Origin of the sequence: Pasteurella oralis, assembly GCF_042681465.1 — a bacterium.
Lineage (GTDB): Bacteria > Pseudomonadota > Gammaproteobacteria > Enterobacterales > Pasteurellaceae > Pasteurella > Pasteurella oralis.
Genome location: NZ_JBHUFP010000025.1, coordinates 270623 through 385965, shown reverse-complemented (window position 1 = coordinate 385965; position 115343 = coordinate 270623). Strand labels below are relative to the sequence as shown.

89 protein-coding genes and 1 riboswitch (2 of these 90 running past the window's edge) are annotated in these 115343 nt (G+C 36.9%); of the genes, 39 read left to right on the top strand and 50 right to left on the bottom strand.

Features of this window, described 5'->3' with window-relative positions; translation table 11 throughout:
* Together pepB and rfbB are read right to left on the bottom strand one after the other, a co-directional pair.
* Window positions 1-72 carry the 5' portion of an aminopeptidase PepB gene (gene pepB, locus ACFSAV_RS11140; protein ID WP_379099725.1) on the bottom strand. Its footprint begins 1227 nt before the window's first position, so the window shows 72 of its 1299 coding nt (coding positions 1-72); the start codon lies at window positions 70-72; the stop codon falls past the left edge of the window.
* A gap of 104 nt (window positions 73-176) precedes the next feature.
* Window positions 177-1220, bottom strand: coding sequence for a dTDP-glucose 4,6-dehydratase (rfbB, locus tag ACFSAV_RS11135; protein WP_379099661.1), 1044 nt, complete (start codon window positions 1218-1220; stop codon window positions 177-179).
* 184 nt (window positions 1221-1404) lie between these two features.
* Here rfbB and infA point away from each other — a divergent pair, with 184 nt between their 5' ends.
* The gene (infA, locus tag ACFSAV_RS11130) at window positions 1405-1623 is read left to right on the top strand and encodes a translation initiation factor IF-1 (protein WP_101775437.1); all 219 of its coding nucleotides are present in this window, start codon (window positions 1405-1407) and stop codon (window positions 1621-1623) included.
* Between the two features lie 82 nt (window positions 1624-1705).
* On the opposite strand, the gene lnt is transcribed toward infA, so the two are convergent.
* From lnt to galT, 5 genes are all read right to left on the bottom strand, one after another.
* Window positions 1706-3259, bottom strand: coding sequence for an apolipoprotein N-acyltransferase (gene lnt / locus ACFSAV_RS11125; RefSeq protein WP_379099658.1), 1554 nt, complete (start codon window positions 3257-3259; stop codon window positions 1706-1708).
* Between the two features lie 60 nt (window positions 3260-3319).
* Window positions 3320-4222 carry a CNNM family magnesium/cobalt transport protein CorC gene (corC, locus tag ACFSAV_RS11120; RefSeq protein ID WP_101775435.1) on the bottom strand — a complete coding sequence of 301 codons (903 nt, stop codon included), beginning with the start codon at window positions 4220-4222 and terminating at the stop codon, window positions 3320-3322.
* A gap of 122 nt (window positions 4223-4344) precedes the next feature.
* Window positions 4345-5373, bottom strand: coding sequence for a galactose-1-epimerase (gene galM / locus ACFSAV_RS11115; RefSeq protein WP_379099655.1), 1029 nt, complete (start codon window positions 5371-5373; stop codon window positions 4345-4347).
* Window positions 5367-6524 carry a galactokinase gene (gene galK / locus ACFSAV_RS11110; protein ID WP_379099652.1) on the bottom strand — a complete coding sequence of 386 codons (1158 nt, stop codon included), beginning with the start codon at window positions 6522-6524 and terminating at the stop codon, window positions 5367-5369. Before galK ends, galM begins: the two co-directional genes overlap by 7 nt.
* Window positions 6525-6604: 80 nt before the next feature.
* Window positions 6605-7651, bottom strand: a complete 1047-nt coding sequence (gene galT / locus ACFSAV_RS11105; RefSeq protein WP_379099649.1) for a galactose-1-phosphate uridylyltransferase — start codon at window positions 7649-7651, stop codon at window positions 6605-6607.
* Between the two features lie 225 nt (window positions 7652-7876).
* Here galT and ACFSAV_RS11100 point away from each other — a divergent pair, with 225 nt between their 5' ends.
* The 4 genes from ACFSAV_RS11100 to mglC all read left to right on the top strand — a co-directional run bounded on the left by ACFSAV_RS11100 (window position 7877) and on the right by mglC (window position 12786).
* A complete protein-coding gene (locus tag ACFSAV_RS11100; RefSeq protein WP_379099646.1) occupies window positions 7877-8875 on the top strand; it encodes a substrate-binding domain-containing protein in 999 nt (332 codons plus the stop codon).
* Between the two features lie 294 nt (window positions 8876-9169).
* Entirely contained in the window at window positions 9170-10162 is a 993-nt protein-coding gene (gene mglB, locus ACFSAV_RS11095; RefSeq protein WP_379099643.1) for a galactose/glucose ABC transporter substrate-binding protein MglB, read from the top strand.
* Window positions 10163-10231: 69 nt separating this feature from the next.
* On the top strand, window positions 10232-11752 hold the full coding sequence (mglA, locus tag ACFSAV_RS11090) for a galactose/methyl galactoside ABC transporter ATP-binding protein MglA (RefSeq protein WP_101775429.1): 1521 nt from the start codon (window positions 10232-10234) through the stop codon (window positions 11750-11752).
* A 23-nt stretch (window positions 11753-11775) separates the two neighbouring features.
* Entirely contained in the window at window positions 11776-12786 is a 1011-nt protein-coding gene (mglC, locus tag ACFSAV_RS11085) for a galactose/methyl galactoside ABC transporter permease MglC (protein WP_101775428.1), read from the top strand.
* Window positions 12787-12948: 162 nt separating this feature from the next.
* On the opposite strand, the gene mfd is transcribed toward mglC, so the two are convergent.
* From mfd to efp, 7 genes are all read right to left on the bottom strand, one after another.
* A complete protein-coding gene (gene mfd / locus ACFSAV_RS11080; protein WP_379099640.1) occupies window positions 12949-16386 on the bottom strand; it encodes a transcription-repair coupling factor in 3438 nt (1145 codons plus the stop codon).
* Between the two features lie 129 nt (window positions 16387-16515).
* A complete protein-coding gene (locus tag ACFSAV_RS11075) occupies window positions 16516-16704 on the bottom strand; it encodes a DUF5363 family protein (protein ID WP_379099637.1) in 189 nt (62 codons plus the stop codon).
* 38 nt (window positions 16705-16742) lie between these two features.
* Window positions 16743-18710, bottom strand: a complete 1968-nt coding sequence (locus ACFSAV_RS11070) for a tRNA(Met) cytidine acetyltransferase TmcA (RefSeq protein ID WP_379099635.1) — start codon at window positions 18708-18710, stop codon at window positions 16743-16745.
* 15 nt (window positions 18711-18725) lie between these two features.
* Window positions 18726-19367: a DUF5358 family protein gene (locus ACFSAV_RS11065; RefSeq protein WP_379099632.1), complete on the bottom strand. Its 642-nt coding sequence runs from the start codon at window positions 19365-19367 to the stop codon at window positions 18726-18728.
* Between the two features lie 133 nt (window positions 19368-19500).
* Window positions 19501-19968: an rRNA maturation RNase YbeY gene (gene ybeY / locus ACFSAV_RS11060; RefSeq protein WP_379099629.1), complete on the bottom strand. Its 468-nt coding sequence runs from the start codon at window positions 19966-19968 to the stop codon at window positions 19501-19503.
* The gene (locus tag ACFSAV_RS11055) at window positions 19969-21069 is read right to left on the bottom strand and encodes a PhoH family protein (RefSeq protein ID WP_379099626.1); all 1101 of its coding nucleotides are present in this window, start codon (window positions 21067-21069) and stop codon (window positions 19969-19971) included.
* Between the two features lie 175 nt (window positions 21070-21244).
* A complete protein-coding gene (gene efp, locus ACFSAV_RS11050; protein ID WP_049216457.1) occupies window positions 21245-21811 on the bottom strand; it encodes an elongation factor P in 567 nt (188 codons plus the stop codon).
* A 35-nt stretch (window positions 21812-21846) separates the two neighbouring features.
* On the opposite strand from efp, the gene epmB reads away from it, so the two are divergent.
* Together epmB and ACFSAV_RS11040 are read left to right on the top strand one after the other, a co-directional pair.
* Entirely contained in the window at window positions 21847-22860 is a 1014-nt protein-coding gene (epmB, locus tag ACFSAV_RS11045) for an EF-P beta-lysylation protein EpmB (RefSeq protein WP_101775421.1), read from the top strand.
* A 91-nt stretch (window positions 22861-22951) separates the two neighbouring features.
* Complete coding sequence (locus ACFSAV_RS11040; protein ID WP_379099623.1) at window positions 22952-24100, top strand: LysM-like peptidoglycan-binding domain-containing protein; 1149 nt, start codon at window positions 22952-22954, stop codon at window positions 24098-24100.
* A 59-nt stretch (window positions 24101-24159) separates the two neighbouring features.
* On the opposite strand, the gene rdgC is transcribed toward ACFSAV_RS11040, so the two are convergent.
* On the bottom strand, window positions 24160-25068 hold the full coding sequence (rdgC, locus tag ACFSAV_RS11035) for a recombination-associated protein RdgC (RefSeq protein ID WP_379099621.1): 909 nt from the start codon (window positions 25066-25068) through the stop codon (window positions 24160-24162).
* A gap of 94 nt (window positions 25069-25162) precedes the next feature.
* On the opposite strand from rdgC, the gene proC reads away from it, so the two are divergent.
* From proC to xerD, 3 genes are read left to right on the top strand one after another with little or no spacing between them, the layout of a single operon-like run.
* Window positions 25163-25990 (top strand): pyrroline-5-carboxylate reductase, encoded by an 828-nt coding sequence (gene proC / locus ACFSAV_RS11030; RefSeq protein WP_379099618.1) that lies wholly within the window; start codon window positions 25163-25165, stop codon window positions 25988-25990.
* Window positions 25990-27147, top strand: a complete 1158-nt coding sequence (locus ACFSAV_RS11025) for a 3-phenylpropionate MFS transporter (protein WP_379099615.1) — start codon at window positions 25990-25992, stop codon at window positions 27145-27147. Before proC ends, ACFSAV_RS11025 begins: the two co-directional genes overlap by 1 nt.
* A gap of 2 nt (window positions 27148-27149) precedes the next feature.
* Complete coding sequence (xerD, locus tag ACFSAV_RS11020) at window positions 27150-28043, top strand: site-specific tyrosine recombinase XerD (RefSeq protein ID WP_101775416.1); 894 nt, start codon at window positions 27150-27152, stop codon at window positions 28041-28043.
* A gap of 50 nt (window positions 28044-28093) precedes the next feature.
* Here xerD and raiA read toward each other — a convergent pair whose 3' ends face one another.
* From raiA to ppdD, 9 genes are all read right to left on the bottom strand, one after another.
* On the bottom strand, window positions 28094-28411 hold the full coding sequence (raiA, locus tag ACFSAV_RS11015) for a ribosome-associated translation inhibitor RaiA (RefSeq protein WP_049216463.1): 318 nt from the start codon (window positions 28409-28411) through the stop codon (window positions 28094-28096).
* Between the two features lie 250 nt (window positions 28412-28661).
* Window positions 28662-30035, bottom strand: a complete 1374-nt coding sequence (locus tag ACFSAV_RS11010; protein ID WP_379099610.1) for an alanine/glycine:cation symporter family protein — start codon at window positions 30033-30035, stop codon at window positions 28662-28664.
* A gap of 111 nt (window positions 30036-30146) precedes the next feature.
* Window positions 30147-30273, bottom strand: a riboswitch (glycine riboswitch).
* Between the two features lie 218 nt (window positions 30274-30491).
* The gene (locus tag ACFSAV_RS11005) at window positions 30492-30758 is read right to left on the bottom strand and encodes a GNAT family N-acetyltransferase (protein ID WP_101775414.1); all 267 of its coding nucleotides are present in this window, start codon (window positions 30756-30758) and stop codon (window positions 30492-30494) included.
* Window positions 30758-30958, bottom strand: a complete 201-nt coding sequence (gene yacG, locus ACFSAV_RS11000) for a DNA gyrase inhibitor YacG (protein WP_101775413.1) — start codon at window positions 30956-30958, stop codon at window positions 30758-30760. Before yacG ends, ACFSAV_RS11005 begins: the two co-directional genes overlap by 1 nt.
* 19 nt (window positions 30959-30977) lie before the next feature.
* On the bottom strand, window positions 30978-31589 hold the full coding sequence (gene coaE, locus ACFSAV_RS10995) for a dephospho-CoA kinase (RefSeq protein ID WP_379099606.1): 612 nt from the start codon (window positions 31587-31589) through the stop codon (window positions 30978-30980).
* A gap of 17 nt (window positions 31590-31606) precedes the next feature.
* Entirely contained in the window at window positions 31607-32326 is a 720-nt protein-coding gene (locus ACFSAV_RS10990; protein ID WP_379099604.1) for a prepilin peptidase, read from the bottom strand.
* On the bottom strand, window positions 32323-33540 hold the full coding sequence (locus ACFSAV_RS10985) for a type II secretion system F family protein (RefSeq protein ID WP_379099601.1): 1218 nt from the start codon (window positions 33538-33540) through the stop codon (window positions 32323-32325). Before ACFSAV_RS10985 ends, ACFSAV_RS10990 begins: the two co-directional genes overlap by 4 nt.
* Window positions 33537-34919, bottom strand: coding sequence for a GspE/PulE family protein (locus ACFSAV_RS10980; RefSeq protein WP_379099598.1), 1383 nt, complete (start codon window positions 34917-34919; stop codon window positions 33537-33539). Before ACFSAV_RS10980 ends, ACFSAV_RS10985 begins: the two co-directional genes overlap by 4 nt.
* A gap of 11 nt (window positions 34920-34930) precedes the next feature.
* Window positions 34931-35365, bottom strand: a complete 435-nt coding sequence (ppdD, locus tag ACFSAV_RS10975) for a prepilin peptidase-dependent pilin (protein ID WP_101775408.1) — start codon at window positions 35363-35365, stop codon at window positions 34931-34933.
* Window positions 35366-35531: 166 nt separating this feature from the next.
* Between ppdD and ampD the strand changes: the two genes are divergently transcribed.
* The 6 genes from ampD to tadA all read left to right on the top strand — a co-directional run bounded on the left by ampD (window position 35532) and on the right by tadA (window position 40258).
* Window positions 35532-36125, top strand: coding sequence for a 1,6-anhydro-N-acetylmuramyl-L-alanine amidase AmpD (gene ampD, locus ACFSAV_RS10970; RefSeq protein ID WP_465263159.1), 594 nt, complete (start codon window positions 35532-35534; stop codon window positions 36123-36125).
* Between the two features lie 550 nt (window positions 36126-36675).
* On the top strand, window positions 36676-37272 hold the full coding sequence (gene rppH / locus ACFSAV_RS10965) for an RNA pyrophosphohydrolase (protein ID WP_101775406.1): 597 nt from the start codon (window positions 36676-36678) through the stop codon (window positions 37270-37272).
* A gap of 2 nt (window positions 37273-37274) precedes the next feature.
* Entirely contained in the window at window positions 37275-38069 is a 795-nt protein-coding gene (locus ACFSAV_RS10960; RefSeq protein ID WP_379099594.1) for a sulfite exporter TauE/SafE family protein, read from the top strand.
* Window positions 38070-38078: 9 nt separating this feature from the next.
* A complete protein-coding gene (gene lgt, locus ACFSAV_RS10955) occupies window positions 38079-38891 on the top strand; it encodes a prolipoprotein diacylglyceryl transferase (protein ID WP_379099592.1) in 813 nt (270 codons plus the stop codon).
* Window positions 38888-39739 (top strand): thymidylate synthase, encoded by an 852-nt coding sequence (locus tag ACFSAV_RS10950; RefSeq protein WP_101775403.1) that lies wholly within the window; start codon window positions 38888-38890, stop codon window positions 39737-39739. Before lgt ends, ACFSAV_RS10950 begins: the two co-directional genes overlap by 4 nt.
* Window positions 39740-39757: 18 nt before the next feature.
* Window positions 39758-40258 carry a tRNA adenosine(34) deaminase TadA gene (gene tadA, locus ACFSAV_RS10945; RefSeq protein WP_101775402.1) on the top strand — a complete coding sequence of 167 codons (501 nt, stop codon included), beginning with the start codon at window positions 39758-39760 and terminating at the stop codon, window positions 40256-40258.
* Window positions 40259-40462: 204 nt separating this feature from the next.
* On the opposite strand, the gene ACFSAV_RS10940 is transcribed toward tadA, so the two are convergent.
* The 6 genes from ACFSAV_RS10940 to focA form a co-directional block, all read right to left on the bottom strand.
* Window positions 40463-42841 (bottom strand): YadA-like family protein, encoded by a 2379-nt coding sequence (locus tag ACFSAV_RS10940; protein WP_379099588.1) that lies wholly within the window; start codon window positions 42839-42841, stop codon window positions 40463-40465.
* Between the two features lie 420 nt (window positions 42842-43261).
* Window positions 43262-44002 carry a pyruvate formate lyase 1-activating protein gene (gene pflA / locus ACFSAV_RS10935; protein ID WP_379099585.1) on the bottom strand — a complete coding sequence of 247 codons (741 nt, stop codon included), beginning with the start codon at window positions 44000-44002 and terminating at the stop codon, window positions 43262-43264.
* A gap of 129 nt (window positions 44003-44131) precedes the next feature.
* Window positions 44132-48298, bottom strand: a complete 4167-nt coding sequence (locus ACFSAV_RS10930) for a S6 family peptidase (protein ID WP_379099582.1) — start codon at window positions 48296-48298, stop codon at window positions 44132-44134.
* A gap of 475 nt (window positions 48299-48773) precedes the next feature.
* Complete coding sequence (locus ACFSAV_RS10925) at window positions 48774-50813, bottom strand: autotransporter domain-containing protein (RefSeq protein ID WP_379099579.1); 2040 nt, start codon at window positions 50811-50813, stop codon at window positions 48774-48776.
* A 184-nt stretch (window positions 50814-50997) separates the two neighbouring features.
* The gene (gene pflB / locus ACFSAV_RS10920) at window positions 50998-53322 is read right to left on the bottom strand and encodes a formate C-acetyltransferase (RefSeq protein ID WP_379099576.1); all 2325 of its coding nucleotides are present in this window, start codon (window positions 53320-53322) and stop codon (window positions 50998-51000) included.
* A gap of 102 nt (window positions 53323-53424) precedes the next feature.
* Complete coding sequence (gene focA / locus ACFSAV_RS10915; RefSeq protein WP_379099573.1) at window positions 53425-54276, bottom strand: formate transporter FocA; 852 nt, start codon at window positions 54274-54276, stop codon at window positions 53425-53427.
* A gap of 392 nt (window positions 54277-54668) precedes the next feature.
* On the opposite strand from focA, the gene hinT reads away from it, so the two are divergent.
* Genes hinT through rlmC form a run of 4 tightly spaced genes read left to right on the top strand, consistent with a single transcriptional unit; the run spans window position 54669 to window position 57603 of the window.
* Window positions 54669-55019: a purine nucleoside phosphoramidase gene (hinT, locus tag ACFSAV_RS10910; protein ID WP_379099571.1), complete on the top strand. Its 351-nt coding sequence runs from the start codon at window positions 54669-54671 to the stop codon at window positions 55017-55019.
* Entirely contained in the window at window positions 55019-55369 is a 351-nt protein-coding gene (locus ACFSAV_RS10905) for a YcfL family putative periplasmic lipoprotein (protein WP_101775392.1), read from the top strand. Before hinT ends, ACFSAV_RS10905 begins: the two co-directional genes overlap by 1 nt.
* Window positions 55370-55382: 13 nt before the next feature.
* A complete protein-coding gene (gene nagZ / locus ACFSAV_RS10900) occupies window positions 55383-56441 on the top strand; it encodes a beta-N-acetylhexosaminidase (protein ID WP_379099568.1) in 1059 nt (352 codons plus the stop codon).
* A gap of 1 nt (window position 56442) precedes the next feature.
* Window positions 56443-57603: a 23S rRNA (uracil(747)-C(5))-methyltransferase RlmC gene (rlmC, locus tag ACFSAV_RS10895; protein WP_379099565.1), complete on the top strand. Its 1161-nt coding sequence runs from the start codon at window positions 56443-56445 to the stop codon at window positions 57601-57603.
* Window positions 57604-57646: 43 nt separating this feature from the next.
* Here the strand turns inward: rlmC and pfkA are convergent, their stop codons facing one another.
* The 5 genes from pfkA to ung form a co-directional block, all read right to left on the bottom strand.
* Window positions 57647-58612 (bottom strand): 6-phosphofructokinase, encoded by a 966-nt coding sequence (pfkA, locus tag ACFSAV_RS10890; protein WP_379099562.1) that lies wholly within the window; start codon window positions 58610-58612, stop codon window positions 57647-57649.
* A 95-nt stretch (window positions 58613-58707) separates the two neighbouring features.
* A complete protein-coding gene (locus tag ACFSAV_RS10885) occupies window positions 58708-59622 on the bottom strand; it encodes a cation diffusion facilitator family transporter (protein WP_379099559.1) in 915 nt (304 codons plus the stop codon).
* Entirely contained in the window at window positions 59623-60189 is a 567-nt protein-coding gene (locus ACFSAV_RS10880) for a hypothetical protein (protein WP_101775388.1), read from the bottom strand.
* 1 nt (window position 60190) lies between these two features.
* A complete protein-coding gene (gene yaaA, locus ACFSAV_RS10875; protein ID WP_379099556.1) occupies window positions 60191-60967 on the bottom strand; it encodes a peroxide stress protein YaaA in 777 nt (258 codons plus the stop codon).
* 16 nt (window positions 60968-60983) lie between these two features.
* Entirely contained in the window at window positions 60984-61652 is a 669-nt protein-coding gene (gene ung, locus ACFSAV_RS10870; protein WP_379099553.1) for a uracil-DNA glycosylase, read from the bottom strand.
* A 288-nt stretch (window positions 61653-61940) separates the two neighbouring features.
* On the opposite strand from ung, the gene grcA reads away from it, so the two are divergent.
* The 5 genes from grcA to era all read left to right on the top strand — a co-directional run bounded on the left by grcA (window position 61941) and on the right by era (window position 66954).
* On the top strand, window positions 61941-62324 hold the full coding sequence (gene grcA / locus ACFSAV_RS10865; protein ID WP_101775385.1) for an autonomous glycyl radical cofactor GrcA: 384 nt from the start codon (window positions 61941-61943) through the stop codon (window positions 62322-62324).
* A 191-nt stretch (window positions 62325-62515) separates the two neighbouring features.
* Window positions 62516-64312 (top strand): translation elongation factor 4, encoded by a 1797-nt coding sequence (gene lepA / locus ACFSAV_RS10860; RefSeq protein WP_101775462.1) that lies wholly within the window; start codon window positions 62516-62518, stop codon window positions 64310-64312.
* A 9-nt stretch (window positions 64313-64321) separates the two neighbouring features.
* Window positions 64322-65353 carry a signal peptidase I gene (gene lepB, locus ACFSAV_RS10855; protein ID WP_101775384.1) on the top strand — a complete coding sequence of 344 codons (1032 nt, stop codon included), beginning with the start codon at window positions 64322-64324 and terminating at the stop codon, window positions 65351-65353.
* Between the two features lie 6 nt (window positions 65354-65359).
* On the top strand, window positions 65360-66037 hold the full coding sequence (gene rnc, locus ACFSAV_RS10850) for a ribonuclease III (RefSeq protein ID WP_101775383.1): 678 nt from the start codon (window positions 65360-65362) through the stop codon (window positions 66035-66037).
* Window positions 66038-66051: 14 nt separating this feature from the next.
* Entirely contained in the window at window positions 66052-66954 is a 903-nt protein-coding gene (gene era, locus ACFSAV_RS10845) for a GTPase Era (protein ID WP_379099720.1), read from the top strand.
* Window positions 66955-67300: 346 nt separating this feature from the next.
* On the opposite strand, the gene ACFSAV_RS10840 is transcribed toward era, so the two are convergent.
* From ACFSAV_RS10840 to ACFSAV_RS10820, 5 genes are all read right to left on the bottom strand, one after another.
* A complete protein-coding gene (locus ACFSAV_RS10840) occupies window positions 67301-81601 on the bottom strand; it encodes a YopT-type cysteine protease domain-containing protein (protein ID WP_379099548.1) in 14301 nt (4766 codons plus the stop codon).
* A 34-nt stretch (window positions 81602-81635) separates the two neighbouring features.
* The gene (locus tag ACFSAV_RS10835; RefSeq protein ID WP_379099545.1) at window positions 81636-83357 is read right to left on the bottom strand and encodes a ShlB/FhaC/HecB family hemolysin secretion/activation protein; all 1722 of its coding nucleotides are present in this window, start codon (window positions 83355-83357) and stop codon (window positions 81636-81638) included.
* A 322-nt stretch (window positions 83358-83679) separates the two neighbouring features.
* Window positions 83680-84411 carry a 2-succinyl-6-hydroxy-2,4-cyclohexadiene-1-carboxylate synthase gene (gene menH / locus ACFSAV_RS10830; protein WP_379099542.1) on the bottom strand — a complete coding sequence of 244 codons (732 nt, stop codon included), beginning with the start codon at window positions 84409-84411 and terminating at the stop codon, window positions 83680-83682.
* Window positions 84412-84466: 55 nt separating this feature from the next.
* Window positions 84467-86173, bottom strand: a complete 1707-nt coding sequence (gene menD / locus ACFSAV_RS10825) for a 2-succinyl-5-enolpyruvyl-6-hydroxy-3-cyclohexene-1-carboxylic-acid synthase (protein ID WP_379099539.1) — start codon at window positions 86171-86173, stop codon at window positions 84467-84469.
* A 13-nt stretch (window positions 86174-86186) separates the two neighbouring features.
* Entirely contained in the window at window positions 86187-87482 is a 1296-nt protein-coding gene (locus ACFSAV_RS10820) for an isochorismate synthase (RefSeq protein ID WP_379099536.1), read from the bottom strand.
* A 168-nt stretch (window positions 87483-87650) separates the two neighbouring features.
* On the opposite strand from ACFSAV_RS10820, the gene ACFSAV_RS10815 reads away from it, so the two are divergent.
* The 5 genes from ACFSAV_RS10815 to ACFSAV_RS10795 all read left to right on the top strand — a co-directional run bounded on the left by ACFSAV_RS10815 (window position 87651) and on the right by ACFSAV_RS10795 (window position 93338).
* Window positions 87651-88865, top strand: a complete 1215-nt coding sequence (locus tag ACFSAV_RS10815) for a pyridoxal phosphate-dependent aminotransferase (protein WP_101775377.1) — start codon at window positions 87651-87653, stop codon at window positions 88863-88865.
* 145 nt (window positions 88866-89010) lie between these two features.
* Window positions 89011-89301 (top strand): helix-turn-helix domain-containing protein, encoded by a 291-nt coding sequence (locus ACFSAV_RS10810; protein WP_379099532.1) that lies wholly within the window; start codon window positions 89011-89013, stop codon window positions 89299-89301.
* 242 nt (window positions 89302-89543) lie between these two features.
* A complete protein-coding gene (locus tag ACFSAV_RS10805; RefSeq protein WP_379099529.1) occupies window positions 89544-90557 on the top strand; it encodes a Fe(3+) ABC transporter substrate-binding protein in 1014 nt (337 codons plus the stop codon).
* Between the two features lie 82 nt (window positions 90558-90639).
* Window positions 90640-92298: an ABC transporter permease gene (locus ACFSAV_RS10800; protein WP_379099526.1), complete on the top strand. Its 1659-nt coding sequence runs from the start codon at window positions 90640-90642 to the stop codon at window positions 92296-92298.
* Window positions 92299-92300: 2 nt separating this feature from the next.
* Entirely contained in the window at window positions 92301-93338 is a 1038-nt protein-coding gene (locus tag ACFSAV_RS10795) for an ABC transporter ATP-binding protein (RefSeq protein ID WP_379099523.1), read from the top strand.
* A gap of 45 nt (window positions 93339-93383) precedes the next feature.
* On the opposite strand, the gene fadR is transcribed toward ACFSAV_RS10795, so the two are convergent.
* A complete protein-coding gene (gene fadR / locus ACFSAV_RS10790; RefSeq protein WP_379099520.1) occupies window positions 93384-94109 on the bottom strand; it encodes a fatty acid metabolism transcriptional regulator FadR in 726 nt (241 codons plus the stop codon).
* A 150-nt stretch (window positions 94110-94259) separates the two neighbouring features.
* On the opposite strand from fadR, the gene nhaB reads away from it, so the two are divergent.
* Window positions 94260-95801: a Na(+)/H(+) antiporter NhaB gene (gene nhaB, locus ACFSAV_RS10785; protein WP_379099517.1), complete on the top strand. Its 1542-nt coding sequence runs from the start codon at window positions 94260-94262 to the stop codon at window positions 95799-95801.
* A gap of 18 nt (window positions 95802-95819) precedes the next feature.
* Window positions 95820-96356, top strand: a complete 537-nt coding sequence (gene dsbB, locus ACFSAV_RS10780; RefSeq protein WP_101775370.1) for a disulfide bond formation protein DsbB — start codon at window positions 95820-95822, stop codon at window positions 96354-96356.
* A gap of 44 nt (window positions 96357-96400) precedes the next feature.
* Here dsbB and ACFSAV_RS10775 read toward each other — a convergent pair whose 3' ends face one another.
* Together ACFSAV_RS10775 and mltF are read right to left on the bottom strand one after the other, a co-directional pair.
* A complete protein-coding gene (locus tag ACFSAV_RS10775; RefSeq protein ID WP_162837296.1) occupies window positions 96401-96553 on the bottom strand; it encodes a hypothetical protein in 153 nt (50 codons plus the stop codon).
* A 10-nt stretch (window positions 96554-96563) separates the two neighbouring features.
* On the bottom strand, window positions 96564-98033 hold the full coding sequence (gene mltF / locus ACFSAV_RS10770; protein ID WP_379099513.1) for a membrane-bound lytic murein transglycosylase MltF: 1470 nt from the start codon (window positions 98031-98033) through the stop codon (window positions 96564-96566).
* 307 nt (window positions 98034-98340) lie between these two features.
* Here mltF and ACFSAV_RS10765 point away from each other — a divergent pair, with 307 nt between their 5' ends.
* The 6 genes from ACFSAV_RS10765 (at window position 98341) to ACFSAV_RS10740 (ending at window position 105755) form a co-directional block, all read left to right on the top strand.
* Window positions 98341-98967, top strand: a complete 627-nt coding sequence (locus ACFSAV_RS10765; RefSeq protein ID WP_379099510.1) for a YchE family NAAT transporter — start codon at window positions 98341-98343, stop codon at window positions 98965-98967.
* A 470-nt stretch (window positions 98968-99437) separates the two neighbouring features.
* The gene (gene gdhA / locus ACFSAV_RS10760) at window positions 99438-100784 is read left to right on the top strand and encodes an NADP-specific glutamate dehydrogenase (protein ID WP_101775367.1); all 1347 of its coding nucleotides are present in this window, start codon (window positions 99438-99440) and stop codon (window positions 100782-100784) included.
* Window positions 100785-100912: 128 nt separating this feature from the next.
* Complete coding sequence (locus tag ACFSAV_RS10755; RefSeq protein WP_379099507.1) at window positions 100913-101896, top strand: MBL fold metallo-hydrolase; 984 nt, start codon at window positions 100913-100915, stop codon at window positions 101894-101896.
* A 119-nt stretch (window positions 101897-102015) separates the two neighbouring features.
* Window positions 102016-102843 (top strand): class II glutamine amidotransferase, encoded by an 828-nt coding sequence (locus tag ACFSAV_RS10750; protein ID WP_379099504.1) that lies wholly within the window; start codon window positions 102016-102018, stop codon window positions 102841-102843.
* A gap of 244 nt (window positions 102844-103087) precedes the next feature.
* On the top strand, window positions 103088-104329 hold the full coding sequence (locus ACFSAV_RS10745) for a serine/threonine transporter (protein ID WP_379099501.1): 1242 nt from the start codon (window positions 103088-103090) through the stop codon (window positions 104327-104329).
* 61 nt (window positions 104330-104390) lie between these two features.
* Window positions 104391-105755, top strand: a complete 1365-nt coding sequence (locus ACFSAV_RS10740) for an L-serine ammonia-lyase (protein WP_379099498.1) — start codon at window positions 104391-104393, stop codon at window positions 105753-105755.
* A gap of 50 nt (window positions 105756-105805) precedes the next feature.
* Here ACFSAV_RS10740 and ACFSAV_RS10735 read toward each other — a convergent pair whose 3' ends face one another.
* Window positions 105806-106369, bottom strand: coding sequence for a DUF1287 domain-containing protein (locus ACFSAV_RS10735; RefSeq protein WP_101775362.1), 564 nt, complete (start codon window positions 106367-106369; stop codon window positions 105806-105808).
* Window positions 106369-109845, bottom strand: coding sequence for a DNA polymerase III subunit alpha (gene dnaE / locus ACFSAV_RS10730; protein WP_379099494.1), 3477 nt, complete (start codon window positions 109843-109845; stop codon window positions 106369-106371). Before dnaE ends, ACFSAV_RS10735 begins: the two co-directional genes overlap by 1 nt.
* A 139-nt stretch (window positions 109846-109984) precedes the next feature.
* On the opposite strand from dnaE, the gene ACFSAV_RS10725 reads away from it, so the two are divergent.
* On the top strand, window positions 109985-110515 hold the full coding sequence (locus ACFSAV_RS10725) for a GNAT family N-acetyltransferase (protein WP_379099491.1): 531 nt from the start codon (window positions 109985-109987) through the stop codon (window positions 110513-110515).
* Between the two features lie 107 nt (window positions 110516-110622).
* On the opposite strand, the gene ACFSAV_RS10720 is transcribed toward ACFSAV_RS10725, so the two are convergent.
* From ACFSAV_RS10720 to ACFSAV_RS10700, 5 genes are all read right to left on the bottom strand, one after another.
* The gene (locus tag ACFSAV_RS10720; protein WP_101775359.1) at window positions 110623-112077 is read right to left on the bottom strand and encodes a catalase; all 1455 of its coding nucleotides are present in this window, start codon (window positions 112075-112077) and stop codon (window positions 110623-110625) included.
* 184 nt (window positions 112078-112261) lie between these two features.
* Window positions 112262-113467: a BaiN/RdsA family NAD(P)/FAD-dependent oxidoreductase gene (locus tag ACFSAV_RS10715; protein WP_379099488.1), complete on the bottom strand. Its 1206-nt coding sequence runs from the start codon at window positions 113465-113467 to the stop codon at window positions 112262-112264.
* Between the two features lie 132 nt (window positions 113468-113599).
* Window positions 113600-114436, bottom strand: a complete 837-nt coding sequence (locus ACFSAV_RS10710) for a TPR domain-containing protein (protein WP_379099485.1) — start codon at window positions 114434-114436, stop codon at window positions 113600-113602.
* On the bottom strand, window positions 114433-114927 hold the full coding sequence (gene nrfF / locus ACFSAV_RS10705; RefSeq protein WP_379099482.1) for a heme lyase NrfEFG subunit NrfF: 495 nt from the start codon (window positions 114925-114927) through the stop codon (window positions 114433-114435). The genes ACFSAV_RS10710 and nrfF overlap by 4 nt, the downstream gene beginning before the upstream one ends.
* Window positions 114927-115343 carry the 3' portion of a DsbE family thiol:disulfide interchange protein gene (locus ACFSAV_RS10700; protein ID WP_379099480.1) on the bottom strand. 111 nt of this gene lie beyond the right edge of the window, so only the last 417 of its 528 coding nucleotides appear in the window; its start codon lies off the right edge, out of view; the stop codon is at window positions 114927-114929. The genes nrfF and ACFSAV_RS10700 overlap by 1 nt, the downstream gene beginning before the upstream one ends.

The window sequence follows — 115343 nt, the reverse complement described above, 5'->3', positions numbered from 1 at the left end:
ATGATGAAAACTCAGTAGTGCATTTTTCCCCCAAGCTTCACTTGCAGCTTGAGTTGATAGGCTAATTTGCATTGGCATAAAACATCCTTTTATTACATGAATTGTGATAACAAAAATAAAGTGCGTTTCACTATACCAGTTTTTACGCACTTTAGTATCCAATTATAAAAATATCTTTAATATTTCTGTGAAAAATAATTCACATACCATTCAACTGTTCTTCGTAAACCAACTGCAAAAGAAATTTCAGGTTTCCACCCTAATTCAGTATAAATCTTACTTGTTTCCATCGCATAACGTACATCATGACCAGGACGATCAGTCACAAAAGTAATCAGCCGATTAAAATCATCAATATCAGCGAGATCAATTGAAAAATCAGACAATTTTCCCCTTTCGTTTAAGTGATTTAATATGTAACAAATCTCAGTCACAACACAAAAATTCGTTCGTTCATCTTGTGCTGCAATATTATAAGTTTGACCCACTTGCCCTTGGGTCAAGACTAAATAGAGTGCTTTAACATGATCATCGACAAATAACCAATCTCGCCGCTGCTGTCCGTTCCCATATAGCGTCAAAGGTCTTGCATGTAATGCTTGTTGAAGCATAAATGGAATCAATTTTTCAGCATGTTGATAAGGACCATAATTATTTGAGCTAGTCGTCACTAATATAGGTAAACCATAAGTACGCTGCCAAGCACGAACTAAATGATCACTTGCTGCCTTCGAAGCAGAATAAGGACTACTTGGACGATAAGCTGAAGTCTCTGTAAATGCAGGCTCATCTAGATTTAAATCACCAAATACCTCATCTGTGGAAATATGGTGAAAACGGAAATTCGCTTTTTTAGATTCAGGCAAAGTTTCCCAATAACCTCGTGTAACTTCTAGTAAGCGATAAGTACCAACAATATTCGTTTGGATAAATGCCTCAGCACCAGCAATGGAACGATCCACATGACTTTCTGCTGCCAAATGCATCACACAGTCAGGTTGATATTGCTGAAAAATACGCTTCATATTCTTGTCATCATTGATATCAACTTGTTCAAAAAAATAACGTGGCTGTTCAGCTGCTATTTTTAAAGCATCAAGATTGCTCGCATAAGTCAATTTATCTACATTAATCACCCAATCTTGCGTTTGAGCCAGAATATAGCGAATTAACGCTGAACCAATAAAACCAGCACCACCTGTGATTAAAATTTTTTTCATTACTTTTATTCTTTTATTTTAAGAGCTACTATTCACAGTAGCTTATCTTACCTTGTTCTTGAAACCAACATAATAAAAACTTTCCTGAACAAGACAAAAACTGTATAATTCGCGAGTATTTATTAAAAAGATTCCGCCAACTTAATCAGTGCGGTAAACATTTGTAGTTTATTCAGAGGAACCAATGGCAAAAGAAGATTGCATTGAAATGCAAGGGACAATTTTAGAAACCTTGCCAAACACGATGTTTCGTGTTGAATTAGAAAATGGTCACATTGTGACCGCTCATATTTCTGGCAAAATGCGTAAAAACTATATTCGCATTTTGACTGGTGATAAAGTAACTATTGAAATGACACCATATGACTTAAATAAAGGGCGTATTATTTTCCGTAGTCGTTAATCAATAGTCACTAAAAAGCACTGATGATTAGTGCTTTTTTAATGCTAATAAAAAACCACTTTTTAAAAGTGGTTTTTAGTTTCTAGTTTGTACTTAAGTCAATATTGGCTTGAAGGCGACGTCGAATCAATACATTAAATCCTCTCATTAACAAAAGTAATAGAGATAAAGCATAAATTGGTAGATTGCCTAAAACAGAATAAGGTGTTTTACCTTCTGTTGGGCTTATGTGATAGGTTAATGTCGTTTCAACAAATTGTGGTGCTTGCGCCACAATTTTACCCTGTTCATCAATAAATACACTAATGCCTGTATTCGTTGCGCGAATAACTGGTTTTCCGAGTTCTAATGCTCGCATTCTCGCCATCTGCAAATGCTGCCAAGGACCAATTGAATCACCAAACCATGCATCATTTGAAACTGTTAAAATAAAATCTGTTTCTTTTTGCATATTTTGGCGTAGCTGTTCACCTAAAATAATTTCATAGCAAATCGCAGCAGTGAAATGCTGATTTTTCACTTGTAATGGCGATTGTACCTCATCACCAGCTTGAAAAGCAGACATTGGTAAATTAAATACGTTACCGAGTGGGCGCAAGATCATTTCTAACGGCACATACTCACCAAAAGGTACAAGATGATGCTTATTGTAACGATTTGCCGTGTCAAGTGAATAAGACTGAGTTTTATTACCTAATGTGACAATCGAGTTAAATAGCTTATCTTGTATTTCATCTTGATATACTGTACCAACGATCACTTCTGTACCGCTTTGATAAGCTAATTCTTGTAATCCTTTAAAAAAAGGCTGAATACGATTTTCTAATACAGGCAATGCAGATTCAGGTAAAATAATAACATCTGTCTTACCTAAGTGTCGCGCGATTAACTTGTGGTAAATATCTAAGGTTTTATAAAGATAATCAGGATCCCATTTCAAATTTTGTTCAACATTGCCTTGTGCTAAAGTTACTTTAAGTCCTTTCTCTTTCACTTGCTTCACATAATTTATTTGTGATGTATAAGCACTCAAACTACTCACTACGACCAGTAACACAACATTAATCAGAGCAACATTTAATTTTCTTGGTCGATGAAGTAATGCAGTAATAATGCTAAAGATGATTGCACTGACCCACATAACAAAGAAAGTGACGCCTGTTACGCCAAATAAAGGTGCTAAATGTGCAAATGGGCTATCAATTTGGCTATAACCAAACTGTAACCATGGGAAACCAGTAAAAATCCAACCTCGCAAAAACTCTGTAAAAGTCCAAATCACGGGATAAATTGCTACGCTGTTGACTTGAAAACGTCGTACTAAATAGGCAAAAAGCACAGGATAAAGCGCAAGATAAGCGGACAAGATAACAACAAGTAGATAGCTGACAACTAATGGAGTTCCTCCAAAGTGATGTATGCTCACATGTAGCCAATTCACGCCAAAGGTAAAGAAAGCTAACCCCCACCAAAATGCTCCCCAAAGTGCGGTCCGTTTTTCAGCAGTTTTCACAACAAAAATCAAGCCCAGTAAAGCGATATAAGCAAATCCCCAATAATCAAAAGGAGAAAATGCGAAAACACCCATTGCCCCAGAAATAATTGCGATTAAATAAACCCAAATATGTTTCTTCATTTTGTTCCAAATAATTAAGCACGAGTAAAAACTCGTGCTAATTGTTAAACTCATTAACGATTAATCTTCTTTCGCTTCTTCCGCTTTCACAATCTCGGCTAATTGTTCATCCGTAACAGTCACACGCAATTGAATAAGTCGGCGGCTATCAGCTGAAGTCACTTTAAAATTAATACCTTCCAGAGTAATATCTTCTCCGCGTTTCGGTAAATAACCGAAAGCTTGCATTACCACACCACCGATAGTATCCACTTCTTCATCGGCAAAATGCGTATTAAATTGTTGATTAAAATCTTCGATGTCTGTTAATGCGCGTACTGCGTAAGTATGGCGCGAAAGCTGACGTACATTGACAATTTCTTCTTCATCAAATTCATCTTCAATATCACCAACAATTTGCTCAAGAATATCTTCAATAGTCACTAAGCCAGATACTGCACCAAACTCATCTACGACAATAGCCATATGAAAACGTTCAGAACGAAAATCTTTCAACATCCGATCAACACGCTTACTTTCTGGCACAATTACCGCAGGGCGAAGTAATGGCATTAAATCAAACTCTTCAGCATTAGAGCGTAAAAACTTGAGTAAATCCTTAGCATGTAAAATCCCCGCAATATTATCTCGCTCATCGGCAATCACAGGAAAACGAGAGTGAGCAGATTCAATAATCGTATCAAGACAAGAATCGAGATTTTGATCAGTTTGAATAAACACAATTTGTGAACGAGGAATCATGATGTCACGTACTCGTAATTCGGCGATTTCCATCACGCCTTCAATCATCTCTCGTGTATCCTGATCAATAAGATCATTTTGTTCTGAATCACGAATAACTTCAACAAGCTCCTCGCGATTCTTTAGCTCCCCTTGGAAAAAACGCCCAAATAAAGATTGAAAAAAACTTTTCTTTTGCAAATGTTCAGTTTGATTAGTATTCGAGTGGTCTTCGTTTATCATAAAAATTTGAATAAGTTTCCGTCAACATTGACCGTTGAAAATTAACATATTTCCTCAATAATAGCAAAAAAAAGCCCCTAGACAGTGGGGCAAAACAACAATTCGCATTGATTATTATAATGTTATAAAAATTGAAATTGCGTCCAGTGATGATATTTTTCATTTGCGCGACTTATTCCTCCTAACTGCCACCATTCTGGATGATTAGGTGTATCTGGTAATGCCTGTGTTTCTAACGCTATACCTGCATAGTCAGTATAAACTCCAGCAAAGCGATTTGGCGTTCCAGCGAGAAAGTTACCTGTATACACTTGTAGTGCTGGCTGCGAAGTCGATACTCGTAAACTCAGTGAACCATCTTGTGCTGTTAAAATCGCACACATTTCCTCTTTATTGTCGCCCAATAAGAAAGCATGATCGTAGCCTTTTACTAATAATTGCTCATCTTGTAAAAAATCTTGTGCAATTTGCTTCATCTGCCGAAAATCAAAGCTTGTTTGTTGCACAGACTTTAATGGTGCATTCGGTATACCTGCTTGATCAACAGGCAAATACTGAGCAGCATTTAACTGCAAATGATGATTACAAATATCACAACCATAATCTGCATCATTTAAATTAAAATAAGCATGGTTCGTTAAATTTAACGGTGTATCTTGATCCGCTTTAGCATCAAACGTAATTTCAACACAATTGCTCTCAGTCAATGTATAAGTCACGGCAACCTCAACATTTCCAGGAAAACCTTGATCACCATCAGTAGAATACAACATAAAACTCACAAAATTCTGACCGCACTTAACCAATTGCCAACGTTGCCGATCAAAGCTATGTAAACCACCATGCAATTGATGTTTTCCCTGATTCCGACTCAATTGGAAAGATTTGCCATTTAGCTCAAACTGCCCCTGTGCAATACGATTTGCATAACGCCCAACAGTCACCCCTAAATAAGCTTGCTGTACGAGATAATCTTCTAATTGACAGCCTAATAATACTTCGCGTAATTGATTTTTAACGGGCACTTTGCAAGATATCCATGTTGCGCCCCAATCCATCATTTGAATGGACATACCATGACTATTTGTTAAAGTGAAGACCTGAAATGGCAAGCCATCTGGCGCATTTCCTTGTGCAGTTTGAATCAACATACAGCCACTCCTTGCGATGCTGTACATACATAAAAATCTTCTTTTAAACCCGTGTGTTTTTCATAGTTATCTGCAATGATTTGACGCACAGCCTCTACTTTTTCAATTGGTGCAACGGCAACAATACAACCACCAAAACCGCCACCAGTCATTCGAGCGCCCCCAGCATTACCAATGGCAACTTGCACAAGTTCAACTAAATAATCGATTTGTGGTACAGTAATCTCAAAATCATCACGCATTGAAGCATGAGACTGCGCCATTAATTCACCTAATAATGTGAGATTACCAGCTTGTAATGCTTTAACTGCATCTAGCACGCGCTGGTTTTCTGTCACGACATGACGAGCACGTTTAGCCACTTCTGGATCAAGTGCGGTCAATTCTGCTTCTTTTTGCTTAAATTGTTTAATGGAAACATCGCGTAACGCTTTTACTCCAAAAAATTGAGCAGCCTTTTCACATTGTTGACGACGAGTATTATATTCACCTGCGACTAAGTCATGTTTCACATGAGAATTGACAATCATTACCGCAATATTCTCAGGAATAGGCGTAGGGATAGTCTCTAAACTACGACAATCGATCATTAATAAATGATCTTTTTGACCTAGTGCTGAAATCAACTGATCCATATTGCCACATTGACAACCCACAAATTGATTTTCGGCTTGTTGTCCAATCAAGGCGATTTCAGTATTAGTCAACGCTAAATTTGCTAACTGTTGACAGAATTTACCCACTGCCACTTCTAATGATGCAGATGAACTCAAACCAGCAGATAAAGGGACATTACCTGAAATCACTAGATTTGCACCGCACTTAAATTCTGGACAGCACTGTTGAATAAATTTCACAACACCACGTACATAACCAGTCCACTTTTTACTTAATTCTGGTTCAATTGGTTGGGCTAAATCAAATTCATCCCATTGGGCAAGATCAGCTGCAAACACTTTAAAAATGCTGTCTTCGCGCGCTTGCCCGCTAATTGCTGTACCATAATTAATCGCACAAGGCATGACAAAACCATCGTTATAATCTGTATGTTCACCAATAATATTCACTCGTCCTGGCGCATAAACATTTAAAGTCGGTTCAGTATTAAATTTTTGTTGGAATAAAGTTTGAGCTGATTGCTGTGGTGTCATTTCATATTCCTTTTTTATTGTTCTTTTACAGAGTTCTTAATTCTATTTAAGGGTATTCAACCCCAGTTAACATAATGCTTTTATTTTTGTTTATAATGTACTTCACTTAATATGCGCAATCGTTCTGCTGCCTGCTCCGCAGTTAAATCACGCTGCGACTCGCCTAACATTTCATAACCCACCATAAATTTACGTACCGTCGCAGAACGTAATAAAGGCGGATAAAAATGCGCATGTAATTGCCAATGATCATTACTTTCACTATTAAATGGCGCAGCATGAAATCCCATTGAATAAGGGAAAGAGGTTTCAAACAGATTGTCGTATTTTGTTGTTAACTTTTTCAATGCTAGAGCTAAGTCTTGTGACTGTTCTTCATCTAATTCCGTTAGACGTTTAACTTGTGTTTTAGGCAACAATAAAATTTCAAATGGCCAAACTGCCCAATAAGGCACGACAGCTAACCAATGTGTTGTTTCAACCACAATTCGCTCTTTTAACTCTAACTCACGCTTGGCATAATCAACTAACATGACTGAACCATATTTTGCTAGATAAGCACGTTGCGTCTGATCTTCACGTGCCACTTCATTTGGTAAAAAACTATTCGCCCAAATTTGACCATGCGGATGGGGATTTGAACAGCCCATGGCTGCCCCTTTGTTTTCAAAAATTTGTACCCATTGATATTTTTTACCCAATTCAGCTAACTGATCTTGCCAGACTTTAACCACATCCACAATTTCCGAGACTGTTAATAATGGTAAGGTTTTGTTATGATCTGGCGAAAAGCAGATAACGCGACTTTCGCCTTGTGCTTTTGAAATTTGAAATAAAGGATCTGTCGTTTTTTCTGGGTTAGGTGTATCTTCTAATAACGCAGAAAAGTCATTTTTGAACACGAAAGGCTTTTGGTAATCTGGGTTTTGTTCGCCTGTAATCCGCTTATTATTCGGGCATAAATAACAACTTGGATCATGACTTGGCTTTTCATCCTCTGCAACTTTCTCTTGTTGTCCTTGCCACGGACGTTTAGCACGGTGTGGCGATACAAGCACCCATTGATCAGTTAATGGATTATAACGACGATGTGGGTGATCGGTTGGTTCAAATAGTTGATGACTCATCTTTTATACTCCCAATAACTGAAAACGGTTACATTTTGTTATTTGTATAAGATAACAAATTACCAAAAATAAACTGTTAACTAGATCACAAAATCAATAAATCTCAACAGATTTGCCGTTATTTTTGTGATTTAGTTGTCAAATTCAAAGGTAAGCGTTTTCAAACATAACAAAAATTTTATATGATGAGATTAAGTTGTTCTCAAAGGAAAGGTCATATTAATTATGGTTACTATTCATGATGTAGCACAACACGCAGGCGTTTCTGTCGCCACCGTGTCTCGCGTGCTCAACAACCACCCTTCTGCCAGTGCCAAAGCTCGCTTAGCAGTACAAGCGGCAGTAGAAAAATTAGGTTATCAACCTAACGCAAATGCACAAGCTCTTGCAATGAAAAATACTGATACTATCGGTGTCGTTGTCACCGATGTGACCGACTCCTTTTTTGCTATACTGGTTAAAGCTGTTGATAAAGTCGCTGAAGAATATAAGAAAACAATTTTGATTGGGATTGGTTACCACAATGCAGAAAAAGAAAAAGAAGCTATTGATACATTATTACGTAAACGCTGTAGCTGCCTTGTTGTTCACTCCAAGGCACTGAGTGATGAAATACTTAGCCAATATTTAGCAAAAGTACCAGGCATGGTCATCATTAATCGCATTGTGCAAGGCTATGAACACCGTTGCGTTAGTTTAGATAATGAAAAAGGCACCTTTGTCGCCACAGAAACCTTAATTAAATTAGGACACTGTAAAATTGGCTATATTGGTTCAAATCACTACATTAGTGATGAAGTGGAAAGAAAACAAGGTTATCTCGCGGCACTCAAACATTATCATATCCCGATCATTGAACATGCGATTACTCATAGTTCACCTGACTTTGAAGGTGGAGAAGAAGCCATGATAAATCTATTAAGTTATAACTCCGATCTCACTGCCGTAGTGGCTTATAATGACTCAATGGCAGCAGGAGCAATTTCAGTGTTAAGTGAAAACAACATTAACGTACCAAAACAATGTTCTATTATTGGTTTTGATGATATGCCTATTGCGCGTTATCTTATTCCTAAATTAACGACTATTCGCTATCCGATTGATTTAATGGCAACTTACGCTGCCAAATTAGCGCTCAGTTTAGTTGATCAAGAAGTCAAAGCACCAACCCACATTCAATTTAATCCAACACTAGTAAGGCGTTTTTCCGTAGAACAAAAATAGCCATGTGGATTCATTAGCTATGAAAACGTAAACATTTTCATTTAACCATATAAAAAGTGCGGTGAAATTTCATAAGATTTCACCGCACTTTTTGCATTTATTGAAAAGAAAACAAATAAAAAATGTGATCAATCTAACACTTTCATTAGTCAATTGTAATCGTTTTCACAAATGTGAGTGAGATCACAGTCTTGAACACTATTTTCCAGTATCATGCCAACCAGTTATCTAGGCAAAGTGGGTTAAAAAGCAAAAAGATAACAACATCCATTAGTCCCAAACAGGAGAGTTATTATGAAAAAAACCGTATTAAGCGCAGTAGCTTTAGCAGTAGGTCTAGGTGTTGCTGCCTCAGCAGCTCAAGCAGCAGATCGCATTGGTGTAACCATTTACAAATATGACGATAACTTCATGTCACTAATGCGTAAAGAAATTAATAAAGAAGCTGAACAATTTAAAGATATTGAGTTATTAATGAATGACTCACAAAACGCACAAGCCGTACAAAATGACCAAGTTGATGGATTGATTTCTAAAGGTGTAAAAGCATTAGCAATTAACTTAGTTGACCCTGCTGCTGCACCGACTATTATCGGTAAAGCAAAACCTGATGACATTCCTGTTGTATTCTTCAATAAAGATCCTGGTGCAAAAGCAATTGGTAGCTATGAACATGCTTACTATGTAGGTACTGATCCGAAAGAATCAGGTTTAATCCAAGGTTCATTAATTGCTAAACATTGGAAAGCAAACCCTGCTTATGACTTAAATAAAGATGGCAAAATTCAATATGTATTGTTAAAAGGTGAGCCAGGTCACCCAGATGCAGAAGCACGTACTAAATTTGTTATCGAAGAATTAAATAATAAAGGTATTCAAACTGAACAATTATTTATCGATACAGGGATGTGGGACGCTGCTTTAGCAAAAGATAAAATGGATGCTTGGCTATCAAGCTCTAAAGCAAGTCAAATTGAAGTTATCATCGCTAACAACGATGGTATGGCAATGGGTGCATTAGAAGCCACAAAAGCACATGGTAAAAAATTACCAATCTTTGGTGTTGACGCATTACCAGAAGTACTACAGTTAATCAAAAAAGGCGAAATTGCAGGAACTGTATTAAACGATGGTGTTAACCAAGGTAAAGCCGTTGTCCAATTAACAAATAATCTTGCAAAAGGTAAACCAGCTACTGAAGGAACAAAATGGCAATTAAAAGACCGTGTGGTACGTATTCCTTACGTTGGTGTCGACGCTGATAATTTAGGCGATTTCTTAAAATAATAATCTATAACAATAAGTTGTAACTCTCGGGGAGGTAAACCCTCCCCTCTTTTTTATGTGAGGTTGGATATGACCACTCAAATTCCAAATCAAGACAGTGAAATACTGCTCACAATGACTAATGTCTGTAAATCCTTTCCTGGCGTTAAAGCATTAGATAATGCCAATCTTACTGTTCGCTCTCATTCTGTACACGCATTAATGGGTGAAAATGGCGCAGGTAAATCAACATTACTTAAATGTTTATTCGGTATTTACAGTAAAGACGAAGGCGATATCCTGTTCTTAGATAAACCAGTCAATTTTAAAACATCAAAAGAGGCCTTAGAAAACGGAATCTCTATGGTACACCAAGAGCTTAATTTGGTGAAGCAAACCACCGTTATGGACAATCTATGGCTTGGTCGCTACCCATTAAAAGCAGGCTTCGTCGATCATGGAAAAATGTACCGTGACACGAAAGCAATCTTTGAAGAATTAGATATCGATATCGATCCAAAAGAAAAAGTGGCAAAGCTTTCTGTGTCACAAATGCAAATGATCGAAATCGCTAAAGCATTTTCTTATGATGCCAAAATCGTGATTATGGATGAACCAACTTCCTCTCTATCTGAAAAAGAAGTAGAACATCTATTTAAAATCATTGCAAAACTCAAACAGCGTGGTTGTGGCATCATTTATATTTCGCACAAAATGGACGAAATCTTCAAAATTTGTGATGAAATTACGATTTTACGTGATGGCAAATGGATTAATACCGTTGAAGTAAAAAACAGCACGATGGATCAAATTGTGTCTATGATGGTTGGACGTGAATTAACTCAACGCTTCCCACCGAAAACCAATGAACCAAAAGAGACGATCTTAACTGTAGAAAATCTAACCGCACTTAACCAACCCTCTATTCAAGATGTTAGTTTTGAACTGCGTAAAGGTGAAGTATTAGGTATTGCAGGGCTTGTTGGGGCTAAACGTACTGATATCGTTGAAACAATTTTTGGTGTACGTGAACGCAAATCAGGTGTCATTAAACTACATGATAAGGAAGTGAAAAATCGTAATGCCTTTGAAGCAATTAATAATGGTTTTGCTTTAGTCACCGAAGAACGCCGCTCTACTGGAATTTATGCCAATCTCAGCATTGAATTTAATTCCTTGATTTCTAATATGAAATCTTACATTAGTAAGCTTGGTTTACTCAGTAACGCGAAAATGAAAAGCGATACTCAATGGGTAATTGATTCAATGAATGTGAAAACACCTTCACACAAAACGAATATTGGTTCCTTATCTGGAGGTAACCAGCAAAAAGTGATTATTGGTCGCTGGTTACTAACTCAACCTGAGATTTTAATGTTGGATGAACCAACTCGTGGTATTGATATTGGTGCGAAATATGAAATTTACCAACTCATCATGGAATTAGCAAAAAAAGATAAAGGTATCATTATGATTTCTTCTGAAATGCCAGAATTATTAGGAGTAACAGACCGTATTCTCGTGATGAGTAATGGTAAAGTAGCAGGTATTGTCAATACAGCAGAAACCTCACAAGAAGAAATTTTACAACTCGCTGCAAAATATTTATAAAGCACAGAATTAAGGAAATAATTATGGCTGCGTTAAAACAAAATAAATCCCTTGATTTCTTTAAACAAAATGCAATTTACTTTGTATTGTTGATTCTCTTAGGGATCATCATTGTTCAAGATCCAACGTTCTTAAACTTAAGAAACTTTAGTAATATTTTAACTCAATCCTCCGTGCGCTTAATCATTGCTTTAGGGGTTGCAGGCTTGTTAGTCACACAAGGAACCGACTTATCCGCAGGTCGCCAAGTTGGTTTAGCTGCGGTAATTTCTGCAACGTTATTACAGGCGATGGATAACTTTAATCGCGTTTTTCCAGATCTCCCAGAATTGCCAATTCCGGTGGTTATCTTAACTGTATGTGCAATTGGTGCCATCATTGGTCTAGTGAATGGTTTAGTTATTGCTTACTTAAATGTCACGCCATTTATTGCCACTATGGGGACAATGATCATTGTGTATGGAATTAACTCGCTTTACTATGATGCTGTCGGAGGCTCGCCAATTGCAGGTTTTAACGAAACATTCTCTGCTTTTGCACAAGGTTTCTTTAAATTTGGTACATTTAAACTATCTTACATCACTATCTATGCGGCTATCGCCACCTTCTTAGTGTGGATTCTTTGGAATAAGACACGTTTTGGTAAAAACATCTTTGCTATTGGTGGTAACCCAGAAGCTGCACGTGTATCTGGTGTCAACGTAGCACGTAACTTAGTTGTCATCTACATGATCGCAGGTATGTTCTATGGCTTTGGTGGTATGTTAGAAGCAGGTCGTATCGGTTCTGCCACTAACAACTTAGGTTTCATGTACGAGTTAGATGCTATTGCGGCTTGTGTGGTTGGTGGCGTGTCATTTGCGGGCGGTGTAGGTACTGTCATCGGTGTAGTGACTGGGGTAATTATCTTCACTGTAATCAACTATGGTTTAACCTACATCGGTGTTAATCCGTACTGGCAATATATCATCAAAGGTAGCATTATCATTCTTGCCGTTGCTATCGACTCTCTCAAATACGCGAAGAAAAAATAAAAAGACGTATAGCACTAGCAACAAAAAGGCGATTGTTACAATCGCCTTTTTTTTAGTGCCATACAATAAAGTGGAAATTCTCGTGTAAGTTGAATAACCGCAAACTGTCTTATTTGCTGTTATTCACAATTTACTCAAGACATTTTACTCTGATAACCAATGCTAACCTAAAATCGCCTTCAGTAGATTTTCCACAAAATCTAACCGCTCTTTGTGACTACTAAACGCTTTATTAAATCTAAACTTTGTTGGACCATCAAAACGATAAACCGTTGGTTCAGCTTGAATTAGCTGTAAAAATTTCATTGGATCCAATTCAGCTGTTGCTAGAAACTCAATAAAGCCACCTTGTGCATTACCATCAATTTTTTGAATCTGGATCTGCTTCGCTAATTGACGCAATTCAGCAATCTGAAATAAATGGCGTGTTGCTTCTGGTAGCGCGCCAAAACGGTCAATGAGTTCCACTTTCAACTCATCTAAGACATTTTTATGTTCAGCACCTGCAATACGCTTATAAAAAGACAAACGCATATTCACATCACCTAAATAATCTTCTGGTAATAAGGCAGGTAAGCGCAAATCAATTTCTACTTGCTGCTGAGTCAATTCATCTAGCGAAGGCTCACGACCTGCTTTTAACGCCTTCACCGCACTTTCCAATAAATCCATATAAAGTGAGAAACCAATGGATTCAATCTGTCCACTTTGCTCGGAGCCTAATAATTCCCCAGCACCTCGAATTTCCAGATCATGTGTAGCAAGTATAAAACCAGCTCCCAAATTATCTAGACTTTCTAATGCCTCAAGACGTTTTTGAGCATCTTTCGTCATCGCTTTTACAGGCGGCGTTAACAAATAAGCATATGCTTGATGATGAGAACGACCTACCCGACCACGTAGCTGATGTAATTGTGCTAAACCAAAATTATCCGCACGTTCAATAATGATTGTATTTGCCGTAGGCACATCAATACCCGTTTCAATAATCGTTGAACAAACGAGTACATTGAAACGCTGATGATAAAAATCTGACATAACACGCTCAAGTTCACGCTCGCGCATTTGTCCATGTCCAATCGTAATACGTGCTTCAGGTACAAGTGCGGTCAGTTTTTCAGCACAATTTTCAATACTTGCCACATCATTATGTAAATAATAAACCTGCCCACCGCGCAGAGTTTCACGCAAAATGGCTTCGCGAATAATGCTATCATCAGCTTGTTTAACGAAAGTTTTAATTGTTAAGCGGCGTGCTGGTGGTGTTGAAATAATGGATAAATCACGAATACCATGCATTGCCATATTTAAAGTACGTGGTATTGGCGTAGCAGTTAAAGTCAAAATATCAATATTGGCACGTAATTGCTTAATACGTTCTTTTTGACGTACCCCAAAGCGGTGTTCTTCATCAATAATCAATAATCCCAGATCACTAAATTGCACATCTGATTGAAGTAATTTATGGGTGCCAATTAAAATATCGACTTTTCCTTCGACTAAATGTTGCAATACTTGCTTTTGTTCTTTTGCTGTTTTAAAGCGAGAAAGCACTTCCACATTTACGGGCAAATTCGCAAAGCGATCTTTAAAATTTTCATAATGTTGTTGTGCTAACAATGTCGTAGGCACTAATACAGCAACTTGTTTCTGGTTCATGACGGCTAAAAATGCCGCTCGCATTGCGACTTCTGTTTTACCAAAACCCACATCACCACAAACTAGTCGATCCATCGCTTTTGGCTGACACATATCAGAAATCACTGCATTAATTGCTATTTCTTGATCAACAGTTTCTTCAAAAGGGAAAGTAGCTGCAAATTGTTGAAACTCTTCTCGATCATACTGAAAAGCGAAACCTTTCTGCGCTTCGCGCTGTGCATACACATCAAGTAATTCCGCTGCCACATCACGAATTTTTTCAGCCGCTTTCTGACGTGCTCTCACCCATGCGTCACTACCAAGCTTATGTAATGGCGCACTTTCATCTGAACCACCGACATAGCGGCTAATTAAATGCAATGATGAAACTGGTACATAAAGTTTAGATTCATTTGCATAATTTAGTAACAAATACTCAGCACTAATCCCACCATTTTCAAGAGTGACTAAGCCAGCATAACGCCCTACACCATGCTCTAAATGTACTACTGGCTGCCCAATTTTTAACTCAGCAAGATTGCGGATTAACGTATCTGGGTTCACAGATTTCCGTTTATCTCGGTTACGCTGTTGTACTCGTTCGCCTAATAGCTCTGTTTCAGTAATTACTGCCAAAGGTGGTTCTTGCGCTATCACAAATCCTTGCTCTAACGCACTGATTAATAAGTTATAAGGCTGTGTAACTTGCGAAAGTGCGGTCAGTTTTTGAGGTTTTATTTTAAGTGGAGATAGCAAATCTAATAAGGTTTCACGCCGTCCTTCTGTTTCTACTGAAAAGACGATGCTGCCAGCAAGCTGTTCCGTAAATTGACGTAACAATTTCAAAGGTTCTTTTTGTTGCGATTGAATAGTGAGTTCAGGTAAGGCTTGTAACGCTAAATTTTTCTGACGAGCAGAAGAGCGGAGCTTCTCATTTTTTAAGCTTATCCTTGGGTATTGTTTTAACTGATGATAAATCTCATCAATGCGTTGCCACAAGCGCTCTGGGGGCAATAATGGACGCATAGGATCCACTTTGCGGCTTTCATAGCGTTGTTGTGCATCTTGATAGAAACGCTCACCCTGTGCTTGAATGTCACCTAAATCCAGCCATAAACTCTGCTTAGGTAAATAGTCAAACAGACTTACCATTTGTTCAAAAAAAAGTGGTTGCCAATATTCAATCCCTGAAATTAACGTGCCTTTACTTACTTGCTGATAAATATGTTCTGGATCTCGGCGAATTTCGCCAAAAGTTTCGCGAAATTGCGCTCGGAAGAACTCGATCCCTTTATCATCCGTAGGAAATTCATGTGCGGGCAACAAATTAATCGAGTTAATTTCAGCTAATGTGCGTTGCGTATCAACATCAAAAGTGCGAATAGAATCGATTTCATCATCAAAAAAATCCAAGCGAAACGGCTGTGTACTCCCCATAGGAAATAAATCTAACAATGCACCACGAACCGCGTATTCTCCATGCGCCAAAACCTGTTCTACGGCACGATAACCTGCGCTCTCCAGCTGCAAACTCATTTTCTCAATTTTTAGACGATCGCCTTTTTTAATTAATAAAACATTATGTTGTAAAAATTCTGGTGGACATAAACGCTGCATTAACGTGCTAATAGGTAAAATGAAAATCCCATTTTGGCTATGTTGTAATTGGAATAAGGCACTTAAACGCGAGGAGATAATCTCTTGGTGGGGGGAAAATGCATCATACGGTAAAGTTTCCCAATCAGGAAAGAAAGTAATTTTTTGTTGACTGAATTGTGACAAAATTTTTTCTAAACGTACCGCACTTCGAGTATCCGCAGTCACTACGATACTTAATCCATGATACTGACTAGCAATTTCACTGATGATCAACGCCTCAGCTCCAGATAGCACATTACCTAAAATTTTATGATCATTAGCTTCGGTTGGAATAGTTAAATCAAAATAGGTGGTTGTCATAACTACAGTATATTGTGAGATAAAATAAAATGAAAAGATGGAGCACAGTGTAGCCTAGTTTAGGCTTTTTTCCAATAAATATCTGTATAAAAAACCAGTAAAAAAGCCAAGCTAAACTTGGCTTTCTCTCTAAAATGTTTTCTTTTTCGCTTCTTGCGCCGCTTTTTCTTCTGATGTCCAATCTTCATCAAATTTCACAACTGGCACGCAACAACAACCTCTACCCCCACCACGTTCTACACCAATATCTTTACAGAATTTATTATATTCATCCCAAACTCTGCGCAATAAGCTTTTTTTCTTAGTGTTTTCGCTCATTATGCTTCCTCCCCCATTGCTTTAGTAAGATAACAATATCATAAAACTGTTGTATATTTTTGCAACATTTTCTTGACTTCTAAACGACAACTTTTCAACCAATTTTGTTTACTTAGTGCTAATTGAGTGATGTGGCGATGTTGGCAATATGCGCTTAAGCTTGGACAATCTTGTTCGCTGGAAACAGCCATTAAACGCTGAATTGAAGGTAAGCAAGCGGACAGCGTAGTATGATAATCAGCAAATTTCTGTAAAATAGTAATATCTTGTGGCAATAATTGCCAATCTTGTGTAGATAATACAAATTCAGTTCGCAAAGGATGAAAAGAAAATGCCAAATTACGTTCAAATTGGGATTTAGCCTGCTGACAAAACTGTTCACCTTGTGCAGTTAATGGTTTTACAGCAATCACTGAATAACAACCACTACTCGCCTCTTTTTGCTCGCCTAAATTCACCAAAAAGAAACCGCACTTTTGCCAAAAATACGCTAATGCGGTGGTGTAACCAAAACTGACAGAAAGAAAATCGACTTGGCAGTCTTGTACTAAGGTATCAACAAGTTGCCTCCCTATTCCTTGCTGCTGCCATTGTGGTAACACGGCAATACGTGAAATACGCCCAGATTTCAAACGGCAAGCATCAGGCAAGTGTGCTTGAAAACAAAGGGCTTGCGCAACTAAATTACCTCTTGGTCGACGAATACCACGTTCAATTGCCCAAATCAATTGCTCATCAATAAGCCCCCCTTCCTCTACCAACCAAATCGCACCGACAAGCTGATGTGCACTTTCTGCAACATAAAATTGCTGTTTTGGTGCATCAAATAAACGCCGTAGATCAACGGTTGAAGTACGGTAATGCGCTAATGTTAACAACGCATAAAAAGGTATTATTTTTTGTTGTGTAACCAGTTGTTGTTGCGTGTAGGCTTGGTAAGTGAATGTAGTTGTCACGCTCTTTTCGAGTTGTAACAATTGATCCTCAGCTTGCAATAACAGTAACTCATCAATAAAAGCTTCTAATTTATCCTGCTTTTGCCAACGCAAAGGAGTGTGCAATTGCAAGTGTACAAAAGGACACTTAAGATTTGCTATGAATTTAAGTAAAAACCCTCGTCCAGTACCTTCATAGCTTTGCATTGTTGTGGTACATAAAACTTGTTTAAAACTTGCAGTGAGATGATTAAGTAATGGCAAAGGAATCATGGCAGCTTCATCAATTAATAACCAATGTTGTTCAAATTGCTGTGGGTTTTGTTGAATTTGAGCATAAAGTTGATCTGGCGACAGAAATTGCACATCCACATCAGCAAATTCTCGTAACACATTGACCGCATTTTTATTTGGCGCAGTCAGAATCACGGGCTGCTTTTGTTGTACTAAATATTTTGCCCATAAACCAGCTAAAGCAGATTTACCACGTCCACGTTTTGCTGTCACAATAAAAATGGGCACACTTTTTTGTATCAGCTGAGATAAAATCTGCTGTTGTTCAAAAGTAGGTACTTTATTGCTTAAATGTTGTGTATGTTGAGATATCGTTGTCTGGAGAGAAGCTAAAACAAAAGGGGGAATTGTCTGTTTGTGATAAACTGGAAACTCATATTTAGCCACTTTTTGTTGGAAAAAGCGGCTAAAATGCGGTGTTGTAATTGGTTGATCTTCACCACACCAACGTAAACTATCTTGATCAGGCTGACTCACTAAATCCTGCCAGTCAGGAAGTAAAATCAACAAGGTACCTTGCAGGGTTAAAGTACCACTTGCCACTGCTAAGGCTTCTAAATTTAGCCCTTGCCAACCATTATAAATAATTAATGAAAACTCACGACCTAGCAAATTTTTCGCTGTGTGAAAAGGAAAATGAGGAATAGAAGTAAAGTGCGGTAAACATTCACCAATCCATACCGCACTTTTTTGTTGTATTAAATGATCAATCTGATATAAACATTGCTGTACAAGTAGTGCTTCAGTACCTTGCCAAAAAACCACATGTCTGGTCATATCAATTCATGCCCATTAAAATGGTGATTTCATACGACGTTCCATTTCTTCTTGCTGATCACGAATTCGGCGTTCAATAGACTCTTGTTGTTCACGAATACGACGTTCAATCGATTTTTGTTGTTCTTGGATACGACCATGAATTGAAGTATCACGCGGCTCTTCTAATCCACGTGCACGTCTAGCTTCTTTAAATCGCTGTTGATAACGTTCTTTTAATGTACGGCAATCACGCTCACGAATATTGGTAATATCATGTTTTACTTGTTTATATTTAAACTGAAAATAGCGATAAGATTCAGGGTCATCATAAATCGTTTGCGCATTCTCTTTTCCAACAATTTTCACTAATTCTTCATATACTAAATCTTTCAATACTTGTTTTTCTAAGGCAGTTAAACGCTGATCTTGTTGTTTTCCTAATTCTGGGTCTAAACAACTATGCGTATTATTTTGTGCCAAAACGAACTTGTGCATTTGTTCAGTAGAAATTTTATATTGCGGCGTATTCACTTTTGGCTTTCTTGAAGATTCACTGTGCTCAAAAGGAGGCTCAAATTTAGGTTCATATTGAGGCTCATATTGTGGATAAGGATAATAAGCAACACATGCTGTTAAACTTAATATCGATAAGCCAATTAGTAATTTTTTAAACATTATTTCTTCCTATTTGCTCATGACGAGGGAAAATCCAATACAAGATTGCCTATTTTCCCTGATTAAATTTGGGTTTTCTTTGACCACTATTTTACAAAATGGTTTAAAAGTGCGGTCTATTTTTACAAAATTTTTATGCTTTCTCACTCAAATAAGGATCATCAAAGCCAAGAGCTTGCATAATTTCAGTTTCTAGGCTCTCCATTTCTTCTGCTTCCGCATCGTCAATATGATCATAACCCAGTAAATGTAAACTCCCATGCACAATCATATGCGCCCAATGTGCCATCAGCGCTTTACCTTGCTGCTGTGCTTCCTTTTCTACAACTTGGCGACAAATAACTAAATCGCCTAACAAGCTAAGTTCGACTTCATCTGGGCATTCAAAAGGAAAAGAAAGTACATTGGTTGGCTTATCTTTCCCCCGATAAGTTAAATTGAGCTGATGGCTTTCTGCCTCATCCACAATACGTACTGTCATTTCTAGATCAGATAATTCAGGTTGCAGTGCATGATTTGCCCATGTTTGAATTTGCGCTGCACTCGGTAAGTTTTCTGGATTTTCAGTGGCGATTTGTAAATCAATGATCACTTGTTTCATTTATGCATTCTCATTTAACGAATTTTCTGACCGCTCTTTTTCAGCAAACTCTTGGCGACGTTGCTCAGCAATTGCAGCACGACGCATTTCATCTTGAGCTTCCCAAACATCATAAGCCTGAACCACTTTTGCCACTACTGGATGGCGGACAATATCTTTACTTTCAAAATAGTTAAAACTCAGTTCTGGTACGTGTTCTAATACTTCAATAGCATGACGTAAGCCTGATTTTTGGCTACGTGGTAAGTCAATCTGCGTAATATCACCCGTAATAACTGCCTTTGAATTAAAACCGATACGCGTTAAAAACATCTTCATTTGTTCGACTGTGGTATTTTGGCTTTCATCAAGAATAATAAAGCTATCATTCAAAGTACGACCACGCATATAAGCTAAAGGCGCAATTTCAATCACATTACGCTCCATTAATTTTTGTACACGCTCAAAACCTAACATCTCAAAAAGTGCGTCATACAGGGGACGTAAATAAGGTTCAATTTTTTGCCCTAAATCACCGGGTAAAAAACCTAATTTTTCGCCTGCTTCTACTGCTGGACGAGTCAATAAAATTCGACGGACGTCCTGTTTTTCTAAAGCCTCAACCGCTGCTGCTACTGCCAAAAAAGTTTTCCCTGTCCCCGCAGGACCAATACCAAAACTGATATCATGCCGAAAAATATTATGTAAATATTGAACTTGATTCGGACCACGTGGCTTAATCAAACCACGTTTGGTTTTAATTGAAGAAGCATATACTTTGCTGCCTTCAGTATCTTCACTCTGTTGTACTAAAATACGACTTTCTTGAATAGCGATATGTACATCTTCTAAATCCAGCGCTTTAATTTGGCCACGCACAGGTGCGGTTTCTAAATACAAAACTTGAATTAATTTAGCCGCACTTTTCAGCAAAGTAGCATGATGAAGCTTATTTTCCTGCGTGTTAGCTTGAATAGTAAAAGTAAAATTACGACGTAAAATTGTTAAGTTCAATGATTTTTCAATCAGTTGTAAATTACCTTCATATGCCCCACACAATGCTTGCAAACGCGCATTATCCTGTGGCTCCAGTGTAAATATTTCAGTGAGTAAATCGCTCAAAGCTAAACCTCAAAATAAAATTTAAAATTGTCTGTATTGTAAAGAGATTAGCCCGAATTTGCTAGGTGAGATTGCAACAAGGATAAATAGAAAGAGATTTTATCTTGACAAAGAAAAATAAAGGCAAGCTTCTCTGCTTGCCTTCACTTATCACATTATAGCAATCAAAATTTGCTTATTTTACACGTGAAACGTATTCACCAGAACGTGTATCAACTTTGATAACTTCGCCAATTTGAACGAATAAAGGGACTTTGACTACTGCGCCCGTACTTAATGTTGCAGGTTTACCACCTGTACCCGCAGTATCACCTTTCAAGCCTGGGTCAGTATCGACAATTTCTAATTCTACAAAGTTTGGTGGTGTAATTGAGATAGGAGAACCATTCCATAATGTCACGATACAATCTGCTTGGTCTAATAACCATTTTTCTGCATCACCAACGGCTTTCGCATCAGCTGAATATTGTTCAAATGTTTCTGGATGCATGAAATACCAGAATGCATCATCTTTGTATGAGTAAGTTAAGTTTAAGTCCATTACATCAGCAGCTTCAACTGAAGTGCCAGATTTGAAGTTCACATCCAATACTTTGCCAGAAATTAATTTACGGATACGCGTGCGAGTGAATGCCTGACCTTTTCCAGGTTTAACAAATTCATTTTCAACGATCACGCAAGGTTCGCCATCTTGCATAAATTTTAGACCTGGTTTGAAATCACTGGTAGTATATGTAGCCATATTATCCTCAAGTTATAAAGAGATTGTTTTCAAAAGTGCACATTTTAACTCAAAATATAGCAATTAGAGAAGAACAAAGTTGGACAGATCATCTAGCAAATGCCATTTCCGATCCGAAAATATTATTAAAAACACTCAATTTACCCATTACCTCTTTTGAAAAAGATATTGAAGCACGCCGCCTATTTGCTATGCGAGTGCCATTGCCTTTTGTCGCTAAAATGGAAAAAGGCAACCCGAAAGATCCTCTTTTCCTACAAGTGATGACTGCCAATGATGAGTTTTTGCAAGTAGAAGGCTTTATACAAGATCCTCTGCAAGAACAGAATGCGGTTATACCTAGCGTTTTACACAAATATCGTAACCGTTTGTTATTAATGGTTAAAGGCGGCTGTGCTGTAAATTGTCGATACTGTTTCCGCCGCCATTTTCCTTACGCTGATAACAAAGGTAATAAAGCAAACTGGCAAAAAGCATTAGAGTATATTTCTACTCGTCCAGAAATTGAAGAAGTGATTTTTTCTGGTGGCGATCCTTTAATGGCAAAGGATCATGAATTAGCCTGGTTAATAAAAAAGCTAGAAAACATACCGCACTTACAACGTCTGCGCATTCATACACGCTTGCCTGTTGTAATTCCACAACGCATTACAGATGCACTCTGTCACATGTTAGCAAACTGTCGTTTACAAAGTGTCATGGTGACACATATCAACCATCCAAATGAAATTGACCAACAGTTAACACAAGCAATAATTAAACTAAAACAAGTTGGTGTGGTCTTATTAAACCAAGCAGTGTTACTTAAAGGGATCAATGACAATGCTGATACTTTAAAACAATTAGGTGATAAACTGTTTACTGCTAATATTCTGCCTTATTATTTACATTTACTAGATAAAGTAGAAGGCGCAAGCCATTTTTATATTGATGATAAACAAGCAATAAAAATTTACAAAGAATTACAAAGTATCACTTCAGGCTATTTGGTACCGAAATTAGCCCGTGAAATTGCGAAAGAGCCAAATAAAACCCTTTATACAGCATAGGAAAATCAATAAATATCCTTTAGAATAAACCAAATTTTGACCGCACTTTAAAGTGTATATAAGTTAAGCTATTTAGAATTGAGGTACTATCGTGGATTCAGAAAAACAAAAGCCAGAGGTTGAACATAATCCAGCACAGAATGAGTTGGATTTAGAGTTTAACCAAGTTGAGCCAATTACACCGAAAAAAGTGATTAAACCAGAGCCATCAATTTTTGATAAAGCAAAAAGTTTATTTGCTAAAAAGGAGCAAGCAGAATCTCAATTTAGTGCACGTAAAGAACCTACATTCAGTGAAGCAGCAATAGCTAATACTGAAAATGATACTCAAGAAACAACAGCAGACGTTCAGTATGAACAACCCGAAGCAACATCTGTTGCTGTTGCAACGAAAATCAACTGGAAAAATCCAGAAACTTGGCCAATGTTACAAGTATTACCACAACAACACCGTCGTTTATTTGTCACATTATTAGCCCTCATTTTATTACTGATTATTTTCTTTGCCTTAAAACCAAGCTCTGAAACAGTCCAATCATTTGAACAACAAAATAGTAATGCGGTACCAATTCAATTCCAGCCTTTAGATAAGCAGCAAGCACTTGAAAATTCAATTTTGGATGATTTAAAGAAACCGCAAAAGATAAACGAGCCAACGACTATGCCTGTTGAACGTGTACAAAATGATACGACATTAAATAATATGTCAACAGCGCCAGATATAGCCGTGCCACCGACAACAATACAATCTACTGAAACTGAGCAACCTAAAATTGAACAGCCTATTGAAATAAAACCTCAACCAGTAAAACAACCAGTGGAACCACAAAAAGTTGTTGAGAAAGTACAGGCAGTTGAAAAGCCGAAAGTGGTGGAAAAAGCAAAAGTTATTGAACAAACTAAACCAGTAGAAAAAATAAAACCCCTTGAAAAAGTAAAGGCTGAAAAGAAAGCCGCACCTGTTGTTGATGCTGAACCAGCTAAATCAAATAAAGGGAAAACGCTAACCATTCCACAAGGCGTGAGTTTAATGCAAGTTTTTCGCAATCATAATTTAAATATTGCAGATGTAAACGCCATGACAAAAGCAGCTGGAGCAGGTAATGCCTTAAGCAGCTTTAAAGCAGGTGATAAAGTGCAAGTTGCAGTAAATGCACAAGGGCGAGTCACTGAACTTCGCTTAGAAAATGGTGCAAGATTTATTCGCCAAGCAGATGGTAGTTATCTTTATAAAAAATAAGGACATGTAAAAAAGCCTGTGTAATCACAGGCTTTCTCTTGTGTAGTCAAAAATTCACTTTATAACCGTTCTTTTTCACCACCAAAATCATCAAGTAAATTCTCAATCAATTGGCTTAACACCCCTGTCATCAACACAAAATCAGCATCAAAACGTTGCGCATAATCTTCTTTTAAAATATCATCATTTTTCTCACGAATTTGATCCGCAAACTTTAAGCGCTTCAAAGTACCGTCTTCATTTAACACAAAACTGAGATGTTCTTCCCAAGCCAAAGACAATTTAGTGACAAGTTTACCTGCTGCTAATAATGATTGAATTTCTTCTGAATCTAAATTTTGCTGCTTACAACGAATAATCCCAGTATCGCTACTGCCAGTTAACTCCGCTTCTTCTAAAGGTATCAACCATTGTGGCGTACTATCATGACTGATCCAATCTGTCATAATTAAACTAGGTTCATTAGCAAAAGCTAACGGCACGACAGGTAAAGAACCGAGTGATTTGCGTAATAATGCCAATGTATCTTCTGCGCGTTTACTTGATGCACAATCCACATAAATCAAATTATTCTCTGTATCAATCCATAATGCGGTTTGTTGATTTTTACTAAATGCGCGCGGCAATAATCCAGCGATAACATCATCTTGCAACGTTTGTTTTTCCACTTTCTTTAATTTGCGATTTTCTTTTTGTTCTAACTGAGTCACACGCTGTTCAAGTTCAGCATTGACTACCTGAGCTGGCAAGATTTTTTCTTCTTTATGCGCGACCAATAAGAGTTGTTTGCCAACTGAAAAATATAACAATTCACTGCCTCGTAAAGGGTTTGTCCAGCCAAATTTACTCATATCTGATTGCTGGCAAGGATGATATTCACATCGTTGTAATTGATTTTGTAGTAATTCAGCTGACCAATCCAAATCTTTAGTTAAACGATAAATCATGGCGTTTTTAAACCAAAACATAGTTTGTTCCTTCTTTTTTTCAGGTAGAATAGGCAAATTCTGTGTCGCATTCGCGACAATATCCCTCATATTGTAACGTAGTTCGAGATAAAATATGCAAACTAAATCCATTTGCTTTATTGGTGGCGGAAATATGGCGCAAGCGATTATTTTCGGTTTACTCAAACAAGGCTATCCTGCGGCACAAATTACGGTTTGTGATCCTAACACTGACAAACTGACGCTATTTGCCCAAAAAGGTATTCAAGTAGTTGAAAGTACAGAAATAAGCAATCAAACTGCGGTCAGAAAATCAGAAGTTTTATTGCTTGCCGTCAAACCACAAGTACTCGCCGATGTTTGTCACAGTTTAAGTGCGGTCAATTTTACCCCAAAATTGGTGATCTCCATTGCAGCGGGTATCTCGCAGGCAAGGTTAAGTCAGCTTTTACCTTCAGCTCAACATATTGTTCGAGTGATGCCTAATACACCAGCACTCGTTTCAGAAGGGATGTCAGGCTTATTTGCGCCTACCAATTTACCTATTGAACTCAAAAATTTTGCACAAGATTTATTAGCTGCGGTAGGTAAAACTTGTTGGGTGGCAGATGAAGATCAAATGCATGCAATTACAGCAGGTTCAGGAAGCAGTCCTGCCTATTTTTTCTTATTCATGGAGGCAATGCAAAAAGCCTTGTTAGCGATGAATTTAGATGAAACTACTGCGCGTTTATTAGTACAGCAGTCAGCATTAGGAGCAGCAAAAATGGTGGTAGAAAATCCAGAACTTACCATTTCCACCCTACGTGAAAACGTCACCTCCAAAGGAGGCACAACCGCTGCTGCACTCGCTATATTTAATCAACAAAATTTACAACAAACTGTTCAACAAGCCATGCATGCTTGTGTCGAACGCTCTCAACAAATGGAAAAATTGTTTTAATGAAAATTTCAGCATTTAACTGGCTTGCTTTAAGCTTTTTCGGCTATTTTTGTGCTTACGGTGTGTTTGTCCCTTTCTTTCCCGTGTGGTTAAAATCCCAATCTTATGGAGAAGAATTAATCGGATTAGTTATCGCTAGTTCTTATGTCTTTCGTTTTATTGGTGGTATTTTCTTTTCCAGCCTGCTTAAAAAAGCTTCTCAACTGATCTACGCTTTACGCTATTTAGCTTGGATAAGCTGCCTGATTGTCTTCAGCATGAGTTTCATTGCAGAAAGCTTTTGGTTACTCTTTATCGCTATCGCCTTATTTGCGATGGTCAATGCTGCAGGTATGCCGCTGAGCGATACGCTTGCAAGTGTGTGGCAACAGCAAATCTATTTAGACTATGGTAAAGCCCGCTTGATCGGTTCTCTTGCTTTTGTCGTCGGCGTTGTGGTGTTTGGTTATGTTATTGGTACATTAGGAGAAAGCAGTATTGTATGGATTTTAACCGCACTTTTAATGATTTACGCTACTATGCAAATGACAATCCCAACCCCCATGCCTGAAGATCAACAAAGTGCGGTAGGAAATCAGGTTAGCTTTAAACACTTATTACAAAACAAAACGACACTGCGTTTACTTATCGCTATCTCATTAATTCAAGGGTCACATGCTACTTACTATGCCTATAGTGTCTTATATTGGACGAGCTTAGGGATTTCTGTACAAACAACCAGCTTATTGTGGGGATTAAGTGTGATCGCAGAAATGTTGTTATTCTTTTTCTCAACCAAACTCTTTCGTACTTGGAAAGTTAGTTCGTTATTTTATTTATCCGCCATCGCTACTGTAATACGCTGGGGAGCACTCAGTGTAGCAGAAGAAATAATGTCATTAGCCCTCATTCAAACATTACATAGTCTCACTTATGCAGTAAGCCACTATGCCATCATTCGCTACTTCACTACACAACCTATTTCACATATTGCCAAGCTCCAAGGCTTATATAATGGTATTTCCGGTTGTGGCGCAGTCGCACTCCTCACTGCGCTTTCAGGTGTGTTATATCCTATTTCTCCTACCATCACTTTTCTTGTTATGATGGCTTTTGCGGCACTCGCTTTAGTTGCTATTCCACGTAAAGTAGATGCATTTTTGCTTAAAAGGTGCTAACTATGAAAGATAGCGCGTTAATTGAACTCTTTCTGAATGAAGTGTGGATAGAAAAACATTTATCTGAAAATACAGTGCAATCTTATCGTTTAGATTTGACTGCACTATCAAAATGGCTGGAAAAACATAACTTAACGCTACTGAATTTAGATGCAATAGATTTACAAACTTTTTTAGGAGAACGTTTAACACAAGGTTATAAAGCAACCAGTACAGCTCGCTTATTAAGTGCAATGCGTAAATTATTTCAATATTTGTATCGAGAAAAATATCGTGCTGATGATCCTAGCGCAGTATTAAGCTCACCCAAACTGCCTACTCGCTTGCCTAAGTATTTAACTGAACAGCAAGTAACAACTCTATTAAATTCACCTGATGTAGAAATTCCATTAGAATTACGAGATAAAGCAATGATGGAATTATTATATGCGACAGGACTACGTGTTACCGAATTAGTTTCACTGACTATCGAAAACATAGATATTAATCAAGGCATTGTACGTGTCATCGGTAAAGGTAATAAAGAACGCATAGTGCCTATCGGAGAAGAAGCAACTTATTGGATCCGACAATTTATGCTTTATGGTCGTCCATTTTTACTTAATGGACAAAGTTCAGATGTGGTTTTCCCAAGTAAAAGAGCAGTACAAATGACTCGCCAAACTTTTTGGCATCGGATTAAACATTACGCACTACTTGCAGAAATTGATATAGCTAGCTTATCACCACATGTACTTCGCCATGCATTTGCTACCCATTTAGTGAATCATGGCGCAGATTTACGTGTAGTACAAATGCTTTTAGGTCATAGCGATCTTTCTACTACTCAAATTTATACTCATGTTGCGAAAGAACGCTTAAAGCATTTACATCAACGCTATCATCCAAGAGGATAAAAATAAAAAAACTGCATCAAGAAGATGCAGTTTTACTAATTTATTATCGTTTAAAAAGAATCTTTTAAACGTTCATCAGCGCGGCGCGCCTCACCTTTATGTTGTAATTTATTTAACTGACGCTCTAACTTTTCTTCGACTTCATTAACTGCTTTATACATATCATCTGACTCAGCTTTCGCAAACAAGTCACCTAATGGCGTGCCAATTGATGCTTCAACAGAGAAGCCTTTGGGGATTTTGTTTAAAATAAAGTGGGGATTGATTAATTGAGTTTGCCATTTTCCTAATTTAGCAAGTCTATCTTCGACATGAGCACGGATTGCAGGGGTGATTTCCATTTGTTTGCTTGTGATATTTAGAGTCATAGCATTTACCTCTCTGTTGAAAAGGGGACTTAATGTCCCTTGTGATTAATAATCCTTAACTACAACATAGTCCCCTTGTCATCAGTTTTCAAGTTTTTTTGCTGAATTTTTTTGGAAAAGTTCAAAAGTATGATCTAGATAGAAAAATTATCATTTAATACTAGATTATTAAAAGAAAGTTGCTATGATTGAGAAGATTCTATTTTGATATCCCCTCAATCTTTTTGCTTATATTTCAATCAATTAAAAATTAAGCTAACTCATCTGCATCAGCTTTATTCATTTTTAAACGATCAAAATAATCTTTTGTTTCACTGACGATGACGTGACGCAATCCAATCAATGCAATTAAATTTGGAAATGCCATCAAGCCATTTACAATATCTGCTAAAATCCAAATTAAATCGAGATGAATAAAAGCCCCACAACCGACTAATACAATGAAGACAAAACGATACAACTTGATACCTCGGGTACCTACAAGATAAACAAAGCAGCGTTCACCATAATAGCACCAGCCTAAAATTGTAGTAAATGCAAAAAATAACAAGCCAACAGTCACAATCGTACCGCCTAAATTAGAACTTAAACCTTCAGTAAAAGCATAGTTTGTCAAGGCAGCACCTGCCATATCTGTCGATTGCCAAGCACCGGTAATCACCAATACGATTCCAGTCATCGAACAAACGATAATAGTATCTAAAAAAGTCCCAGTCATCGAAATCAATCCCTGACGCACAGGTTCTTTAGTTTGTGCAGCTGCCGCAGCAATTGGCGCACTACCTAAACCTGATTCATTAGAGAATATCCCACGAGCTACTCCAGACTGAATAGCTTTCATTACGGTATAACCTAACGCACCACCTAATGCGGCACTTGGATTAAAAGCACTATGAATAATTAGCCCAACAGCTTGTGGCACTAATTGCCAGTTGATTAATAAAATAATGATAGATGTCGCCACATAAAGCACCGCCATAAAAGGCACAATATAGGAGGATACAATTGCAATCCGTCGCACTCCACCAAGGATAATCAACGCAACCAGCGCAGTAATAATCGATGCCGTTAATGGAATAGGTACACTAAATGTATCTTGCATTGCGTGGGTAATTGCATTAACTTGAGGAAAAGTCCCAATCCCAAAGAATGCTACTAAAATACCAAAAAGCGCAAAGAGCTTTGCTAACCACTTAATACCTAAGCCACGCTCAATGTAATACATAGGTCCACCAGCCATAAAGCCTTGCTTATCACGTACTCGATATTTTACCGCTAATAAGCATTCAGCATATTTTGTTGCCATCCCCAATAATGCGACTAACCACATCCAAAACACGGCACCAGGACCACCAGCTTGCACAGCAGTGGCAACTCCAACAATATTCCCCGTACCGATAGTTGCAGCTAATGCGGTACATAGTGCAGCAAAAGAAGAAACATCGCCTTTCTTACCTGTACCTTTTTCTTTTTTGAATAAATAAGATAATGCACGTGGCAGATGAATAAATTGAATGAAACTTAAACGAAAAGTTAAATACAGCCCTGTTCCTGAAAGCAAAATCAATAAGGGCGGTCCCCAAACAAAGCTGTTGACTGATGATAAAATTGATTCTAATGACATTAAAAGATCCTCGTAAAAAATAACGAATTACAAGGAGGCAAAAGCATTTTGCGGAAGAGTTAAAATAGAATGACACACAAAAAATGTATGTAAAACATCAAACCGAATAGTCTTGTTGCCCCTGTCCTTTTGCCTGAGCGTTTGAAAAAACGGAAAAAACTGACCGCTCTTTTTGCGCCTTCGGCGGCCGTTTTATATTTTTTAATTTAATATAACGGCTCTCTCCAAGGGTTCGTCCAGTAACAGTCCCTGCTTATTATCAGCGCCTGAAAGATTTTACCTCGTCGGCGTAGGGTCAATTCCCTACTCTCCAGCTACCTTCATCCGAACTTACTTTTGTTGAATTTTTCAAAAAAAGTGAGTTAAATTTTAGCAGATAAAATGCAAAAAACAAGAAGTGTAATGTTAGTTTAAAAATAGAGAAAAGCAGATCTTTTAAACCTGCTTTAAATGGAATTATCGATTATCACGTTGCCATTTTTTTACTATATAGCTACATGTTGGGATAAGATGAAGCTGATTTTGATCAACAAAACGAACTAATGCTTGATATAACTGTTCTGCCACACCTTGTCCACGTAAAGTTGGAGAAACATAAGTATGATTAGCGTTAATCGTTTTCTCATCTATAAAAAAATAAGTAAGTTGTGCTGCTTTATTACCCATTTTATCTAACAAGAAAAACTCACCTTCACAATAAGTTTGTTGATGCTGAATTTGCATTAATGCGCTCTCCAATCTTCAGATTCTTCATTCATGGCAAAATCTGCTGTTTCACAAGGAATAGATTTTTCTTCTGCAGCCCATTCACCTAAATCAATCAATTGACAACGTTTACTACAAAAAGGACGATACGGGCTTTTCTCTGACCACTCCACTGCTTTTTGGCAAATTGGACAAGGTACATTAAAAATTTCTGACATATATTTTTCACCACTTTCTTTACGCTTTAGCTAAAGCTAAATATTGATGATGTAATTCTAACACCTTTTGTTTCAGAGCAACTAATGTTTGCGATAAATCTCCATCATTATTGATCACATCATCAGCAAAACTTAATCGTGTATAACGATCGACTTGTGCATGAATAATTTGCTGAATTAATTCAATCTGATTGCCATCACGTTGACTAGTACGTTGTAATTGAGTTTCAAGCTTTACATCAACAACCAGTACACGCTGACATAGCTCTGTTAAATTATTCTCAATTAACAAAGGTACAACCCAAAGAACATAAGGATAAGTTTGGGCATAGAGTTGCCTTAACATCTCCTGTCTAATAGCAGGATGAAGCAAGTTATTTAACCATATCTTTTCTTCTGGTTGTTGGAAAATTCGTGTTCTTAATTGTGCACGATCTAATTCACCATTATCGAGTAAAATTTGTTCTCCAAAATGTGTCACAATCTGTGCCAATAATGGCGAGCCTTTCTGTACAACTTGCCTTGCTACTATATCCGCATCAATGACAGGTACACCCAGTTCAATAAATAAATTCGCAACTGTACTTTTACCGCTTCCAATCCCACCTGTGAGTCCAACAATATAAGTCATCTATTTTCCTTATCTTATTAAAACAGGCTGATCATACTTTCGTGCTTCCAATTAAGCAATATCATGACTATATCCGCTAAACAGAGAAAAGGTGCAAAGGGAAGTTGACAGTACGCCTGTTTATAGAATTTTGCGAAAAATGCATATCCCATCGCACAGCAACAAGCAATCAAAACTAATAAAGGCAATTGTGACCAATGTAAGACGGAACTAAGTCCTAACATCAACCAATAATCTCCTCTGCCTAATGCTTCTCTTGCATAAACCCATTTAGCCAATAGATAAATCACATAAAATGCCATAAAGCCACTGAATGCACTTTGCAGACTCTGCTCAAGTGTAATAGTACTGATGCTAGCCCATGCTGCCCCAAGCCCTAGAACGAACAATGCTTGACACAAAGGTAACGAAATCAATTGATAATACCAATCCGTCAATGAAATACAAATTAAGAGGCTAATATAACAGGCCATAAACAAGGCTTGATATAGTGGGTTAAACACACAATAGCAGATAATGAACACAGCAGCAAAGTAGATGAAAAAAGAGAAAAAATGACCGCACTTTATTGGGGAGAGTGTTGATGATAGCGACATAGTTTCTGGTATGTTAGGCGCAAATATTGCACGATATGCTTGATAAATTTCTTGTGCAACCCAATACGCAAAATGCGATAAATAATAACGTACTGCTAATCCCACCATGCCACCAAGTAAGATAAAAAGCAACAGATTCATTGCATCACTGCTCCCATACTAAAAATAGGTAAATACATACCAAGCATAATTAATCCAATTAAACTACCAATGAGCAACATCAGCAAAGGCTCTAGCATCTGAGCAAGCAAATCCAATTGATGTTCTAACTGCTGCTGATAGTTATCAGCAATATAATCTAACATAGCAACAAATTTGCCACTTTTCTCACTGACTTGTAACATCTGTTGCACTGAATCTGGAAATAGCGTGGTACTAATAGAATCAGAGAATGTATTTCCATAGGAAATTTGCTGCAAAACCGACCGCACTTCATTCACTAACACAAAGTCATATTGCAATGTTCTCTCTCTCTGCCAACTTTGTTGTTTGGGTAAAAAACAATCTAATGCTTGAGTTAACGGAACCCCTGCGGCCAACATCAAATGTAAATGACGGCAAAAATGTACCAAACGGTTAAGCTGAGTTATTTTATTCAAGTATGGAATCCGTTGAATCAATTTTACTTTTTGCCGATTCAACCAGAGAGAATGTTTTGATTGCAAGTGAATTAATAGGATGAGTAAGCTCAATATCAGCATTATCTGTAAAAAATACCTCTGTAATCCCGTGGATAAACTTAATAATAGGGAAGTGAAAACAGGTAAAGGTTGTTCAGCATATATTTCTGCAAACTGTGGCACAACGAATAGTAATAACAAAGTCGTTAAAATCACGGAAATACTTAATACCACAACAGGATAAAATAAGATTTTCTGTACTCTACGCTGTAATGCTAATGCCTTTTTACGTTGTTCAGCAATTTGTTGGCATATTTGTGGCAATTTTCCTGTCATTTCACCAATATAGATCAATTGCCGTTCTTGAGTTGTCACATGATTACCTGCATGTTGTAAAGCAACTGATAATGAAATACCATTCTCCAAGCTCTTTAATAAATTCACTACCCATTGATTTAATTGAATATTAAGGCAATTTTGCTGCAATATTTGCAAACTGGTTTTTAATGGCAAAGCTGATTGTAAAAGAAAAGCAAATTGACTCCAAAGCTCACAAATCTCACTATTTTTAGGTTTAGTCGAAAGCTGCCAATCTTGTTGTAATCTAAGTTGCTGGAAACCACGAGTAATTAATCGTTGTTTTGCGATAGCTTCTGTTTCAGCAACAATCATGCCTTTTTGTGTTTGTTTTAAACGATTAATCCCGTGCCAACGAAACAGTTTTAACTTACTCATTTATCCCCCAAGACACGCAGGACTTCTTTTTCATCCGTAATACCTAAACGGACTTTATCTATCGCACTTTCTCTTAATGTATTGAAATCAAGTACAAAATTGCCGTTCTGATCTTTTTGCAGAAATTGATACACACCACTCCGCCCAGCATAACCTTGATAGCAATTGCAATTAGTTTGCGGCTTTTCTACGCACTCAATACAACACTTGCGTACTAAACGCTGTGCAATAACAAGTAACAAACTGTGTTCAATTTCATGTTGCTGAATCCCAAGCTGCTGTAAGCGAGAAAGGGCTGATTTCGCATCATTGGTATGTAGTGTAGAAAGGACTAAATGACCTGTTTGTGCAGCACGTAACGCCATGATTGCTGTTTCTTCATCACGAATTTCACCTAGCATGATAATATCAGGATCCTGACGTAAAAAAGTGCGTAATAGACGACTAAAATCAAGCCCTATTTGAGGGTTAATTTGCGTTTGGATAATTCCCTCAAGCTCAATCTCAATTGGATCTTCCGCACTTAAAATATGCTTTTCTATACTATTTAACCAATTTAGCGCGGTATAAAGTGAAATACTTTTGCCACTTCCTGTTGGTCCTGTAACTAAAATCAATCCTTGTGGCTGCTTAAGCGCACGCTGAAAAGATTGTTGTTGAAATTCATTCATGCCTAAAGCAGAAAAAGTGAGATTAACGGGCTTATTATGCTGCAAGCGTAATACGGCTTTTTCGCCCCAATGGGTTGCTAATGTAGAAAGACGTAAATCAAGTACATCAGAAAACGCCGTTTTAAATTGAAAACGCCCATCTTGTGGCAAACGTGTTTCACTAATATCGAGTTTTGCGAGCAATTTAAGACGAGTGATTAATCGATTAGCCAATGACAATGCTAATGGTGGTTGTAGCTGCAATACACCATCTACACGAAAGCGTAACTGTAATACATTCGATTGTGGTTCAAAATGAATATCAGAAGCTTTTTGCTGTAATGCGCGCTCAAAAATTTGATTTAACAATTGAATAATAGGTTCATCTAATTGTGTTTCAACATCCGTTTGTTGTAGCGTTTGATAACAAATTTTTGGACTTTCTTCTATAGACGAGTGTTGCGGTAATAACTGCTGTAACGTATTTTTTAGTTCCTGAGTTGCCAACAATATTGGTTCAACAATTTTACCAGACAAAAAAGCAAAGGTTTCACAAGCTGATAAATTAGTCAGTGAATCCACACCAAGCCAAAGCGTTTTCTCATCCTCTTGCAAAGGTAATGCAAAATAGCGTAGTAATATCTTTTGCTGTTGCTGATTTCTCTGCCATAAACAAGGAGGGATCTCAATCAATTCACCACTTAATGTAGTGACAAGTAATGAAGGCATATCAACTCGCATTATGCACAAAACCCTGCTGGAAATAAGGCAACATGTTCACCACAAGTTGCCTGCCACGTTACACCTTGAACAGCATCGCCCGAAGCAGTTAATGTATAACTCACCCCAGCCAAACTGTTCTGTCCAGTTACAGTGATCACGCCAGATTTCACATTTAATGATTTTAAATATTTTTTACCTGCATTAATCTCTGCCGCAATACCATGGCTACCCGCATTACAACTAGCAATGTTATTCGTATTATAAATACATAACTCGACCTCAGCGCGATAGGGGGCGGCAGCTTGCAATAATTCAGCTATGGCAGCTTTTTTAGTATAATTTTGATAAGAAGGGATTGCGACAGTCGCTAAAATGGCCACAATGGCGACCACAATCATTAACTCAATTAAAGTAAATCCCTTTTGAATAGTAAGAAAAATGTATCGTTGCATAAGAAATTCCTTTTGTTAAAAATGGGCTGGGATACAGCCCTAAAATATGAATATTGCTAAACGGACTAAGAATGAATTTAGCCAATAAAGTCTGTCACAAAAGGAAAAATAGAAAAAAATTGACCGCACTTTTTCTCGATCTTGATCGCAAAATGAGTATGTTATGATGAAAAAATTACAAAAAAACATCCAACAAGGGTGGTTAAATAGTGTCAAAAGAATCCCCTCACCACACTTTGATCAACGCCCTGATCCACAGGATATCTCTCTGTTAATTATTCATTATATTAGTCTGCCGCCAGAACAATTTGGTGGGCAATATATTGATGATTTTTTCCAAGGCAAACTTGATCCTAAGCAACATCCCTATTTTGCAGAAATTTATCAAATGCGAGTATCTGCCCATTGTTTGATAGATCGTCAAGGTAATATTACGCAATATGTCAGTTTTAGTGATCGTGCTTGGCATGCTGGAATTTCAGAATTTCAAGGGAGAGCGAAATGTAATGATTTTGCGATTGGTATTGAGCTTGAAGGAAGTAATCTACAGCCTTTTACTTCTCAACAATACAATGCTCTCGTGACACTCACACAACAAATTATGCAAGCTTATCCACTGATTACAATAGAGCGAATTGTTGGACATTGTGATGTATCACCAGGTCGAAAAGTAGATCCTGGTCAATATTTTGATTGGCAAAGTTATCGTGCAGCACTAGAAAAATGCTCAAAAAGCAAACAAGTCAATAATCAGGATTAAGTCTAGTCTATACACTAAGGGATAACTTAATATCTCTTTGATTTTAAATAAAATATTATAAATTAAAGATAAACATTAATTAATCAATTTGAGTTATTAAAACGAATTCATGGATTCAGCCACAATTTTATCCACAGAAAAAGTGAATAACTCATCATCTTAAAAAAGCAGTAAAATAGTCTGCTATTCTGCTGAAAAAAATGTATTTTCGAACATCAATTTAAGCCCTAAAAAACAAGCGATTAAAATGTCAAGTATCAGCTTGATTAAAAAGTGAAAGCTCATGAGACTAAATAACATAACCGTAGGATCTATATCATGTTTTTTCTCACAAATTTTCTGTTATTTTGTGGTTATATAGTAGTTATAAACAACGTTGTCCACAGCTGGCAAATAATGTGCATATGTAAGAAAGAATTGGTGTGTCTCACAAAATGAGAATAAAGCCTAGACCTACTTGGATTAGCAGTTGAGAAAAGAACGATTATATGAAACAATCGACAGATTATTTTATAATGAATTAAATAGATATTTTTTAAGGTGAAGGCTGGTGATCGATTTCGATGGCTACCGTCCAAATGTGGGTATCGTCATTTGCAATAGTAAAGGACAGGTACTCTGGGCAAAAAGGTACGGACAAAATTCTTGGCAATTTCCTCAAGGCGGCATTAATGATAATGAAAGTGCCGAGCAAGCCATGTATCGAGAATTATTTGAGGAAGTTGGTTTATCACCCAAAGATGTTAAGATTTTATATGCTTCCAAACATTGGTTGCGTTATAAATTACCTAAGCGCTTGTTACGCCATGACAGTAAACCAATGTGTATTGGGCAAAAACAACGTTGGTTCTTACTGCAACTAGTTTCCGATGAAAAAAATATTGATATACAATCCAGCAAATCACCTGAATTTGATGGGTGGCGTTGGGTCAGTTTTTGGTATCCAGTACGTCAAGTCGTCGCTTTCAAAAAAGAAGTCTATCGTAAAGCAATGAAAGAATTTGCCGCTGTCCTATTTGACACAAATAAAGACTATAATTTCTTGAGTAGCAAGCCTGAAACTGATGTAAAACAAATTCATTCAGCTAAAAAATCCTCATTTTCGTCTAAAAATTCTAAAAGACAACATCATAAATATAGGGGTTGATTATGCTCACCTTTTTTCTTATATGTCTGGCAGTTGGTGCATTTGCTGGCTTTTTAGCTGGCTTATTTGGTATTGGAGGTGGCTTAATTATTGTGCCCATTCTTGTTTACCTCATGCCTAAATATATCGGTGTACCAGATTCAATGCTAATGGCATGTGCACTAGGTACCTCTTTTGCCACCATTGTGATTACAGGTTTTTCTTCTGCACAACGGCATCATAAGTTAGGTAATGTGGTATGGGATGTCGTAAAAATTCTTGCTCCAGTTATCATGATTTCAACCTTTATTTCAGGCTTTTTTATCAGTTACTTACCGAAAGACATTTCAGCCAAATTGTTTGCTTGTTTAGTTGTCTACCTTTCAATCAAAATGTTCTTATCAGTTAAACCAAACTCTGTCACTAAAGCGCTCACTAAAACATCTACTATCATTGCAGGTATTTTAATTGGCATGGCATCCAGTGCAGCAGGTATTGGTGGTGGTGGTTTTATTGTACCCTTTTTAAACTCAAGAGGCATTGATATGAAAAAAGCGATTGGCTCTTCTGCTGTTTGTGGCAGTTTATTAGCTATTGCTGGAATGCTTAGTTTTATGATCGCAGGCTGGGGAGCGGAAGGATTACCTGATTATTTTGTCGGTTATGTTTACTTACCTGCCCTATTGGGTATCACGCTCACTTCTGTTTTCACCTCCAAAATTGGTGCCACAGTGACGACTATGCTACCTGTGCCTATCTTGAAAAAAGCCTTTGCGGTACTGCTACTTATTCTTGCAATAAATATGATTTTTAAATAAAGGAATGCTATGCAATCAAATTATTTATCTTTTCCACAGTTTGATCCTGTGATTTTTGAACTCGGTCCTATCGGTTTACGCTGGTATGGTTTAATGTATCTTATTGGCTTTATTTTTGCGCGTTGGCTCGCTGTACGTCGTGCTAATCAGCCCCATAGTGGCTGGACAACAGAACAAGTTGATAACTTATTATTTAATGGTTTCATGGGGGTCTTTTTAGGTGGCCGCATTGGTTATGTCTTCTTCTACCAATTGGACTATTTCCTCCAAGATCCTGCTTATTTATTGCGTGTATGGGAAGGTGGGATGTCATTCCATGGTGGATTAATTGGGGTTATTTTATCTATGCTCATCACAGCAAAAATACAAAAGCGTGGGTTTTGGCATACTGCGGATTTTGTTGCTCCATTAATTCCTTTTGGTTTAGGAATGGGCAGAATCGGTAACTTTATTAATGATGAACTTTGGGGCCGTGTTACTGATGTTTCGTGGGCAGTGCTATTCCCATCAGGTGGTTATTTACCTCGTCACCCTTCCCAATTGTATGAAGCATTTCTAGAAGGTTTAGTTTTATTCTTCATTTTAAATTGGTTTATACAAAAACCGCGTCCAACAGGCTCAGTTGCGGGGTTATTCTTATTTTTCTATGGGTTATTCCGCTTTATTGTTGAATTTTTCCGCGAGCCTGACGCTCAGCTTGGCTTGTATTTTGGTCAGCAAATTTCGATGGGACAAATTCTTTCTATGCCGATGATCATCATTGGTGCAGTCATTGTTATGCTTGCCTACAAAAGTGCGGTCAAAAAAGGAGAAATTTCATGAAACACTATTTAGCACTCTGCCAACGTATCGTTGATGAAGGTGTCTGGGTTGAAAATGCGCGTACAGGTAAACGTTGTCTAACTGTCATTGATGCAGATCTGACTTATGATGTTGCCAATAATCAGTTCCCATTAATTACAACGCGAAAAAGTTACTGGAAAGCTGCTATCGCAGAATTTTTAGGCTATATCCGTGGTTATGACAATGCTGCAGATTTTCGCAAGCTTGGTACAAAAACATGGGATGCAAATGCCAATGAAAATGAAGCTTGGTTAAATAATCCACATCGTAAAGGCACAGATGATATGGGACGTGTTTATGGCGTACAAGGACGCGCATGGCGTAAACCAAATGGGGAAACGATTGACCAACTACGTAAAATTGTGAATAACTTGAGCAAAGGCGTTGATGATCGCGGCGAAATCATGACCTTTTTCAATCCAGGTGAATTTGATCTCGGTTGCTTACGCCCTTGTATGCATACTCACACTTTCTCACTTTTAGGTGATACGCTTTATCTTACCAGTTATCAACGTTCTTGTGACGTACCTCTGGGGTTAAATTTCAATCAAATCCAAGTATTCACTTTCTTAGCATTAATGGCACAAATTACTGGTAAAAAAGCAGGTAAAGCCTATCACAAGATTATTAATGCACATATTTATGAAGATCAGCTCGAGCTGATGAAAAATGTACAATTAAAACGGGAGCCACTGCCACTGCCAAAATTAGAAATTAATCCAGATATCAAAACGTTAGAAGACTTAGAAACTTGGGTCACTATGGATGATTTCAAAGTTATTGGCTATCAATGCCATGACCCAATTAAATATCCCTTCTCTGTTTAATCAAAGTTAGAGGTAAAAGTGCGGTCAGAGTTAGACAAGAAATGGATGCAACATGCCTTGACATTGGCAGATAACGCCGAAGCCTTAGGCGAAATTCCTGTAGGTGCCGTCTTAGTTGATGATGAGGACAATATTATTGGTGAAGGGTGGAATTTATCGATCACCGATTCTGACCCCACCGCTCACGCAGAAATCGTTGCGTTACGGCAAGGCGGTAAAAGCTTACAGAACTACCGCTTACTTAACACCACTCTTTATGTCACCCTCGAACCTTGTACAATGTGTGCGGGTGCAATTTTACATAGTCGTATCAAACGGCTAGTTTTTGGTGCTTCTGATTACAAAACAGGTGCTGTTGGTTCCCGCTTTCATTTTTTTGATGATTATAAAATGAATCACAGTATTGAAATTACCAGCGGCGTGCTACAAGAAGAATGTAGCCAAAAACTCAGTACTTTTTTCCAAAAACGTAGAGAGCAGAAAAAAGTGATTAAACAAAAGAATAACATTGAAAAATGAAGTTCAGTTTCTCGTTTCTGTCTTCCAAAATTTGTTTAAAATTAACCGCACTTTTATGGAAAAGAGTCTATTCTTTTATTTTACCTGCACATTATGTTAAGGCATATTTTTAACTACTATAATTATCTATAACGGTTGGTAAATAAAAAAGCCACCTTTAAAAGTGGCTATTATTTAATTAATAATGATAAAATCACATTAATTCTACCATTGATAACCAACTCCCACAGAACCGCCAAAACGCCCATTAGTATTTGCATTACCTTGGAGCTTCAATATCACTTTACCATTATCACTTGATCGAGAATAGCCAATCGCAACCGCATTTTGACCACCGTAAGTACCTGCCGCTGCTGCTATCATTGATTTACCCGGAATATAAACTTGAGGTAATCCTGCTGCTGCATTAGAACCGGCAATACCTGCATGTAATTTCTTATTATTTTTCTTAATAAGGTTATTTATATCGCCTAAATTTTGTTTAACCTCTTTAAGTTGATTCATGGTCACAGCATCATTACCATCAACACCAGGAGCTACATTAGTAATACGAGCAGGTGCATTCTCATTGCCATTTTCTTGCTTGCTAATAACAATATCTCCACTAGTAGTTGCTCCAATCTTAGGTCCATTATCCCCACCAATTTGAACTGTTTTAAATACTGGAGTATCTGAAATAGTAACTTTCACTTCTCGTACACCATCTGGACGAGTTGTACCTGTCATAGTCGCATTTTTATTTGCACTCACAAATTCTATACGATTGCTATTACGAACTTGTTCTTTATATTGATCATCTGCAGTACTAATAACAAAACCCAAATTTTGCAAATCTCCCACAGTAGCAGCATTATTTGGATTAGATTCCGCAAAATTAATAAGGCCACCATTATTTGTTGCATTCAAAGCATTTTTTACTTTATCTGATGTAATAGGAACACTATTTGCTTTTGGTAAACCATTCGGTTCTAATTGAGTAGAGAAATACCATTTGCCATCATTTGCAAGTTTGATATCTTTATTATCAACTTTTGGCGAAACAAAAGTATTTGCCCCATTAGCAACATTACTCAATTGAGATGCTTTACCAATCTCATTTTCACCAGCCTCTGGATTAACTAGATTCGTTGATAATGTACTCAAATCAGCTACTGGCTTCGTCATATCAGGTTTGCCTTCTTCGCCTACTGGGTAATATTTATCTCCGACTTTAACAACAGGAACATCTTTACCATTTTGTTGAGTCGTGTAAGTAATTGGTAACCCAGTTATATTTACAGTGACATTACTGGTTTTACCATCGCTTGTGACTTGAATGTTCGTATTTGAACCGTTTTTGAAATTAACTTGATCATTTGGTGTAACACGATCAACAACAGTCCCATTTGCGTCACCCAGTTTCCATCCCGCGTTGACGTAATTATTTAATTGGGTAATTGCTTCAGAAACATTTTTTGCAGAAGCTGCTGGCTTATAATCAGCCGTATCTTTTGTATCGCCTGTCATATTTAATGTTTGAGTAAAACCTTCTGGAGCACCTGTTGTTTGATTTACTATCGTATTTCCACCAACAATATTTGCTACACCTTTACTAATATTACCAATCACATTTTGAGTCATATATAACTGGCTGCCATTAATTGCATCTGTTGATGTTGCTGAAATATTACCAGGTGCAACATTAATAATTTGGCGTTCATTATATTGTGTTCCGACACTTACTACACTAATTTCATTAGCATTCCTAGTCGTTCCATCCGCTTTTTTATTACCTGCAAAATTAGAATATGAAATACCATTGACTGTTGCACTATCTTCTGAAGTTGCCTCACGATCTTTTGAGCCAGAACCTAAGGCAATACTATTTTTTGTTGTCACTGCAGCATCTTTACCAATCGCAATTCCATTGATACCACTAGATTTCGCTTTTGAACCCAATGCAATAGTATCATTGCCAGAAGCATCAGCTTCTAAACCAATTGCAATAGAAGCGGAACCTGACGCTTTACTTTTATCACCTCCAGAAAAGGATGAAGCACCAGATGCGGTATTACCAACACCAAAAGCAGAGGCCCGTTCTCCTGTAGCTGTTGCTAATCGACCAATAGCTGCGGAATTTTTTGCAGTTGCATTAGAACTTTGACCAAAAGCCTGAGCGCCTATAGCAGTAGCTCTAGTATTATTACCAATTGCAGTTGCACCTAACATATTTGCAACAACATTATTACCAATAGCTAATGATTGTTCTCCTGAGGCTGTAACTTCACTACCGATAGCAATAGCTTGTCGAGCAGTTGCATTAGTTTGAATACCAGCTGCTAAAGAATCTTCACCTGTTGCACCATCATTTTTATAATTACTGCCACCTTGAGTTTGTCCTGTTTTTACACTATAAAAGTGTAGATCTACCCCTAATGTAGCGTTGGCGGTAGGTAATCCGAAACCTAACAAGAGCGCTGCCGTAGTAGCAGTAGTTTTAACTATTTTCGCTACTGATGCTGGCTTAGTTTTACTTTTTACAGGACTTAATTCAGAAACGATCACCCAATTTTGAGAAGTATGATTCCAAATAATTTTATTCATAGCTTAAACACCTAATTATAACCATATGATTTATAATGATAATTTACTAAAAAATATTTTCTTTCCTCTCATAGAGGTAAGAAACCAAAAGAGTAAGTGTCGGTATTTTACACAGTTATAGGTTAATGTATAGCCTTTTATAAATTTTATCGATGCTAAAATATTCTCACTATCAATAGTTTCTTTATATCGTATTTTTCATAAATTTATTTAAATAATAAAAATATTTTGAATTATTTTCCTAATGAAAATAGAAATAAAAGTTACGCAATACTTACAGCATAAGTGAGTTTTTTCATTTCTAAATCCCTTTTGTTTCATAAGCATAAAGTATATTTACTCATAGCTAGACGTTGCCTAACTATAATAAAAAAGGCTAATAATTAAATTATTAGCTTTTTTATTATATCCATAAATTTTTTAATATTTCACAATATGTCCATATCCTTCAAGAATCGATTTAATATGCTCCAACGATTCCTTTGTTGGCGGTGAAACATCCTCAAGCTCGTATTTTTCACCTAATGCTTCCCACTTATGCGCCCCTAAACGGTGGTATGGCAATAATTCGACTTTCTCAATATTTTTCATATTTTTAATGAAATTACCTAACAAATGAATATCTTCATCTGCATCCGTATACCCAGGCACAACAACATAACGAATCCAAACTGGTTGATTACGTTTTGCAAGATACTGAGCAAATTCCAAAGTACGTTTATTTGGTACACCAATTAAATTTTGATGAATCTTATCGTTCAATTGTTTTAAATCAAGCAAGACTAAATCCGTCACATCCATTAGCTCGTCAATAACATGATCATAATGACGCACAAAACCATTCGTATCTAAACAAGTATGAATACCCTCTTCTTTACAAGCGCGAAACCAATCCCGAACAAATTCTGCTTGTAACACCGCCTCACCACCAGATGCCGTGACACCACCACCAGATGCTTTCATAAAATGACGATATGTCACTACTTCCTGCATAAGCTCTTCAACGGAAATTTCTTTACCATCATGTAAATCCCACGTATCTCGATTGTGACAATACTTACAGCGCATTAAACAACCTTGCAAAAATAAAATAAAACGAATGCCTGGTCCATCAACGGTGCCACAGGACTCATAAGAATGGTAACGTGCCAAAACTGACATTGTATTCCCTTAAGCAAATTTTCAATTCAAATTATGCTTATTCTACTACATCAGATCAAAAATCACGGACAATTTTTTTACAAAATAAAATAAAAATTGATGATGGGGATCAAAACATCCCCATCACTTTTAGAATGAAATAGCGAGCTTGGCACTGAAACGTCGCTGTTGTTTAAGATGTTCTCCTTTTGTCACTCCAGCAAGCAATTCAACACGAATATTATTTATACCAATATTCATCCCTGTTTCAAGTTGTTGCTGGTTACCTAACTGGAGATTAAACGGATGATCATTCACTGTCAGCTTCGCATTAGTATGATGTAGCATATAATACCAGCCTAAAACAGGCTTGATTGCTAGGCTTGGATTGGCTTGCCAGCGATAACCTAAATTAAGCCCACTGAAATAAGACAATAAGCGAGTTGAATCAAGATGTACTACCGCTTGATTTTGTACATAATTCGTTTTTCCAAACATACTATATCGAGCACCAGCTAATGTTTTTACTTCAGCAGCATCCCACGCAAAAGTTTTTGCCAAAGTTGCGCCCAGTTGTTTAACGTTGTGTTTCACTGCAACTGATTGCTCATCTTGCACAATTTGATTACTCAACTGACCCATACCCAAATCCATAGCAATTGATAAACTATCCATTAGCTGGTGCTTAGCATAAGCCGAAAACATTGTTAAGCGTCCCCGACTGCTAGAAACATCCGCAAAACGATTATTTTCTTGGGAATGAGTTAGCATAGTACCAAATGACAGGTTATGGTTAGCCGAAAAATCAACACCAAATTGTTGTTGTGAGCCTGTCTTACGATAATCACGATGATACATACTATGGTAATCGGCATTTAATGTTTTTACCGCACTCCAAACATTAAAAGACTTACCTGTCAAATTTTCTTGTACCAAATGTTGATGAATACTCGAATTTACCTCAGCTAAATTATGTAACGCAGCAGAAAACTCTGACATTGCAGTATTAGTGTACTTACTGATTTCTTTTTTAAATGATTTTCCTATAACGTGGGAAAGTCCTTTTACTTTAAACAATGGTGTTTCTATAATAAAAGACTCCGCCGCATGTTTATCCTCTTCAGTTAGCGCACGAATACGTTTTGCTTGTTGCTTTTCTTCAAAAGATTTATCTATTCTTTTAAGCTCAGCAAGCTTTATGCGAGGAGACAATAAATCGCTCATTTTGTAACGAAATGCACCAGCATCAATATGTCCATTTTCTAATTTAAATGAAGCTGTATTATTACCAGAAACCTTAAAAAATTCGAATGACTGTTCATTAATTGATGAAGGCTCTTTACCTGAGTCTTGTACAGAGATCATGTGCTCACCCTGAGCCTCTTGAATGATCACTTTATTTCCAATTAAAGAAGCTAAATCTGTATTAAAGCGAAAATATCCATTACCAGAAAGCTTTTGGATATTCAGTTGGTTAAATGTATGAAATTCATTCTCTGGATTAAGCAGTACTTTCGAACCTGCTTCCAATGTTAAATCACCTAAATAATGAGTTTCATTTGCTTTCGTTGCTCGTGGCAATTGCCAAATTGCATCTTTAGATAAGGTCAGATTAACTAAATTATTATTTGAACTATCTTGATTAACGCCAGAATATAAAATCGCTTTGCCTACACGAATATTGTTATTGGAACCTTTTGATTGAATTCCTTCTTTTATATATATTAAGCTTTGCGGCATGCTATTATAGGCAGATTGCTCTAATGTTTTAACCTCACATCCTTTTTCTCGCCAAAAAGCTTCACCACTGTAGCAAACTGTTGAATCACTATTTTTAAAGCCTAACTTAATATCATTATTACCATTGGTAATAATTTGTTCCGCACTAAAAATCCCCACATTACGCCCAATTTCTGCTTTTGCTCCTGATTTAAGCTCCAGTTTTTTCATCACAAAATCACGAGTAACCCATTCATTCTCTTTAATCACGGGTTTAGCAACGGATGACATTTTTTCATATTCATCAGCAAAACTGGCCTGTTGCCCAGAGAAAATTACCTTGCCTTTCTCAATAGTAAAATTGCCGTTCAAGTTTAAACCACCTGAAAGCAATAATAGGCTGTCAGTATTACTGTTGTTAGTAGCATTCCTATTATTCTTATCAGCATTATTCCCCTTATAACTAATATCAAGCTGTCCATTATGGCGATTTTCAAACTGTTTGCTGTAAACCTCTAACCAATAGCTATTCGCTTCCACACCCCACCACATAGGAATACCATTATGTGGCAGTAGATAAATTTTCTTATCTTTGGAAGTATTGTTAGTAATAAATATTTTTCTTTCTAATTCACTAGTTTTGTTCAGCAATTGTTTAACTAAGTCAAAGTTTTTCTTTTCTTTAACTTTTTGTTCAGTTAATTCGACTTCACCTACAATCGAGTCCGCTAGTTCTGATAATGCTGAATAACCACGTGTACCAAGCAAGCCATTAATAATATGCTTCTCTCCTTTTTCAGCTTTAAGTTCAAGTCGCGCTGGCTGGTTTGAGTGATGATTAACAATATTCAGCCCTTCATCATTGTTCAGGCTTTTTGACAAATTCAATGACAAGGTTTGCCCATTTAAATCAAGTTTACCGCCACGATAACCAAAATAAATATATTGGCTTAAGTCACCATAACGTTGATTAATAGTTTGATTATCAGATTGGCCAAATGTTAACAATCCCCGTCCACTGACTAACTCAATATAAGAAAAAGGACTCCGCTCCGTTCCTATTGTATCTAAAATAACTTCACCATCACCAATACTCAACCCACTATTTATATAATTCCCTGTGTATTCACCACTCACTTTCATCGTCCCTTTACCTAACTTAGATAAACGGTCACCATTGAATTCGATTTTTTCATCAGAGTTCTTATAGAAAATAACATTATTCTCATAGTCTCTTTTAGCCCCTTGTCTTAATTGCCACTCAACTTCACTGCCTTTACCAATCCAAATTCCAGAACCTAACCAGGATGCACCATTGCTACTATGTAAGCGAATATGGCTTGTTTTTTTAGTACCAATAAAGATTCCTCCAGCGCCTTGATCAATATCATTTGTTATATCAATTTCAGCTAGAGCGTTTTTGCTACCGCCATCAACATAAAGATCTTTTCCTTCATCTGCCCCAACTACTTTCCAACTGGATTGCCGAGCAATACTAAAATTCTGTTCACTATTATTGCCTTTTAATTGGCTATGTCCCTCTGTTTCACCATTTTCTCTTGTCCAAACGACTTGTTGATTATTACTTAAAGTAAGCTCAGTCCCTTTATTTTTAGCTACACTTGCATCAAATATACTTCTTTTAAAAATAGCATAACCCGTTTCATGCTCAAAAGTATTCAAATTATCAGAGATATTAGTATGGGAACCAAAAGAAGTAACTCCAGCTAATTTCCAAATACCTTTTGTTTTATCAAATACATAGAGCGGACTACCACTATCTCCTGGCTCTATATGGGTAAACAACATATCCTTTGCTTTTGACAGCACATTATATTTTTGCCAGAAATGATTATTATAAAACATTACATTAAAGCTTGAATAAAGCCCACCAGTTAAATACTGATAAGTATCTGCTTGTTGTGTTAAATGATTCTCGGCAGAATTCCAAACCCATTGAGTTCCACTGCCAGTTCTAACTGTAATAGCTTCTGCTTCTGTCACTAAGCCCCATTCATTATCAGTGATAGTTTCACTTGGCACGATCTCCGTAACCATTTTACTTAAACGAGGCGTACTAAAATCATGTTTACTAATTGAGGTCCCAGTAAATTTTGTATTATCAGGCTCAGTATTATTCAAATTAACAATCCGATAGCCATAAGGATTATTGATAAAATGAATCATGTCATATTTAGCAACATATTGATGTTGTGCCGTGGATACATATTGAGGATGAGCTAAAGTTAAAATACCTAATTGATGTTGCTTATATTTATTTAGAGAAAGACTATGTCCTGCACTAAAATCTGGCATTGGTATCCCATCTGGTAAAACCGTACCTACTTTTTGTCCTTGCTTATCATAGACGGGAATATTGGTTGCTCCGATGTGAAAACGCCCTTTATTTTCAGCAAAATTACGAAAATCTTCATACGGAATTTGATCTGTGACTAAAGAAGCACTGGCAGTTAAAGAAACTAAGCTGAGAGGTAAAATTAATTTTAAGGATTTACTTTTACCTGCTTGCTTAGCAAATTCAGATACCACAATATATTGCCCATATATATTTTTGATTATTTTAAAAATTCGATTCATAGTTAAATAAGTCATTAATAAATTAAAGATTGGCATTCTACAAAAAAACAAAAACAAATAAAAAATTTCACTAATAAAAACAAATCAAATGCATAAAAAATAGTTCACACAATATAAAATATAATCAAATTTATTTATGTCTTATTTTCACCTAAATTAAAAAGATTAAAATTACAGCAAGTTAGCAATACATCATGATGAATAGTTATACTTTTTTAAGTATTTATTTCTGCAAAGATATATTTAATACCAAGTTTGTTAATAATTAAAAAAAGAAGAAAAGAAAATGAGCAAAATTGTTAGAAAAAATTGAGATTCGAATATGCTCTTAATTAAATACAATTAAGGCATAAATAAGACTCAAAAGTAAGAGATGATTAATAGAATTGATAAAAGCCATAACAATACCTCGATATTTCTTTATAAAGAAATATCGAGGTAGCTCACCAGGTAAGTTAAAGTGCGGTCACTTTTTTTAAAATTCCATGCCAACACCCAACTGTAATGTTGTATTTGACAGACTGTCTTTACGCCCAAGATCTCGACTGAAGCCTAAATTAGCATATAAACCACTATTAATTGGCTTAAATTGTAATCCAGCAACAACATTCACCCAAGTTTTATCTTGTGGTGCTAAAGTGGTTGTAAATGAACTACCATTTAAACCCGCTTTAATAGATGGCGTATCATTTTGCCATTCTTTAACCCAACGTGTTGTTAAGTAAGGCTGCCAATCTGCTGCTTGATAACGTATATCAATACCCATACCACTACGTACACTTTTTTCTGTTCGTGCAGCAAATTGCATTTGAGTAATACCTTTATTGCGCTCGCTAAATGCTGAAATATCGGTCTTCGTTTTATTAAGATCTGCAACTAACGCAACAGCTAACTCATTAAATTGCCATTCATAGCCCGCAAATAGTCCCATACTCAAACTTTGCGCTTTTGTTTCCCCACTTTGTTGATGAGTGGATTGGCCAATATAAGCAACACGCTGAGTTGTTAACTGGGTATTATTGATTTGTAAAGCACTGGCTAGCCACCAACTCTCTGCGTCATAACGTAATGCTGTACTTAATACACGATTTTTAGTATCGACATTAATTAAACCACTTTGTACATCTTGTTTTTGCTGGCTTGCAACCAACGCTAATTGCCACTGTGGATTAAATTGTACTTTAGCGCCGACATGTAAACTATGGCCCCCCTTCTGTTTTTGATAAGCTACAATAGTATCAACTGTTTGTTCAGTTTGACGTTTCAAGCGATTTCGATTACTTTCCGTACGAATAAAGTCAAAAGCGAGATCAGTTTGTTGTTGTACAATTGGAATTAAAATAGCCATGTCTTTTGGTGTCTGTAATACATTGAGAATATAATCAGACATTGCTTTATGTGCCTTTGGACCTGGATGGAAGCTATCTGCAAATAAGCGTTGATTTGCGATATTTTGATCTGTTGGATTACAAGTTGCCTTATTTGGATCTGCGGTACTCTCTTGGCAAACAACTGCGGTGGTATTGGTTAAACCGTATTCCGTTGGACGCGCAATCATATCTTTTAATAATCCATCCGTATCAATACGCACAATATTACCCCCTACTTGATTTAATGCGGCAGTAATACTGGCATTCAATAATGCCGTCGCTTGTGCTGCTTGTTGGACAATTTCTTTATATTCTTTGATCAACGTTTCTGCGATACTTTTTGCATTATAACCAGCGGCAGATAATGCCCATTGAGTCAGCCAAGAACGGCTATTATAAAAATCCTCTGCTGCTTTTTCTAATGTTTTTACTCGATGTTGTTCAAACTCTTGGAGATTATGAGTTGGTTGACTTAAAAGCTGTTCTACAGCTCCTTTAAAACTTGCAATAAAATCTGCTTGTTTAATTAAACCTAAAGATTTTGACTGGATTTGTGCGCCAGCAGCAGCACCTAATTTATCAAAAAACTCGGGCGTATAAGTGATATTTGGAATAGTTGGTGCAATGATTTGATTCACGCCAGCCTGTTGTAATCTCCCCCACTGCTGTGCCATAGTTTGAGCCATTTCTTTGATACTGCTTAATACATAGGCTTGTTTTTCCTCTGGAGTGGTTTTAGTTACAGCAGTTGCTAATACCGTAGCTAAGTCATTCCCTCCAGCCCAAAGCACATGTAACGCCTCTTTCTTAACTGGTGCTTGTAAATAATTTTTAACTTGATTTTGCAAGGCCAAATTTGGCTGAGTGTTAATATTTGCACTATTATGTCCAACAATTACTCCACCACTATAAGCATAGCTATTTCCCCCTTGTGTCGAAGGCGTTAATTTATTGCCTAATGCTTGAGCAAGGTACTCATCATATAGTAAGTGGTAGCGTCCATCAGCATCTAAATAAGAGGCTTTTTTATTCCAACCTGATTGCCCCATATCGCTTAAACTATCACCAAATACCACAACATCCTGTGCTAAACTCGTAGTACTAAATACACATAATAGTGCACATGAAAGTTTACTTATTTTCATGCTTTATTCCTTAAAGGTTAATTTATATGCAAAAAATTGGAGCAATCATAAAGTCGCAATAGGCAGATACCTAGCCAGACCAGTACTGGTATGAGCAGCCAGATAAACAAGGATCAAGATTCAAAATATAAAAAAGCCTCTGTATGAAATACAGAGGCTTTACACTAGACTTAGATATAGCGCTTTACATTGCTTGCGTAAATGTACGTGTAATCACATCTTGTTGTTGCTCTTTAGTTAAAGAGTTAAAACGTACGGCATAACCAGAAACACGAATTGTTAATTGTGGATATTTTTCTGGATTTTCCATTGCGTCTAACAACATTTCACGGTTCATTACGTTAACATTTAAGTGCTGACCGCCTTCAATAGTGGCTTCATGGTGGAAGTAACCGTCCATTAAGCCCGCAAGATTACGTTTTTGGGCTTCATAATCTTTACCTAATGCATTTGGCACGATTGAGAAAGTATATGAAATACCATCTTTCGCATAGGCAAATGGTAATTTAGCAACAGAGGTTAATGAAGCAACCGCACCTTTTTGGTCACGACCATGCATTGGGTTTGCCCCTGGTCCGAATGGTGCACCAGAACGACGACCATCTGGTGTATTACCTGTTTTCTTACCATAAACTACGTTAGATGTAATAGTAAGTACTGACTGTGTTGGTGTAGCATTACGATATGTACCCAATTTTTGGATTTTCTTCATGAAACGTTCTACTAAGTCACAAGCAATCTCATCGACACGGTTATCGTTGTTACCAAATTGTGGATATTCACCTTCAATTTCAAAATCGACTGCCACATTCTTCGCAACACCAACCACTTCGCCTGCTTTATTTTTAATTTCAATATCACCGCGAACTGGTTTGACTTTGGCATATTTGATTGCAGAAAGTGAATCTGCTGCCACCGAAAGACCTGCAATACCACAAGCCATTGTACGGAATACATCGCGATCATGTAACGCCATTAAAGCAGCTTCATACGCATACTTATCATGCATGAAGTGAATAATATTTAATGCTGTCACATATTGTTTCGCTAACCAATCCATAAAGCTATCTAAGCGAGTCATTACATCATCATAATCTAAATATTCGCTTGTAATTGGATCTGTTTTTGGTCCAACTTGATCACCTGATTTCTCATCTACACCACCGTTGATTGCGTACAACAATGTTTTCGCTAAGTTTGCACGTGCGCCAAAGAACTGCATCATTTTACCGACAATCATAGGAGATACGCAGCAAGCGATCGCATAATCATCGTTTTGGAAATCTGGACGCATTAAATCATCGTTTTCATATTGTACAGAAGAAGTATCAATAGAGACTTTAGCACAATAACGTTTAAAGGCTTCTGGTAATTGTTCAGACCAAAGAATGGTTAAGTTTGGTTCTGGTGACGGTCCCATTGTATAAAGGGTATGTAAGATACGGAAGCTATTTTTAGTGACTAATGTGCGACCATCTAAGCCCATACCTGCTAATGTTTCAGTTGCCCACATTGGGTCACCTGAGAATAATTGATCGTATTCAGGCGTACGTAAGAAACGCACCATACGTAATTTCATAACTAAATGATCAATTAATTCTTGCGCTTCTTGTTCAGTAATTTTGCCTGCTTTTAAATCACGCTCAATATAAATATCCAAGAAAGTTGATACGCGACCAAATGACATCGCCGCACCATTTTGTGATTTCACTGCCGCTAAATAAGCAAAATAAGTCCATTGAACCGCTTCCTGCGCATTTGTTGCAGGACCTGAAATGTCATAGCCATAAGACGCTGCCATTTCTTTCATCTTGCCTAATGCACGGTGTTGTTCAGCAATTTCTTCACGTAACTGAATAGTTGCTTGGATATCTTCACCACGCTCTAATTTTTCTTGTAATGAAGTAAATTGTTTAACTTTGTCCTTCATTAAGAAATCTGCACCATAAAGTGCCATACGACGATAGTCACCAATAATACGACCACGACCATAGGCATCAGGTAAACCCGTAATGACACCAGATTTACGGCAACGTAAAATATCTGGCGTGTACACATCAAATACACCTTGGTTATGTGTTTTACGGTATTCAGTAAAGATATGTTCAACTTCAGGTTTGAGCTCACGACGGTAAACTTTACAAGAACCTTTCACCATGTTGATACCGCCATATGGCATAATTGCTCGTTTTAATGGCGCATCAGTTTGAAGACCAACGATTTTCTCTAAATTTTTATCGATATAACCTGGTGCATGAGAAGTAATAGTAGATGGCGTGTCACAATCAATGTCATATGGCTCGTGAGTTTTATTCTCAACTTTGATTTTTTCCATGACATCATTCCACAACGCTGTAGTTGCTTCAGTTGCATCAGCTAAGAATGATTCGTCACCTTCATAAGGAGTGTAGTTTTTCTGGATGAAATCACGTACGTTAACTTCAGTTTGCCAGTCACCACGAGTAAAGCCTTCCCAAGCTTTTTGTTGAGCTTCAGTTAATTGACTCATATTGAATTACCTTCTATTAATTAGAATAAAAAATCTGTGATACTTACACAAAGCCGATCAAAACCACAATAAAACAGACCGCACTTTGCAACCTAAAACCGACTAATGTGGACGATTAATATACCACTGTGCTAATGCAACACAGCCTGCACCGCCCACAATATTCCCTAATGTCACGGGAACTAAATTTTTTACAACAAAATGATATACATCTAAATCTGCAAATTGTGCTGGTGTCATTGCAATGGCTTGCCAAAATTCAGCAGAAGCAAAATTGACCACCATCATCCCCATTGGAATCATAAACATGTTTGCCACGCTGTGCTCAAAACCAGATGCCACAAACATTGAAATTGGCAAAATCATAATAATTGCTTTATCTAATAACGTACGTCCTGCATAAGTCATCCATACTGCAATACACACCATAATGTTACAGAAAATACCTAAAGCAAATGCTTCGACCCACGTGTGATGAATTTTATGCTGCGCTGTTTTTAAAATCGTTAATCCCCATTGTCCATTAGCTGCCATAATTTGCCCTGCAAACCATGTCAACAACACAATAAAAATTGCGCCAATAAAATTGCCCAAATACACGACAACCCAATTACGCAACATCTGAATAGTTGAAATTCGACCACTCACATGTGCAACTGCTGTCATTGTAGAAGAAGTGAATAATTCGGAGCCACAAACCACGACCATAATGACACCTAATGAGAAAACAATACCGCCAACTAATTTGGTGAGTCCCCAAGGTGCATCACCATTACCAGTTTGAGTTGTGGCATAAAAGACAAAAGCAATTGCAATAAAAGCACCTGCTGGAATCGCAGAAAAGAAAGAATAGAGTTGTTTTTTAGTTGCTTTATAAACACCGACATCCTCGCCAATCTGTGCCATCTTCACTGGCGGCACAATGCAGGTTGACGTTGAATCTTCAGTTTTCATCCTTAATCTCCCTAAACATGAATAGCATTATAACGGCTGTCGGTTACAAAACATGCAAGCACGAATAATTTAAAAAAATTTTATTTTTTATAAGATTTGTTAATTATAGGAAGTTTTACACCAAAATAAAAGCATTTTACAGATTAAAAAATATTCAAAACAAGATTTCCTTATGCTAGATCAATTTATCCAAAATTCTCTTTTATTTTCATGGAATTAACACAAAGACAAAATATAAACAACAAATTATTAACACTCATTTCTTAACCATGTTTAACTTAATTTTTAACCAACCTTATTACTAATCCAACTTACAGCAAAAAATTGCTATTTTTACCTTTTTCTGTTAAAAAAGCACAATCTTCAATTTCAATTAAAAAAGGATGATCAACATGGCTGAAGAAACTATTTTTAGTAAAATTATTCGTAAAGAAATTCCTGCCAATATCGTTTATCAAGATGACTTAGTTACTGCATTTCGTGACATAGCACCACAAGCTAACACTCATATTTTGATTATCCCAAATAAACTTATTCCAACAGTAAATGATGTGACTGAATTAGATGAAATGAGTTTAGGTCGCTTATTCACTGTTGCAGCGAAACTCGCTAAACAAGAAGGTATTGCTGAAGAGGGTTATCGTTTAATCGTGAACTGTAATAAACATGGTGGTCAAGAAGTGTTCCATTTACATATGCACCTTGTTGGTGGTGAACCTTTAGGAAAAATGTTGGCAAAATAATGAAAAAACTGACCGCACTTTTATTCACGTGTTTACTACTAATCAGCTGTAGTTCAAGTAAACCAACTAATTTATTAAAAACCACACAGCCGATTTTAAATATTGAAGCCAATATCGCCTCAGCAATTGAAGCGAACCTCAACGCTGATTCAGCATGGATTAAAAATAAAACTGCACAGCCATTGAACTTGGCTTATCACTTATTTTGGTATGATAAAAACGGCGTGACTCAGCAAAAGTTTGCAGAAGCGTCCTTTTTGTCCCTGCTTGCTCATGAAAAGCAACAAATACTATTAATAAAACCAACAGAACAGAGCGTAAATTATCGCTTATATATTGGCTTGCAATAAAAAAAGAGGTCATATGTCGACATTACTGATCGATCTACAAGGTCCTGAACTCTTACCAGAAGAAATTGAATTACTCAGCCACCCGCTTGTTGCGGGTTTAATTTTGTTTACACGAAATTTCCATGATCGCGCACAAATCCAAGCTTTAGTAAAATCTGTACGCCAACAAGTGAAAAAAGATCTGTTAATTACCGTTGATCAGGAAGGCGGACGAGTACAACGCTTCCGCGAGGGTTTCACTCAACTACCTGCGATGCAAGCATTTGCTCAGTTGATTGAAGATCCACAGCAACAACAAGAAATAGCACAACAAGCTGGCTGGCAAATGGCAGCAGAAATTGCGGCACTAGATATTGATTTAAGCTTTGCTCCTGTACTGGATTTAGGTCATCAATGTAAAGCGATTGGTGATCGTAGCTTCCATCCCCATCCTCAAAAAACCACAGCACTTGCCAAAGCATTCATTCAAGGTATGCAACAAGCGGGCATGGCTACAACAGGTAAACACTTTCCAGGACATGGCCATGTAATCGCGGATTCTCATCTGGAAACTCCTTATGATGCGCGTAATCAAGTAGACATTTTTGCTCAAGACATCATGCCATTTCAACAACTCATCGAACAAAATTTATTAGATGCTGTTATGCCCGCTCATGTCATCTACAGTCAATGTGATGCTCAACCTGCGAGTGGCTCTCACTACTGGTTAAAACAAGTATTACGTGAACAGCTCGGCTTTCAAGGCGCAATCTTCTCCGATGATTTAGGAATGAAAGGTGCAGGTTTCATGGGAGATTTTGTAGCACGCTGTGAGCAATCCCTCAATGCAGGTTGTGACTTACTCTTACTCTGTAATGAACGTGAAGGAGTCATTCAAGTGCTAGATCACCTAAAACTTAACGAAAATCAACCGCACTTTGCACTACGCCAAACCCGATTACAACAATTATTCAAGCGTCAATCATTCCATTGGTCAAGCTTAGAAAGCAATGTTCGTTGGCTGGAAAATCGTAAAAAACTGACCGCACTTCAACAAGATTGGCTTGAATATAAAGCTAAATATGCGAATTAAAATGCAGTTAACACTTCCTTGCCAACATTACAGTTCCAATCATTGTCGCTCTTGCCAATGGCTAGAATACCCTTATTCCAACCAGCTTGAGCGCAAAACACAGCATTTAAAACAACAATTGACCCATTTAGATTGCTCACAAACAACATGGCTTGTACCTTATCAATCAGCATTAAGTGCGTTTCGCAACAAAGCGAAAATGGCAGTTAGTGGTGTGGTCGAACGTCCAATTTTGAGCCATCCACAAAGTTATGTCGATTTAACGGATTGCCCACTTTATCCAACACATTTCGTTAACATTTTTCACATTTTAAAAGACTTTATCGCACGAGCAGGTTTAGTGCCTTACAACATTACAAAACAAAAAGGGGAATTAAAGTATATTCTGCTCACAGAAAGCCAGCTTGATGGTGGCTTAATGCTGCGTTTTGTATTACGTTCAGAAACAAAATTACCCTTAATTCAACGCGAATTTACAGGCTTGTTAAATAAATTACCACAACTAAAAGTAGTAAGTCTAAATATCCAACCACAGCACGCTGCCATTTTAGAAGGTGATAAAGAAATTTTTCTCACTGACCAACAAACGCTGAAGGAATCTTTTAATCAAATCCCACTTTTTATTCGTCCACAAGGATTTTTTCAAACAAATCCAACTGTTGCTGCGGGTTTATATGCGACTGCACAAAATTGGATAGCAAACTTACCTATTAAAACGCTCTGGGATCTTTTTTGCGGGGTTGGCGGCTTTGGCCTACATTGTGCAGATGCTTTACAACAAGCCAATCCAACTAAAAAAATTGAATTAATTGGTATTGAAATTTCTGCTTCAGCTATTGCCGCAGCGACACTCTCTGCCCGCCAATTAGGTTTAGAAAATGTACGCTTTCAATCTCTAGATGCCACACATTTTGCGCTTGAGCAACATCAAACACCTGAGTTAGTGATTGTCAATCCGCCTCGACGTGGCATTGGCAGTAAACTTGCGCAATTTCTCAATCAATTAGCACCTGATTTTATTTTATATTCAAGTTGTAATGCAGAAACTATGGGCAAGGATTTAGGTGATTTAACTCATTATCAACTTGAAAAAATTCAGTTATTTGATATGTTCCCACACTCTCATCATTATGAAGTATTGTGTTTATTAAAAAAGAAATGAAAAACGGTGGACAATTTCCACCGTTTTTTACAAGAAGTATGTATTAATCTAAACGTTTAGAAAGCACTAACCAATCTGCTTTGAATTCGCGGCGCATATTGTTAATCGCATCAATAATGTCATGGTGAACTAACTGTTCATTTTGGATACCCACGCAATAGCCACCTTTACCTTGCATTAATAGATCCACCGCATAAACCCCCATACGAGATCCTAAAATACGGTCGAAAGCACAAGGTGTCCCACCACGTTGAATATGTCCTAAAATAGTTGCCCGAGTTTCATGTTTCACACGCTGTTCAATTTCGCGAGCAAGCTCATTCACATCACAAATCAATTCAGTAATCGCGATAATCGCATGACGCTTACCTTTAATAATACTACGTTCAATTTGTTGAATAAGTTCTTCACGATTGAAAGCAACTTCAGAAGCAACAATATATTCACAGCCACCAGCAATCCCTGCAGAAATCGCTAAATCACTACAATGACGTCCCATAATTTCGACAATCGAAATACGCTGATGAGAGCTTGAGGTGTCACGTAAACGGTCAATTGCTTCTACTGCAGTTTCAAGTGCGGTTTGATAACCAATGGTATAGTCTGTTCCTGCGACATCATTATCAATAGTCCCAGGAATACCAACACATGGGAAACCATGTTCTTCAGTCAATAATTTTGCGCCCATGTAAGACCCATCACCACCAATCACAACTAAAGCATCAATACCATGTGAGCGTAAAATTTCTGCACATTTTGCACGTACTTCTGGATTTTTAAATTCAGGAAAACGGGCAGAGCCTAAAAATGTACCACCACGGTTAATAATATCTGACACACTATAACGAGTCATTTGTTTGATTTTATTGTGATATAAACCATAGTAGCCTTCATAAATGCCATATACTTCTAAACCTTCCGCGAGCGCAGAACGCACAACACCACGAATGGCGGCATTCATACCTGGCGCATCACCACCACTGGTTAATACTGCTATTTTCTTTATCATAACCTAAACCTTTTAAACTAAAAATGAATTCAAAATCGTCGCTAAGATTACACTATTCACTGCAACTGCTCTAGCAAAATTTATCAAAAAACTAATTACATTTGATCTAGTTTCGCATTTTCCAATTTTTCAGCCTGAACCACACTCGTTGGCTCATGATGAATCACAATATCTACTAGCGAAAATGCTTGACGCAAGCGCTGTTCAAGCTGTTCTGTAATATCATGTGCTTCTAAAAAAGAGAGATGATCATCCAACTCTAAATCAAATTGAATAAAACGCACAGCACCAGATTGACGCGTACGTAAATCATGGAAGCCTAAAATCCGCTTATCCCATAAAATAATTTGTTCAATTTGTTGGATCTCATTTTCTGGCAAAGCGCGATCTAATAACAATTGGACTGCCTCAAATAACATTTTAAGTGCACTTATCAGAATATAAATCGCGATTAAAATTGCGCCAATCGCATCAGCAAGCATAAAATCAAATACTGTCAAAATTAATGAAATTAAGATTGCCACATTCATAAATAGGTCTGTTTGATAATGTAAGCGATCAGCTTTAATAGCAGGGCTTCCCGTCTTTTTCACAATTCGACTTTGGTAATAAACTAATGCGGAAGTTACTACGATGGAAAAACAAATAACAGCAATACCTAAATTTGTATTTGTTAAAGGTTGTGGTTCATTAAAACGATGAATCCCTTGTAATAATAGAAAAACAGCAGAACCAGAGATAAATGCACTTTGAATAAGAGAAGCAAGTGATTCTGCTTTACCATGACCAAAAGAATGGTTTTCATCGGCAGACATTAGCGCAAAGCGTAAAATGAGCATATTAAGAAACGAAGCTGCCAAATCTAAAGTGGAATCAACAATTGATGCCAACATACTGACTGAACCCGTTTCCCACCAAGCAAATCCTTTTACAACAATCAACATTAAAGCAGTATAAACAGCACAATTAGCCGCTTTTTTCACTTGGGAAGAATAAATCTGTTCTTCCATTTATGCACAAATCCATTGCCAATCACGATTTTTAACACGTTTCATTTCTTTTTCTACCACATACTTCTTCAAATAACGTACAACTTTCTCATTACTCATATTGCGGATCTTCTTCGTTCTTGGCACTTTTAATGAATACTGATATTGCACAAATCCACAACCTTGTACTGTTTTACCTTTAGCCACATCGACTTGCCAATCATTATTTTTAACCGTTGGCTCATAGATAACGAAAGCATATAAACTGTCATCTTGTATTTGTAATTTAAAATTCTTCACACCTGTATTTTGGTAAACTCGTTCGCGTAAGGCAACTCGCTCATCTAAGGTTATTTTCGCTTTATTACGATCCAATAATAATTCCACCGCACTTTTCCAACGCGCTAAACTTTCCCCCTTTTCCAAATAAAAGAAACGTGCCATCGGTCCTAAATCTTGCTGCGCGACTAATTCATAAGTATGCTTATTATGTACAATTTGCTGTGGTGCTGAAAGTTGCGGTACTGCTGCACAGCCACTCAATAAAAGCCCTAAAAGTGCGGTCAAAATTAAGAAAATTTTTTGCATATCATTCCACCAAATCACGTTTAAACACTAACTCTGTTTCACTAGAACTTGTTGCATCAAACCAATAACCAGCCAAATCAAACTCTTTTAACTGTTCAACTTTGGTTAAACGATTCTGAATAATATAGCGGCACATTAATCCCCTTGCTTTCTTCGCATAAAAACTGATGACTTTATATTTACCATTTTTATTATCTAAAAACACAGGCTTAATAATGGTTGCATTTAATGTATTTTCTTTCACTGACTTATAATATTCATCTGAAGCTAAATTAATTAACACATTATCCCCCTGTTCATCAAGAGCTTGCTGCAATGAAGCCGTGATAATATTGCCCCAAAAAGCATAGAGATCTTTGCCTTTTTTATTGGCTAACTTTGTTCCCATTTCTAAACGATAAGGCTGCATTAAATCCAACGGTTTCAGTAAACCATATAATCCAGATAACATACGTAAATGTTGTTGAGCAAATTGCACATCTTGGTGTGATAAACTTTCTACTTCTAATCCCGTGTAGACATCACCTTTAAACGCGTAAATTGCCGCACGTGCATTTTGTTGATTATGTTCTTTCTGCCATTCTGCAAAACGTGCAAAATTCAAGCCTGCAAGCTTATCACTAATTGACATTAATGAAGCTATTTGATCTGGTGACAGTTGGCGACAAACTTCAATTAATTGCGCACTATAATCAGTTAAGTGCGGTTGAGAAAAATCAAATTTTGGTACCGCACTTTCAAAATCTAAGGTTTTTGCTGGCGAAATAATAGCTAACATATGTTTATTTCCTATCTCAAATTGAATTTAATTGCCATTGAATTGGTGCTAATCCTTGCTGCACAAGATACTGATTTGCTTTAGAAAAATGATGACAACCAAAGAAACCTCGATGTGCCGACAACGGAGAAGGATGTGGCGCTGTTAATACGCAATGTTTCTGGCGATCAATAAACTGCCCTTTTCTCTGTGCATGACTTCCCCAAAGCAGAAAAACGATATGCTCACGTTGCTCATTTAATACGGCAATTACACGATCAGTAAAAGTTTCCCAACCAAAATTAGCATGTGAGTGAGCTTGCCCTTGTTCAACTGTCAATACAGTATTTAACATCAATACGCCCTGTTCTGCCCAAGGAACTAAATATCCGTGATTTGGAATTTGAAAACCAGCGATATCCTGTGATAATTCTTTATACATATTGACTAAAGAAGGAGGAGGAGCAATGCCCGGTTTCACTGAAAAAGCCAAACCATGCGCTTGGTTTGGACCATGGTAAGGATCTTGTCCTAAAATAACTACTTTGACTTGTTCAAATTCCGTTAATTGAAAAGCGCTAAACACTTCTTGTGGAGGAGGATATACAACTCGACCAGATGCTCTGGCTTGATGAACTAACGCAAGAATTTGTTTAAAATAAGGCTGCTCTTTTTCTATACCAATGACATCTTTCCACGTTCTCATTTTTATCTCCTCTTGTTATCTCCTTTCAGCGAATTGCTGATTATAAATAACTTCACGCAAAATTGACAGTTACAGAATTACTCATGTTAAACAATTGTTTATTTATTGCTAAATAAAAGTTTTTTAAAATCATAAACTTACTGTTAAACTTGATTTACATCAAAATTAAAAAATTACTCGAGAAAAATACCTTGTCCTATGTCAAAACAATTTGAAATCATCAAAATTTTTGATAAAATCCTGACCAATTTAAACTGATTAACAAATCGCCAACTTAGGAGGCATACAATGATTAAAGGTATTCAAATTACCCAAGCGGCTAATGACAATCTATTAAATTCATTCTGGTTATTAGATAGCGAAAAAGGTGAAGCGCGTTGTTTATGTGCTAAAGGTGAATTCGTTGAAGATCAAATCGTTGCTGTAAGTGAATTAGGTCAAATCGAATATCGTGAGTTACCAGTTGATGTTGCGCCAACAGTAAAAGTAGAAGGTGGACAACACTTAAACGTTAACGTATTACGTCGCGAAACATTAGAAGATGCGGTTAACAACCCAGAAAAATATCCACAATTAACAATCCGTGTTTCAGGTTATGCAGTACGTTTTAACTCTTTAACACCTGAACAACAACGTGATGTAATTACTCGTACTTTCACTGAAAGTTTATAATTTTCTATCACTTACCTATCTTATAAAAAATGCCTCAAATTGATATGAGGTATTTTTGTTATCTTAAAAACTATCTTAACTGAACCTATTTTATTATGCTTATTAGCTATTGCTAGCGAACTAATGAATATTCAGGTAAAATCGTCCAGTTTAACTTTATCGAATTTTTAATGAATAAAATTGATTCAAATATGAAGAATATACGTAACTTTTCAATTATTGCACACATTGACCATGGTAAATCGACATTATCTGATCGCTTAATTCAAACTTGTGGTGGCTTATCAGATCGTGAAATGGAAGCGCAAGTTTTAGACTCAATGGACCTAGAACGTGAACGTGGTATCACAATTAAAGCACAAAGTGTTACTTTGAATTACAAAGCCAAAGACGGTGAAACATACCAATTAAACTTTATTGATACACCAGGACATGTCGATTTTTCTTATGAAGTATCTCGCTCGCTTGCTGCTTGTGAAGGCGCATTACTTGTTGTGGACGCGGGACAAGGAGTTGAAGCACAAACGCTCGCTAATTGCTACACTGCTATCGAAATGAATTTAGAAGTCGTGCCAATTTTAAATAAAATTGACTTACCAGCAGCAGATCCTGAACGTGTGGCAGAAGAAATTGAAGATATCGTGGGTATTGATGCAATGGAAGCAGTACGTTGTTCTGCGAAAACAGGACTTGGTATTGAAGATGTATTAGAAGAAATTGTACATAAAATTCCCGCACCAGAAGGTGATCCTAATGCACCGTTACAAGCATTAATTATCGATTCTTGGTTTGACAATTACTTAGGGGTTGTTTCCCTTGTGCGGATAAAAAATGGCACGTTACGTAAAGGCGATAAAATTAAAGTGATGTCAACAGGACAATCTTACAACGTTGATCGTCTCGGTATTTTCACACCAAAACAAGTCGATACAACTTTGTTGAACTGTGGTGAAGTTGGCTGGCTTGTTTGTGCGATTAAAGATATTTTAGGTGCGCCTGTTGGTGATACGCTAACATTACACAATAATCCTGCGACGTCAGTATTACCGGGCTTTAAAAAAGTTAAACCACAAGTTTATGCTGGCTTATTCCCAATTAGCTCAGATGACTATGAAGCATTTCGTGATGCCTTAGGCAAATTAAGCTTAAATGATGCTTCCTTATTCTATGAACCAGAAAATTCAACCGCGCTTGGCTTCGGCTTCCGCTGTGGTTTCCTTGGTTTATTACATATGGAAATCATTCAAGAGCGTTTAGAACGTGAGTACGATTTAGACTTAATCACAACTGCACCAACAGTTGTTTATGAAGTCGAACTGACAAGCGGCGAAGTGTTATATGTTGATAGCCCATCTAAATTACCGCCATTAAACAACATTACTGAAATTCGTGAACCAATTGCAGAATGTAATATGTTATTACCACAAAATTATTTAGGTAATGTGATTACATTATGTGTTGAAAAGCGTGGCGTACAAACCAACATGGTTTACCATGGTAATCAAGTTGCTCTGACTTATGAAATTCCAATGGGAGAAGTGGTGCTTGATTTCTTCGATCGCTTAAAATCCACTTCTCGTGGCTATGCTTCATTGGATTATGGATTCAAACGTTTCCAAGCTGCCGACATGGTACGAGTAGATATTATGATCAATGGCGAACGTGTTGATGCTCTTGCTTTAATCGTCCACAAAGATAATGCTCAATATCGTGGTCGTGAATTGGTAGAAAAAATGCGTGAATTAATTCCACGTCAGCAATTTGATATTGCAATTCAAGCCGCAATTGGTAATCACATTATTGCACGTTCAACAGTAAAACAATTACGTAAAAACGTGCTTGCAAAATGTTATGGCGGTGACGTTAGCCGTAAGAAAAAACTGTTACAAAAACAGAAAGAAGGTAAAAAACGAATGAAATCATTAGGTAACGTTGAAGTACCACAAGAAGCCTTCTTAGCTATCCTACATGTTGGAAAAGATAAATAAGGAACTATTATGTCTAACTTATTTCTCGTGATTTTATTGGCAGTGGGGTTTGGTATATGGAAAGTATTAGATTACTTTGCATTACCAAATACCTTTTCTATTTTGCTAATCATTTTCACCCTCATTTCTGGTATTTTATGGTGCTACCACCGTTTTACGGTGCTGCCAAAACGTGCAAGACAAATTGCGCGCGCTGAACAACGCTCTGGGCAAGCATTAACTGAAGAAGAAAAAGCCAAAATTGAGCCTATTTCTGAAGGAGGTGAATTTATTGCCTCACTTTTTCCTGTGCTTGCGTTTGTATTAATCTTACGTTCATTTTTATTTGAACCATTTCAAATTCCCTCTTCATCAATGGAACCAACCTTACGTATTGGCGATTTTTTGGTAGTAAAAAAATATGCTTATGGCATTAAAGATCCAGTATTCCAACATACATTGATTGAAACAGGTAAACCTGAACGCGGCGATATCATTGTATTTAAAGCACCTCTGCAACCCAATGTAGATTATATTAAACGAGTGGTTGGTACTCCAGGCGATAAAGTGCAATATAATGAGTATACACGCCAATTAACTCTCACTTATGCTAAAGCTGGTAAAGAATGTACCCTTGACTGTGTTACTAAGGCATTTACCTACAGCCAACCCGTAGAAAATCCCGAATTTAACTTCATTATTGGGCGTAATCATAAAGGCGAATACTTATATGGTCCTAGTCCATTAGAAACAACCGAAATAGGTGATGTGACCCACCAAATTCATTGGTATCCTAACCCTGAAGAAATCGCCAATGAAGGATTCCGTTATAAAGCTTATCGCACAAAAGACAATGGTGTGACAGAATGGGTTGTTCCTGAAGGTGAGTACTTTGTGATGGGTGATAATCGTAATAATAGTGAAGATAGTCGTTTTTGGGGATTTGTACCAGAAAAAAATATTGTTGGTAAAGCAACCTATATTTGGTTAAGTCTAGATAAAAAACAAGATGAATGGCCAACTGGTATTCGATTTGAACGCTTATTCACAGAAATTAAGTAAGAGAGAATGAATCAAAATTTAGAACGTTTACAACGCAAAATTGGTTATCACTTTAATCAAATTGCATTATTAAAACAGGCATTAACTCATCGTAGCGCAGCAGTTAAACACAATGAACGTTTAGAGTTTTTAGGTGATGCTATTTTAAATTTCACTATTGCAGAAGCCTTATATCACCAATTTCCTAAATGTAACGAAGGTGAATTAAGTCGAATGCGTGCAACGCTTGTACGTGAACCCACACTGGCGATTTTAGCGCGCCAATTTGAACTTGGTAATTATATGGCACTGGGACCAGGTGAACTGAAAAGTGGTGGATTTCGGCGTGAGTCCATCTTAGCTGATTGTGTAGAAGCTATTATTGGTGCAATGTCTTTAGATAGCAATCTCGAAATAGCGAGTAAAGTGGTACAAAATTGGTACCAAGAGCTGTTAAATCACATCAAACCGGGTAATAATCAAAAAGATCCTAAAACACGTTTACAAGAATATTTACAAGGTAAACGTTTACCACTACCAACTTATAATGTCATTGATATAAAAGGCGAAGCGCACTGCCAGACATTTACTGTTGAATGTAATATTCAAAATATCGACCGCACTTTTATTGGTGTGGGTTCAAGCCGTCGTAAAGCAGAACAAGCCGCGGCAGAAAAACTCTTACAAGAACTGGAAAACAAATGACAGAAACAACTTTAATGGACAATCAACAAACTTACTGTGGCTTTATTGCGATTGTTGGTCGTCCAAATGTCGGTAAATCGACCTTACTCAATAAAATCTTAGGGCAAAAAATTTCGATCACATCACGTAAAGCACAAACCACGCGGCATCGTATTGTAGGGATTCACACTGAGGGTGCATATCAAGCTGTTTATGTCGATACACCAGGCTTACATATTGAAGAAAAGCGAGCAATTAACCGCTTAATGAATCGTGCAGCAAGCAGTGCTATTGGTGATGTTGATTTAATTATTTTTGTTGTCGATGGGACGCATTGGAATGAAGATGATGAAATGGTGCTCAATAAACTCCGTGCTGCAAAAGCCCCTGTTGTATTAGCTATCAATAAAATTGACAACATCAAAAATAAAGAAGAAATGTTGCCGTTTATCACTGAACTCACTGCCAAATTCAATTTTGCTCATGTTGTACCTATTTCTGCAGAAAAAGGTAAAAACATTGATGAACTCGAAAAAATTGTACGTAATTCATTACGTGAAGGTGAACATCATTTCCCTGAAGAATATATTACAGATCGTTCACAACGTTTTATGGCTTCTGAAATTATTCGTGAAAAACTCATGCGTTTTACTGGAGATGAATTACCTTACTCTGTTACTGTCGAAATCGAACAATTTAAACTCAATGAACGTGGGACTTATGAAATCAATGGGTTGATTCTCGTTGAACGCGATGGTCAGAAAAAAATGGTGATTGGTAATAAGGGGCAAAAAATCAAACAAATTGGAACAGAAGCCCGAGCAGATATGGAACGCCTTTTTGACAATAAAGTACACTTAGAACTTTGGGTAAAAGTGAAATCTGGTTGGGCTGATGATGAACGAGCATTACGTAGTTTAGGCTACATGGACGAATAATCTTTTAAATACTTAAGAGAAAAATATTGCTATGCAATGAAAATGAATAAAAGCAGCTATAATAGCTGCTTTTTGTATATTTAAAGATTAGTTTTCTTTCACTCTCTTAATTAAAGCTCACTAATCAAATGCGTTCTACTTAATATTGGCTCTCTGTTTTAGGTAAATTGAATTATTATTGCTATCTACTCTATTGCCAATCCATCTATATACTCATACATAATTCCGCTTCTACATTACTAATGTGTTAAATCACTTTAAACTAACAATAAAAAAACTAGAGTCTTACTACAAGACTCTAGCTTTTCATTATTGTTTTAGAAAAATGTGATTAATTATTCAATTATCATTTTGCTCCTTTTCTAATAACATTTTGATAAATAGGTTCTTCTTGAGATTTCTTACCAACTTCTGCATAAATTGTCTCCTCACTAGAAGAAATGACTTGTTTTGTCTGCATTCCTGAAGCTGGGAATTGTAAATCCGCATAAACAGGTTCTGTGGTTGGTACTCGGCTAACCTGCTCTACAACCTTATCACTTCTGGTTTTCAGCTGTGATTCAGGAATAATTCCTTTATTCAATTGCTGTTTAGGTTTTTGTGGCTTAGCTAAAGTTTCAGGTGTTTTACCTTTTACCTTTGTAGCCACTTCCTCATATACCACTTCATCTGAAGCTCTATGTTTAGAACGAGCAGGTTTAGAAAATTGTAGATCTGCATAAGTCGGCTCTGTTGTTGGCACATGGCTAACTTGCTCTACAATTTTATCAGTTCTAGTTTTAAGTTGTGATTCTGAATAGAAGCCATCAACTTTATCTAATGCTGTTACTCTATTTTTATTCACCTGAGCGTAAATAGCATTTGGATCTGCTTGTGCTCTTGGTTTCGCCTGCTGCGCTGGCTTTCTTGCCGCTGTATTTGGCTGTTTTAAAGCAGACGCCTTATTTACAGTGGCCTCTGTTGGCACTTCTGGTAATGGTTTTGCTTTCTGAGCCGTTACAACGGGTACTTTTACATGATGCTTTTGGATATAGTCTTGTAATTCCGCTGATTTAAATGGATTTTCAATCACTTGATTGCCAATCACGAATCGAGTGGAAGACATCGTTGGATCCTGTTCATATAAAGCTCTTAGATTTTTTGCCTCCGTACTATTGTAATGCTTATCTTTAGGATTGAATGCTTTTTTAATATTTTCCATATTCACTTTCATATCCTTAGAGATACCACGATCCTTCGTCACAATTTTATCTAATGGGAAATAAAATGCATCTTTATCTGCGTTTCCACCTAGATGTTCGATTTTTGGACCTTGCACTTTTTCTTTTTGCTTAAATGCTTTAAACGGATTTGCAAATAGTTGCTTATTAAATGCGACATTTTGTTCCCCTGTAGATGGCTGCCCATTTACACTTGAAATATCCAACGTTTTTAATGGATTTTCAATAACATGATCCTTGATAGTAAATTTCAAGTTTGGATGATCTTTGTAATTTTCATACAAATATCTCAACTCTCTTGACGTCACAGAATCATAATGTGGATTATTCGGATCAAATACTTCTTTTAAACGATTTAAATCAATTTTAGTATTATTTCTGAAGTTTGGTGTATCCGTCGCAAGACCATCTAAAGCAAAATACAGCTGTCCACCACGTTCAAGGGTTTCTTTTGCAATTAATTTAGTTTTTTCTGCAAAAAAATCCATTCTTGCTTCATTAAGTGCATCCTGTGTTTTTTTGAATTCACGAATTGCACTATTTTCTGCTGTAGTGTAGTTTGCTGATTCTTGTAGTTCCTCCATATCAAATTTTTCATTCTTTCTTAATGCATTGTACATATCTTGTTCTTGATCACTCAATATTGCAATTCTCTTCAATGCATCTACCGCATTTTCATTCTTAATCAACTCTTTGATAATACGCTGATTATCTTCAATATTCGCATCATTGATACGATGTCTTGAATCATCTTTACGTGCAAATTTTGCGCCAGGATCATTAAATGAAGCAATATCTTGAATATCTTGTTCTGTGACATTACCTGATTTCACTTGTTTTGCAAAAGAGCTTAGTTGTGCAAATTCAAATCCCAGGTTCAGCTTACCAATATAACTATCAGCTAGAATAGCATTTTTCCCTTCAGCATCTGCGGCATTTGCTTTCGCGATCAACTCTTTTCTACCATGCTTCAATCCGTAAATCAACGCATTCTCACCTAAATCAACCTGTGCATTTCTTGGTGACTCTAAGTTATTGAGTTTATTTGGTAAGTGCTCAATAGTTTGAATCTCCTGTACCTTACCTGTATAGCCTCGTTCAACTAACTTACTTAACTGATTACTCAATTCATGACCAGAAGTAAACGCCTCTCTCTCTAACGGTTGTTTTTTATAATTAGAGAAACTCGAAGCATCTGAATCAATATAATACTTCTGATTCAAAGAGAGCAAATCTGCATCTGGTTTAATTGCATCAGCTATCTTACCGTATCTATTATTTGCAATTTGCGCCTGATCATGGTGTGTCAGTTCATGAACGATAGTATCCAAAATTTCTTTATTATTTTGTTTTTTCGTTCTAAATAAACTTGCCAATGGTGTTGCATTCATATGTACTTCGTCATTAGCATAATATCCCTGTTTTAGAGACAATGCACCATGTTGAGTATCAAGCTCTAAAGTTGCTTTTTTCCCATCAATACCGGTTACTTCCTTAAGCGATTCTCTTTTCGCACTTTCAACAATGTCAAACAATTTACGAATACCTGCTTCGTTGCCAGAAAGTTTTTGATTCATCAAATCATGGAATTCTTTGTTTGAATCTAATTTTTCTACAATCTTCTCATTAATTTGTTTTCTGGTATCTACATAACTTTCATCAAATGGGAGATTTTTCATAATTTTTCCCATACTCTGAACGTTTTTACCTTCAAATTCAGAGATGACACTTGGCATTACTACTTTTGCACCTGGTTTATGTTCTTGTCTTATCGCATGAATATCATCCATGCTTATGCCATTAACCAGCTCTTTGGTCGCTTTCAGCAAGTGCTCTTTTGGCAGATTTTTAGCTTCTTTTGCGATCAAAGCTAATTTTTTCTCTGCTTCTTTTGTGTTATCCACAGAACGTGCTTTTTGCTTAGCTTTCTCAAATTGCTCTTTCGCATCAGTCACTGGTTTTGGAATATAGTTAGTATTAGTTATCGCTGTAACAACATCATTTTGTGTAATATAACTTTCTCCACTCACCTGATCTCTTCTGATTTGCGTTGTGGTATCAGCCATATTATCTTGTGAATTTGACTGAGTTTTAGTTTTGAAATTCACATCTGAAACACCTGATACAGGCTCAACATTAGCACTATTATTGGTTGCTGCTTTTGTTGGTAACTCATAATTCACGACATTGAAAAAACGTTTTCCTTCATTTTTACCAGCATAACCACTCTTATTCCAAAACGCCTCTTTTAACCAAGTTTCAAATTTTTGACGGCTTGGGAAAGTCATTTCTCCGAAATTTGGATCAAAGAATACAACTTTTTGGCCTTGAATCGCAGCCGAAACTGTGTGAGAACCACCCTCAAGATTAATTGAAATTTTCTTCACACCCGACGTTTCATTACCTGTATCTAAAATCGCTTTTGTTAAGGCTGAAACATCATTTTTTGACACTGTTCCAGCGACTTCATCACGGCGACTTAAGTTACCCGATCTTTTCTCTTTTGGTACCACGCCCTGTTCTTGCAGCCAGCTATCTGTCAACTTAAACTGCTGTGTCGCACTACCACTATTGATAAATTCTGTTTGAAGTTTTTTAATCGAATCGATCGTTTCTTTCTTCAAATGTCCTTTTTGACCACCTTCATATAGGCTAGTCCAGAAGTTATCATCTTGAGGATCGACTTTTTTCGCAATCCAGTGAGCACAAGTAGATTCACAAACACCGTTTTGAGTTTCTAAATGTTTTACAATCTCTTTATATACTTCACCTTTAGATTGAGCGAATTTAAAGCTAACTTCACCACCATATTCTTCCACTGAAGAACGAACAGCATCAATTTTGTTTTTCACCTTCAATGGTTGGAACTGGTCTTGAACTTGTTTTAATACACCACGTGATTGCTCAACCAATTCTTTTTGTTGAATACGATCACTCACTGGCTTAGCTTTTGCTTGAGGTTGTGTAACATTTACATCATCAAACTCTACTGCTAGGCTTCTAAATTTAGGCTCTAAAACAACTTGTTTATCTGTAGCATCCGCTACCAAGTCAGTAGAACGTTTTGGTAATGCAGGTGCTTCATCTTCTACTTGAGTTTTTCTCAGTGTAGATTGTGCTGCTACAGCTTCGTCACCTCTCGCTTTTGCTCTAGCAAGTGCTTCTGGACTCTTATCAATCGTTGCATACAAACCATCATCCATTTTAATTCTATTTGATGGAATAGCTGTATCTTCCGCACTTCGTGCTTTTACACTGCCTGGTGACTGAATTTGAGGTATACCATCAATAATCTCGGCATAATCACTATTCACCGATTGACGAGCTTTAGAGCGTGGTTGTACTTGAGCTGCGCCATCCACGATTTCAGCATAGTCACTGTTACCGATAGTTCGAGATCTCAATTGAGATTCTCCTGCTACTTCAGGTTGCACAATTACACGAGTTCTCGCAACGCCATCTGCATCATTTTCTACAATGACTTTAACTTTTGGTTTTGGTGCAACTGGTGGTTTTTCCTTCGCTGGTGCTTTAGGTGTAACAGCGTTCACCTGATTCTCACTTTCTACAGAGGTATTTAGCTTCGGTTTTGGTAGTACTATTGGTTTTCCAGTTTTAGTTGTATTGTCAATAGTCGAAGTTAATTCACTTGGTCGTGCTGGCAAGGCTGGAGCAATATCCGTCTCTACCGTTGCTTTCACATTGGCATTCTTCGCTGCTGCTTCGTCACCACGCGCTTTCGCTTTTGCAAGTGCTTCAGGACGCTTATCTACTGTTGCATAGATTGGCTCTTCCACCGCTATCTTAGCTTTATCCGTTACAGTTTTACTGATTTCAGGTAATGGCTTCTTACTTAATTCAGTCAAAAACTCTTTTACCACTTCCGTACTTGTCGCTGACTTCGCTGACTTCAACGTCTGTGGAATAATCTGAGTCTCAAAATCTGAATTAAACTTAGTGAATGGTGGATAACCCGCATCTAATAACAGTTTATTTACAATCACTCGCGCCATACGACCATTACCTTCTGCAAATGGATGGTAAGCGATTAAACGTTGATACACTAAACCTGCAAGCACACTCGGCTCTACTCCTTGTTTTCTCGCTCGATTAATGAAATCAATAGTCTCAATTAACTGAATCTTCGACGCTTCTGGACTTGAAAACACCGCATTTTCTTTGGTTAATGTCTCTTTCTTGTAAAGTTGACGATCACTACCTTCATCTGGACGTAAACCATGATTTAGTTTTTCAACCATCTCTACTGTCAAGTCTTTACCTTGGCTACTCTTCAAGAATTCTTCAATCGCACCCTGCACTTCCTCTTTCAATTTCGGATTACGTTGAATAGTTTTTGATGTCTCCGCCAAAGCTTCTGTGATACTTTGTGTTTTGATTGTCACATCATCAATCACTTCACCTTTCGGTAAGGTTTTCACTAAACCTTGAATTGCTGAAAACTCTTCCGCTGATGGTTTAAAAGTCACTGCATCATTGATACGTTTCTCTACTTTACGTGCACCATCGGTCAAAATGTCATCAAACTCTGGTGAGTTACCCATTTGCTTGATTGTCGCTTCTGGAATAGATTTCTTCGCCGCTTCTCTTGCTTCATCTAAGAACTTCGTATTTTTCAACACATTTGTCTCAAATGCTTCATTACGTTGAGCTTCCAAAGCTAAAAGATTTTTCAGATTAATATTATCTTCTAAATCATCATAACGTGGTTTGGCTGCAACTTGCGCATCTTGCTCTTCGACTTTTGTTGCTTTCGATACTTTGCCTTTTGCTTGTTCTTTACTTGAACCACCAGTAAAGAAATCTTTCACTTTACTAAACCAAGATTTATCAGATTTCTCTGCCGTACCAGTTGCTTGTGCAATTTCAGCTGCTTGTGCCTTCTTACCTTGATTATTGCTATTGTTATTACTATTTGCTTCAGTAATTACAAGATTTTTCACCGACTCAGCATTATTTTCCTGCTGAGAACGAGGTGCTCTATTCACAATATTGTTACCAATCTGTGCATAATCGCCCTCTACTTCAAAAGTTGGACGCGTTTTCGCTAATGCATCATTTGGCAACTCAGGTAAGTCACGCTTAGCTTTTGAATTTGACTGCGTAGCAGCAGTTTCAACAATCTGTGCATAATCACCATCCGTGTTAATACGATTTTTCGCCACATTTTGTGTTGTTGGCGCATCTGGTAATGGACGATTCGCTTTCGGATTTGGTTTGGTATCAACCACTTCTGCATAATCACCATCAGTATTTACACGATTTCTCAATTCTGATTGCACTGCTACTTCATTTTCAGGACGAATAACTTTACCTGTATTTGTAGCTGAATGTGATTCAACTTCCACAGCTAAATTATCAGGACGTTTAGGTAATGTTGGAGGAACATCATCGTCCACTTTGGCTTTGTTAACTATATTTTGTGCGACAGCTTCGTCAGCTTTTGCATTTGCTCTTGCTCGCCCTTCAGCAGTTTTATCAAGAGTTGCATACACATTTTCTGCCACTGGCGCTTTAGCTTTATTTGTAGAGTTCGAACTTGGAATCTCCTCAGAAATCGACCGCACTTTTGGTTCAACTTGTACAGTCTCTTCTATAATAGAATGTCTTGAACGTGAACGTGGTTGTTCTACTTTTGGTTCAAAATCGCCTAATGGAATTGCTTCATAATCAGATTCCACTTTAATTGATTTTGATCTTGGCTGAGGTGTCACTACATCATTAATTTGAGAATAAATTCCATCATTTTCTACCACTACTTTCGCTCTTGTATTTGGTGCTTCTGGTAATACATCCTGTGGATTGCGAGCTCTCGGTGTGATATTCACACTCGCATATTGACCATCACTATCACTTACTGGCGCTTTTGCCTTAACCTCTGGTGTATTTGGTAGTGAGCGTTTTGCTCGAGAAGTACCAATATCCTCATAAATATGTTCAGCAAAATCGACATCGTTTCTTACACGACTTTGAGCATCTTTAGGTAAATCTGGCAATGGATCATTTGCACTTCTTGGTTTTAATGTGATCTCTGAATAAATACCATCGCTTGCTTCAGTTAAATTAGTACGTGATTTAGTTGTTGGCACTTCCGGTAATGAATCTTGCGCATTTCGTCTTGTTTTTGGCATAGATTCTGAATATTCAGGCGCATTATTCAAGTTACGACGAACGATATCTGAATGATTATCACCAACAGTATTATAAATACCCTCTACAGAATCAACTTGCTTAAATCCACGACCACCATTCGCACTCTTATCACCTAAGGTACTATAGGTGCCTTGACCTACTTCGGCATAGATATGCTCCTCATTGACTTTAGCTTTCGCTCGTGTGGTATCGGCAACACTATCACCAAGTTTGTTATAAGTACCTTCTGTGTCATTTGCTTTTCTTAGACCGCGACCACCATTCGCATTCTTATCACCTAAAGTACTGTAGGTGCCCTGACCAACTTCTGCATAAACATGTTCTTCGCCAGAGTCAACTGTCTTGGTTCGATTAGTACTCGCAGTTTGATTACTTGTAACCTCTGAAGTCGTTAAAGGAATCTCTTCATAAACACGTGTTTTTGTATTTGGTCCATCTACAGTTTCAGATGGTTTTGCTGAACGCGGTGTAGCCACTGTTGAGCTATATAATGGATTATCAACCATATCTTCGGTTTTTAAACTCCGTGTATTTGGTGCTGTAGTCACAGAGTCTGTATCACTTGTGTGTACTTTAGTTGTTGGTGCTTCAATACTGTCATAAATTGGATTTTTAACTGACACTGAATCGCTATCACTTTCAGAAAGACGTGATTTTGATAATGATACATTAGGCGTATCATCTGAAATGCCTTTATTTTTGTGAGAATCTATCTTGTCTTTCGCTTTCTTACCAAGTTCGACAATATCTGCAACTTCAAAACTAAATTGAGTACTTGCATAAGTATCATCGCGTGTTACGTTTTTCGCTTTGCCAAGATCGTCATTCACAATACCCGAAACTTTACTTTGCTCAACAGTTACTCCTGTTAAGGTAGATTGCTGTGTTGCATTGTAATGTTTCTGATCAGAACGTCCACCACGTACGTTAAATGCAGAAGTACCACGTTCGTTAATACCAACAGATAAACCAAATGATCCACCATCTTTATCATGACGATCATGGAGCTCCTTACTAGTTACTTCACCTGTTACTTTAAAGCCTCCACTTTTATCGTTATTGACGATGTAGCCTGCTTCAAGATTTAAATTATTTACGCTACCCGTAAGTTTATTTGCTTTAATTCCAGCTTGTTGATTGACAGTAGCACTATGCTCACTTTCATTCGTATAACCACCACCAATAATACCTGTTGGTGTTGCAATAGTAGCACTTGAAAGTGCGGCCCCAGCAGACACATTGTAATCAAAGCCATGGGTAGTTTTATCCAAAGTATCTTGTTTTGATACAATGTTAGTATTACCTTTCACACTTAAATCAACATTATTTGCTTCAATATTTGAATTTACTAAATTTAAATCCTTACCAGCATCTATTGTGATATTTTGCCCTTGCAATAAACTATTATTCTGCGTCTTAGCATGTTCAGAAGTGAAACTTTCATTGCCTTCAATAGAGGCAGAAACACCAGCAGTACATGTGCCAGTCATTGCACTACAACCTGCATTAGCACCAGCTGCTAATTTTTGTCTTGATAGCCTTTCAGTCGTATTACGTGTCTTCTCGCCAGCGAGAATATCAACATTTTCTTTAGCTTTTAAAGTGAGGTTAGTATCAGCATTACTTTGAATGTTTTTCAATTCAAGGCTACCATTACGCGCAGAAAGGGTCACATTACCACCAATTTTGGTTACAATATCTCCCGTTTCCTGTGTACTTTTTGTTTCTCTAGTATTTTCAACTGCTAATTTCGCTGAAGTACCCACTAAATCACCAGTCACTAAATTCAGTACATCACTGGCATGTTGTAACGCTACAGTACCATCTTGTTTCACACCATTTTGTACATCTCTAAACTCTTTCACCATATGGCTAACCATATCAGCAATAGCTGAGTGCGCTTCAGCTTCTGGACCAATTTTGAAAGTGTTCTTTGTAGATTCCAGAGTATATTCGTCTTTTTGTTTAGTAGATTTTATTTCTTTTGCAGATAATTCAAAGCCAGAAGTAGAAGGCGTTTTTGATTGCTCATCAAAATACGCTTTGCCTTTTTCTGACATTAAGTCGTTAATTTCTGCTTCAGACAAAGTATTAAACTTCGATTTTTCTTTATTGTTACTTGCTGTCGTAGACTGCTCTGCTGGTGTATTCGCAGTATTGGTGTTGTTGGCAACTGGATCAGTGCCCGCTTTCTCAGCTGTTCTTTGAGGCAATTTATTATTAATATCCACGCCTCCAATATCAGCATTGCCTAACACATGTAAAGTACCACTTTCAACCTGTAACTCACTGTTGTTATGCGTTAATAAAGTCTCACTTTGTTTTTTATAATTAAAAGATAAGCCAGCATCAGCGCCTACTCCTGTTTGAGTAGTTGGTACATCAACAGATGCTTTCCCACCATCTATGCTATTGTAATCTACACGAACGGAAGTACCACCTCCGCTAGCATGTGCTGAAGCATAGAAATGAGAAGAATATTCTTCACGTTCAGAATTCTTAACATTTTTACCTGCTTCAGTGTTGTAATTACCTTTAATCACACCACTAATGCGTTTCGCTTCAAGTTCACTACCTACTTGGTTAACATCTTTTTCCACTGCAACATGTAATTGATCAATAGAGACTTTTGAGCCAACAGAATTTGCTTGATGATGGCTTTCTGAATGACTTTTTGATGAAAAATTTAATGCGGAAGAAAGAAGCTCTACTGGATTAAGAATCGTTGCAAGAGGAGCATCTTTCAATTTTTTGCTAAAACTTGACTCATTAGAGAACTTAGCATCATAAGAATGTTTAGTCTGATAAGTGTCTTTCAGATTGAGTTCACCTGTTTTGACGAAGCCTGTTTTTGCTTTAATATCAGAAGCCTGGACATCCACTTTGGCATCTAGATCAGTTTCTAAGTGTAAATGTCCGTCGGTTTTGATTTTAGAACGTTGAACATCAACTCCTAACTCATTATTCGCAAAAGAACGTGAGAGGTTTTCAATTCCTTTACGACCAACTAAGCGGGTTTCTTCAGTACTGATGATACTGCCTTTGTTCTGGATTTTTTCGCTTGCCTCAACTTTAATTTTATCACCAGATAAGGTACCACTGTTGACTACATTTTCAGCTTTAATATTTAGCTCACTAGCATTAATCACTGCAGTTCCTAAGCCTTTTGCTTTCTCTGCATTAGCAAGAGTTTGTGGCGCAAAATATACTTGTGGTACAAAAACATCTTTACCATTTATTTTAGTTTTCACATACCAAACAATATCTTGCTTTAACTTCGCCTGCTGCTCTTTAGTTAATACTTCACCTACTTTCAAACCTAATTCTTTTGCTTCTGAAGTTGAGTTTTCCATTAACTTCTTCACTAACTCAACACCACTTGCTTTATATTTTTGTTCCAATTGATTATCGACTTTTTTCTCAATAGTACGAGTAATCAATTGATGTTCAAAATAGTTATCACCTAATACACTAACTTTAGTGTCTGGACTGTTCTGTATAGCATCAGTAGTGATATTATTAAAGAAATGATTTGCACCCACATATTCGTCTTGGTTAATGTATTTTAACTTAGTACGATATAACGGATCTGTTTCCACTTTTGGACGATTATCATCAACTGCTTTTAACAAGATTTTCTTAGATATATCTTCTTCTTGTCTAAATTGCTCTTTAGAAAGTTGTTTTTCCTCTTCAATACGTTCTTCTTCTACTTTTTTCTCTTCTGCTTTTTTGGCTTGTTCTTGTTTTCGTTTTTCTTCTGCAAGTCGTAGCTCTTCTTTTTTCCTAGCTTCTTTTTGTGCTATCTCAACCTCACGTTTTGCTTCTATTTCACGAATTAGCCTTTCCTTATTAACTTGATCAGCAAGTTCTTTTTCTTTTATGGACTTATCGATTTCTAAACGTTTTTCTTCCTCTTTATAATTCTCATTACGTTCTTTTTGTTCTTTCTCTTTTGCAATGCGAGCTTTTTCTAATAATTCTAAACGCTTCGCATTTCTCTCTTCTTTTCTCTTAGCAAATAACTCATGTAATTTATGCTGCAAGTCTCTAGGTAAACTTTCAAATCGTTCATTATTTTTACGACGATTATCATAGAATTTATCGTCATCAATATATTCGTCTTCACCAAGATCTGTTAAAAGTTCATCAAGCAAACGTCCATTATTAACAATTTCGTCAGGATCAAGATAATCAATTTCTTTTTTATCAATTAGATCTAGATCCTCTTTATTAATATCAATTCCCTGTTTTTCTAATTGAACACTATTATCAATAAATAAATTTGGATCTAAAATATCTGCTAAAGCAGAGAGATCTACTAAGCCTTGATCAAAGATTTCTTTACTACTAATCTCAGGACGAAATTCTACTTTTGGTAAAGTTAAAGCATGTTTTCCAATATTGATAGAACCATCAAATGTATCATACTGTGAATATTCACCATTCTGTAACGTAGTACCATTTGCTTCAAGTTTACCAGCAAGAATTTTTGCTTTTTCTTCTGGATAATAGATAAAGCTTGTAGGTTTCTCTTTAAACTCTTTCCAACGCTTGGACATGTCATCATATGATAGTCTATGCCATTCTGCTCCAAAAACTTGTGCCATACTTTTTTGGAACATTGGTGAATGTTTTACATGGCTAAGTAATTTATAAGCACTGAAGTTTTCTGCAGAATAAATGCCTGATTTTGTAATTGGTGACGGACCAAACAATGCATCTAAAAAAGATTCTAAGGATTCAAATTTACGATGTGCTTGACCTGATAGCGGGGTCAAAATAAAGCGTGCAGATGGTTTATAATAGATATTAATATTAGCTTTGTTTTTAAATACGCCTTCTAATGCATTTTGCTCAAAATATTTCATCTGATTAATGAGTTGTGCTGCATCTGATTTAAATGTACCTTTGATATTAATCAGACCATGATTAACTAATTTTGACGCTGTTTCTTTACTATTTACAGGATTGTCTTTTAATACCTTAGCTTTAAACTCAAAATCACTATCGGAACGAATCGAACCCATTTTATCAATAGTAACTGTGCTCTTGTCTAATTCTTGTATATCTAAATTCAATTGGTAGTAATTATTATGCCAACCATGTCGTGCGATTTCACTTAACTCATAACGACGACTAGTAGAAAGCTCTTTAAAATCCACTTTCCCTGAAAGTTTTACATCATTAATTAGTTCATTAGCATTAACCATTAACTTATTCTTAGAAAAAATACTACCTAAGTTATATACTGTACGATCTGCATCTAGAATTATTTCACCTTCTGAATGCAATAATGCATCTGCTTGGTTAATAATATTACCATTACGACTATCTTTTGTGCTTGCCGTTAACTTAAGAGATTTAGCGGCACCTAACACTCCATCAATATTGTAAATATTCCCTTGCTCTGCAGTAATATTAAGAGCCTGCGCACTTGCTAAAGTACCATGATTGATAAAGCTCTCTTTTGTTTTGATAGTAACATTAGAACTTAATTGAATATTTTGCGTTTTGTCGATTTCAACATTAGCAGCATTAATAGTCAGATTATTTTTAGCCTTAATAAACTTATTATCTTTAGTTATAAAACTAGTATTATCTTTAAATGTTAGTTCAGCATCACCACTGCTCTCAATTGCCCCTTTATTGATAAAACTTGTTTTTAGGCTCGCCTCTTCCTTAAGTGATGCATTTGCATGACGATTTTCTTCAAATACTGAAAATTGTTTACCTTTCGTTTGAATTTTTAGTTTTTCTTCTGAATGGATTTCTTTATTATTAACAAGATTATTAGCGTCAATGTCAACATCACGTCCATAAATACGCCCTTCATTTTTCAATGTATCGGTTTTTACATCGATCTCTGGGGCTATAAGTTTTGCATTTTCTTCAACAATTAATGATTTACTTGAATCAATATTCGTTTTTTTCGCGCTAACTTTGGCTTCTTTTCTTAATGTTGTTTCTTGTGCTTTAACATCAATTTCATTAGCTTTAATTTCACTGCCAATAATAGTACGTTTACTATTTTTAACTTTAAATTTACCTTTCGCGTGGATCTTTCTATCCTCGTCTATTAAAGTATTTTGCTGTGTATTACCTAGTTCTAAATCACCATCATGTATTTCAATATGTACATCTTTCTCAGATAAAATCAGCCCATCATGTTTAACACCAGCACCTTTATCTGTAACCACTAAATTAATACTCGCTCCATGCATTGCTCCTGTACTTGCACCAGTAATAGCAATTCCATCTGAGTGATCTTCACCTTTAGAGTCCTCTTTTAATTTATGAGTACTTAAATCATATTCACTTTTACCTGCAATAAAATTGATATGTGTAATAGAAGGACCATTCTTATTTTTATTTGCTACTACATTTTTTTGCTCAATTTTCTTAGCAATTATATCTAAATATTGCAAGCCATCCGTAGCAAAACCGTCTACATCAATAGTGACTGTTCCTTTATTTATCTTCAAAACAGGATTTGAAGGATTTATAGTTTCACTAGTAGTTGCAACAAATCGATCTGCATTAATAGTCTGTACACCATTTAAAGTAATTCCATTTGGATTCGCAATTACTAAATCCGCTTTTTGTCCTAATATTTCTAATGCACCTTCAATTTTACTAATATCACTACCTTTAACCTGATTCAAAATCACTTTAGCTTGAGCATCAGCCAAATTTTTATTACCAGGAACATAACCAACTAATTGAGATTTTTTCTCACTCTTACTGTTATTAAAAACTCCACCATTAGAAATATTAAATTTTTCAAAACGATTATCTGAAATACCTTTATCATTAGGTTTAGCAATATCAATTACAATTACTTTATTTTCTGTTTGATATAACTTCGTTTTATTCTCTCCAGTATTATCTGAAGAAAGCTTAATGTTTGTATTTTCACCATTATTAATCTGAGTTAACTGTACTTTTGAATTAATATCTGTGCTTTGTTCCTGTGCAATAGTCGGTACTGATACCACAGTCAACAACAAAATCGAAAACTGTTTCCAATTAAGTTGCATCATAGAGGAAACTGGATTTAATGTTGTTTTTATTAATAATGAAACAGGCGATAAGGCATGTCCTTCTAAGAGAGGAGGTTCTTCAGATTCTGATGATTCAGATTCAGAAACCGAATCCGACGAACCATTACCCATAGCTGATTTAATACATTCAGCAACAGGCACAAGACAAGATTTAGATTTACTAAAAATAAGTTTGTAACGATTTTTATTCATACTAAGTTATTCCTTCAACTTAAAATATTACTTATTAAAAAGAAACTGAACCACTAAAGTAATAGGCAGGTTTTTTATGACGAACTTCAACATGCCCTACCCCATTAATTGGTTTTGCGTACGTAAATGAAAGTGACAACAAGCTCATTTGCGCTTTCACGCCCAGTGCAACACCTGCAAGCGTATCGGTTTTATGAGTTTGTTTTACATGTACCTTACCAATATCAATCCCTACAAAAGGCGAAATTTGAGTAAGATACGCTTTTTGTGGATAGAAAGGTAAGGTCATTGTTTGAGAAAGATAAGCACCGCTATCTCCTGATGCAGCACCTCCTTTGAAGCCTCTTACTGTATATTCATCACCAATAGAGAATTGATTTTCAGAGTATAAACTGTCAAAACCATATTGTGCTCCAATACGCAGTTGGTAATTCATTGCACGTTCAAACACTGCCATTTGACGGTTCCAGTTGATACTTCCTGACAATAATCTTAATGTTTTTTCACGATTAGAGTCATAAGCTGATCTATTGGCATTAAACCATCTTAATCCATTAGCATAAGATAAGTCGGTATACAGTTTTCCGTAGCCTAAGTTGGTAACATAAGAAATACCCAGATTCAGCTTGTTATTATGGTAATTACCAATAAGAATATCGGAAAAATAACTGATACGTTTCTTAAATTCAACTTCGCTATAGATTGTTAAGATAGTATCTTTATTACGTAATAACACATTAGATAATTTAATTGCTGCGGTTTGTGTTTTTCCTTCCGAGAAGTAAGTACCAATACCTTGTAACGCTTTTTTATATGCTGATTCAGATACTTTTAATTCTAAGGTGAAAAATGAAAATGGTTGGGTATAGCTTAAAGAATAGTTACGTTGTTGATTAAGGCGGCTCTGATCATAAAGCCGGTAACCTGTTGAAAAATTCCAACGATCATTAGTCCCAAGTAAATCACTCCAAGATACATTTGTTGTCACTTGGTTACGACCATTCGCATTACTCTCTGTTCCTGAATTATTAAACCCGAAAGTTAAATCTGGATAAAGAGAACGTTGCCTTTCTATATTTAAATTTGAAATACCTTTTTCTTCACTTGCGACAACATTTACTTTCGCAGTTTTATTGGTAGTATTTAAGATTTCAATCATTTGATCGATATCATGAATTTTTAAGACTTTTCCTTGCATATTAGGCAATACGGATACCATTGCTTTATCCCTAACGCCCATCGCTTTTTCATTTTCAACAAGAATCTCATTGACTTTTCCCCAAAGCACAATGAATTCAAGATCACCATTTTGTATTTTGGCGTTTTTCAAGCCAATTGCACTTGTCACATAACCCGAACGATATAATACTTCAGTGAGATCTTTAACTAATTGAAAAACCACTTTAGTTGAAAGTGGTTGATTTTGATAAACTTGAATCACGTCATCAAAATTAAGTGATACTTTCTCACCAGTAAGATCAATTGATATGCTAGTAATTTTATATTTACTTGTCCCTGTTCCCTCAGGTAAAGAGAAACTTTTTTCCTCAATAGCTTGTTTATCTTCTAAAAACTGTTGTGCTTTTTTGAAATTTTCATCGACATTTTCAAATTGCTGTTTGTTTTTTAAACGCAATAATTCTTGTGTTAAGGGATTTTGCTCGTTGGTATGAGCAGTTGTTGAATGAATCAGCAGGAAAGCTGTTGAACAGCCTATAAAGAAAGGGTTCAATTTCCTATATTGATATCTTCTCATAAAATCTCCATATTTTAACGAAGGGCGAAATTCTACTACAAAAATGTAAAATATATCAAAACGAACTGGTCATACCAAGATAAAATGAATAAAAATAAAACAACATCACTAAATAAGAATAAAAAATAAACAAATTTATTTTTAAAAGAATTTAATTATCATTTTACAGTAACCCTTTGAATTTATATGAGATATATATTTTTATATCAAGATTAGAAATAATTCATTGAGCTGAATCAAATAAATCATACTGTTTAAAATCATTATATAAAAATAATGACTTTAAATAAAAAACAATGCTATTTATATAAACAATGAAAAATTAAAAAATAATGTATTTTTGTATCATCTGAGCAAATAATACACTTTGTTCAAGATGTGCATTATGTCCTGCATTTTTGATCAGTATTAATTTAAGCTGAGCTTCTAAAGCTAATTGTTTAAACTTTTGATCTTGCTCACCACAGAAATAATGAATAGGTAAATTGGTTAAGTGAAGTGATTGACGAAAATCAGGTTGTTTAGCGAGGCTAGTGGCGAGCAACATATGCGCGATATTTTCTCCACAATGTTCTGCTCGCGTTTCAATCAATGCTAAACGTTCTTTTTCAGTTAAATGTGCGAAAACAGGCTGTCGGTACCAATCATTTAAAACTATATGCGCTGGTTGAGTACAAAAACGTGCTGCCCAAGCTTGGTCATGTTGCCAGCGACATTGTTTTTCTTGTTCAGTCACTAAACCTAAATTGGCACCTTCTAAAATAAGTCCTCGCAACTGACCTTTCGGCTTGGCATAATGCAGCGCATAATACAATGCGATACGTCCACCTAATGAGTAACCAACTAAGTAATATGGCTTATCAGCAAGTTGTGTTTGGATTTGTGAGGCAAGATAATCACAAGTCTGTGTAAAATCAGTCACAACCTGCTGTTTTGCAGTGCCATGAAATGGTAAATCAAGCGCCAAGCAAGAAAAGTGCGGTAAGTTTTCAATGACTTTTTGCCAGTCTTCTTTACTCCCAAGTAAGCCGTGTAAAAAAACCAGTGTAGGCATTGTTGCTCCTTATAAAAAATGCTCGCTGAATGCGAGCATTTACTTTCACAATGGCTTAATCACCAATGACTGCATAACTAATTTGTTCAATTAAACGTTTATAAATATTACTACCATCACTTGCTCCCACTTTAATTTCAATTAAGGTGGTTTCACGGCGTGAATAAGCCATTTTTAATACTGAACCTAAATCAGCCCAAGTGTATGGGCGTGCATATTTTAAGTCAAAAGTTTGCGCTAATTGTGAAAATTCTAAGTGGTGTGGCATACGGTAATATTTATCTTTCACTTCAGTATCGACAGGTAACATATCAAAAATTGCGCCACCATTATTATTGATCACAAAAATGATCGTTGGCTGAGTCACTTTTTTAAACAATGCCAGCGAATTAATATCATATAACGCCGATAAATCACCAATCATCGCAACTACTGGTTGATTTGCAGCAATGCCAATACCTGCTGCTGTTGCTAATAAGCCATCAATACCACTAGCACCACGGTTGGTATAAATTGGATAACCTTCAGGCAATTTAGCTAAGGCATCAACTAAACGAACAAATAAGCTATTACCTAAAAATAAAATACCATTGTTAGGTAAAATGCGGTCTAAATGATGCGCTAAAGAAGCTTCATTTAGATTTCCTCCTACTTGTTTTTCAATAAAACTGGCACAGAATTTAGAAAGTGCCAAAGGTTCTAGTAACCAAGGTTTTTGGCGTAATGGCGGATGCGCTCGTAACCAATGATGAACTTTTGCATTAAAACGTGTATGCGCATGGTGGATAGGATCAACTAGACGCTCACTGTGTTCTACAATCCAATATTCACTCTTGAACTCAGCTAAAAATTGGTTAATACGTTTACTGATAAAACCAGAACCAAACTGAATCGCGATGTCAGCTTGTAACAATTTTTGCTTCACTGTTTGATTTGCAAGCCAAATATCAGCATAAGGCAAGCTCGCTTCCACACTGGATTGAATATCAGTTAATGCAATCCAGCCCATTGTACTTGCCCAAGCCATAATCCCCATAGTTTGTTCAGTGGGCAAGCGACCAACCACAATAACGCCACGCATTGTACGCCAATGATCCCAATTCGCATGCATTAATACTTCTTTTTGGTCTGATTGCTGTACAATCCAAGGTTTTTGCTGAGTTAGCCAACGATGAATATTTTCTAGCCATGGATGGCTATCCACAGCATCATTGCTAGCCTCATACAAAGGTTCCGCAAAAGGCACATTAATATGAATAACACCAGTTTGATGTTTTTGTTGATAACAAGCTTGATCTAAAGTTGAGATCAACCAATGTGCAGAATAGTCTTGGCTTGGTTTGGGTAAATTAATAGCGGCAACTGGATAATCCGCAAACATATTTTGCTGCAAGATAGCCTGATTTGCGCCACATTCAAGTAACTCAAGCGGGCGATCCGCAGTTAAAATAACCAAATTGATACCCGTTTGGCGAGCTTCAATAATTGCAGGGTATAAATTTGCCGCCGCAGTCCCCGACGTCACAATCACGGCAACGGGTTTTTTACTTGCTTTAGCGAGTCCTAAAGCAAAAAAGCCTAAGCCACGTTCATCAAAATGAGTATGACAAGTCACACGTTGACTTTCTTGTAAACGCACAGCTTCTAAAGTTAAAGGGGTTGAACGAGAACCAGGGGCAATACAAAAATGCGATACCCCTTGGCGTACAAGGGTCTCTAAAATCACTTTTGACCAACAACGATTAAATACGCTTATTGACATAATTGTTCCCTATTTATAATTGATTCTGTTGCAATAATGAAACTAAGCCTGCAGCTTTATGCTCAATTTCTCTCCATTCTAACAGTGGTACTGAGCCTTCAACAATCCCCGCACCAGCAAAAACACATAATTGGCTATAGTTTTCTACTTGTTCAATAAAAGCAGAACGAATTGTGACACAGAAATCCGCCTGTGAGGCATTCATAAATCCAAGTGTCCCTGCATACCAAGTGCGGTCGAAATTTTCTAAATTTCGTAATACTTGCTTTGCTTCCAGTTGTGGTAAACCTGCTACTGCCGCAGTAGGGTGAATGGCTAAAAGTACATCTTTATCGCCACACCCTGCTTTTAGTTCAGCTGAGATCTTACGTCTTAAATGTTGTACTTTACGCAACTTTTTTAGTTCGACACCCTCAACCACAATTTGTTGTACAAAGGGTTGTAAATTTTGACAAATCCCTTCTACAACCAACTGATTTTCATATTCATTTTTCTTATCGTGCAATAACCAATCACTTTGCTGTTGATTCTGTTCCACATCATCTCCCATAAAAGCAGTGCCAGCAAGTGCTTCGGTTTTGAGACATAATCCTTGACGACGATACAGCAGCTCTGGGCTTGAACCAATAAAAGCACGCTTTTCACTTTCAGCGAATAAAAAGTGGTAACAACCTAAATTGTATTTTTCACTTTCTGCCAAAAAATCATTTGGATTAAGTAATTCAGAGGTTTTAAAACAACTTTCATTAGCCAATACAATTTTACTCACTTCACCTTGCTGAATTTTTTGTAAACCTAATTCAACCCAATGACACCACTCTATTTGATTTGCTTTTTGTGCGACTAAGTGAATTTGCTGTTGAACAGGTTGAAGTGCGGTCTGTTTTGTAAAAGTTTCTAAACAACGAATGGCAAGCCGTTTATCTTGAATAAAATCTTGAGTATCAATAAATAAAGTAACCGTTAAACCTGTTGGCGTTTGTTGCAATAAAAGGCGAGGTAATACAAATAAGGTTTCGCCATAAAACTGTAAGCCACCAATTAATGATAAATCATAGGTTTGCACAAATTGTTCAGCTAACGCCACATCAGAAAATGAGCGAACTTTCCCAACAGATGCCCAAGTTGAAGAACCATCGCGAATATTCAGATAAAATTGGGGATAACTTTGTTGCGATTTCAACCAAGACAACAAACAAAGAGGCGTTGTCGAGTGAATTTGGAAAACTGCGATCTCTTGATTTTCACGCGGCTGATAAGCATTAATTAGAGTAATTAACTGTGCTTTAATTGTTTGCAAATTATCCATGTTGAAAAAGCATTGTTTTTAGCAAAAAAATAAGTTAAAAATAAACGCTAATTCTACCGCACTTTAATAGAAAGTTTTACAAAATCTTTTCTCCTTACACAAATAAGCGTAAAGTGTCGTTATTTTAAACTAACTTTATTCCTACAGCGCAAACATAAGGTCAATCCCATGGTGCATTTTCCTAAATCAGATAAATTAGAACACGTTTGTTACGATATTCGTGGACCAGTGCATAAAGAAGCTCTTCGTCTTGAAGAAGAAGGGCATAAAATTTTAAAACTTAATATTGGTAACCCCGCGCCATTTGGATTTGAAGCACCTGATGAAGTTTTAGTTGATGTGATTCGCAATCTTCCAACTGCGCAAGGCTATTGTGACTCTAAAGGCTTATATTCAGCACGTAAAGCTATTGTGCAATACTATCAATCGAAAGGTATTCATGGTGCAACAGTCAATGATGTGTATATTGGCAATGGCGTTTCCGAACTGATCACAATGTCATTACAAGCATTATTAAATGATGGTGATGAAGTGCTCATTCCAATGCCTGACTATCCACTTTGGACCGCTGCGGCAACACTTTCTGGTGGTAAAGCTGTACATTATTTATGTGATGAAGAAGCTAATTGGTTCCCTGATATTGCTGATATTAAAAGCAAAATTACACATCGTACTAAAGCCATTGTGATTATTAATCCTAACAATCCAACAGGTGCGGTTTACAGTAAAGCATTATTGTTAGATATTATTGAAGTGGCACGTCAGCATAACTTAATCATTTTTGCAGATGAAATTTACGATAAGATTTTGTATGACGATGCCATACACCATCATGTAGCAGCCCTCGCGCCTGATTTATTAACTGTGACATTCAACGGTTTATCAAAAGCTTATCGGGTAGCAGGTTTCCGTCAAGGCTGGATGATTTTAAATGGTCCTAAAAAAGCAGCAGCGGGTTATATTGAAGGTTTAGATATGCTTGCTTCTATGCGTTTATGTGCCAATGTTCCAATGCAACATGCGATCCAAACTGCGCTTGGTGGTTATCAAAGTATTAATGAATTTATTTTACCGGGTGGGCGTTTATTAGAACAACGCAATAAAGCTTATGAACTAGTCAATCAAATTCCAGGCATAAGTTGTGTGAAACCACAAGGTGCACTTTATATGTTCCCTAAAATTGATATTAAGAAATTTAATATCTATGATGATGAAAAAATGGTGTTTGATTTATTAACTCAAGAAAAAGTATTACTCGTGCACGGACGTGGTTTCAACTGGCATTCTCCTGACCATTTCCGTATTGTTACTTTACCTTATGTTCATCAAATTGAAGAAGCATTAAGTAAATTGGCACGTTTCTTAGGAACTTATCGTCAGTAAAAAACAAGAATAATCTTGTTCGCTGCCAATCTTGATAGTTAGTTAGGGACTCACTTTGATGAAAACGAGTCCTTTTCTATGCATATAAATAATAAAAGAAATAATTATTTGTTATTTTACTTATTGAAGAATATAAAAAATCGCAATGTTAAATGATAACCAAACTATCTGGGTAGATGTGCCTTATGAGGCAAGTAGTCATGATGAGGTCACAATTCCTCATGATGTACTTGCCATTATGTTGGAACAAAATGTGAGCTTACTAGCAGCTTGGCGTATATATCGTAAATTATCGCAACATGATGCTGCGAAAAAAACAGGGTTAACACAATCTGTAATATCTCAAGCTGAAAAACAAAATTCTAAACCTCAACGAAAGACTTGCGAACGATTAGCGAAAATATATCACTGCAAGCCTGAACAGCTTACTTTATAAAGACTACAAATGGTTGGACTAGTATCTATTATTAATTGAACTAGTCTTTTAAATACCAATAAAATGCCATCCTGTACGTATAGATACCAAAATAGATTATTCACTTTACTCGAATTATTATGTCCAATTAAGTCCCTTCTATCAAAAAATTAAATAAAAATAATTCTCATTGACTTAAATCAAATTATTGGTTAAATTGACCGCACTTTTAACTGTCAACACTCATCATGAGGAATGTGATTATGAAAAAAATCTCAACACTTGCATTAGCTTTATCTGCGGTTATTTCAACATCAGCAATGGCTGCAAACGAAGTTAACGTTTATTCTTATCGTCAACCCTATTTAATCGAGCCAATGTTAAAAGACTTTGAAAAAGAGACAGGCGTAAAAGTAAATGTTATCTTTGCTGATAAAGGTTTAGTGGATCGCGTAAAACGTGAAGGTGAATTAAGCCCAGCAGATGTTTTATTAACCGTTGATATTAGTCGCGTGATGGAAATTGTTAAAGCTGGTTTAGCACAACCAATTCACAGTGAAACATTAGAGAAAAATATTCCTGCCCATTTCCGTGATTCAAAAGATGAGTGGTTCGCGTTAACTACACGTGCACGTGCAATCTATACTTCAAAAGATCGTGTGGGTAAATTACCTGCTGATTTTACTTATTATGATTTAGCCAAACCAGAATATAAAGGTAAAGTTTGTGTTCGTTCAGGTAAGAATGCTTATAACGTGTCTTTAGTTGCATCAATGATTGCACATGATGGAGAAGCAAAAGCAAAAGCATTCTTAGAAGGCTTGAAAGCAAATCTGGCACAAAAACCACAAGGTGGTGACCGTGATCAAGTCAAAGCGATCAAAGAAGGAATTTGCGACTATTCATTAGGTAATAGCTATTACTTTGGTAAAATGCTAGATGATGAAAAACAACGTAGTTGGGCTGAAGCGGTTTATATCAACTTCCCTAACCAAAAAGCACAGGGTACACACGTTAATATCAGTGGTGTCGCAATTGCAAAACATGCACCAAATAAAGAAAACGCAGTGAAATTAGTAGAATATTTAAGTGGTGACAAAGCACAGCATTTATATGCTGAGTTAAACCACGAATATCCAGTAAAACCGGGCGTTGAGCGTTCTAAATTGGTGTCTTCTTGGGGTGAATTTAAAGCAGATAATATTGCATTAGAAAAAGTCGCAGAAAATTACGACAAAGCATTAAAACTCATTGACGAAGTAAAATTTGATCTTTAATTTAGCACTCATGCTGAATAATTAAATTTAAGGGCGACTTTTTAGTCGCCCTTTAGATATGACTTACATTTGCGATTTTAAGATGCATTTACTCAAAAAAACAGGCTGGAATTTGACCGCACTTTTCATTGTGCTGTTTTTCCTTCTACCCTTATTGTCCATTTTCTACCAATCTTGGCAAGCTGACTGGGGAAATATTCAACACCTCTGGCAAACTGTACTCACCGACTATAGTTTAAATTCACTTCTACTTGTTTTAGGTACTGTTTTCTTGAGCCTAATTTTTGCGATCCCTGCGGCTTGGATCATTTCAACTTACCAATTTACTGGACAAAAAACATTACAATGGGTGTTGTGTTTACCTTTAGCAATTCCAGCTTATCTCGTTGGCTATCTATACACCGATTTACTTGACTACGCAGGTCCAATTCAATCCGTATTGCGCCAACTTTTTGGCTGGAATAGCCCACAAGACTATTGGTTTCCTAGCATTCGTTCACTCGGTGGTGCCTGTTTTGTTTTAGCATTCGTGTTATATCCTTATTTATTCTTACTAGTTCGTGTTGCTTTATTAGAGCAATCAGAAAACTTAATTCATAGTGCTAAAACATTAGGTGCAAATACATTTTATTTATTTAGAAAAGTGACTTTTCCTTTAATTCGCCCTGCAATTGCAGTAGGTGCGTCATTAATTGCAATGGAAACTTTAGGTGATTTTGGCACAGTTTATTATTTTGCTGTCCCCACACTAACGACGGCAGTTTATGATACTTGGCTAGGTTATGGTGATTTAGGTTCTGCAAGCCAGATTTCGTTATTAATGTTGTTAATGATTTTTAGCTTACTCTGGTTAGAACGTTATAGCCGTCGTAAACAAAAAACATATCAACGTGGCTATGAAAAAAAACATAGTCTAAAACCACTTTCAGGTGTGAAATTGTTCTTTGCTCAAGCCTATTGTTGGGGATTAGTCAGTATTGCTTTCTTTATTCCTTTTGCTAAGTTGATTTATTGGGCGATATCTTATTTTGATATTACTCAGGCAGATAACTTCCTGAAATACGCCTATCACAGCTTATCCAGTTCGATGATTGCAGCAATAGTTTGCGTACTTTTAGCCCTATTTTTACATTTTTTCAATCGCCTAACATTACAAAGCCCCCCCCTGCAACAACGAACAGCTTATTATGGATTACAGCTATCTTCATTGGGTTATGCGATTCCTGGTACCGTATTAGCCATTGGGATTCTTATTCCTTATACCAGTGCCGATCATATCGTAAATTATGTGTGTAAATCGCTTGGACTTTCACCTGTTGGCTTGATTTTCTCTGGCTCAATGTTCGCGCTAATTTCAGCTTATACTATGCGTTTTTCTGCGATGGCAATTGGAGGCATTGAAACCTCTTTCCAAAAAATTTCACCTTCATTAGATATGGCGAGCCGAACATTAGGTCATAACGGTTTTAGTATGCTACGCCGTGTTCATATGCCATTACTTTCCAAAGGCATTTTAACCGCCCTGATGATGGTCTTTATTGAAACGATGAAAGAACTTAACGCTTCATTATTATTACGCCCTTTCAATTTTGATACGCTAGCAACGCATGTATTTACTTTTACCTCAGATGAACAGCTTGAACAAGCTGCATTACCTGCTATTGCTTTAGTTTTAGTTGGACTACTGCCAGTCATTTGGTTAACTCGTTCACTGGTGCTTAATTCAGAAAAAGATCGCTAATTATGACTATATTACAAATCTCTCAACTTACTTGTGGTTATAGTGCTGAAAATGTACTAAAAAATTTAGATCTCACAATGGCACAAAACGAGATTTTGTGTTTACTCGGTGCAAGCGGCTGTGGTAAAACCACATTATTGAAATCCATTGCTGGCTTACAAGACATTGAACAAGGCGAAATTTTATTTAATCAACAAAACTTAGCTACACTCCCCGTTGAGAAACGCCAAATTGGGGTAATTTTCCAAGACTATGCCTTATTCCCTCATTTAACTGTTAAAGAGAATATTGCATTTGGCTTACAACATAAAAGCAATATTGAAAAACAAGAAATTATTGAAAAAATGACCGCACTTGTGCGCTTAACAGGCTTATTAGAACGTTATCCTTATGAACTTTCAGGCGGCCAACAACAACGTGTAGCAATTGCACGAGCATTAGCCTGTGAACCACGCTTATTACTGTTAGATGAGCCTTTTTCTAATATTGATAGTCAAGTGCGCTACCAAATGATTGATGAAATTAAAGAGATTTTGAAAAGCCAACAAATTCCCGCTATTTTTGTCACACACAGTAAAGAAGAAGCCTTCGCTTTTGCAGATAAACTTGCCATTATGGACAAAGGAAAAATAGTCCAAATCGGTAATGTTGATGCGTTATATCAAATGCCTATCAATAAATTTGTTGCTGAATTTTTAGGTAATGTGAATTATTTAGAATGTGAAATCACAGCAGAAAATTGCTTTGAGTCACCTGTTGGATCATACCAATTTGATCAAACACTTAGCTTATCAAATGGCAAACCAATTAATGGTATAAAACAAGTACATTGGTTAGTTCGTCCACAAAGTTTTCAAATTCATAGTGATGAAAATGGCTCAGGTATTATTATCAAAAAGCGCTTTCTTGGTCCTTATTGCCAATATGATGTGAAAATAAATGATGCGATATTTAGTGTACAAAGTCCAAAACATTTTCCCGTTGGTGAACGGGTCCGTTTAAATTATAAATGCACTTCACCAGTATTATTTGAAAAATAAAGCAATCACTCAAACAAAAACAGCGCAATCTGCGCTGTTTTTTAATTACTCACCAAAATTCTCTGGTAAAAATGCTTGCATTTGTGCCCAAATTACACCGCTGTCTTTACCATATTGACGGATACATTCTTTCACTTCAGAGGCTTGCTGTGTTTCACAAAGCTGCCGTAATTGCACATAAAAAGCGTTAGCCAATGCACGCGCTGCGGGATTTGAAAAATAAAACAAGCCAACTCTTGAGTACAATCCTTTTAAACTATTTAAAATCAAACCATAGACAGGGTTATCTGACGCAAAAGCTAGCTTACGGAATAAATCATAGTCAAAATTAGTATAGGCTTCTGCGCTATCTTCTAACGTTTCGAGTGCACTAAAGACACTTAGCGATTTTTCTGGTTCCAATTTAAACGCTTTTTGGATATAAATTGCTGAAATATTCGTTCTTGCTGAAAGCACATTAGAAATGAAACTTGGCAATTTAGTACTATCTAAACGAATTAATACTTCTAAAATATTTAAACCAGAGGTTTCCCAGATATCATTGACTTTTGTTGGCTTACCATGCTGAATATTCAACCACCCATCACGAGCAAGACGTTGTAAAACTTCACGTAATGTCGTACGAGTCACCCCTATTTTTTCTGCTAACTCACGTTCTGCAGGCAAATCAGAGCCGGGTGGAAAATGGTTATTCCAAATACTTCTGACAATATATTCTTCCGCTAAACCAGCCGGACTTTGCGCTTTTAAAAGAGGTTGATCATTATTCATACATTTCTTCTAGTTAATTAAGTTTAAAATGTGATACAGCTAACAAATAGTTATTTTAGGTATTATCGTGTAATGAAGTATATATTACAATTATCAATTATATGAAAAATTTTTCAAAATATTAAATATTAAACTAAGGTGGTAGTACAAATGAGTTATACTCGAGCTTTCCTAAAGAATTTTTTAGGAACAAGTCCCAATTGGTACAAAATCGCAATTGTTGCGTTTCTTCTCATCAATCCAATCGTTTTTTTCTTTATTAGTCCATTTGTAGCAGGTTGGCTACTCGTCGCAGAATTTATCTTCACATTAGCAATGGCATTGAAATGTTATCCCCTTCAACCAGGCGGTTTACTTGCTTTTGAGGCTGTTGCTATAGGCATGACACATCCCGAACATGTAAAAGCCGAAATATTGGCTAATTTTGAAGTACTGTTACTCTTAATTTTTATGGTAGCAGGTATTTATTTCATGAAACAGCTATTACTGTTTGTCTTCACTAAATTACTGTTAAGTATTCGTTCTAAACTTACCCTTTCACTGGCATTTTGCCTCAGCGCCGCTTTTCTCTCTGCTTTCCTTGATGCATTAACTGTTGTTGCCGTGATCATTAGTGTGGGTATGGGCTTCTATAGGGTCTATCATAAAGTGGCTTCTGGCAATAACTTTAATGATTCAACTGATATTACCAAAGATGATAAAATAGGAACTAATAAAGAAACATTGGAACAGTTTCGTTCATTTTTACGTAGTTTAATGATGCACTCCTGTGTCGGTACCGCACTTGGTGGCGTCATGACAATGGTAGGTGAGCCGCAAAACTTAATTATTGCTGAACAAGCCAAATGGGGCTTTGCAGAATTCTTTTTACGTATGTTACCAGTTACCCTGCCCGTCTTGTTCTGTGGCTTAATAACTTGTTTATTAGTAGAAAAATTTCGTATTTTTGGTTATGGCACTAAATTACCACGTAAAGTCTGGGGAATCTTAGCTAAGTTTGATCGCAATAATCAGCAGAAAATGTCACAGCAAGATCGCTTAAAACTCTTATGCCAAGCTTTAATCGGTATTTGGTTAGTGATCGGTTTAGCGTTCCATTTAGCAGCAGTCGGTATTATTGGTTTGACGGTTATTATCCTCGCGACCTCATTCTGCGGCATCACCAGTGAACATGCAATCGGAAAAGCCTTCCAAGAATCTTTACCGTTTACTGCATTATTAGTTGTTTTCTTTTCAGTCGTAGCCGTCATTATCGATCAACAATTATTTGCGCCAATCATTCAATTCGTTCTCGCTGCAAGTGAAAACGCCCAATTAGTTTTATTCTATACATTTAATGGCTTATTATCTGCAATTTCAGATAATGTCTTTGTTGCTACAGTATATATCAATGAAACTAAAGCAGCGCTTGAAGCTGGATTGATTTCGCAATCGCAATATGAATTATTAGCTGTCGCTATCAATACAGGCACTAACTTACCTTCAGTCGCCACACCAAATGGTCAAGCGGCATTCTTATTTTTATTAACATCATCATTAGCACCATTAATTCGTTTGTCTTATAGTAAAATGGTTTATATGGCATTACCTTATACTATTGTATTATCTATTATTGGCTTATTAGCAGTTGAATTTCTTTTACCAAGCGCAACGACGGCGCTAGTTCAACTTGGTCTGATTGCATCAATGTAATCGCTAGCAGGAGGAAGCATGCTAAGCTTTTTTAAGACACTTTCAACAAAACGAAGTGGTTGGTTTCTATTATTACTTTCCGCATTAGCGCTAGAAGGGACTGCACTTTACTTTCAGCATGGAATGGGATTACAACCCTGTGTGATGTGTATCTATGAACGAGTCGCAATACTTGGCATTGCTTTTGCAGGCTTATTTGGCTTGCTTTATCCTAGCGCAATGATTTTACGCTTAATTGCTTTAGTGATGGGTTTAGGCAGTGCTATAAAAGGGCTTCTCATCACATTAACCCATTTAGATCTACAACTTCACCCAGCACCATGGAAACAATGTTCTGCATTTGCTGAGTTTCCAGAAACACTGCCTTTAGATAAATGGTTTCCTTATCTCTTTCAACCTTATGGCTCGTGCAGCGAAATCTCTTGGCAATTTTTAGGCTTTTCAATGGTGCAGTGGTTAGTTGTAATTTTTGGCTTCTATACACTGCTGTTGGCTATCCTCTTTATTAGCCAAGTGAAACGCCTTAAACCAAAGCAACGGATGTTATTTCATTAAAAATAAAAATGGTGTAGTTTTAACTACACCATTTTTTATATTCACTAACATTGAATTTCTTGGACTACGAATTGCAGTGAATGCCTCGCTAATAACCTTGCTTTACGTTGTTTTAAGCGCTTTAAACGTAATGCACGTCCTTGCGATAAACGATACAATTTCTTTGTTGGCTTTAAAAAGCTTTTACGTCTAGCCATAGCATCCCTCTTATTGTGTTGCAACTGTTTTTGTTATTGCTTCAACTTCTGTGTTGATTTCTTCTGTTTTAATATTTTCTTCTAACTCAATCTCTTCAATATGTGCTTGCTGAATACGATAATAATGCACAATACTATTCATATAACGTCGAATATTTTCAACATAATGATAGGCTTCATAACCTCGCGCATAACCATATTTTAAACTTGTGTAATAACGTTTTTCAGCCAATAATGGTAAATTCTTTTTCACATCTAACCAATTATCAGGATCGCCGCCTAAGCTTTTAGTTAAACGACGAGCATCAAGTAAATGTCCTAATCCCATATTATATGCCGCTAAGGCAAACCAAATACGCTCATCTTCTGCAATAGTATCAGGCATTTGTGTAATAAGCCAATGCAAGTATTCTGAACCTGCTTTAATACTCTGTTCTGGATCGGTACGATCTTTAATACGCATGCGATCCGCAGTCGCTTTCGTCAACATCATCATACCACGCACCCCTGTTGGTGAAGTCGCATCAGGATTCCAATGAGATTCTTGATAAGCAATAGCGGCTAATAAACGCCAATCTAAATCGCCTTTATACTTTTCAAATAGTGGCGCGAATTTAGGTAATACTGTTTCAATCGCTCTTAAATAGCTCCGCGTATCAACATAATCAAATTGCGCCAAATGATTAAAATATTTTTCCTCAATACGCGCAATTAAACCCGTTTCAATTGCATTATTCATGAAATCAAGTAAAGACGCTTGTAACTCACTATAAGAATTACTTGGTAAGTACCAATGTACAGTCGATTCATCAGCCACATCAAATGCCACAGCGACATTAGGCTTAATTTGCTGAACGGCTGACACATCAATAGAATTTGCAATCACATAGTCAATTTTGCCATTAGCCATCTGAATTAACAGTTCTTCAGGCGTTAATTTTTCATTAACATGCCAACTCAACGAGGGAAATTTTTCTTTTGCTTCTTCTAACAAGTCTGTGAGTTCAGAGCCAGAGGCAATACTCAGCGTACCTTTTAACTCACCTAAGCCACGTGGGCGTTCTGTACCTTTGCGATAGACCAATTGCCAAGAGGCAGAGTTATAAGTAGGTCCAACTTGAAACTTATCGAGCTTCTTTGGTTGATATAACAAATTAGCCGCAGCAATATCAATTTTATTATTCTCTAAGGCTTGGAATAATTCATCTCCGTTTGCCATCGCTGAAATTTCAAGTTCAACATTAAGATAATCAGCAAAGGCTTTGCTCAATTCATATTCAATCCCAGCGGGCTGTCCGGAATGATCAATAAAATAAGAAATCGGATTATTAATCGTTCCCACAACTAACTTACCGCGACTTTGGATCGCTGTATAACGATTCTCTTCCGAGCGCATTATTTGTTGCCAAGGGAATACCATATCTACCGCCCACAATAGCAACGCTACTATCGCGATAATACGTATAAATAAACCTTTCAAATGACCTCTTTTTGCTTGATGACCTTAAATTTAGGCATTTTAACCATTAAATTGAGATTAGACAAATCAAAAAGTGCGGTCGTTTTTTATCAAATTTTTGATATGTTGCGGCAATAGCTCAAGATTTTGTTGCTACGAAAACATCATCCTCATACACAAACTTTATGCTGAGAATAGCTTTACTACGCTAACAAACCACATAGAGTTTGTTAAAACACAACTCTCTTTTGTGGCTTTTCTTGTTTATTGAGAGGCACACTCATATAATGTGCGCACATATATTCCTACTATAATTTAGGTGATTACGATGGATCTCGCCATTTATCTCCAGTTCTTTATTGGACTGATTGCACTCGTCAACCCACTAGGTGTTGTACCAATTTTTTATTCAATGACTGCAACACTGTCAAAAGAACAGCAAAACAAAACAGGGTTAATCACTTGTATTTCCATCGTTATCATTCTGCTCGTGAGTTTTTTCTTTGGTAATTTTATTTTAAATGCCTTTCATATTTCTATTGACTCTTTCCGTATTGCTGGTGGCATTGTTGTAATTTTAATTGCTTTAACCATGATTAACGGGAAAATTGGTGAACATAAAATAAACAAAGAAGAAAAAAATGAAAACTTTGATGATTACAATAATATTGCCGTTGTCCCTCTTGCGATGCCAATCATGGCTGGTCCTGGTTCTATTAGCGCCACGATTGTGTTTGGCTCAACACAGCATGGCATTGTAGATTATTTTTATTCATCTATTACGATTATGTTATTTGGGCTAGGGTGTTATATTTTGTTTCGTTATTCTGAACCCATTATCAAAAAACTGGGTAAAACAGGTTCGAACGTGATTACACGTATTATGGGCTTGTTACTAATGTCACTTGGTATCGAAATCATTATCGGTGGGTTAAAAAACTTAGGTATTGTATAACCTCTCAATCTTAAAAAAGACGTTGTTATAGTTGCAATATAAGCAACTATAACAGCATCTTTTTAATCACATCATGATAGGATTACCTAAAAGCAGTATTCTCTGAAATAACAAACTGATTTTACTCACACTAAGCGGCTATCAAAAAGGCAATATCTGATAAAACATACTAGTCATCAAGCTATCAATTTATGAATAATAAAACAACTTACTATTTTTTATCCATTTCCAATCTCTCTGTCAAAAAAATATACTTTTCACCACTATAACAACCTAAAATTGAAATAAATCTAACAAACAAACCACTTATTTAGAATAATTCTAATTTAAGCTTATTTTTTTAAAATACAGAAAAAAAATATTTGCATAAGTATTTCATTCTGTTGAATACTTTGTTCTGTGCCGAATCAGGCAAACAATTACAATAAATTGCAAGCATATCCAAATATCATATTTAGAAGGAAATCATTATGTCTCAAGTTGCATCATTAGAAGCATTTTTAGAAAAAGTTGCGCAGCGAGATGGCGCGCAGCCAGAGTTTTTACAAGCAGTCAGAGAAGTATTAACTTCAATCTGGCCTTTCTTAGAAAAAAATCCAAAATACCGCTCACAAGCCTTATTAGAGCGCTTAGTTGAACCAGAACGTGCAATTCAATTTCGTGTGGCATGGACAGATGATCAAGGTCAAGTGCAAGTAAACCGCGCATTTCGCGTACAATATAATAGTGCAATTGGTCCATTCAAAGGCGGGATGCGTTTCCACCCTTCAGTTAACTTATCTATTTTAAAATTCTTAGGTTTTGAACAAGTCTTTAAAAATGCCTTAACAACATTACCAATGGGCGGTGGTAAAGGTGGTTCAGACTTTGACCCAAAAGGAAAAAGTGACGCTGAAGTCATGCGTTTCTGCCAAGCACTCATGATTGAATTATATCGCCATTTAGGTCCAGATACCGATGTACCTGCGGGTGATATTGGTGTCGGGGGGCGTGAAGTCGGTTACTTAGCTGGTATGATGAAGAAATTATCTAACCAAACTGGTAGTGTGTTCACTGGTAAAGGGTTGACTTTTGGTGGAAGCTTAATTCGTCCAGAAGCAACAGGTTATGGTTTAGTTTATTTTGCACAAGCCATGCTTGCCGAAAAAGGACAAAGTTTTGCTGGTAAAAGCGTCGCGGTTTCTGGTTCTGGTAACGTTGCTCAATATGCCATTGAGAAAGCATTGGAATTTGGTGCAAAGGTTGTCACTTGCTCAGACTCAGCAGGCTATGTGTATGATGAAGCTGGCTTTACTACAGAAAAACTCGCCGCATTAATGGAAATCAAAAACGTCAAGCGTGGTCGTGTGAAAGAATATGCTGAGCAATTTGGTTTGAAATATGTAGAAGGTAAACGCCCTTGGGAAGTAAAAGTAGATATTGCGCTCCCTTGTGCAACACAAAACGAACTTGAACTTGCAGATGCTAACGCATTAATTGCAAACGGTGTACAACTTGTAGCTGAAGGTGCCAACATGCCTACTACGATTGAAGCAACTGACGCATTCTTAGCAGCAGGTGTATTATTCGGACCAGGTAAAGCCGCTAATGCAGGTGGTGTTGCAACCTCTGGGTTAGAAATGTCACAAAATGCCCAGCGCTTAAGTTGGACTCGTGAAGAAGTCGATGCAAAATTACATCGTATCATGCTTGATATTCATGCTAACTGTAAAAAATATGGCACTGATGACAGAGGCAATATTAACTACGTAGTAGGTGCAAATGTCGCAGGCTTTGTTAAAGTAGCTGATGCTATGTTGGCACAAGGCGTGTTCTAATGATAAGTTAAAATGCATCTAAAACGAACCGCACTTGACGTCACATGCGCAAAGTGCGGTTGTTTTTTTCAAAGTTTTGTATAATGCATTCTTATCATTCAATTGTAATTATGCTTAGGTGAGGAAATATGATGCACTATTGGAAAAAGGCCACTGCACTTTTCTTATTCGCATGTGCCTTCAATGTACAAGGAAAAAGCTGTACAACTTCAAATTTAGATGTCGTAATTTTAGGTTCAGGTGGACCTGAAATTGCACTTTTTAGATCCACTTCCCCAGTTCAAACTCGTGCTTCAGCAAGCTACTTAGTACGTGAAAATGGGCAAGCTAAGTTTCTGGTTGATCTTGGTTCAGGTGCCTTACAGCGCTTTGCTCAAGCTCAAGCAAAAATTGAAGATCTCCAAGGAATTTTAGTCAGCCATTTTCATGTTGATCATATCAACGATCTCCCTGCACTAATCAAAGCCTCTTTTTTCTCGCAACGAGAGCAAGATCTGCCGATTTATGGTCCAACGGGTAATGAAGTTATTCCTGATACAACTATGTTTTTAACTCGTTTATTAGGTGAACAAGGTGCCTATGCTTATCTGTCTGATTTTTTAACTGGTGAAGAAAATTATCAAATAAAACCTATTTCAGTGAATGCGAATAAACAACAGCCAGTAATTTTTCATACCACTATTGATGGCTTTAATATCCAAGCTGTTGGTACAGAACACGGGCTTTTACCAGCACTTGCATGGCGCATCGAAAAAGCAGGCTGTACTGTTGTTTTTTCAGGTGATACCAGCAATCAAGGGCGTACTTTAGATTTGATTACACAAAATGCAGACTTATTTATTGCCCACAATGCTGTGCCAGAAAGCAGCCAAGATAATGTTGCCCAAAAACTCCATATGCGCCCTTCTGAAATTGGGCGAATTGCACATAATGGCAACATAAAAAGTCTCGTACTTAGTCATTTAATGCGACGCACTGAGCATGTTAAAACACAAACAGAACAAGCAATTAAAACACAATTTAAAGGTAACATTACTTTTGCCAACGATTGTGAAATTTATTCCATCAAAACAGGCAATAAAATTGGTGAATGCACTCAAGCAAATAAGTGATTAGCTCGCTATGACTTATAACTTTTTCATCTAATAAGTTTTTGTTTTTTATGTTGAAAATTTCTACATTATAGTGTTAAATCTGTGCAAATTATAAGGTTATTTTAGATGTTGTTTTTATGTGTCAATTATTAGGAATGAATTGTAATACCCCAACGGATATCGTTTTTTCTTTTGAGGGGTTTCGTCGCCGAGCTGGCTTAACAGATTGCCATTCTGATGGATTTGGAATTGCATTTTTTGAAGGCAAAGGAATCCGTATTTTCCGTGATAACCATGCAGCGCACTCATCCCCTATCGCAGATTGTGTTAAACAATATCATATTAAATCACTTAATGTAATTGCCCATATTCGCAAAGCGACACAAGGCGAAGTAAACATTGAAAATACACATCCTTTTATCCGTGAATTATGGGGACAAAACTGGGTATTTGCTCATAATGGTAATTTAACTACACATCCTGATTTAACTGATTCACTCTATCAGCCTATTGGCAGTACAGATTCTGAAGCGGCTTTCTGCTATATGGTAAGCCAGCTTAAAACTCGTTTTAATCAGAAACCAACAGAAAATGAGCTATTTGATGCATTGCAGCAAATCACCAAAACGATTTCGGTAGGTGGTACTTTCAATTTTATCCTATCTAATGGCGAATGGATGATTGCACACTGTGCTACCAATCTCCATTATCTGACTAGAAAAGCCCCTTTTGGTAAAGCACAACGTATTGATGATGATGGCATTATTGATTTCAATGATTATGCAAAAGAAGGCGATCGTGTCACTATTATTACGACTTTTCCTCTCACTAAAGATGAAACTTGGACTAAAATGGAATATGGTGGTTTTGTGTTCTTCAAACAAGGGGAAAAAATTGCTGAAATCACGGGTATAAAAACAGAAACTATTGATGATGGTACATTAGGTTTAGCAAAGTGCGCCTAAAAATTATAGCATGATAAATGACTATCACACTTGATTATTCGCAGAGAAATATTCTATTTATTGTTAATTTCCCGTTATTTATCTATTATTTTTTATGCAAACAGCATATAAAAAAACGATCTAAATCATATTTATTATATTTAACTAGCCTATCCTTTTGAATTTACTGTTCAACCCCTTTACTATATATCACTCTTCTTATTTACTCATCCTTGTGAATTTTTATATCAATATGGAGTTGTATATGACAGAGAAGTCTGATGTAAAATGGAATAAATTCGATCTCCTTTGGGCGCTTAATTTATTTGGTACAGCTGTTGGTGCAGGTGTGCTGTTTCTCCCTATCAATGCAGGACAAAGCGGCTTTTGGCCTTTAGTCATCATGGCGATCATTGTCGGTCCCATGACTTACCTTGCACATCGCGGACTCGCACGCTTCGTACTTTCTTCTTCAAAGAAAGGCAGTGACATTACTGAAGTTGTTGAAGAACATTTTGGCAAAGCCGCAGGAAAGCTCATTACCTTGCTTTACTTTTTTGCTATTTTTCCGATTCTATTAATTTATGGCAATGGCATTACAAATACCATAGACTCCTTTCTGGTTCATCAACTTGATATCACTCCACCTCATAGAATACTCCTCTCTCTTATTCTGATTTCTACATTAATTGGAGTCATGCTAACGAGTGAGAAAATCATGCTCAAAATCACTGAGTTTTTAGTTTATCCATTAGTCTGCATTTTATTTGCTTTATCGATATACCTTATTCCAGAATGGAACATTGCCATTTTGACTGAATTACCAACATTCACTAACTTTATCAGCACGTTATGGGTTACACTGCCTGTCTTAGTTTTTTCGTTTAATCATTCGCCAGCAATTTCTTCTTTTACTCAATCTCAGCAGTATCAATATAGTTATGCTGGACTCATAGAAAAACATTCAAGTCGCACCTTAAAGTTAACTTCAACACTATTACTTGTTTTTGTAATGTTTTTTGTATTTAGTTGTGTATTGAGTTTAACACCAAGCGAGCTCAATCAAGCTAAAAACCAAAATATTAGTATCCTTTCTTTCCTAGCCAACAAATTTCATAACCCTTATATTTCCTACTTAGGTCCTTTAGTAGCCTTTCTTGCTATTACTAGTTCTTTCTTTGGTCATTATTTAGGTGCAAAAGAAGGCTTAATTGGATTAATCACAAAAGTCATTCCATATAAACAATTTAATGCCAAAACATTAAATTATTTAACCGCACTTTTCTTCTTCCTCGCTTTATGGAGCGTTGCAATTATTAATCCGAGTATCTTAGGGCTAATTGAATCATTTGGTGGTCCTATTATTGCAACAATCTTATTTCTTATGCCAATGTATGCCATACGTAAAGTCCATGCCATGCAACATTATCGAGGTCGTTTATCTAACTTATTTATCACAAGCCTGGGATTGTTTACTACTTCAGCAATCATTTATAAACTATTTTAAAGTTTATAAATTCGTGTAGAATACACGACCTTTTTTTTAATTAATAAAAATATAGAACTTTATGATTAGTGTTTTTGATATATTTAAAATCGGTATCGGCCCCTCAAGCTCACACACTGTAGGACCGATGAAAGCAAGTAAGCAATTTATTGATGATTTAATTGCAAGGCATCAATTGGAGAAAATTGCGAAAATTCAAGTAGATGTTTATGGTTCATTATCAATGACAGGACGTGGACATAATACTGATATAGCAATCATCATGGGACTAGCAGGTTATTTACCACATAACGTCGATATCGATTTAATCCCAATTTTTATTTCCACTCTCAAACAGACCGCACTTCTTTCTATCGCAGAAAATCAAAAAATTGTGCAATTCAATTTAGACGAAGATTTAATTTTTCACCAGACTTTTTTACCTTTACACGAAAATGGCATGCGCATTACTGCATTTTCCCAACAAAATACTACGCTATATCAGCAAACTTACTATTCCATTGGCGGTGGTTTTATTGTTAATGAAGAAAACTTTCATCAAGCCAATAATAATGAATATCCCATCCCATTCCCTTATCGTAATGCGGCAGATATGCTAAAACATTGTCATGATAATGGCTTAACACTCTCTAGTGTGGTAATGAAAAATGAAACTGCGCTACATGGTCAAATTGCATTAACCAGCTATTTACAACAAATTTGGCAAAATATGAAATCTTGTATTCAACGTGGAATAACAACTGAGGGACTATTACCTGGCTCATTAAAAGTACCACGTCGTGCAGCTAGTCTATATCGTATGTTAAAAGCCAATAGTAGCTTATCTAATGACCCGATGAGTGTTATTGACTGGGTCAATATGTATGCATTAGCCGTTAACGAAGAGAATGCGGCTGGTGGACGTGTAGTCACTGCACCCACTAATGGTGCTTGTGGCATTGTACCTGCCGTTTTTGCTTATTATGAAAAATTTATTGAAAGCATTACTGCTGAAATTACAGAGCGTTACTTACTAACTTGCAGTTTTATTGGTTCGCTCTACAAACTGAATGCTTCTATTTCTGGGGCAGAAGTGGGATGTCAAGGTGAAGTAGGTGTTGCTTGTTCTATGGCTGCTGCTGGATTAACTGAAATTCTTGGCGGTAGCCCAGAACAAGTTTGTATTGCAGCAGAAATCGCCATGGAGCATAATCTCGGTCTAACTTGTGATCCAGTAGGAGGGCAAGTACAAGTACCTTGTATTGAACGCAATGCTATCGCAGCAGTAAAAGCGATTAATGCTAGTCGTATGGCACTTCGCCGTACAACCAGCCCAAGGGTAACACTCGATAAAGTGATTGAAACGATGTATGAAACGGGTAAAGACATGAATGCGAAATACCGTGAAACATCACAAGGTGGTTTAGCAATTAAAGTGGTCTGTTAATAAAAAAATCAGGGCTCAACATTGAGCCCTATTATTTAGGGCAAGAGTATTCAATAACGATAATGTCCAATCATTTTATACTTAAATAAAATATCTTCTTCCTGTGTTCCTTGCCCGATATTATGAATAATCAGTGGGATACCTTCTTTATTCTTTTTATCTGATACAATCCCAATATGCGGTAAATTACGTGGCAAACGCCAAGTCACAATATCCCCAGCTTTAAAAGAAGACAAATCCGTTAAGGAAAGTGATTTTCCATGGCGCTTGAAAAAGGTTTCCAAATTAGGCACACGGCGATGATCAATATTCGTATCTGTTGTTTTCAGTCCCCAAATTTTGGGATAGCTTACCCACGCTTTCTTCATATCTTGATGAACTAGTTTTTGTAAATCAATTTGTTGCTGGCGATAAGCTCGAATAACCACATCTGTACAGACACCAGTATGTTGTGGCACATCACCCATTGGAAAAGCCATCTTACGATAAGTGGAATCATAACTCACCGTCACATTAATTTGTTTGCGTGCATCATTGACTAATTGATGAGAATTTATCGCAATACTCAATATAGGAAGAAAAAAAATAGCTGTGCCAATCAACTTATTTTTCATTATTTAAATTCCAACTCCACCGCACTTTCACCTAGCTTTTTCGCTAATTCGGCTAACAACTCATCAGTTGGATTCACTGACCATTGTACGCCCATTTTGACACGGCATTGACCTTGGGGACTATCATAATAAATATGAATGGGTAATGTACCGCCACTATAAGGAGTTAACATCGTTTTAAATTCACGAATAAACACTGGTGTTATTTTATCATGCGATAAGTAAATCGCTAATCCTTTGGCATAACGACTACGTGCTTCGTCTAATGTCATCAAGTCACGTACCGCCATTTTCAATCCACCCGAAAACTCATCAAAGCTCACTTGCCCCGATACTACGACTACGCTGTCTTTTTGCAATTTATCGCCAAATTTTTCTAATGCATCGGCAAACAAAGTAATATCTAAACGTCCTGAACGATCATCTAAGGTTGCAATACCTAAACGATTCCCTTTCTTAGTCACGGCAAAGCGTGAAGCAACAACTAAACCACTTGCGGTACTGATTTGACCGCGATAGTTAGGTACTAAATCTTTCAAACGTGTAGAACTATAATGAGCAAGTTCTTTTAAATAACGGCTTACAGGATGACTACTGAGATATAAACCTAGCGTCTCTCTTTCACCATCTAAAATCACTTTTTCAGGCCAAGGTGGTGTACTAGCATAGGCTTTTTCTACTTCTTCATAGCTTTCTGTCAATACACCAAACATGTCGGTTTGACCCATTGCAGCATCTTTAGCATGTTGATCTGAGGCTTTTAAGGCATCCTCCAGGTTTTTTGATAATGCGGCACGATGGGGGCCTAACTTATCAAATGCCCCTGATAAAATGAGACTTTCAAAAGTACGACGATTAATTTTCTTCAGATCGACTCGTGCACATAAATCAAATAGATCTTTAAAAATTCCCCCCTGATTACGCGCGTAAATTAAAGCTTCAATCGGACCTTCGCCCACGCCTTTAATCGCCCCAATCCCATACACGATTTCGCCATGTTCATTAACACTAAAATGATGTTTACCAGTATTAATATCTGGCGGTGCAACTTTTAATCCCATGCGTAAGCATTCGTCATACAAGCCAACAATTTTATCTGTATTGTCCATTTCAGAAGTCATTACTGCTGCCATAAACTCGGCAGGGTAATGAGCTTTTAGCCAAAGCGTTTGGTAAGAAACCAGTGCATAAGCTGCTGAATGAGATTTGTTAAAGCCATAACCAGCAAATTTTTCCACTAAGTCGAAAATTTTCATTGCAAGTTCGCCGTCGATCCCTTTCTGAATAGCACCTTTTTCAAAGATTTCACGTTGTGCTGCCATTTCTTCTGGTTTTTTCTTACCCATAGCACGACGCAATAAATCTGCGCCACCTAAGGTATAACCTGCCAGTTCCTGCGCAATTTGCATAACCTGCTCTTGATATACAATAACCCCATAAGTCGGCTCTAAAATCGGTTTTAGGCTTTCATGTTGATAATCCTTATCAGGATAAGCCACTACTTCATTACCATGTTTACGATCAATAAAGTTCTGTACCATGCCTGACTCTAATGGCCCCGGGCGGAATAAAGCAACTAATGCGATAATATCCTCAAAACAGTCTGGTTGTAGGCGTTTAATCAAGTCCTTCATACCACGTGACTCTAGCTGGAAGACTGCCGTCGTCTCAGCGCGCTTTAATAATTCAAACGAATCAGGATCATCAAGTGGAATGGTGGCAATATCTATTGCAGGTTTACCTTCTTTCGCCAAACGCGTATTAATCATATCTAATGCCCATTTAATGATCGTCAGCGTTCGTAATCCTAAGAAGTCAAATTTCACTAAACCCGCATATTCCACATCATTTTTGTCAAAATGTGTTACAGGATGTTTACCTTCAGAATCGCAATATAAAGGTGAAAAATCCGTAATCAAGCTTGGCGAAATGACTACACCACCAGCATGTTTACCTGCATTTCGAGTGACCCCTTCTAATTTACGCGCCATGTCAATTAAGGCTTTGACTTCCTCATCAGAATCATACACGGCTTGCAATTGTGGCTCCGCAGCAAATGCCTTAGCAAGTGTCATACCAGGATCAGGTGGAATTAATTTAGAAATACGATCAACAAAGCCGTAAGGATGACCTAATACACGCCCAACATCACGAATTACTGCTTTAGCTGCCATCGTACCAAAAGTAATAATTTGTGATACTGCGCCTCGTCCATAAGTATCCGCTACATGTTCGATCACTTGGTCACGTCCATCCATACAAAAATCCACATCAAAGTCTGGCATGGATACACGTTCAGGATTTAAAAAACGTTCAAAAAGTAAGTCAAATTCTAACGGGTCAAGATCAGTAATTTTTAATGCATAAGCAACTAGTGAACCCGCACCAGAACCTCGCCCCGGTCCAACAGGAATGTCATTGTCTTTTGACCATTGAATAAATTCCATCACGATCAAAAAGTAACCCGGAAAACCCATTTGGTTAATGACATCCAATTCAACTTGTAAACGTTCATCATATTCAGCGCGTCTTGCTAAACGGATTTTCTCATCGGGAAATAATACTTTTAAGCGTTCCTCTAAGCCTTCTTTTGATTTTTTCACTAAAAATGCTTCTGTGGAAAGATCACCTGTTGGGAATTGAGGTAAGAAATATTCTCCTAAACGTATAGTAACGTTACAACGTTGAGCAATCAGTAGCGTATTTTCTAAAGCAGAAGGTACATCAGCGAATAAATCACACATTTCCTGTTCTGAACGGAAATATTGCTGCTCAGTATAACGTTTTGGACGCTTAGGATCATCGAGGGTATAGCTATCATGAATCGCAACACGAATTTCATGTGCCTCAAAATCATCAGATTGTAAAAACATCACATCATTTGTAGCAACAACAGGTATACCATGGGATTGTGCTAGTTTTAAAGCCAGACTGACATAGCGTTCTTCTTCATAACGCCCTGTTCGGCTTAGGCTTAAATAAAAATGATTAGGGAAGAATTTTTGATAAAAAGCGACCGCACTTTCCAATTCGGCTTGGTTCTCTTTTAATAACTTTTTCCCTACATCACCATTATGTCCGCCAGACAATATAATAATCCCTTCACGATGCTCAACTAGCCAATCTTGATCGAGGTAAGGTAAATCTTGGTAACCTCGTTCATAAGCCTTAGAAAGCAATAAAGTAATATTTTTATAACCTGCATCATTTTTTGCTAATAATGTCAGTTCAAAACGTTCATCACCACAAAGCTCACTTTTGACTAACACATCTGCGCCAATGATAGGCTTTATACCAGCAGAAAGTGCTTCACCATAAAAACGAACTAAACCACAAAAATTGGTAAAGTCAGTTAATCCCATCGCCACCATATTATTTTCTACACAGGCTTTAATTAATGGTTTGACTTTGGCGATCCCATTAATCATTGAAAAATCACTGTGGACTCGAAGATGAACAAAACGGGGGTGTGACATAAAAAATATCCTTGGCGTGCATAAAATCAGGCGGAAAGTGCGGTCTATTTTAGCGAGATTTTATCAACAGTACAAATTTGACTAGGGTGAGAAGAAGTCTTTATACTAAGTTATGAGTAGTCAAAATGAAAGGGAATCTATGCAACGTTTAATATTAATTAAACCGAGTCTAACTCATAAAAATGAAATTCTAAATTATCAACAAGCTTATCGAGCGACCAATCTCGTTTTACATGGCGCAAATCAGTTAGCACAGTTTTCGGCAGAAACTTTTGCTGATTGGCTAGATTATCTTCATGCCCCTGCGGGTACTCACCTTTTTGGCTATGACAAAGTCAGTGATAGTACTTATCTCGCGTGGCATAAGAATGAAAATCGTATGATTGGTATTATCAATATTCGACATGAATTAAATCAGCACCTGCTAAAATATGGTGGTCATATTGGTTATTCTATCCATCCACAAGAATGGGGAAAAGGTTATGCCACTGAAATGCTCGCACTCGCGTTAGAAAAAACAGATGCACTTGGAATCAAAAGAGTTATGCTTTCATGTGATAAGAATAATATTGCCTCAAGTAAAGTCATTATGAAAAATAATGGCATATTAGAAAATGAAGTGCACTTAGAGAATAAAGTCATTCAGTATTATTGGATTAAACGATACTAAACACATCTCAGCAAGCAAAAACCGACTTTATATAGCAATCTTGTTTTCAATCATAAAAAAGGCTTGAGTTACCTCAAGCCCAAAATCATAAAGTCCTGATAAGAGAATTATTTTGCTAAATTCGCACGGATCGCATTCGCTAATTCTGTGCTCACTTTTTCAAAATGCGCTAATTGTCTTTCAACAATCGCACAATCTGTTACACCAGATAAACCTGCAGCAAAGTTTGCTGCAACACGTGCTTTTTGATCCACATCGAATAAGTTATAAAGCGCTGCTGGTTGTGTATAGTAGTCCTCATCATAACCACGGAAATCAAAGTGTGCTGCTGAACGCTCTAACTCTAATGCAGGCTCTTGTTGATGTGTCGGTACATAAGTGTCAAAACGGTTCGGCGCATAGTTAGGATGCGTACCACCATTGTTATCTACACGCATTGCGCCATCACGATGTGTGGTGTGATATGGGCATTTTGGTGCATTAACTGGAATTTGGTGATGGTTAACCCCTAAGCGGTAACGTTGCGCATCTTGGTACGAGAATAAACGACCTTGCAACATACGGTCTGGCGAGAAACCAATTCCTGGCACAATGTTAGAAGGTGCAAACGCTGCCTGTTCAACTTCGGCAAAGTAGTTAATTGGGTTTTGATTTAACTCTAATACACCGACATCAATCATTGGATAATCTTTATGTGGCCATACTTTAGTTAAGTCAAATGCATAGTTATGTTTGTGTGCATCTGCTTCTGGCATGATTTGAACTTGAACATTCCAACGCGGGAATTCACCACGTTCAATTGCTTCATAAAGATCTCTTTGGCTTGATTCACGATCTTCACCAACCACTTTGGCAGCTTCTTCGTTAGTATAGAATTTATGACCTTGCTGCGTTTTAAAATGGAATTTCACCCAGAAACGCTCATTTTGTGCGTTAATGAAGCTATATGTATGACTACCGTAACCATTCATATGACGTAAATCTGTAGGAATACCACGATCACTGAATAGAATCATAATTTGATGTAATGATTCTGGATGACGTGACCAAAAATCCCATGCTGCATTTGCATCACGCATGTTAGTTTGTGGGTTGCGTTTTTGAGTATGAATGAAATCTGGGAATTTCAATGGATCACGAATAAAGAATACGGGTGTGTTGTTCCCCACTAAATCCCAGTTACCTTGTTCTGTATAGAATTTTAATGCGAAACCACGTACATCACGTTCTGCATCAGCTGCACCACGCTCACCCGCTACTGTTGAAAAACGTAATAATACTTGAGTTTGTTTACCAACGCCGTTAAATAAATCGGCTTTAGTGTATTTACTGATATCTTGAGTCACAGTGAATGTACCGTAAGCAGCTGAACCTTTTGCGTGAACAACGCGCTCAGGAATACGTTCACGTGCAAAGTGAGCTAATTTCTCTTGGAACCAAACATCTTGTAATAGTAATGGACCTTTTGCACCGGCTGACATTGTATTATCGTTATCAACAATAGGGGCACCTGCTGCATTAGTTAAGGTCGCTGAGCCATGATCAAATGGGCATTTAGACATAATATAACTCCTTATAATTTTAGAGAGTGAGTAGAAGTACAACGGATTACAAAATAATAAAGGGATTTATCCGAATCCTTTAAATTTTGCCTGCATTATATCGACTTGCCTTGTGAACTCAATCTATCAATTCAATCGAAAGTGACTATTAAAAATTTAACATCAATTAAACAAACCTATTAAACTAAGTGTCAGCCAATGCCATTGCACAAGCATAAGCAGAGCTCCATGCCCATTGGAAGTTATAACCGCCAAGCCAACCTGTCACATCGACTACTTCCCCAATAAAATATAGCCCTTTAATTTTGTTACATTCCATGCTTTTAGAAGAAATCTGCTTAGTATCTACCCCGCCCATCGTGACTTCAGCCGTACGATAGCCCTCTGTACCATTAGGTAAAAATTGCCAGTGATGAATGAAATCTTCAAGCTGCTGTAAACCTGCCTTACTCAACTGTGCAATTACCTGATCTTGAATCAAATGCTGTTCAAGCCACAGTTCAATCAATTTCTTTGGCAAGACTTTTACTAATGCATTTTTAAGCCATAAGTTGGGTGAAGCTATGCGTAATTGTCGTAAAAACTCAGTAATACTTTGCTGAGGTAGTAAATCAATTTCCACTGCCTCATTTGGTTGCCAATAGTTTGAAATCTGTAAAATAGCAGGTCCTGAAAGACCACGATGAGTAAATAACATATTGTTAGCAAACGATTTGCCACATTGTGCAGTAGCAACGATAGGGAGAGCGATACCTGAAAGTGCGCTATAAAATTTATCCGTTTCACGCCACGTAAAAGGTACAAGACTTGCTCTTGGCGTAATAATAGAGAGTCCAAATTGTTCAGCCACCTGATAGCCAAATGGCGAAGCACCGAGTCCAGACATTGATAGTCCTCCCGTCGCAATCACTAATGAACGGCAATACCAAGTCTGTCCATTCGCAACTAGTTTGAAACGTGCTTTGTCATGATATTCCACTTGTTCAACATGGCTAATTTGCTGGCGTAATTGAATATTAACGTGATATTTGTTGCATTCAGTCTCCAACATCGCAACAATCTTTTCTGCACCTTCGTCAGTGAATAATTGCCCTAACTCTTTCTCATGATAAGCAATACCATACTCAGCGACCATCGCAATAAAATCCCATTGGGTATAACGCGCTAACGCAGATTTAACAAAATGCGGATTTTGAGAAAGATAATGTTGTGATGTGACATCAAGATTGGTGAAGTTACAAAAACCACCACCAGACATCAAAATTTTACGTCCAATTTTCTTACCATTGTCAAAAATAGTAACTTGTTTACCGGATTTAGCACTTTGTGCAGCACAAAATAAACCTGCCGCACCTGCGCCAATAATAATAATTTCTGAATAATTACTCATGTTGTTAAGTGCAAGTGAACACATTGCCTTTATCTATTTAGGAGATTGGTTAAACACTCACTGGTTAACATAGCTGTGCTCACTTTCTCAAGACTAGCTTTACTATTCATGATAACCAGTGAATATACTTTGTTATTTTGATTGCTGTAACATCTCAGCCATTTGAATACGTTGAATCAACGTTTTACGATCTAAATTTGAACGTTCAGAGTCTAACATTTTTTGCCAGATCTGTGCCGCTTGTTGATAGTTTTTTTGTACAAATGCATCCGTTGCCATTAAAGATAAACTGGCAGTATCTAATGGATCTTGACTTAATGCTCGTTGCAATAAATCTTGGATTGGCAACGTGAGCTGTTGATTCGACTGATAATAAAGCGTAGTAGCGATCGCACTTAAAATATAAGGCTGAGAACCAATTAATCCTTCGGCATTACGATAAGCAATCAAAGCATGATCAAATTCATTATTCTCCACATAAGCTTGCCCTAAAGCTAACCAATTTTCTGCATGATTTGGATCTTGGCGTAATTGTTGCTGGATTTGTGCAATTTTGTCTTCATGTTGCTGTGAAATTGCTTGCTCCATTAGCGTCATCTGTTGCTGCAAAAACGCTTGTTCCCCTTGTCGTACTGCCTGATAGCGATCGAGGGAAAAATAATACACTGCAGGCAGCACCAATAGAAATAGCGTAATAAACAACATTGACTTAATAGAAACGGCGATTGGCTGGCGTGTAGTCTGTTGTTCAAAGTGCGGTCGATTTTGTAAATATTTTTCATCTTCCAACAAACGTTGACTTAGCTCTTGAGCTAACTCCTGACTGGGATTCATTGCCATTTGCTCACGATACAATGCAACATTTTGTTGCTGCCGATAATTACGTTGCCAATCCTTCCATTTTGCAAAAGGTAGGCTGCTAACCATAATAATAATCGCAGCAAAAATCAGTAATCCCCACCACATCATTTTTCTTTTTCCTTTTGCTCAACTTGTTTTAACAATTGCTGTAATGCTTGCTGTTGTTCAACCACTGATTCGGCAGATTCCGTTTCCATTTCAGTCAGAGTATGACGACGTGCATACCTTACCATCAATCCCACCGCAAAAAGCAACAATGCAAATGGCAACCCCCATAAAATAAGGGTTGTCCATTGAAATGGCGGTTTATATAACACAAAATGACCAAAACGCGCAGTCATGCTGTCAATAATTTGCTGATTGGTTTGCCCTTCATCAACCATTTTATAGACTTCAATACGTAAATCATGAGCAATAGGTGAATTTGACTCAACTAAGTTTTGATTTTGGCACTGAGGACAACGTAATGACTTGGCTAATTCAACCGCGCGTACACGATCCTCACTATTTTTAAACTGGTAAGTATCAACAATGCCTGCTTGCCCTAACGTACTCATCAACAACAAAAAACTCGTCCAAAACCAACCGCACTTTTTCATCATTTTGCCTCTAGTTTATTCAACTCTGGCACAAACCACTGCCGCCATACTTGTGGATTTAACGGACCAGAATAGCGATAACGTACAATACCATGTTGATCGATTAAGTAAGTTTCAGGTGCACCATCCACACCTAAATTTAACGCCAACTCACCTTTACTATCATTGATAGTCAATATAAAAGGATTACCCATTTGTGTTAACATTGCCAAGCCATTTTGAGGCTTATCACGGTAATTCAACCCCACAATATCAATAGATTTTGCCAGTTCCATTAAAAATGGGTGTTCCTGTTTACAATAGCCACACCAACTCCCCCACACATTTAATAAAAACACCCTCTTTGGCAAATCTTTATGAGTTAAGACTCTCTCTGCTTGCAATAAATCTGTTTGATAAAACTCAGGCACAGGCTT

Coding starts and splice junctions, on each gene's coding strand:
- rfbB (WP_379099661.1), bottom strand. CDS start 1,220: ATGAAAAAAATTTTAATCACAGGTGGTGCTGGTTTTATTGGTTCAGCG.
- infA (WP_101775437.1), top strand. CDS start 1,405: ATGGCAAAAGAAGATTGCATTGAAATGCAAGGGACAATTTTAGAAACC.
- lnt (WP_379099658.1), bottom strand. CDS start 3,259: ATGAAGAAACATATTTGGGTTTATTTAATCGCAATTATTTCTGGGGCA.
- corC (WP_101775435.1), bottom strand. CDS start 4,222: ATGATAAACGAAGACCACTCGAATACTAATCAAACTGAACATTTGCAA.
- galM (WP_379099655.1), bottom strand. CDS start 5,373: ATGTTGATTCAAACTGCACAAGGAAATGCGCCAGATGGCTTGCCATTT.
- galK (WP_379099652.1), bottom strand. CDS start 6,524: ATGACACCACAGCAATCAGCTCAAACTTTATTCCAACAAAAATTTAAT.
- galT (WP_379099649.1), bottom strand. CDS start 7,651: ATGAGTCATCAACTATTTGAACCAACCGATCACCCACATCGTCGTTAT.
- ACFSAV_RS11100 (WP_379099646.1), top strand. CDS start 7,877: ATGGTTACTATTCATGATGTAGCACAACACGCAGGCGTTTCTGTCGCC.
- mglB (WP_379099643.1), top strand. CDS start 9,170: ATGAAAAAAACCGTATTAAGCGCAGTAGCTTTAGCAGTAGGTCTAGGT.
- mglA (WP_101775429.1), top strand. CDS start 10,232: ATGACCACTCAAATTCCAAATCAAGACAGTGAAATACTGCTCACAATG.
- mglC (WP_101775428.1), top strand. CDS start 11,776: ATGGCTGCGTTAAAACAAAATAAATCCCTTGATTTCTTTAAACAAAAT.
- mfd (WP_379099640.1), bottom strand. CDS start 16,386: ATGACAACCACCTATTTTGATTTAACTATTCCAACCGAAGCTAATGAT.
- ACFSAV_RS11075 (WP_379099637.1), bottom strand. CDS start 16,704: ATGAGCGAAAACACTAAGAAAAAAAGCTTATTGCGCAGAGTTTGGGAT.
- ACFSAV_RS11070 (WP_379099635.1), bottom strand. CDS start 18,710: ATGACCAGACATGTGGTTTTTTGGCAAGGTACTGAAGCACTACTTGTA.
- ACFSAV_RS11065 (WP_379099632.1), bottom strand. CDS start 19,367: ATGTTTAAAAAATTACTAATTGGCTTATCGATATTAAGTTTAACAGCA.
- ybeY (WP_379099629.1), bottom strand. CDS start 19,968: ATGAAACAAGTGATCATTGATTTACAAATCGCCACTGAAAATCCAGAA.
- efp (WP_049216457.1), bottom strand. CDS start 21,811: ATGGCTACATATACTACCAGTGATTTCAAACCAGGTCTAAAATTTATG.
- rdgC (WP_379099621.1), bottom strand. CDS start 25,068: ATGTTTTGGTTTAAAAACGCCATGATTTATCGTTTAACTAAAGATTTG.
- proC (WP_379099618.1), top strand. CDS start 25,163: ATGCAAACTAAATCCATTTGCTTTATTGGTGGCGGAAATATGGCGCAA.
- ACFSAV_RS11025 (WP_379099615.1), top strand. CDS start 25,990: ATGAAAATTTCAGCATTTAACTGGCTTGCTTTAAGCTTTTTCGGCTAT.
- xerD (WP_101775416.1), top strand. CDS start 27,150: ATGAAAGATAGCGCGTTAATTGAACTCTTTCTGAATGAAGTGTGGATA.
- raiA (WP_049216463.1), bottom strand. CDS start 28,411: ATGACTCTAAATATCACAAGCAAACAAATGGAAATCACCCCTGCAATC.
- ACFSAV_RS11010 (WP_379099610.1), bottom strand. CDS start 30,035: ATGTCATTAGAATCAATTTTATCATCAGTCAACAGCTTTGTTTGGGGA.
- ACFSAV_RS11005 (WP_101775414.1), bottom strand. CDS start 30,758: ATGCAAATTCAGCATCAACAAACTTATTGTGAAGGTGAGTTTTTCTTG.
- yacG (WP_101775413.1), bottom strand. CDS start 30,958: ATGTCAGAAATTTTTAATGTACCTTGTCCAATTTGCCAAAAAGCAGTG.
- coaE (WP_379099606.1), bottom strand. CDS start 31,589: ATGACTTATATTGTTGGACTCACAGGTGGGATTGGAAGCGGTAAAAGT.
- ACFSAV_RS10990 (WP_379099604.1), bottom strand. CDS start 32,326: ATGAATCTGTTGCTTTTTATCTTACTTGGTGGCATGGTGGGATTAGCA.
- ACFSAV_RS10985 (WP_379099601.1), bottom strand. CDS start 33,540: ATGAGTAAGTTAAAACTGTTTCGTTGGCACGGGATTAATCGTTTAAAA.
- ACFSAV_RS10980 (WP_379099598.1), bottom strand. CDS start 34,919: ATGCCTTCATTACTTGTCACTACATTAAGTGGTGAATTGATTGAGATC.
- ppdD (WP_101775408.1), bottom strand. CDS start 35,365: ATGCAACGATACATTTTTCTTACTATTCAAAAGGGATTTACTTTAATT.
- ampD (WP_465263159.1), top strand. CDS start 35,532: ATGAAAAAATTACAAAAAAACATCCAACAAGGGTGGTTAAATAGTGTC.
- ACFSAV_RS10960 (WP_379099594.1), top strand. CDS start 37,275: ATGCTCACCTTTTTTCTTATATGTCTGGCAGTTGGTGCATTTGCTGGC.
- lgt (WP_379099592.1), top strand. CDS start 38,079: ATGCAATCAAATTATTTATCTTTTCCACAGTTTGATCCTGTGATTTTT.
- ACFSAV_RS10950 (WP_101775403.1), top strand. CDS start 38,888: ATGAAACACTATTTAGCACTCTGCCAACGTATCGTTGATGAAGGTGTC.
- ACFSAV_RS10940 (WP_379099588.1), bottom strand. CDS start 42,841: ATGAATAAAATTATTTGGAATCATACTTCTCAAAATTGGGTGATCGTT.
- pflA (WP_379099585.1), bottom strand. CDS start 44,002: ATGTCAGTTTTGGCACGTTACCATTCTTATGAGTCCTGTGGCACCGTT.
- ACFSAV_RS10930 (WP_379099582.1), bottom strand. CDS start 48,298: ATGAATCGAATTTTTAAAATAATCAAAAATATATATGGGCAATATATT.
- ACFSAV_RS10925 (WP_379099579.1), bottom strand. CDS start 50,813: ATGAAAATAAGTAAACTTTCATGTGCACTATTATGTGTATTTAGTACT.
- pflB (WP_379099576.1), bottom strand. CDS start 53,322: ATGAGTCAATTAACTGAAGCTCAACAAAAAGCTTGGGAAGGCTTTACT.
- focA (WP_379099573.1), bottom strand. CDS start 54,276: ATGAAAACTGAAGATTCAACGTCAACCTGCATTGTGCCGCCAGTGAAG.
- hinT (WP_379099571.1), top strand. CDS start 54,669: ATGGCTGAAGAAACTATTTTTAGTAAAATTATTCGTAAAGAAATTCCT.
- ACFSAV_RS10905 (WP_101775392.1), top strand. CDS start 55,019: ATGAAAAAACTGACCGCACTTTTATTCACGTGTTTACTACTAATCAGC.
- nagZ (WP_379099568.1), top strand. CDS start 55,383: ATGTCGACATTACTGATCGATCTACAAGGTCCTGAACTCTTACCAGAA.
- rlmC (WP_379099565.1), top strand. CDS start 56,443: ATGCAGTTAACACTTCCTTGCCAACATTACAGTTCCAATCATTGTCGC.
- pfkA (WP_379099562.1), bottom strand. CDS start 58,612: ATGATAAAGAAAATAGCAGTATTAACCAGTGGTGGTGATGCGCCAGGT.
- ACFSAV_RS10885 (WP_379099559.1), bottom strand. CDS start 59,622: ATGGAAGAACAGATTTATTCTTCCCAAGTGAAAAAAGCGGCTAATTGT.
- ACFSAV_RS10880 (WP_101775388.1), bottom strand. CDS start 60,189: ATGCAAAAAATTTTCTTAATTTTGACCGCACTTTTAGGGCTTTTATTG.
- yaaA (WP_379099556.1), bottom strand. CDS start 60,967: ATGTTAGCTATTATTTCGCCAGCAAAAACCTTAGATTTTGAAAGTGCG.
- ung (WP_379099553.1), bottom strand. CDS start 61,652: ATGAGAACGTGGAAAGATGTCATTGGTATAGAAAAAGAGCAGCCTTAT.
- grcA (WP_101775385.1), top strand. CDS start 61,941: ATGATTAAAGGTATTCAAATTACCCAAGCGGCTAATGACAATCTATTA.
- lepA (WP_101775462.1), top strand. CDS start 62,516: ATGAAGAATATACGTAACTTTTCAATTATTGCACACATTGACCATGGT.
- lepB (WP_101775384.1), top strand. CDS start 64,322: ATGTCTAACTTATTTCTCGTGATTTTATTGGCAGTGGGGTTTGGTATA.
- rnc (WP_101775383.1), top strand. CDS start 65,360: ATGAATCAAAATTTAGAACGTTTACAACGCAAAATTGGTTATCACTTT.
- era (WP_379099720.1), top strand. CDS start 66,052: ATGGACAATCAACAAACTTACTGTGGCTTTATTGCGATTGTTGGTCGT.
- ACFSAV_RS10840 (WP_379099548.1), bottom strand. CDS start 81,601: ATGAATAAAAATCGTTACAAACTTATTTTTAGTAAATCTAAATCTTGT.
- ACFSAV_RS10835 (WP_379099545.1), bottom strand. CDS start 83,357: ATGAGAAGATATCAATATAGGAAATTGAACCCTTTCTTTATAGGCTGT.
- menH (WP_379099542.1), bottom strand. CDS start 84,411: ATGCCTACACTGGTTTTTTTACACGGCTTACTTGGGAGTAAAGAAGAC.
- menD (WP_379099539.1), bottom strand. CDS start 86,173: ATGTCAATAAGCGTATTTAATCGTTGTTGGTCAAAAGTGATTTTAGAG.
- ACFSAV_RS10820 (WP_379099536.1), bottom strand. CDS start 87,482: ATGGATAATTTGCAAACAATTAAAGCACAGTTAATTACTCTAATTAAT.
- ACFSAV_RS10815 (WP_101775377.1), top strand. CDS start 87,651: ATGGTGCATTTTCCTAAATCAGATAAATTAGAACACGTTTGTTACGAT.
- ACFSAV_RS10810 (WP_379099532.1), top strand. CDS start 89,011: ATGTTAAATGATAACCAAACTATCTGGGTAGATGTGCCTTATGAGGCA.
- ACFSAV_RS10805 (WP_379099529.1), top strand. CDS start 89,544: ATGAAAAAAATCTCAACACTTGCATTAGCTTTATCTGCGGTTATTTCA.
- ACFSAV_RS10800 (WP_379099526.1), top strand. CDS start 90,640: ATGCATTTACTCAAAAAAACAGGCTGGAATTTGACCGCACTTTTCATT.
- ACFSAV_RS10795 (WP_379099523.1), top strand. CDS start 92,301: ATGACTATATTACAAATCTCTCAACTTACTTGTGGTTATAGTGCTGAA.
- fadR (WP_379099520.1), bottom strand. CDS start 94,109: ATGAATAATGATCAACCTCTTTTAAAAGCGCAAAGTCCGGCTGGTTTA.
- nhaB (WP_379099517.1), top strand. CDS start 94,260: ATGAGTTATACTCGAGCTTTCCTAAAGAATTTTTTAGGAACAAGTCCC.
- dsbB (WP_101775370.1), top strand. CDS start 95,820: ATGCTAAGCTTTTTTAAGACACTTTCAACAAAACGAAGTGGTTGGTTT.
- ACFSAV_RS10775 (WP_162837296.1), bottom strand. CDS start 96,553: ATGGCTAGACGTAAAAGCTTTTTAAAGCCAACAAAGAAATTGTATCGT.
- ACFSAV_RS10765 (WP_379099510.1), top strand. CDS start 98,341: ATGGATCTCGCCATTTATCTCCAGTTCTTTATTGGACTGATTGCACTC.
- gdhA (WP_101775367.1), top strand. CDS start 99,438: ATGTCTCAAGTTGCATCATTAGAAGCATTTTTAGAAAAAGTTGCGCAG.
- ACFSAV_RS10755 (WP_379099507.1), top strand. CDS start 100,913: ATGATGCACTATTGGAAAAAGGCCACTGCACTTTTCTTATTCGCATGT.
- ACFSAV_RS10750 (WP_379099504.1), top strand. CDS start 102,016: ATGTGTCAATTATTAGGAATGAATTGTAATACCCCAACGGATATCGTT.
- ACFSAV_RS10745 (WP_379099501.1), top strand. CDS start 103,088: ATGACAGAGAAGTCTGATGTAAAATGGAATAAATTCGATCTCCTTTGG.
- ACFSAV_RS10740 (WP_379099498.1), top strand. CDS start 104,391: ATGATTAGTGTTTTTGATATATTTAAAATCGGTATCGGCCCCTCAAGC.
- ACFSAV_RS10735 (WP_101775362.1), bottom strand. CDS start 106,369: ATGAAAAATAAGTTGATTGGCACAGCTATTTTTTTTCTTCCTATATTG.
- dnaE (WP_379099494.1), bottom strand. CDS start 109,845: ATGTCACACCCCCGTTTTGTTCATCTTCGAGTCCACAGTGATTTTTCA.
- ACFSAV_RS10725 (WP_379099491.1), top strand. CDS start 109,985: ATGCAACGTTTAATATTAATTAAACCGAGTCTAACTCATAAAAATGAA.
- ACFSAV_RS10720 (WP_101775359.1), bottom strand. CDS start 112,077: ATGTCTAAATGCCCATTTGATCATGGCTCAGCGACCTTAACTAATGCA.
- ACFSAV_RS10715 (WP_379099488.1), bottom strand. CDS start 113,467: ATGAGTAATTATTCAGAAATTATTATTATTGGCGCAGGTGCGGCAGGT.
- ACFSAV_RS10710 (WP_379099485.1), bottom strand. CDS start 114,436: ATGATGTGGTGGGGATTACTGATTTTTGCTGCGATTATTATTATGGTT.
- nrfF (WP_379099482.1), bottom strand. CDS start 114,927: ATGAAAAAGTGCGGTTGGTTTTGGACGAGTTTTTTGTTGTTGATGAGT.